The sequence below is a fragment of the Gracilibacillus salinarum genome (genome assembly GCF_022919575.1).
Lineage (GTDB): Bacteria > Bacillota > Bacilli > Bacillales > Amphibacillaceae > Gracilibacillus > Gracilibacillus salinarum.
The window spans coordinates 1672474-1787816 of the sequence record NZ_CP095071.1 but is presented as its reverse complement, the minus strand read 5'-3'; the positions used below and the strand labels follow the sequence as shown (position 1 = coordinate 1787816).

Here is a 115343-nt window from a genome sequence, read left to right as displayed (position 1 = left end):
CATTAGTATTCTTTCGGAACGAAGCTTGTACATACTCTGAAGTCTTAAAATCTAATGCGGATAAGCTATCATCGAACATTAATATCGGGGCATTTGAAATAAATGCTCTTGCAAGTGCAACTCGTTGCTTCTGTCCCCCGGACATATTAGCAGCTTTAGGTTTTAGGTTTGTATGATGTTTGTTCGAAAAGCTTTCTATCAACGGTCGTAAATTGGCATCTTCGATTGCGTTTAGTAATTCTTCATTTGTTGCAGTTACGTTTCCTAGTCTGATATTCTCTTCCATTGTCCCTGTAAACAAATGATTCTTTTGCGGAACATATCCTACAGCATTTCTCCAATCAGCTTCCTTAAAATCTTCAAGAGGTACCGATCCGGCATGAATGGAACCAGAGGTCGGTTTATAAAATTTAAGTAATAACTGAAGTAATGTTGATTTACCGCACCCGGTACCTCCTACAATAGCGTTTATTCTGTTTGGCTTGATGGTCATGTTTATATTAGATAAAGCTGGTTGTTCTGCACCTGGATAGTAAAAACTTACATCGTTCAATTGTAGACTTTTTCCTTTTATTTGCTTGCGAATATGTTTATTAATTGGTTGGGCTGATCCAGGCTTTATATCCAAAACTTCCATCATTCTGCTTGCTGAAACAGAAGCTCTCGGGTAAGCTGTTAGTGCAACAGAAGCCATTACAACACTAAACATTATTTGAATAGCATATTGAATAAATGCCATTAACTGCCCAACTTGTAAATTCCCATTACTAATCAGAGAGCTGCCCACCCAGACGATAACTAAAATAGAAAAATTCAAAATTAACATGATTGCAGGTGTTAAGTATGTCATTAGTCTATTTACAGACAATGATAAATTATAGTAACTGTAATTGGTGTCTTTGAATCGTTTTTTTTCACGCTGATTTTTTTATAAAGCTTTATAACCTTCATTCCTGCTAATGTTTCACGTAAGACGAAGTGTATCTTATCTACTTGATCTCTGATTCGATGAAACAGGGGTGTGGCTTTTCTGGCAATAAACCATACGGAAAAAATAAGAAGAGGAAGAGAAGTGAAAATGACTAATGAAAGGGTAGGGTTCATCCATAAAGACAAAACCAATGCTCCAACGAACATCATTGGTGCCATCACAACTACTCGTAAGAGCGTGTTTAGGAATTGTATCACTTGCATAATATCGTTTGTAGTCCTGGTGATAAGAGTAGATTCCCCAAACGATTCAAATTGCTGTCTAGGTAATCGTTCAATGGTGTAAAACATATCGCTTCGAGCATCACGCGCCACACGCTGCGTAACTTTAGAAATATAATAGTTCGCACCAATTGCAAAACCAACTCCGAGTACTGCTACAGCTAACATTATAATTCCCATTAATAGTATTTTGGGAATATTATTGTTTACGATTCCCTCATCTACCATTACGGCCATAATGGATGGTAATAACAGCTGCGTTGTTACTTGAAGCAGCAGTAATAGTAACAGGATAGTAATTGGTTTTTTATATGGATGTCCAAACTTCTTTATAAATATTTTCATTTTTTCTCTCCCACCTTACGCTAATTGAAAAAAGGAGCAACTGAATGATTGATTAGTTGCTCCTCCTACGTTATTTAAAGAATGTCACTTAAATCGATATCAACATTACCTGTATCATTTGCGCTTCCATTTAATATATCACTAAGAATTTGAGTAATATCCATGTTTTTTCACTCCTCTTTTTGTTTGTGTTTTATAGAATATCGCTTAGATCGATATCAACATTACCTGTATCATTTCCGCTTCCATTCAATACATCACTAAGAATTTGAGTAATATCCATTTTTGGTCACTCCCTCTCTATTAGCTGCTTCCTTAAAGAATGTTGCTTAAATCAAAATCTACATTACCTGTATCATTTCCACTATCATTCAATACATCGCTTAGAATTTGAGTTACGTCTAACATTTGCTCATCTCCTTTAGCATTTTTATTTCTTTTTCGTTTTAAAGTAAGTCACTTACGTCGATTGAAATATTTCCAGAGTCATTCACACTATCGCCTAAAATGTCACTTAAAATTTGAGTAACGTCAGTCATTTGTGTTCACCTCTCTTTCATTATTTCTATTAAGCTATTGTTTATAGATCGTTTTTGGATCACTTTTATTTTAATTTTTTGAAAAAGAAGTTATATTTTTGTAAAAGGGAGAGGGGGAGACTGGTTAAGGTTCGTTAGGAAAGCATAATATGTTAGCGAAGGTGCAGTTGGATATAGTGAAAATATATGATGTAACAAGTATAAGAAAAACGATGCCTCTGCTATAGGATGAGGGCAAACAGCTTTTCTAATGCCCCCCTTGGAAGCTATTTTTTTATTATCTGAAAGATGATCAACTAGTAAAGTTGCATCGTTAAATAATTAAAATAAAAACTGGTCTATTGATAAACGGTTATCTGTCGTTTAAAGTAGGATGTAACATCATGATGAAAGAGGCGATAACTATTAAAAATCTATCGAATGAGGCAGTGATTGCCGGTAAATACACGGCTAGGAAAAAATAGTGAACAACGATACTACTGTCGCAACATAAAAATTAATGAATTTTCATTTTTAGAAATTTTTCTAATAAAATACAGGTGAATTCTAGAAAGTATTACTTTGGAGGGAATATCATGAGAAATAAGATAGAAGCAAACCTCTATCTGATAAGTAGTATATGTGGATTCTGTGCGTTTTTTCTATTTTTATATATAAGAAATACAAACCTTATAAGATATTTCTAATAATGGCTTTTCTATTTTTCTATTAATTCTTTTCTTTTTTACTGGAATATCAATGCTTGTTAAATATTTTATAAAATTGAGAAATGGTTAGTTGCTAAAGATATAATAGGTTCTTACTAAAAATAGGAATTTAAAATGAAGTAAGATTGAAATGATGAGAAAAAAGCATAGATAACTATATAACGAAAAAGTCCAATTTCTTCATGCTAACAGAAAGAAATTGGACTTTTTAATATTGTGACGTTCGAAAAATTTGCTTTTTGTGATGTCATGGCTTGATGCTCTCTTGTATCGTCTTCGTAAGGTTTAACATGATCCATACCGATTTGTTCAAACCGTTTAGTTTTGAAGAATAATCTCATTTAAGATTACTCTCCCATGCGTGATTGGACAAAGTATTGAAAGGCGATGGATGCTTCATTTTCGATAAGCTAAAGCAAAAGATCCAATACCACCATGAATGCCGATAATTGGAGTTAGTTTATCAACGATTATTTCAGGCTTTTTCCCATCTTTAAATAACCTTTTTTTAATTTCAAGAGCTACCTTTTCATCATCACAATGAAGAATATATAAGACCTTTATATGGTTAGGAATGGTGGATATTGCGTAATCAATTGCATGATTAATTGTGCGTATTTTTTTAACAAGAGAGAGTTTTCCATTTTTAATTTCTACTACTGGTTTAATATGAAGCTTAGAACCTATTAAATATGTAAATCGGTTCATTCTTCCGCTTTGACGCAAATTCTCTAATGAATTAACACAGATTATACTTTGGTAATCTTGATGCCAATCTCGGGCCTGCTCAACTATTTCTGATACATTCTTTTCATCTTCTAATGCTAATTGATGGATGCGCAACGCCATATCGTAAATCGGGTACGAGACATATTTAGAATCAATCATATACACATTTAAACTATCTGGAACCTCGGCAATACTGGAACTATTATATGTCCCCGATAACTCAGAGGACATCGTAATGGTAACGATGGTATCATAGCCTTTTTCTGCAAGGTCAGCAAAAGCTTCAGCGAATGCCTGTGGTGAAGGTTGAGCCGTTTTTGGTATATTGGATGCTTCGCGAATAGATTGATAGATATTTTTATGATCAGATGGTACCGTAGTTTTCCCATGTTCCTCTTGAAACGTTATATGCAATGGAACTATACAATAGTCAAAAGGAACATATTCAGGAATTAATACGGTGCTATCAAATACAAATGCTAATTTCATACGTTTTTCCTCCTGGTGTAGACTAAGCTGGTTACTAGATATATTAAGACAGTAACAATCATTCCCCAAGCGATATCAATTATGAGGATAGTACGTGGCCATTCTTCGATTGTCATATAATTGGTCATTCCATATGTACCGTAAGCTACAAAACCAAAAATCGCTGCCTTCCATAAACGGGATCGGGTATATTGCAACCTGTCCAAAACCAGGACATGCATACATATGCTATATAGAGCGAAAAAGACCAGTGCTTGCCAAATTGGTGGGGTAGTGTTTATAACCCCTTGTAATAAATCTTGATATAGAAGGGGTCCCATAACACTTAACCAGATTCCATCTAACAGAATGTAGACCACATAGCTTAGAAGTATATATAATATTCTTGTTTTAATCATTTTTTGGTGGTCCTGGTATAAATTTATTCGTTCTTCTCATATAGGTCAGATAACCTTTTTTCGTTTTTAATTTTTTCTCTAATAAAGGGACACCTGAGATTTTTAATAAGAAAAAGGTAAGTAAAAGTGGACTGACAAAGGATACAAGCCCCATTGGATGGCTGCTGGCCATCATTGAAATACCATACCACATTACCGCTTCTCCAAAGTAGTTAGGGTGTCTTGTATACTTCCATAACCCATGGGTAATGATAGTCCCAGCGTTTTTTGTTCGATGTTGTTTTAATTGGTAGTCTCCGACACTTTCAAATATAAATCCAATAATCCAAATCATTATCCCGATATATAACGGTACATGAGAGAATGGTTCATCAGAATACAAAATACCTAAGATAATTCCTAATGAGAAGAAGAGGGAGATGGTTGCCTGTAATAGAAAAACGCGAAAAAGCGCAGTGATTTTAGGGTTTTTCCATTTCTTTCGCATGTTTTGATAACGATAATCTTCCTGGCTATTCCAATTTCTGGCGAATAGATAACCACTTAATCTAACGCCCCAAATAGTAACAAATAAAGTAATTGAAACGGAAACGATGTTTATATTTTTCGTAAAAATTAACGTTACGACTGAAGTAATGATAAATGTAATACCCCAAAAACAGTCGACTAGTCCAAAATTGTCTTTCTTTACTGCGACTAGCCAGCCGATCAACATAAATAAATATAAAATTAAAATGATACTTAGTATTAGCAATTGTTTGTCCCCTTTTTAATGTAGTAAATGCTCAATATAGGAATATTACCCTAAAAGTATCAATGTATAACATCTATAGACCTAAATGAATTTAATAGCGGAACAATAAATGAAACAACTTGCTCGTTGCTATACATGTTGAAATTAATAAGGAGATAAAAAAATAAGAAATCAAACGAGAGGAAGTTAAGTCAAATGGAGCGGCAGACTTTGTAAAATGTGATTAATTAGTAGAAAGTGTTATTTCAGAAGAAAAAATGAAATCAACAGTTTTTAAATTTATGGGTATAGTTAAGTGAGAAGGCATATTCCTTCTCACTTATAGTCATGTCATTATTTTAAAGCGAATGATCACTATTATTCTACAATACTCTTAAACAGTTCATGCTGATAAACACTAGACAACAAGGGATCATTATAAGCAGTGTCCTTCAAACTATTATCTAGAGAGACCGCTTGCTCTAAAGATTGTAATCCATTGTCTGTCTGTCCTTTTTGAATCTGGAGAACTCCTTTTCCATAATATCCAATAGCTTCACGGGGGTATTGCTCGATGATTCCATTATAAACGGTAGCCGCTTCATCCCATTTACCTGCGTAAGTTAACATCAAACCCTTATAGTCCATCGTATTAATCGGATTATCATTCTGATGATCAATGATCTGATTTAAATAAGGGATCGTTTCCATATAATCGCCTAAGGTATCATGCGAATAAACAAGGTACCATAAAGCATCAATATCATTTGGATAGGAATGAAGAAAATTTTCAAAGTAAGGAATGCCTTCTTCATATTTACCTAAGAAGTATAATGATACTCCTTTACCATATTGAGCATAAGGAGCATTTGCATCAATTGCTAATGCTTTATTGAAGTACTCTAACGCTTTTTCATCTCTTTCCAGAAAAGATAATGCGTTACCCATATTAATAAATTGTTCTGGTTCTTCTTCACTAAGGTCAATAGCTTTTTGAGCTGCTACAATTGCTTGCTCGTATTCTCCAGTTTCATTATATACCAATGCTTTATTATTATAGGCGCTGTCTGATTCTGCATCAATTTCAATTGCTTTCTCTAATGGTACTAATGCTTCACTGTATTGCTCCATGTTAATAAGAATATAACCTTTTTCATTCCATAAAAGCGGATCTTCTGGATAGCTTTCTAAACGTTCATTGACATGGTTCAAGGCTTTTTGATATTCTTCTTTATCATACCATCTATCATATTTTTCTCTTGAGAATTGTGGGTCCGTTGAACTAAGTAATCCACACCCTGCTAAAAATAAAAAAGAAAATAAAAGCCACAATAATCCTTTATTCAAATGACCACTCCTAGTTGATATTTTGAAATGTATAAAACCATTGTCATTGTACCCGAAGTACTTTTTGGAAACAATAACCAAGCATTAAAGACTGTGAATATAGTTAATTTGACTTATGATAATGGGTGGCTTTAAAGGTTCGATTGACTATATTTTACAATGTCTTTTAAAGGTAAGTCTCATTGAGAAAGATATTATAAATTGTATATTTGCATAGTTAACTGTGATAGTATCTATAAATGATACATCACTGCGATTTAAGAAATGAGGAGAAATTGTGAATCTAGTTGAGACAAGGAATAAATTATCGAAAAGCGGAAAAAATGGTGTTGCCTTTTTGTTTGCTGGAGTTATTATATGGCTAATTATTATGATTGTTTTTTTACTGCCGTTAGACATTTATACGAAGAATATCTTTATGCTGATAGCATCAGGTATTATGTTTCCTTTATCGATCGCTATTTCCTTTCTGATAAAATCAGATTGGCAACTTAAGGATAGTCCTTTAGGGAAGTTAGGTTTATATTTAAATCTTGCTCAAATAATGTACTTTCCTATTTTGTTTTGGGCAATAGGGAATAGTCCAAACGAAGCTGTAATGATTTTTGCCATTATTACTGGTGCTCATTTTTTTCCGTATGGTTGGTTGTATAATGCAAAAGCATATTATGTAATGTCGCCTGTAACATCAGTTGTAATAATGGTAGTTGGTTGGCTATCGCTTGGTCAAAATCTTTGGATGATACCTCTAGCTGTTATCATCTTGCTTGCAATCATGATCTTTGCACTATTCATAGATTTGAAAAAGAAATAATGAAATACATACTTCTCATCATTTTTTAAATATATTGACACACTACTATCAGTTGTAGAAGGAAATTCATACGTTAGTGTCGAATAAAATATAATAATAAATTATGGGTATAGGGGGAATTTATGTCAGAACGAGAGTTCTCTCTCTTTTTGTTAAATAAATACACACATGAAGAAATAGAATGTTTTATTCGAGAAATAGACGCACTTCTGGAAATGATAAAAGAAATTAAACACGATTATTTTGATTGAATTGATGGTGAACCTTTAACCTAGGTGTTACTGCTAATGAAGGAAGAATTTTTTCCAACTCATATCCATAGTCCTTATCCTATTCGTTCTATTAACCCTTTTCTTAGTTCAGGATAAGGGCTTCTTATTTTTGTTTCCATTCTTCATTTTATTTCATTGTTCGACATTTAAGTCCTCTTGGTTTAATATGTAAGTAGCGAAGCTTCCAATTATAGGAGTAATTTACTAGAAGGAACCTGTAGATAGCTAAAGGTTAAATTCCTTCAGAAAGAACTATTAAGTTGTGAGGAGGTTGTGTTTGCCTACTGCAGATTGTTTGGAAAAGGAAATAGAAGATGTCAGATTGGAAATGTACATCTCATACCAAAATAATTTAGAGTATAAAGAACTAGTTAAAATATCACAGAAGTTGGATGGATTGCTAAACCAACTGGACGAAATAACAAAACAATAGATGTTCCATTTGAAATTTTATTATTTTTTGAACTTATCCTGAATGAATTTTTATTATACGGTAAAACTAGAAAAGCCAGAGTGAAACTCTGATATACTCTCCTAACACCCATCACTTCATAGTGGTGGGCTTTTTAATCACGAGGCTAACCGTCCGTAATACCCCCGCTGATTGAAGTCTCACTTTATATGGTAGGGGAACATAATATTTTAGCAATGAAGAAGCGCGACGTAGTGAAAATTTTGGTTGTACCAAGTATAAGAAAAACTACGGCACTCGCTAATGGACGAGGCGAATGCCGAGTTATTCTATAATGGGGCCGATAAGAAAATCAGTCCCATAAGTCAAGTAAGCAATTATTTTTTGTTATTATTGTTAAATTCAGACGGGTCCGTTTCTTCCGCAATTTCAGTAGTGTACTCTAAATTTCTATTTCTCTCGATGCCAGAGTTTTCCTCAGTTGCTGTTGACGCAAATAATAACGGTAAACAGCATAATGCACTAATTCCTACCAAAGTATAGATGACTCTTGAAAGCGCAGCATCCTGTCCACCAAAAATGGATGCAACCAAATCAAATTGGAATAATCCAATTAAGCCCCAATTAATAGCGCCGATTATAACGAGTGCTAAAGCGATACGTTGTAATGAATTCATTTAGATAGTCTCCTTTATCATGTATTGTTCTTGTGTATTATTTGTTTGTTTATATAAGTTATACGCTATTTTAAAAGTTTATTTACTATAAAAAATTGAGGTGAAATAGTGAATAAGTTACACTTAGTTGGACATATGGACAAACATTATATAAACTTTGTCCATATGTGTAAGAGGAGAATTAATGATGACCAAGAGAGGGAAAAGAACATTTTTCGAATAGTTTAAACAGCAAATTGTCCAGCTACATGCTTTAGATAAACCTTGGCTAAGACTATTAAAGAATAAGAGCTGACTTTATCTGCCTTTGCTAAATGAGTTCGCAAAAATAAATCAAATGGATCTTATGAAGAAAAAAAGAAAATAGAACGCTTGAACAGTAGGAGTTAACAAGAATTCCCAAAGAATATCATAAGCTTGCCATTGAAAATGATATTTTAAAACCAGCCGTGCTGCTCGTGGGCCGAAAGATAAAACTGTTCCAGAATCGAGCCATATATTGTAAAAAAGAAAGGTTATTTCGAAATGTAATTGAAATATTTTTGTCCAATTTCTCATATAGGGGACGATTACCAACTTCAGCAGAAGGATTCGGCTGTTTGCTTCACGTGTCTTATTTTTGTCATATGAATCTACCCTCACATCTGAATTTCATGCATTTTTCAATAGTTTGGACAACTATAAAGGATTTCAAACGTATAATAGATATAAAACTTATAAGTATTAGGAATATAAGAGGGATGGTAAACAAACTACTATTTAATGAGCGTTTTTTTAAAATAGTAGTTTTTGATAGGAATAAAACGATAATATTCCCAAAGTAAGCAGAAAAAATAGTTCATTTATACTAATTTATTCGGTCGAATTCATTTCTTTTAAGGTATATTGTAGTATAATGTCATTATAAGTCGTTTACTTACTTATTGTAACCATCAACATAAATAAGGATGGGATAGTTGAGCTTGTCGTAAAAGTTATAGACGAATGATGATTTGAATATTTTTGTTTTTATCCTAGTTTTTATACTACCCTATCCATTCCCGAGAGAGGATTTGAATGTAAATGAATGCTGATTATAATATTTTTCTTGTTGCTATTTCTATTATCATCGCCATAACAGCATCCTATTCTGCACTAAATATTGCAGCTAAAATTTCAAATGCAGAAGGTAAGAGTAAATTATTCTGGTTAATTGCAGGATCTATCGTTATGGGAGCTGGCGTATGGTCTATGCATTTTATTGGGATGTTAGCTTATCGTTCTCATAGTATGGTAGATTACGATGTTCTTATCACTATTTTGTCTATGCTTGCCAGTGTTTTTTCTTCTTTTCTTGCATTCTTTATTACGATGCCCAAAGCAATTAATAAATGGAAAATCGCATGTGGCGGGGGTGTGATGGGTGCTGGCATAGTCACCATGCACTATCTAGGGATGAAAGCGATGATAATGGATGCAGAAATGATGTATGATCCAGGATTAGTCACATTATCCGTGGTGATTGCTTTGTGTGCATCTTACGCAGCATTATTGTTATTTGTACGGTTTCGTCATGATGCATCCTCCACCTGGTTAAAATGGGGCGCGGCAATAATCATGGGAATTGCCATTTCTGGAATGCATTATACGGCAATGAGTGCCACTACTTTTCAAATGACGGAAAGTCATGTATCGCATGGAGGAACCGATTATGCACCAGATACCTTTCTTTTATTCGGAGTTATCGGTACCATCTTTTTGATTATTATGGTTTCGTGGGTGGCGATGTTTTTCGATCGTTTTGTCCTAGAGAAAATGGCATTTCAAGATAATGTCACCGGATTAGCCAATCGAAACGAGATGATTCGTTATTTTCGTAAGCAACCAATTGGCAAAAAAATAGCTGTCTTATTCCTTGATTTAGATCAATTTAAAGCAATTAATGATACGTTAGGCCATGAAATAGGGGACTTGTTATTAATGGAAGTAGGGGCGATTCTTCGAAAATTTGAAAGTCACTCATTACGAGCCTATCGAATAGGTGGCGATGAATTTTTGTTTATCAGTGAATATGCTGAGGTACCATGGATGGAGAAAATTGCTGATGATATTCTAAAAGAAATCAATTTGCCTATTCGGGTTGATGGGAATGAACTATATGTGACGGGCAGTATTGGGATTGCGGAAGGAACTATTTCAGATGTCGGTCATACTAAACTATTACGGACTGCTGATACAGCCATGTATATTGCCAAAAGAAAAGGAAAAAATCAATATTGCGTGTACACTGAAGAAATGGGAGTGAAAGAAGTACGCAGAATGGAATTAGAGAAAGATTTGCCACGAGCGCTGGAAGATGATCAATTTCACTTGGAATATCAGCCTAAATGGAACGTGAAAACAAACAGTCTATATGGATTTGAAGCGTTAATTAGGTGGGATCATCCTCGGTTAGGAGTAGTGCCACCAATTGAGTTTATTCCGGTCGCAGAAGAAAACGGAATCATTGTTTCGGTTACAAAGTGGACGCTGGAAACTGCTTGCAAACAATGCTATGAGTGGTCTACTCATCAAGGCTTGAATCAACCAGTTGCAGTGAACGTATCCCCGAGTTTATTTCAAACTGGCACACTATATGAATTAATTAAACATGCATTAGATCAATCGACATTAGATCCAGATAAACTGGAAATAGAAATAACGGAATCTATGATGTTACATGATGTAGAAGATATAATCCGACAACTTAATAGAATTCGTCAGCTAGGCGTAAAAGTGTCTATGGATGACTTTGGGACAGGCTATTCATCTATCGGATTATTAGATACCTTACCTATAAATGCTGTAAAACTGGATCGGATTTTCACACAAGATATAGAAAAGCCGAGTAAGCAAGCAATTATTCAGGCAATCATTGTATTGGCTGAATCTCTGGACTTAGATGTTGTGGCAGAAGGGGTGGAATTAGAGAAAGATATCGATTATTTAATGAAGTTGGGCTGTTTTGTTATGCAAGGCTATTACTATAGTAAACCGATGAAGTTTGAACATATTGATGAGTGGGCTAGTCAAAGAGAAGCGAGTTTGATTAAATGATAAATTTAGCAAGCTCAAGCTATTGAATTCATGTGAGTGTTTCTAAATGAGAGTAGTAAATTCTCGGGTGTAGATAGAAATGTTACTAAATCATGGGATATTATCGTGCAAACCAAATAATTAAAAAAATTTAACAATGGCTATCTCTCCTCTTTCATTTTTATAATCAATAGAAACTGAGGATAAGTGCTTACTTTTTTTAAAATATTATGATGCTTCGTTCTACTGAAACTACAGACGGGGAATGGACCCTTTTATTAGCAGTCAAAGCGATAGTCATATTGAAACATGAAGTTTAGTTTCTATAATATGGAATGTGTTAACAGAAAATGTATTGCAGAATGGTCATTTTGATATAATTTATCTGTTATGACGTAAACACTGCGTAATATCTGTTAATGAAGAGTTATTTGCTAACAATCCAAGCAATTCCCTTTGGTTCCAAGCTGTTTCATGCTACGCTTTCCTTAACAATCAGTCGTTTTTACAAACAAGAGATGAGGTAAGAGACCAAGCTATGAAAAATTATTATGCAGATGTCATGCAATTTAGGGGCGACCATGCTTCTTTCGGTTATAAACAGGGACAGTGGCTGCTGCAATCCTATTTGAATCCGATTTATACCAACTCGGATAGTATGAAAAAGGTACGCTTTTCTTTTGACCAAAAAGAGGCGGTGCAATGGACAAAGTCACTATTTCCACATTTTTACGAAGAATTAGATGGATTGGCGGAAGGGTTGAAAATGTCACTTGAGCAAGTACTGCTCCATTTTAGCGGGTTCCAGCAGGAATGGAGGCGGTCCGGCTGCTCGATTATAACCGGTGATCATTTTCTTGTCCGTAATTATGATTTTCATCCGAAGACGTATGAGGGAAGGTTTGTGCTTTATCAGCCTGATCACGGTTATGCTACGATCGGTCCTTCGCAACGTATTGTCGGAAGGGCGGATGGCCTCAACGAGAAAGGGCTGACGACTGGCTATAATTTTGTGAACCGGCGTAACACGGGTGATGGATTTATTCCGACAATCATTACACGGATGATGCTGGAGACGTGCCAGTCTAATGAAGAAGCCATTGCATTATTAAAAGAAGTGCCGCATCGTGTAGCATTTAACTATGTGCTGGCTGACCGATTTGGCAATCGACATGTGGTCGAGGCAACCTCAGATGCTGTTCGTGTAAAAGAGGATACCGTAAGTACCAACCATTTTGATATACTCACAGAGTCCAATCGTTATCATTTGGCTGATTCCAAACGACGAATGGCCATTTTCAGAGAGCAGCCTCCATCCTTAACCAAGCGTGACGCCTTTCAATTGCTAAATAATATCGAACATGAAGTGTTTTCCGAAAAATATCCTCAATCTGGGGGAACCTTGCACACTACCGTCTATGATCTGCACTCGCTTGAAGCAGGCATTGCATTAGGCCATAATCGTGTTCCCACTACCTTTTCCTTTCGTGATTGGCTAAAAGGGCAGGATAGCTGGATCAGAAAAGTAAGAGGTCAAATTAATACGAAGGAACGAATGCCTTATATGGAAGGATTAGAATGAGACACAAGCAACGTTGCTGTGTCTCATTTAATTTCGAATAATAATATACACCATATAGGCGATGTAGGAGATGGTGAGAAATCCACCTTCTCTTCTGCCAACCTTAAAATTGGTTCTCGAGAAAACCAGGAGGATGATCGTCAATAGAAGCATGACGATAATATCAAAGAAAACGCGATTGTCGATGGTAAGTGGGGAGATCACAGCGGTGATACCTAGTACCAGTAAGATATTGAAAATATTACTGCCGACGATATTCCCAATCGCTATATCACTTTCTTTTTTGATAGCGGCGGTGACAGAAGTAACTAACTCGGGAAGAGATGTACCTACTGCCACAATTGTTAAACCAACAAGCGTTTCGCTCATGCCAAACGAGAGCGCAATTTCAGTGGCACTGTTTACTACCAGCTCTCCACCGAGAATGATCGCGGCAACCCCGGCGACTGTTACGCTGATATTCTTTCCCCAGGCTTTATGATCGACCATATTCTGCTCTTCCTTACTACGGCTGTTTTTTGCCACTTCAAAAATGTAATAGAGAAAAATCGCAAAAAACAATAAGAGAATAATACCATCCGCTCTCGTCACAACATTTTCAGCGGATTGCTGCAGGGAAACATCACTGACGAGAATAAGCATAGCCAGTCCTGCTAACAGGGTAAAAGGAATTTCCTTTTTAATCGTTTCATTTTCGACAAGCATTGGCAAAATCAACGCACCAATTCCTACAACTAACGTAATGTTAAAAATATTACTCCCGATTACATTCCCGACCGTTACCCCTGCTGAGCCTTCTATCGCAGCCACAATACTCACGGTAGCCTCCGGAGCACTGGTTCCAAATGCGACAATTGTTAACCCGATGATTAGGGGAGAGACCCTAAGCGCAGCAGCGATATGTGATGCCCCGTCCACGAAAAAATCGGCACCTTTAATTAGTAGTGCGAACCCGACAATTAATAGAATATAAACCATGTATCTGCCTCCATATTGATGATAACTGCTTGGTGATTATGTATACGTATTAAAACGCAGGCGAATAGTCTTCGCCTCATTATAATACCCCAATTGACTTAACATCAATCGCTGGGCTTGGAGAGGGGATGAAAGAACTTCATCTGCATACATTGTGCAGATAAAATTGACAGAAGATTTCAAAACTTGTCAAACTAGCTAATTGAGAGTTAATCAATGTTTTTTATCTACAAAAAAATGAGACACAGGAGCGCTCCATGTGTCTCATTATTAACAGCATATTCAAGTCGTTTCACCCTTTCACACTTCCTGCAGTAATTCCTTCTACTAAATACTTCTGAAAGAACAGAAACACTAATAACTGTGGCAGAATAGAAGCAACGGACATAGCAAACATTGGTCCCCACGCTGATAAAGAGGAAGGATCAGAGAATAACTGTAGTCCTAGTGCGACGGTATATAATTTTGTATCATTTAAATAAACTAATGGAGTCATAAAGTCATCCCACGTCCAATAGAAAGAGAATATCGCAACGGTTGCCAAAGCAGGGGTGGTTAATGGTAAAATAATTCGCCAGAAAATCCCGAAGGTGCTGGCGCCATCTATATAGGCCGCTTCATCCAGTTCACGTGGTATCCCTCTTATAAATTGAATCATTAAAAAGATAAAAAAGGGGATTCCACCAATGAAAGCCGGGACGATTAAAGGCAAGTAGGTATTCACCCAACCTAAATTATGGAACAATATATATTGCGGAATCAAGGTAACCTGCTGTGGTAGCATAAGTGTCACAATCATACAAACAAATAATGGAGTGCGAAAGCGAAATTTTACTCTAGCAAAACCAAACGCCACTAAGGTGGATGAAAATATAGTTCCGATCACTACCATTGTAGTGACGAAAGTCGAATTAATAAAAAAGGTGGAGAATGATAAATCTCCAAATCCTTCCCAACCTTGCAGGTAATTCCCCCATTTTAATTCAGAAGGAAGTAAGGAAGCTGCATTTCGAAATATCTCATCTTCCGGTTTTAATGAGCTGGCAATGGTCCAAAGGATGGGATATATCATTAAAAAACCAAGCAGTATGATAGCGCCATGATAGATAATCGTTTTTTGGGCGGATTTATTTCGCATGGTTATTTGCCTCCCTCTGACTCATAGTAGACCCAGCTTTGCGCTGATTTAAAGATCAAAGCAGTGAATAAAGCGCATATCAATAATAAAATCCAAGCTAAAGCAGAGGCATATCCCATATCGAAATGGGCAAAGGCTTTCTCGTATAAATAAACCGCATAAAATAAAGTGCGATCCATAGGACCACCATTGGTAATCAAGAAACTTTGTGTAAACGCCATGAATCCTTGAATGGTTTGCATTACTAAGTTAAAAAAGATGACAGGTGAGAGCATAGGTAACGTAATCTTTATAAACTGTAAAAAGGGACTGGCGCCATCAACCGCTGCTGCTTCATACAACTCATTCGGAATTGCCTTTAAACCAGCTAGGAAAATAAGCATTGGTGAACCGAATTGCCAAACGACTAACAAAATCAGTGTAGATAGTGCGAAATCCGGACTGGTTACCCAGCTGGTTCCCTCGATACCAAAGATAGCCAGAACATCATTTAAAGCACCTTCACGACCGAATAACTCTCGCCAAACTACTGCTACGGCAACACTTCCACCTAAAATAGAAGGGACGTAATAAAGTGTGCGGTAAAGGCCGACACCTTTTCTTCTTGTATTAAATAGCATCGCCACGAATAAGGCAAAGGCTAATTTTAATGGAACGGAACCAAAAACGAAGATAAAGGTCACTTTTAATGCTTGGATAAACCGGGCATCTTCTGTAAACATTGTGATATAATTTTCGAATCCAATCCATGAAGGAGCGGAAAGTAAATCATAATTGGTAAACGAAAAATATAAAGACGCAATCATAGGACCGACAATAAATCCGAGAAATCCAATTAACCATGGTGCGATAAAAGTAAAACCTGTTATGTCAATAGAACGCTGGGACCTTAATTGTTTTTTCTTTTTCATGACGGCATCCTGCTTTATCGAACTATTCTCCTGCATTGTCAAGCACCTCCTTGATAGTGGATGAGCCATCTAAATAGATGACTCATCCTCTTCTTTATTCATTCTTTGCTAAGATTTCATTTGCCTTTTCTCTAAAATTAGCAGCAGCTTCTTCTGGAGTGACTTGCCCGTAATAAATTGGTTCCTCCACTTCGCGTACATACAATGTTTCTACTTCTGTAGCCCCTTGAGGATCTGGCGGGTCGATGGGGTTAGCGTAATCTTGCGCCATTTCCACGTAGTCAAACATTTTCTTTCCGGCATCATCCAGTTTATCTCTTAAGTGATCACGAACAGTACCAGCGATTGGCACGCCACGTTCTGCATTTAAGACTTCGTTAGCTTCTAAGTTATTTGTGAAATAACTGATGAATTTAGCAGCTTCTTCTTGATGTTTAGAATCTTTTGTCACCGAGAAAAACTGACTAGGCTTCAGGAAATGACCACTTTCTCCACCTTCGAGTGTGGGGTCTAACATCAATTCTAATGGACGTCCTGCTGCAGATTCGATGGCTACTAACTGATTACTAAAAATATCGAGTAACATGGCAGTATCACCATTCACAATCGGTTGCTGCTCTATAGAACCTGCATCCATAAACAGATCGGGAGGTGCAGCAGCGCCGGATTCGATCATATCCACCGTTTTTTGTAAGAAATCTACTAATAATTGATCATCTTCATAGCCTAAACTTTTTCCATCTGGTGCATATAAGGATACGCCATTTTGTCTTAAATAATGTTTTAACGGATTAGTTCCTACCGTAGGTTGAACACCATATGCTCCGTCTAAATTATCGGATAATTTCTTTGCGAATGATTGAACGTCTTCATACGTGTAACCTGGCTCTGGCGGTTCTATACCAGCTTCCTCAAATAGGGCTGGATCATATACTGTACCGTGCACATTTGCACCTAAGTTAACGGCGTACAAACTGTCATTAATTTTTCCACCCTCAATATACACATCTTCTACATCACTTAAATCTAATGTCCCTTCTTTGACAAACGGATTCAGATCTACTAACAAATTTCTCCCAACGTATTCTGTTAAATAGGCGTAGTCCATTTGTACAATGTCCGGCAAATTCCCGCCGGCAGCTTGGGTAGCCATCTTCTCCCAATAGCCATCCCATCCAGTAAATTCAGGTGATATCGTCACATTTGGATTTTCTTCCATATACCTATCAATGACTTCTAATGTCCGGTCATGCCTGTTCTGTGAACCCCACCATAAAATACGCAGTTCAATTTGATCTTCGTTATTCTCTGTTTTCCCAGCATCATCTCCGCTATCAGAGGCAACATCTTCACCTTCCGTACTACAACCGCTTACAAAAATAACAATAAGAACGAGCATCAAGAGTAAGAGCAAGGACTTTCGCTTTTTAAACATCACATGTATCTCCCCTTTTTTGTAAAAAAATATATTTAAAACAACTACTTGTAATGTAATTGCTTCAAATCAAGTTATTTTGCATATTTGTGCTGCAAAGCAGACAGATCCTCAATAGCTTGTAAGGTAATGATCATCACAATAAAACAAGTCAGGCTAATTCCAAGCGAATATAATATTTGTGGAATATATAACGATAAATAAATCATACCACCTGCAGATATAGCCATCCCGAATGTCTTTAGCGGATTAAGCATTCCGAGAATAAAGGCATACTTTATATAATCAACCAGTTTAAGCTGGTATTTTGTATAGATAGGCAGAATATACATAACGGTAATCATGAACCATACAGATAATATAAATAGCAATATACTGATGGTTTGATTGAACATGCCACCTCTATCGATGAAAAACTTCAAATCAAAATAAAGCACAAAACCTATCACAAATAATAGAATAGCTAATCCATTAGATTTAACAAAATGGAAACGAAATTGATTCCAGTATTCACGGAAGATAGAAGGTAAGTGCTGTTTTTCCAGCCATGACTTCTCCACATTACACAATGCTACTGTTGCTGGTGCGATCCCTAATATACCAAGACCTAAGATCATAAAGAAGAACCAAAGCAAATTGAGATAGACTAATTTAAGTAGAGCTATACAGAAGTTACGAGCAAGCTCTGTTAACCGGACTGCATTCATACAACCTGTCCCTCCCTTTCAATTTGGTGATGGCAAACAATATAGTCCATGAAATTAATGGTTGTCTTTATTATAGTAAGCGTTTACAATTTTATATAGTCATTTGTCTTATCAAATGTCCTCATTTTTTAATGCGTTCTGATAAGAAGTGTCTTTTTTTACGATCTTTCTAAGATGAAGATACTTTTTATCACGGTACTAACCGTCCGTTTATCCCCCACTTTAAGGTTCGAGAGGTAAATAAGAAGCTAAGTGGTGGATAAACGGACGATAACTTCCTGATAAGCTTCGCTAACAATCAGTGGGGTAAAAAAACCACTGATTGAAGTCTCACTTTATCAAGAAAGGAGTCCTAACCATGTATAAAATGATGATTATCGATGATGAATCTGAAATTCGCATAGGATTGAAAAATTATTTTCCTTGGAATCAGATCGGTTTTGATGTAGTGAAAGATTGTGTTGATGGAAAAGTAGCGTTAAATTATTTAGATCAACATGACATTGATGTCATTCTGTCTGATATCCGCATGCCCGTTCTGGATGGCATTGAACTTGCTAAAAAACTTCACGAAAGTGGTTCGAATATTTACCTTATCTTTCTTAGTGGCTATAAAGATTTCTCCTATGCGAAGGAAGCGCTGAAATATGGAGTGAAGGATTATATAGTGAAGCCAGGAAAGTTTGAGGAAATTCAAGAAGTGTTTAGCAGGGTGAAGCTAGAACTGGATAAAGAGTGGCGAGAATTAGATGAAAATCAGGCCAGTTATTGTGAAAATATTATTCGTACTATGAAAGAGCATATTCAAAAACAGTATGCCAGCATTTGTTTAGAAGATATGGCGGAAGTATTAAACATGTCTCCAAACTATATTAGTTCTTATTTCAAGGAAAAGACAGGCGAAAATTTCTCCACCTATCTGACGAAAATCAAAATGGAAAAAGCAGCAGAACTATTGGTTGATTATCATTACAAAACATATGAAATTAGTGAACTAGTCGGTTATCACAATCCCAAAAATTTCACCCGTATGTTTAAGAAATATTATGGGATGACGCCAAGAGATTATCGCACTTCAAACATGGAGAACATGGAATCGTGAATAATCGAATATTAATTAAAAACATTCTCCTCTTTGTTTTTCCATTATTGATTCCTGTATTTATTCTCGGTTCTTTTGCAATTGTGATTACTGATAAATATATCAAAGAGTCGATTACTGCTAACAATCGAAATGTGCTGCAGCAGCTTGAGCAACAAACCAATACGGTATTAAATGAAATGTATTTACTTAATCTTGACTATAATTGGAATCCTGATATTACGTTATCTTTACGAAATTTTTTTGATTCTGAGCATTTTAATTATCTGGATATTAAGATGATCGACTATGAAGAAGGGAATTTGAGAAGAAAAGAAATTGCAACATCCTACATTCATTCGATGTATATTTATTATGAGAATGATAATGACCGTGTACTTACATCTCGATCAGGATTTATGAACATTGCTAATATGCATGACGATGCTTGGCTAGAAGAATATGACGCGAAATCAACAAATCGAGCTATTTGGATGAAAAACCGTCAAATATCACAATATGATTTTGAAAAAGAAGAGCCTGTTATCAGTATTTATCGTAATATCTTTAATTCGAATGCTCAGACTTCAGAAGGATTAATCGTATTAAATATTTACCAAAGTTATTTTGAGAATTTAATTAGTGAATTAAATAATTATCACAATCAAAGCATCTTTGTATTAGATAAAACGAATACCAAGTTGTATGGAAATAGTATAAGCGAGGAATTAGCATTTGATGAGGAGGTAACCGACAATCCAAAACAAACTTTCGAGGTTCAGATAAATGGTACCTCCTTTATTGTCAGTCAATTACAATCGGACTTATATCCACTTCGTTATTATTCAATGGTAGAGAATAGTATTATTTATCGTGTGCCTAATCAACTGCTTTTTTTAACGGTATTATTCGTGTTATCTTCTCTTATTCTTGGAACAGCAACTATTTATTATTTGTCGCGCAAAAATGCCAGGCATGTAGGTGACATTATTAAAATATTGAACACATCGGATCAGAAGGAAAAAGATTTGATCAAGCATATATCGTTTAAAGACAATGAATACCAATATATTGTCAGAAGGATTCTTAAGCATTATATTGCGCAAAATGAGCTTGAAAAAGAATTGAATGAAAAGAAATACGAGCTTCAATCAGCCGAATTATTGGCTTTGCAAAATCAAATTAACCCACATTTTCTTTCTAATACACTTGCCATTATTTATTGGCGAGCCATGGCACTGACAGGTAAACCAAACAAGGTCACCAAAATGGTAGAGACGCTCACAGATATTCTTAGTTTTTCATTACGAATCAAGCATCATACCGTTACGCTGGAGGAGGAAATGAACAATACAAAAAATTACCTTGAAATATTGCGGGTCAGGTCAGATAAAGACTTTCGCATTACATGGGATTATCATGAGGATAAATTATCTGTTCAAGTATTAAAATTTATATTGCAGCCACTAATTGAAAATAGTATACAGCATGGAATTGACTATGAATCAAAATTAAGTCAAATCGATATTAAAATAAAAATTCGAAAAAAAGAAGAAGGTGTTATTCGTTTTACAGTAATTGATAATGGTCAAGGCATATCAAAGTCTGAGCTAAGTAAGCTAAGACAAAAATTAGATAAGGATGAATATGCAACCAATCACATAGGACTAGCTAATATTAATAAACGGTTATCATTGATATTTAATAATCAATTCACTTTTATTATTAAAAGTAAACAGTTATATGGAACGGTGATTACGATCGAACATCCCATTGGATATGGTGAGGAACCTGGTGATATGGTAAAACCACTGATTTCTCAAAAAAGGAATGGTATTAAGCGAGACGGCTAAAGATAGGCTCTCTATTCATTCATCCAAAATAAAAAACCACTCAAGACCCTAACTTGAGTGGTTTCTAAATCACGAATGCACGGGAAAATGTTCTGTCTGCTGTTTCTGCGCAGTATGCTTCATCGTATAGAAAAGTCCAATTCCGCAGGCAAGCAGCAATCCACTGCTGAAATAAAAGACAGTGGAAATCGTGTACATGCCAGCGATCCAGCCACCTATTACAGGGCCGATGATATTTCCGAGAAACCGAATGCTGGTATTATAACCTAAGACTTCCCCTTGAATATCCAGCGGTGATACCTGACGAATATAGGCTGTTCGAATCGGAATGACGCCACCGATCGCTATCCCTAATAAGAAACGAACGATGACTAACTGCCAGATCGTATCGACGAATGCACCTGGTATGAAAAAGACAGCAGATAAAAAGAGCAAGATGACCAGGACTTTTTCAAAACCGATGCGATCTCCAAGTTTTCCCCAATTGCGTGACATGAGTAAATTGCCGAGTCCTGCTGCAGAGAAAGCAAGACCAGAAAAGAAGGCAATACTTGTCGGGCCGTGTATCTCATTTACATAAAGAGAAAGAATCGGCTGAATGCTGAAATTTGCCACTTGGACAAACATCGAGACAATCATGACCATGACAAGGACAGGTTTGCTGAAAATATGTTTTAACACATCTGCAGGGGAATATTGGCTTTCCTTCTGCTTTGTTTCCGATTTGATTTCTGTCGTTCCGAGCATCACTAAGCACGCAGCAATAAAAAGGGTGACAGAAGTCAGTTGGAATGTAGCAGCATAACCAAACATATCTGCTAAGACGCCGCCTAACAGTGGTCCTAATAAGCTGCCTGTGACATTACCTGTTTGCAAGGTGCCTAACACTTTCCCGGCGATATCTGGTGGTGTTTGTGTCGAAATAAAGGCTTGGGACATGGAAATAAATCCAGTGAAAAACCCCATAAACATACGGAGCACAAACAGCTGTGGTACATTGGTGACAAAGCCCATCAGCAACACACTGATACCTAAGCCAAACGCGGCAAAGACTAAGAAAATCTTACGGCCGTGCTTATCCCCAAATCTTCCCCAGAACGGTGAGACGATAAAGGCGATTAAGAACGTAATAGCAAATACCCATCCTGACCATCGTTGGACATAGTCATCCGAATAATTACCTAATGATTCTATATATAAAGACAAAAATGGAATAACCATTGTCAAACTAGCAGCAATAAAAAAATTCGCAAACCACATAATATACAAATTACGCTTTGCGATCTGTTCCTGTTGTACGATATTATCCCTTCTTTTGATATTTATTTCGAGTGCCTAAACAATAGCATACGCCTAATGATGGCGGAAGGGAAATAATTTGCACAGGTTTTTATCATGGTGCTAACCGTCTGTAAGACACCCACTTCAAGCTTCGCTAATGATAAGTGGGTGTCGTGGGTGTCATGGGTGTCAAAAACCCCAACTGATCAAAGTCTCCCTTTATTGGTAGAATTGTATAGTTACGACAAAAAAATTCAAAGAAATGAAGTCGTATATATTGAAATTGATAAAGCGAGGAAATATAATGTAACCACAACTACCATACTAGTATTATTTGTGTGGTTTGAAGTAAAAGAAGAGAGGACAGAGGCCACGATGTAGAGCAAGTAGTTACTTTTTGCAGGTCGCGTACAAGACAATTGTGCAAAAGGGTGAGAGTGTTAATAAAAAATGATAGCGTTTTCCTTATTCAAGATCTAGCAAGCTATCCAAAAGTATGAAAAATGATACGAATGGAGCGTGTAAAGATGATTAATGTTGCCATTATAGGTACAGGAGCAATCTCAACTTCGCATATGAAAGGATATTTACAATTTCAGGATCGCTGTAAGATCGTTGCGTTGTGCGATATTTATCCAGAGAAAGCGGAAGAACAAGCAAATGAATTTGGTTTGGATGTTACGGTTTATCGCGATTATTTAGAAGTGCTGGAGCAGGATGATATCGATTTGGTTTCCGTTTGCACACCGCCTTACACCCATGCAGGAATTGCGATTGAAGCTTTACGGTCAGGAAAGCATGTACTCGTAGAAAAACCAATGGCGTCCTCCTTAGAGGAATGTGATGCGATGAATGAAGCAGCAGATCGAAGCGGAAAAATTTTATCCGTGATTGCCCAGAACCGGTTCACTTCCCCAATGATGAAATTGAAGCACGTATTAGATACGAAATTAATGGGACCGATTCTGCATACACAGGTAGATTCCTTTTGGTGGAGAGGTCACTCCTATTATGATTTATGGTGGAGAGGCACTTGGGAGAAAGAAGGTGGCGGCTGTACATTAAATCATGCCGTACATCATATCGATATTTTCCGCTGGATGAATGGGATGCCGTCAGAAATTACGGCGGTGATGAGCAATGTGGCGCATGACAATGCCGAAGTGGAGGACATTTCGGTTGCGATCGGACGTTATCCAAATGGAAGTCTTGCACAAATCACAAGCTCTGTTGTCCATCATGGCGAAGAACAGCAGCTCGTCTTCCAAGGAAAAAATGCTCGCGTCTCTGTTCCATGGAAACTAAAGGCTTCCCAATCACTTGGCAATGGCTTTCCCGAGAAAGATAAAGATCTCGAAATGCAATTACAACATATCTATGATACTCAACCAAATTTACAGTATGAAGGGCACGTCGGTCAGATAGAAGATGTATTGTCAACAGTCGAAGGCAAAAAAGAAGTGTTAGTTACGGGGCGAGATGGAAGAGCAACATTGGAACTGATTACTGCCATTTTTCAATCTGCAAGTTTAGGGAAAACAGTAGCGTTACCATTGGATCAAACGAGTCCATTTTATACAACGGAAGGGATTCTGAAGAACGCCACGTATTTTTATGAGAAGACAGCTAGTATTGATAATTTCCAAACGAACGAAATAACAACCGGAGGAAATTACGAGTGATAAAGGAAAAGGTGTATTTCCAGTGAAGCATTCTAACGTGAGAAACCAGGGAATAAACTATTCCTCAGAGTGAATGTAGCAGTGGAGGTTATAGATATCCTGAGTAACCAGTCGTTTGCAGTGTCAGTGTCAGTAAGATGAAAACAAATAGTGAGTGGACACCGTCACTGTAAGGGGATAGGGTTGAGTTGGTGTTGGTGTTTTTTTGAAAGAAATAGGGATATAATTTGTCAGGCATCTGCAGTGTGCAGGTGTCTTTTTTGTTTTGGGATTATGTGAAAAAAATAGATGAATAAATTGAAAAACATCAAGGAAGCGTGGCCAGGAAGAGTAATTACTTCTTTTTTATGCTCCACTACTAATCTAGCAATGACTAAGAGATTATTTACTGACTGAAAAATTACGTCAACGCTTCAGAAGAGAACTTTAATAAATCAGCTTAGCTCATATCACAGGCATTCTCTATCAAGAGTAATAACCATTTACTAACTATTAATTAGAAGTCATGCAGTTGTATTCAAAATCATTAGGAGTAGTAAAAAATGATAATGAAACCTTTTCTAGTTACCCCCTAAGCTCAGTGATAATCACCTTTAAATTGGTTTTAATTGTAAATTTTAGATAATGGAATAGTTCTATTCACCCATAAATCTAACGATAGAACATAAATCTGTATAGAAAATGTTAAGTGGTGTTATGTAGACTGACTCATTGGTGCCTATGCTTCTTAGGTACTAAATTTATAATAAGGGAAGGTGATCAAGAAGTGGTAAGAAAAATAAGCATACTGTTGATCTGTATGTTGATGTTTCAGACTGTTACGAGTTTTGCTGTAACGACTCAAGAGGAGAGTGAGGACACGGCCACAAGTGTCTTTACAAATGTATCATATACAGATGCAGATGGTAATGAGGTAACAGATATCACGTCTGCCACATCGACAATTCAAGTCAATGTCGAATGGTCAGTCGAGGATTTGCAAATACAAAGTGGTTATGCAGAGTCATATGAGCTACCAGAAACACTGACTGCTCAAGGCGATCAACAAGGTACCATACATACCGAACAGACAGAGGTGGGGACATATGAAGTTTCCAAGGAAGGTATTTTAACGGTTACATTCAACGAAAGGATAGAGGAACAACATGATGCCAAGGGTGAATTCCGTTTTGACACGGTGAATCATAAGGAAGAAGTAGCGGAAGAACAAAGCCCTGACAGTAATACGGATGAAAAAAAGGTAACAAATGAAAAAACACAAGACGATGATCCGATCGCCACATCCGAAAAACAAACAACCTCCTCAGAAACGAAAGATACTAGTAATATCGATCAATCCTCAGATAATGAGAAAGTATCGATATCTTCGCAAAGCATGAAGGAAGAGAGTGCTTCATTAGCCTCAACGGAAATTACCGATAATATTATCACAGATGTAACATTATATCAGCGTTTTGAAGAGAATGGCGATCGACAAGAACTGGTTCCAGGGGAAGAGATCGTAGTGGAGCACCCTTATGATAAGTTCCAAGTCGAATTAGCATATGATTTTGCGTTGCCGAATAATCATAGCTATGGCGATGGTTCCCAATATACGATTACCGTTCCAGACCAATTTGAAACGGTGGCAAATCCCGAACCACAGCCGTTAACAACAGCAACTGGCACCGAATTTGGGACCTTTGTCGTCAATAATAATAATGAGATTATCATCACGTTCAATGAGAATATTGAGAATAACTCTAATATTAGCGGATATATCAGTTTGTGGTCAGCATTTGATGCACATTATGACGGAGCAGCACAAGAAGAAATCAATTTTCCTGTTTCATCCGGTGGTACGGTCACCTATCCGATTAAATTTAAACCGAACGCATCATCCATTGATAAAAGAGGTGTACCGGATAAATCCTACAACACGGACACTATCACATGGACCGTAGATTTCAACAAGGATCTCCAGCTAGTAGAAAATGCAATTTTAGATGATGTAACATCAGGAGACCACCAGTTTATCGATGGATCTTTGCACGTATATGAGCTTGCAATGAATGCAGATGGCACCATAAGCGAGGAGAAAACGACAGAAGTAACCGGTACATTCGGTCCAGCATTTCCTTTTACATTAGGAAGTATTGATTCGGCATATCGGGTTGTCTATGAAACGTCGATAGAAGATAGTCAAGGAACACAATATACCAATACTGCCACATTAGATGGAGATAATATCGAACCATTGGACGCAAGTGCTTCGGTTTCTGTAGCAAGAGGAGAGGCGCTAGAGAAGTCCGCAACAGACTATAATCCGACCACACAGACCACTACATGGGAAATTAAATATAATTATGATGAACAAAGCATTGCCGCAGTGGATGCGTTGTTAAAAGATACACTTGGTGACAATCAACAATTGGTTGACCCTAGTAGTTTTGAAGTTCTCGAGGTAGCTATTAACCCAGATACAGGAGAAGAAACGGGTACCACCGACTTCACTAACTACACGGTCACAGACAACAATGATGGTACGTTTGACTTTCAATTTGATCAAGCTATAGATCAAGCATATAAAATTAGATATGAAACAACGGCCATTGATCGAATAGAAGAAAGTACCACGATTACCAACACGGTGACCGATCAGTTTGAACATCAAGCTGATGCAAGCCAAAGTATTTCTCAGCAGGTTTTACAGAAGTCAAACAGAAGTACAGATTACAACGGCAAAGCAACTGACTGGCAAGTCATGTTAAATGGTGACGAATATACCATGGAAAACGTGGTGTTCACAGATAAATTGCCTGAAGGTTTTACGCCTGGAGATATTGTTGTGGAGCATAATGGAGAAGCTTGGAGTAATGGCGATCAATATACTATGAATTTTGACGCGTCTACCCAAACGTTGACGATTACATTTAATCAACCCATAACTAATCAAGTCTACATTACGTATAAGACCGATATTGATTTCGATATTATTGATAACACGAAAACTACATTCGAAAATGGAGCAGCCATTACCTGGAATCCTGAAGGTTCATCAGAGACTCGGACGAAAACAGGTTCTGCTACCTTCACACCAGATCAATATACGAATGCCAATGGATTTAAAGGAGCTTCTTATCATGTAGCGGATAAGCAAATTGATTGGGAAATAGGAGTCAACTATAATAATGCAACATTGGATCAAGTGGTGATTGAGGATGTTATTTTAGATAACCAGAATTTCGATATGAATTCGATCAAAGTCTATCATATGACACTTACTGGTGGAGAAAATGGCGTGGAGACAGGTGAGCAGCTAACATTAGGAAATGCTGACAACCCTGATGAGTACGAAGTGGAAGCATTCACTGGACCTGACGGTGAAGAAGCATTCCGTGTAGTACTTGGTGATATCACGAGCCCGTATTACATTACGTATCAAACCGACTTACATGATGGATTAGTAAAACCACGTTATGATAATACAGCTACTGTCAAAAGTGACAATCGCGAGGATTTTAATCTGGATGCTTCTGTATCTCCATATCATGGAGGGGAATATTCCGATAAATCAGGCTCGCAAAACAATGAAAACCCTAGAGTAGTTAATTGGCGAGTGAATATTAACTATGCACAATCGACGGTATCGGATGTTACGATTACTGATACACCAAGTGCTAATCAGACTTTACTCCAAGATTCTATTAAGCTGTATGATACAGTAGCAACCAGTAATGACATTACCAAAGGCGATCAATTAGTAGAAGGTGAAGATTACACGCTAGAATTCACAGAAGATGAGAATGGTATGGTTACGTTCTCCCTTGATTTCCCTGAAACCATTGATCACGCCTATGTGTTGGAGTATGATACGTACATTCTGTATGAAGGAGATGGCAATATCTCCAATGATTTTCAATTTGATGGAGCGGAGACTACAGGTTTGCCTACCAATGATTCTGTCAACCAAGCCATTAATCTAGGTGGCATTGGTGGAGGTATTGATGGTGAAGTAGGAAGTCTTGAGGTTACCAAGGTCGATGCTGATAATGATTCCCCATTGGAAGGTGCAGAGTTTACATTATACGATAATACTGGCGAGCAAGCGCTCAGAACTTACACAACAGATACGGATGGTAAGGTTGTATTCCAAAATCTTCTATATGGCGAATATATTTTAAAGGAAACCAATGCACCAACTGGATATGTTACAGGTATTGCGAATGAGCAAACAGTTGAAGTTAACGGTGACCCATCGAGTATTACGATTGAAAATGAAAAAATAATTCGTGATGTGACATTAACCAAAGTGGATGCCGATACAAATCAGCCATTAGAAGGCGTTGTATTTGAACTGCAGGATCAGGATGGGAATGTAGTAGCAGGTTATGAACAATTAGAAACAGATGAAGATGGTAAGATTACTGTTCTCGACCTTGATCCAGGGAGTTATTCTTTTGTTGAGCTGGAACCACTATTCGGTTATCACGCTCTAGAAAATCCGATAAACTTTACCATTGATTCTGAGCAAACAGAAGTGAAAGAATTAGTGGCTGAAAATAATATCATTTTAGGTGCTGTACAGTTACAAAAACTAGATGCAGAGAACAATAATACACCTTTAGCAGATGCTGTTTTTCAATTGGAAGATGAAGAAGGCAATAAAATCGTTCGCAATGGTCAGGATCAATTTACAACATATGAAAACGGCATAATTGACATTGCAGATTTACGCCCGGGCACTTACTATTTTACCGAAACAGAAGCGCCACAACATTACCAACTTGATGCTACACCAGTGGAAGTGGTGGTTGAGAAAAACGAAACCGAACCAGTTGTTGTTACTGTCTCCAACGAATGGATAACCGGATCTGTGCAATTGACGAAAAAAGGGGAAGACGGTCAATTGTTAGAAGGCGTTACCTTTGAGCTTCAAGATCAAAACGGAAATACTATTCAAGAAGGTTTAACAACAGATCAAGATGGAAAAGTTGTAGTAACGGATTTAAAACCTGGACTCTATCAATTTGTGGAAACAAAATCAATACCAGGATACCAATTAAATGATACAGTCGAGAAATTTGAAATTGTAAAAAGTCAACCGGAAATGCTGGAACTGGAGTTTACTAATGCATTAACACCAGGTTCTGTAGAATTAACCAAAATCGGTGAAGAAGCAGAAACACTTGAAGGAGCTGCATTCAAGTTACTAGATGAAACAGGAAACGAGTTGCAAATTGGTTTGGTAACAGATGACAATGGCGTAATTACCATTGACAACTTAAAGCCAGGAAATTATCAGCTTGTGGAAACAAAAGCACCATTTGGCCATGAGTTAGATGAGACACCGATAGATTTTGAGATTAGCTTTAACCAGCAGGAAACACTTGAATTAACGAAAGAAAACAGTCGAACAACCAGCTCTGTCGTCTTAACGAAACAAGGGGAAAGAGGAACTCTGTTAGAGGGAGTAACATTTGAATTGCAAAATGAGCAGGGAGAGACATTGCAAACCGGTTTAATGACAGATGAGAACGGCGAAATATTGGTAGATGACTTGAAACCAGGTAACTATCAATTTGTCGAAACAGAAACCATCCCTGGTTATCAAATAGATGAAACGCCTGTAACATTTGAAATAGCCCTTGGTCAAGAGGAGAGCACACGAGTAGAAGCAATAAATGAATTGACAACCGGATCAGTGCAATTAACCAAAGTCGGAGAAGAGGCAGAATCATTAAGTGGTGCAGAGTTCACACTGCAAGATGAAGCAGGTGAAGCACTCCAGTCCGGTTTAATAACAGATAACAATGGACGTATTTTAATTAATGACCTGAAGCCTGGTAACTATCAGCTTGTAGAAACAAAAGCACCATTTGGTCATGATCTGAATACAAGTCCCATATCCTTTACTATCCATTTTAATCAGCAGGAAATTGTAACATTAACAGCAGAGAATAGTAGATCTACCAGTTCCGTAGTATTAACGAAAAGCGGTGAAAGAGGAAATCTTCTGGAAGGTGTGGAGTATGAACTGCAGGATGGTGCAGGTAATAGCCTCGACACAAATCTTGTCACAGATAAAAATGGTGAACTTTTAGTTGATCAATTAAAGCCAGGAAATTATCAATTAGTGGAAACTGCTTCTATTCCTGGGTATGACTTAGATCCGACCCCAATTGCGTTTGAAATAGCTCTAGGTCAGACAGAAAGCACAGAAATCGAAGCAGTAAATGAGTTGACCACTGGTGCTGTAATGTTGAGGAAGATAGGAGAAGAAGGGGAAGCCCTGGCAAATGGGGAGTTTTCTTTGCTTGACGAAGAAGGGAATGTGCTGCAAACGGGTTTAACTACAAATGAAAATGGTGAGATCTTTGTTGACCAGCTTAAACCTGGAAGCTATCAATTTGTCGAGACAAAAGCCCCTTTTGGTCATGTATTAGAAGAGGATCCAATCTCTTTCGAAATCGTCTTTAATCAACAAGAACCAATTACCGTGACTGCTGAGAATGAAAGGACTACCAGCGCTGTTCAACTGACAAAGGTGGATGATGAAACAGGCGAAACATTAGCAGGAGCAGTCTATCAAATAAGTCAAAATGGTGAAGTAATTAGAGACAATCTGATAACGGATGAGAATGGTCAATTATTCGTGGATGGATTGAAACCAGGTAGCTATCAGTTTGTTGAAACAGAAGCGCCTGAGGGATATACGTTGGATCCTGCCCCAATCGAATTTACGATCGACCTGGGTCAAAGTGAGACGTTAGCTTTATCGACCGACAACGCGATTATCAAGGGAGATTTCGCATTAACTAAGGTGGATTTTGATAACCCTGAGCGCCCTTTGGCAGGAGTAGGATTTGAATTGCAGGATGCCGATGGTCATATTATAAGAGAAGATCTCCAAACGGATGAGAATGGAAAGCTTCTCCTCAACGATTTACGACCTGGCCAATATCTTCTCGTTGAAACGGGGCCATTACAAGGGTATCAAGCACATCCAGCCGTATCGTTTACGATCGGAAAAGGACAATTAGAAGCAAAAGAAATAACGATAACGAATAAACAGACTCGTTCTGGTGTAGAACTGACGAAGCTGGATCGAGAGAACAAGGATAACGTCTTACAAGGGGCAACATTTATGCTTCAGGACGAAGAAGGCAATATCGTGGCACAAGATCTGACAACGGATCAAGATGGGAAGCTGATCGTAGACGGACTGAAACCAGGTGTCTATTCCTTCATCGAAACAAAAGCACCCCAAGGTTACCTATTGGATGAAAGTCCGATTACGTTTACGGTGGAGCGAGGGCAGTCGACTCGAACCGAAGTAAAAGCATACAATCAGATGGAACAAGTAAGCAGCAATCATGAAGAAGTCGAGCAGGAAAGCAGCAACCTCCCGAGTACCGCGACAAATATATTCAATTATATTTTATTTGGCGGCTTATTCATGATTGGCGGGATGATTGTTTTAACAATGTATAGACGTAAGAAACAACAATAACTAATAAAAGCGCCCATATCTTGGTATATGGGCGTTTTTTTATAAAAATTCTTCGGTACACATCAAAATACTTTATTACCTCCAATTCTTATACCATGCTTCAATTTGTGGATCTATCGTTAAATCTAATTCGGCTAAGTTTCTTTGCAACTGCTTATATTGATGATTTACTAACATTCGGTAGTGTAAGGAAGCATATATTTTCATTAAAGCAAAAGCGGCTCTTTCGTCCTCAGGTCTCTTTTTTAGGATAGCAGTATACCAATGAATAGCCTTTTCGTGATGTTTTGTTTGATTGAAGGCATCTGCAATTAATTGTGCATGATGCAGCCAAATTTCTTCAAGTTCAAATCTTTCCCCTTCGACCCAGATATAATCATGACTCTCTAAATAACTACCTTTATACAAGTGCATGATTCTTTCTTGTTCTTCTAAATCTGCTTTTGCCAGTGAGGCTGTATCAAATAATTGATGTTTCCATTCATTCTTATCTAAAAGAACATGGTGTAACTTTAATTGGTAACCATCCTCTGTATTTACGATTTTTATGTTCTTATAGCTGGATTGTAAGGCTTGTCTAATATGATAAATGGTCACATATAAATGTGAAAAAGCCTTTTCTACATCAAGATGATGCCAGAGCGTGTCGACTATTTTTGATTTTAATACTACACTTCCTTCATGATGCAGCAAATATAAAAACAATTCCTTTGATTTTGCTGTCCGCCATTTAATATTCTCTGGCTCTGATTTATCCTCAAATTGAAAAGACAGGTCCCCCAGCACATGTAAGTGCAAGGGGTGAATACTGTTATTGTCCTTTGCTTCGAACGGGGTAAAAGTTACTCGTTGTACAGTATTTTTTAAACGATCAAGTGAAACGGGTTTAAGTAAATAATCTAAGGCGTGTAATTCAAATGCTTTAATAGCATATTGATCAAACGCTGTTACAAATACAATGTGTATGGAAGGGTTGTATGCAAGAATTTTTTCCGCTAGCTCTAGCCCGCTGATTTCTGGCATTTCTATGTCTAGAAAGATAATATCAATATCATTTAACATTTTTTTCTTTTCATCAAGAAATGGTTGGGTAGAAGTGAAGAGGACATGGATATTCTCTAATTTTTCTAGTTGATGAACAAGAAAATCTATGGCTAATATTTCATCATCAAATAAACCAACATTCATAAATTTCACCTTCCAAAAATAGGAGTGTAGTTATTTATACCTAATTTTTAAAGCGGTAATGTTAACAAAACGTTTAGCTCCTTATTATATAGTAGAATCGTTTATTTTCATTGCTTTCTACTACCAACTATATCCTTGATCTTCTATAAGATCTGATAATAGAAACCACAGGAGTTGTTAACGTGTTGAGTTATAAATTGGAATTATTGTCACTTCTCATCGTCATGTTATTGATTGTCATCATTGTTCAATTCATTACATTGTATCAATATAAGAAAATGGCCTTCAAAGATTTTAATTCGGAATTACCAAACACTCATGCTTTACATAAATTTGTACGTAGAAGGAACAAGAAGGAAATGAGTATTCTCTACATTGATCTAAACAATTTCAAACGGATTAATGATCAATTCGGTCATTATGTCGGTGATCAAGTAGTGTATCAACTTGGTAATAGAATGATGACATTCAAGAAATCTCGTCAAGGTTTCTTTCGTATTGGTGGAGATGAATTTATTTTTATGACAGATTACATAAGTAAGGAAGATACTGTCATGTTAGCAGAAGCTTTACTGCATCATATTGCTAAACCAATAAGGATAGAGAATGAGGATGTCACTATCTATGTATCAGGAAGCATTGGAATAAGTTCTGGAATTCTAAAAAATAATGACAGTCTCTTATTTAAACAAGCAGATCACGCATTATATCGTTCTAAAAAACGTCCTAATAATAAAGTTCTATACTTTGATGAGTAAGTTGTCAGGTGAGAAGTGGAATTGGCTCCGATGAGTGTAACGAACAACTCATCGGAGTTTCTGGGTGAATTAGTATTTACTGGATAATTTCCAATCGTGATACCACTTATCAATTTCTCTGCTTAAAGGTAGATTCAGTTCCTCTAAATTGTGAATGAGTTGCTGATAATGAGAGGTCACCAAAACCCCGAAACCTTCTTCTGCGTAAATTCTCATCAGTTCATAATGAGCATTTTCGTTCTCTGGCATCACTTCCAGTGTTTGATTAAACCATAATGCAGCCTTTTCTAAATAGTGATGATCCAGATAATAATGAGCCAGTTTCAGGGCATGATTCACCCATAATTTTTCTAATCTGTATCGTTCACTTTCTAACCAGACAAAATCATAATTCTTTAAATAGGGACCATGATAGGAATGTAATAAATGGTCATGTATCTCCACTGTTTCCAGGTTGATTGCAGGAGCTGTATGGAGTTTTTTTTCCCAAATTTCTTTATCAATACATGTGTTAGAGTGTAGCTTTAACATATATCCACTCTGGACATTATGAATAGATAGAAAGGAACTAAAATCTAGCAGCGCCTGTCTTATTTGATAAATCGTTACGTATAGAAGGGAATAAGCTTTTTCTATATTTGTATTAGAGAAAAACAGTTCTATTATTTCATCTTTTGTGATTACCTTATCATGGTGATGGAGGAAATAAATAAACAGATTTTGTGCATTCGTTGTTCGCCAAGAGATAATCTGCTTATCGCTCTCGTTCATTTGAAAGGTAAACGCTCCTAATACTTGTATAGTTAAAGAATGGGAACCTTTGAGTGTTTTTATGGTCGTTTTATACTGCATGTATAAATCAAGGCGCTCGACCGTTTTCTTTAGTCTATCTAAATAGACAGGTTTCAACAAATAGTCTAAGGCATTTAATTCAAATGCCTGAATCGCATATCTATCATAAGCTGTTACGAAAATAATCGCTAACTGAGGATTTATCTCTAATAGTTTCTCAGCTAGTTCGATGCCATTTAATTCAGGCATTTTGACATCAAGAAATACGCAATCGGATCGCCTTATCTGATCCAATATTGCTGTAATGTTTGTGTGTGTATATTTACCAAGAATCGTTACGTTCTTCACTAATTTCAACTGGTGCTCTAAGAAATTTAGTGCAGGCTCTTCATCGTCGAAAAGAATTACGTTCATTTGCTTACCTCCTAAAACGCCTTGCTTATCAATAGTCTGATCGAACTATTGATGAGCAAAATTTGTTTAGAAAATGTCTATTTTCTAACGTTACAATATTTTTAGTTGGTAAAATATTGTCGTTTTAGGAGGTTATATATCTACTATTCCAAAATTGGCTTGGTATTTACAAGAGTAATATTACATGAATCATCGAGTTAATTCAAAAGAGACACCTTACTTCCTATTGGATAGCTATGTAAGGTCAATTTTACCAATGAAAACCATCATGCATGCAGCGCATGATGGTTTGTTATAATAGTGGTATAACTAAAGTTATTTCGGTACCTTTCCCCTCTTTACTTTGGATGGAGATACCTTTTCCAAACAGTTTTTCAAATCTTTTGTTAGTGTTGATTAATCCAATTCCATGAGATTCTCCATGTTGGCTGAGAATCGTACGGATTGTTGATGCAGGCATGCCAACCCCGTCATCCAAGACCTTTATTTGGTAGGAATGATGCAGGTTAATTCCTTCAATTCGGACCATACCTCCTGTATTTTTCTTAAGTATGCCATGTTTGATGGCATTTTCAACTAAGGTTTGGATCGATAGCGGTGGGATTTGGATGTCTGATGTCTCTTCTAACTCCCATTCAATCCGTATTTTGTCTTGGAATCGTTGCTTATTAATATACAAATAGGATTCGACTAATGCTAACTCATCTTCTAAAGGTACTAACGGTAATGTATTCTTAATATCGAAGCTTTTATATAAATAGGTTCCAAATTCATGTAATAATGTCGTCATTTTTTCAGTATCGATTTGACTTAATGAAGCGATTGTATTTAATGTATTAAAAATAAAGTGTGGTTTGATTTGAGCCTGTAGCCAAGCTGCTTCGATTTGTAACTGTTTTGCTATAGATTGCTTTAATTCAGTGAGTGCCTTGACACGTGCCTGTAATTCTAAAGCATCTACCGGCTTGGCTATATAGTCATTTGCACCCGATTGAAAGCCAGCATATATATCTTCTGGCTGATTTCGGGCAGTTAATAGTAAGACTGGAAGCTCTGAAATCGTATATTTTTTTCTAAGTTGTTTGGTTAATTCGTAACCGGATATATGAGGCATCATGACATCAGTTATGATCAAATCCCACGAGCTAGCATCAATAAGGTCGATGGCTAGTCGGGGGTCTGTTGTACTAACAATATCATAGTCATGTTCTAGTAAATTTCGAATCACTTTAATATTGATCGGATCATCGTCAATGATAAACAATTTGGCCAGATAACTAGTTGAATCAGATTTCTGCCCTGATTTTGTTGCTAAAGGTTTGATGTCCTTCCATAAGGAATTGGTTTCAGAATACGGTAGTTCCTTTTCAGAGAGCTCAGCTAATGGCAGGCTGAAAGTAAAGGAGGTTCCTTTTTCTACTTCCGATTCTACCTGTATTGTTCCACCATGAAGTTCTACTAATTGCCTGCAAATATTTAATCCAAGTCCCATCCCGCCACTATCAACCTCTTCTTTGCTTAATTTTTCATATGGGACAAAGATCCTATCCAATTCTTGTTGACCTATACCAATCCCTGTATCTTGAACCGATATCATCGCATAATGATTGTTCTCTTTTGCATGAACTGTAATTTGCCCAGAATTCGTGAATTTGACTGCATTATGAACAAGGTTGAACAGTATTCGAATGATTCGATTTTCATCCGCCAGTATTAGTGGGAAATTAGTAGGAATTTCATTTTTCATTTTAATAGACTTATTATCTGACATGAACTGAATCATTTCCAACACAACAGTTGTTACCTGATGTAATTGGATAGGTGTTTTTTGTAAGTGAATTTGTCTTTCTTTTAATCGTGTAATATCTAATAGGTCATTTAAAGTAAACGTGAGTTGATGCCCAATCCGGACTAACAAGTGCAAGTTATTGGTTGTTTCTTTATCCAGTGTTTTTATGTGTTTATTAATAATAGATTGAGCAATATTAATCATCCCGTGCAGGGGATTACGAATCTCATGTGATGTGTTAGCTAAGAATTGATCTTTTTTCTTATCCTCCTCCATAAGTTTGGCCGTCTGCTCTTCAGAAAGTTGCACTAACGCAATATGCCTTCTAAATAATAGAATAGCAATTAAAACAATCGAGATAAAGAAATCAAATGGGTAAAATGGAAACTCAATTTGTCCTGTCTGAATGGCAGCACCCCAAATAATGTTGGACGTATAGCTGCAAATAAATAATAAAATAAAGATAGCATTTCGATCGCCATTAAGGATGTGTCTGAATGTAGTAATAAACATAAAGGATATTGAAATGAAATAATAGATGTATAGAATCATTACTAGTATCACAAAATGTTCGAATGGGAAAAGGAATAATGTCAAGGCTGACAAAATAATGTTACTAACGGATAAAACTTTTATGAACCATGCACTGGTTTTGTACAAATGATGAATAAAATAAATGAGAACATATAATGTTGCAATAAAGATAAACATGAGCAAGCGAAACGAAAACTCGGTATTAAATGGTAATTGTAAGAACACTTCATCATCTATTACGTTTCCAAAAGCCATTAGTAAGAGCATGATGCCAAAGTACATCAATTCTTTTTGTGGTGCTCCTTTGCCTAGGAAAAATAATGCAAATGCATAAAAAGCATGTAGTAATAAGATAACAATAACCGCTAGCTGTAAGAATTCTAACATATTTGTTTGGTTAGTAACTGCCTTTTCAGTACCAAAAAGGATGGACCTGTTAATTCCCCCGAAGAATGGTATTTCATAGTTAGAAGCTTGGATAACAATATTTAATTCCTTAGCATCCTCCTCTATGTAAAATCGAGTTGTCAGGGGACCACGAAAGGTAGCTGGTTCTTGTTGTGTTCTTGCAGGACTATTTATACTGGCAATTGTTTCTCCATTCACCTTAATTGTTGCAGCAGTATGTATATTGTTCATGCGCAATCCGTAAAAAAGATGATCTGTATCAGGTAAAAGAATTTTTAAATGGTAGCTTCCATATCCATAACCAGAAGAGATGGAATGGTTACTGTTTAACTCCGTGCTCCAATCACTTGGAACGTCGATAAATCTTTTCTCTTTTAGATCAACGTTCGTTTCCTTATTTATAAATGTTTCGGGATAAAAAGCCCATTCCCCATCTAGAGCAATTGTATCCTTGTTTGTTAATGTCCATTCTCTCAGATCGAGTACACCATTTTCGATTATTGGCTGATTTGTATCTTTATGGTAATGAATCCAGACTAATCGAAACGTAATTAAGAGAAATGTAAATGCTAACAGGATACTGCATACTTTAAAGAAAATTATTGATGACTTCGGTAACATATTTTTTCTCACTCCATGAGTATGATCATCTTGATAGTAACATAGTACTGCATAAATGAGAAAAAATAGATTTTGGGTAATAGGATAGCAAGATAAATGGGTGAAAGGCATTATATGATGAATATTGTACTTGACAAGTTATCTGACTTGAAAAAAGGAAGATGCTAAAGTGAAAATGATGAAAGCTATGAGGCAGTTGAGCAAGTCTGTCCGTTGAAAGAATTGGATTAAAAAATCAGTATTGCATTGTAGGTGCGAAATGGTCGATAGAAAGCTGGGTTCCATGCTGTATGGCTGAGTGCGCAGATACGTTTTTAGTTAAAGTGGTCAATACTGTTCGTCTTCATACTCTTCGGATGCCTCAGCTTCGTTGTTATTCATCCCGTAAAAAGCTATCAATATAATCAGTATGTTTCTGGATTTCATAGCTTCGATACAGTTCACTTAACAGACGATGGGGATTTCCAAAGAAAAAGCGTTCATACTGAATCTGTCTGCTGCCGAACGCACTCATTGTTGCATCCCAGGCAAGACGAAACAATTGCACACGTTCTTTTGCGTCTAGTGTGGCGCATTGGAGGTAGTGATCAAGATCAGGTCTAATTTCTGCTTTGAAATCTGCTTCGGTTGGAATCGATACTAGTCCGCTGGAACCTAAGAGTTGAATGATTTCGGTTAATCGACTGTATCCTTTGGAGAAGGTGGATGTTGCCACTTTGAGCGGGGTGGTCTCTGGTCGCATCAGACCGAATTCATCTATCGCTGCATTTGTTTCTGCTTTGAGAAGTAAGGCTTCCATTGTTTCTAACGTCATGATGAGTTCCGCCATTTTTTCCTGCACGTGGGGAAATTCGCTGATATGAATGGCCGATACAATTGATTCTGCCAACCCAACGACAAATTGTGTCTTTACAATTTGTCTGCTGACAATCTGGTGCATGGCAAAAGGAACGAACGCACTGTTCATTAAGAAGTTATTGGAAACTTTTATATTGTTATAAAAAAATACCCGCTCCCAAGGAACCGTTACATGATCAAATACGACAAGGCAGTCTGCTTCCTCAAAACGAGCGCTTAACGGATGATCATATGTAGATGCACCACCAACAAAGGAAGATCTGCTGATGAACTTTAAACCTTTTGTATCACTGGGAATAGCGAATGCATATCCTAATGCTTCTTCCGAAATACCGCCAGAAGAGAATACAAGCACTTCATCGGTAATGCCTCCTTGTGTGGCAAGTAAACGTGCTCCTTTGATGACAATGCCATCCTTGTTCTCTTCCACAACTTTTGCTGCAATTGGTTCTGTTGAATCTTCAAAGTAAAGCTGCGAACGGTTGACTTGAGGGTTGATAAATGTATGAGTAAAAGATAGATCCTGTTCCTTAGCAGTTTGATAGAATTGTTGAAGATGTTGAGGAAAACAATTTTCTTCCCCTTGTAATAATTTTGTCGAAGCGGCAAAAGCCATTAATACTGTATTCATGTAATCAGGGCTTCTACCAAGCATACCTCCACTGACTTTAGCCCATTTCTGCACCATTTTCCTTCGTTTGATCAAGTCCTCTTGTGTGTATGGTTTCATGTACGAGAGACCAACTGCATTACCTGTTTCGGGGGAAGGATACGTCATCGTACTATCCTGCAATTGCATATCATATAAAGATGCTTGGCTTTTTATGATGCCTTGAAAGACAGGATGTGTAAGGAAATTCTGAACTTTCTCTCCGTTATGCCATAATTCAACGTTTCGCTGTTTTATCCGACTCATATACTCTTCCCCTGAGATTGCTCCCATACCGGTCACTCCTTCAAACATAATGTAATCTCATTATATTTTCTGTCAGTCTATAATATTCCAATAGACAAAATTCAAATTTCATGACGAAAAGTCATATAAAAAAATGTACGAATTAGTCAATTTTTGTTATATTGAAATTACTATTTTTGTATTACATATAAAATTAAGTGATTAAAAGACATGCAACAGGGGGGATTTTGTGACAAAAAGAGTTATCATCTTCAGCTTAATTTTTCTATTCTTTTTATTGCCGGTTTCCGTCAGTGCGAGCGAGGTCTATGAAGTCGATGCGGATGTTCTCATGGTCAGAGAGGGACCATCATCTGATAGTGCTGTCATAGGAAAACTGAAACAAGGTGATCATGTATCGGTCTTTGAGGAATCTTACGGCTGGTACCAGACTTATTTCGGTGGACAAAAAGGCTGGGTAGCATCACAGTATGTAATTGGTAAGAAGGATGCGAATACGGAGAACGAAACTGCCCAAGATGAAGAAATTACTATTACGAAACAAAACGTGCGCATTCGTTCGGGTCCGGGTACTACCTATCGCATGATTGGTTCTGCTTCACATGGGGATACCTATCACTTGGTAGAGACGAGCAAGAATTGGGTGAAAGTCGAACGATTAAACGGGAGTACCGGCTGGATCGCTTCCTGGTTGACCAATAAACAGGCAACGCCACCATCAACTGAAACAGAGGTGCAGCCGCCTGTCTCTAATCAGCAGCGTACAGAGGAGTTAGAAGGCAAAACCATTATTCTTGATCCAGGACATGGTGGAATCGATCCAGGCGCTATTGGTGTAGGCGATGTTTTTGAAAAAGATTTGACCTTGCAGGTTGCGGATGACATTGCTACCGCATTGCGTAATGCCGGGGCACATGTTCTGTTAACGCGGAGTGATGATCGTTACGTCTCGCTTCAACAAAGAGTACAGATCAGTAACGCCTATAACACCGATTTATTTCTAAGCTTACATTTTAATGCGATGAGTTCCTCGGCCATTAATGGAACAAGCGTTCATTATTATGATGAAACAAGTCGCCAGCTGGCCTATCAGATGCAAAGTGATGTGAGCGATTATACCGGATTAATGAATCGCGGCGTGATGCAAGATGGTTATTATGTGCTGCGTAATAATCAGCATCAAGCTTTATTATTGGAGTTAGGATTTATAACAAATCCCCATGATCTGCTAACGATTCAGACCGAAGATTACCAAGTAGGTCTGGCTCAGGGAATAACGCAGGGTCTGGTGGAATATTTTCAATAAGTAATAACAGATCTTCTTACTTAAGAAGGTCTGTTTTTTGATCATGTAAGGTAATCATGCTGAATTGAAATGGGTTATGTAAAGTAGGATTATCTGCTATTGTGGTTATTTTGATATGAAATATGTGCTTAGCAAAGCCCTGAAAATTGCTCTGCGTCTTGTGTGGCAGAGCTCATAGCCGGCAAGTTAAGAGAAAGAGAAAAATGTATGTTCCTATCATATAATCCGTTATTGTGGACAGTTGAAAAGGAAAAGGGCAAAAGTTGTCCATAAGAATCAATTGTATGAGCCCTCAACCATATCAAAGGCACTCTTATGTCAATACCGGTGCTCTTTCTAGCAGTAACCAAGCAGTTCTACTCTGGTTGCTCTTTAATAGAAGAATTCAGGAAAAACATGATAAACTAAAAGCAAAGCAGTAGCGTAGGAGGATTTGGATGACAAAGCGTACATTAGTAATCAACTGGAATCTGAATGAATTATTAGTTAACGAAATCAAACAAGTAGTACCTGAGTGGAATGTGATCACAAAGGACACGGACAAGATCGAGGCTAGCCTGGAAGAGGCAGAGGTGGTGCTGCATTGGAAGAGGGCGATTGCCCCGATTTTGCTGGAGAAAAACGAGAAACTAAAATGGATACAAACCTTCAGTGCGGGTGTGAATAGCCTTCCACTAGATGCATTGCAACAACGAAATGTGATGCTGACGAGTGCCAATGGTATACATGCTTATCCGATCTCTGAGACGATCTTTGCATTGATGCTTGGTTTAACGCGGAATATTCATGCCTATGTGCGGCAACAACAGCAAAAAACGTGGCACCATGCAGGGCTTCGACTTGAAATCCATGAAAAAACGATAGGCATTATCGGTGTTGGTGCGATTGGTCAGGAAACAGCAAAAGTTGCAAAGGCATTCGGGATGAAAGTGCTCGGCATGCGTCACTCAGGTAAGCCGGCAGAGCACATCGATGCAATGTATACACCGGATCAGCTGGCAGAGCTTTTGCCTCAATGTGATTATGTCGTCATTACGCTCCCTTTGACCGACGAAACGACCGGCATGTTTGGTGCAGAAGCGTTCCGTCAGATGAAGAATAGTGCTTTTCTGATTAACATTGGAAGAGGGCCTATTGTCAAAGAAGAAGAGTTGATTCAGGCTTTGCAACATAAGGAAATCGCAGGTGCTGGTTTAGATGTTTTTGCAACAGAGCCTTTGCCGGAAGACAGTCCTTTATGGACGATGGATAATGTCATCGTTACCCCGCATACCGCTGGCTCAACGGAATATTATGATCAACGTGTTGTCCGGGATGTGTTTATCCCTAACTTAAGACGTTATCTGGAGTCCGGCGCAGTGGATATTAATTTAGTCGATTATGATAAGGGGTATTAAGTGGAAAGTCTGATAACAGTGTGGAAAAAAGGCGACGTGTTGACATTCTTATTTTCTGGTTTCATTGGTCACGGTGCTAACCGTCTGTAAGTCTCTCACTTCAAGTTTCGAGATTACAAAGAAGCTAATTGAGAGTAAACAGCCGCTAACACCCTGATCAAAGTCTCACTTTATCAATTACTGTGGAATTAACTAACTATATCTGATAATATATGGTAAAATAAAGAGTGAATCCTGATAAAAGGAAGTGATGCAACGTGGACGCTTTTTTTTCCTTTTTCATCTTAGGTATTCCGGGTGTACTTACTTATTTAATTACGAAAGGCTTGGGAACTTCCACCTCTAATCAGCAATCGAACACAGAATTAGTCGCAATCACCTCGCTGCTGTGGATTCCCACTATACTAGTCTCGATTTTGTTCTTCAATATCCTGTATTTTTTTACAGATCTCATTTTAACGTCGTTTGATATTACGTATTTCTCAACGTTTGATATCACGTATATTAACTCGATCTCCACCTTGAAAGATAACATTGATCCGTTTATTTTTATCTTTTCCTTTTCGATCATTATGATCATCAGCAGTATCGCTGTCTCCATTATTGCTCCATCTATTTACGCATTATTTATCGGTCTCATAAACAACATAAGGTTAAAGAAAAATCATGCGAAGATTAGCCCGGGTATTTCTGTTTGGCACAAATTTTTCATTTTAAAAAATGAGGAACAGCCCAGTGAAGCTAATAACGAACAAAGTTTGCTCGTTCAAATGTATTACCTTGATGTGAAAACGAATCCTATCTATGGCAGCCTGACTTTTATTCCGGCTGACGATAAACAAAAAAAACAGTTCATCATGGAATATGAAAAGGAATGGACCGAACTGATAGAAGAACTGCATCATATAAAAGAAGATTTCAGTGTGCCAATAAGCCGTACTTTTTTTGATGCGGATTCGAGGCTGGTTGTAAACGAAATTGACAGAGTCCAATTAGATGAAACGATAAAGGAGGTGAATCATTAGTGCCTCCAAAACATGACAAAAAGAATAGTGATAAAAAAGGAAGCAGTATTAAAAAGACATATGGTGAAGCTGTAGAACGTCCACCTGTAAAGCCTCCTAAATTAAAGCCAAATAAAAATGAAAAAATATAAAAGCGTAAAGGGAGAGGGACTTTTTTCTCTCCTTTTAGGCTTCCTCCAAATAACGCTTTCCCCATTCTTCTAACATATGTAAAATAGGGAGCAGGCTTTTGCCTTTGTCTGTTAAGGAGTATTCTACTTTTGGCGGGACAACGGGATATACTTCCCGGTGGACTAATCCATCTTTTTCTAGTTCTCTTAGTTTATTTGTTAACATTTTTTGCGTAATGCTGGGAATTAATTTTCGAATTTCGCCGAAGCGTTTCATGCCTTTTAATCCTAAATGACATAAGATGATCAGCTTCCATTTGCCTTCTATGACAGATAAAGTAAGTGTTTTTTCATAATAGATATCGTCACTTTCTGCTAATTCTTTTTCTACATGTTCTTTACCCCACTGATAAAACAGTTCTAAGATAGGGAACAAGCTCTTTCCTTGATCTGTCAGGGAATATTCCACTTTTGGCGGGGCTACGCGGTATACTTGTCGACAAACAATATGATTTGCTTCTAATTCTCTTAATTGGTTTGTAAGCATTTGCTGTGTAATGTTAGGAATCAATTCTTTTAATTCGCCAAATCGTTTGGTCCCTTTTAGGCCTAAATGACAAAGTATCGTGATTTTCCATTTGCCTTCGATGACAGATAATGTTAATTCCTTTTCCGGATAAATATTTTCCATGTGTATCGCCGATCCTTTTCTCATGCGTTAGTCTATGTTTAGATACTATAACAGAAAAAAGTGCCTACTTACATCATTTAGATTTGGTTTATATAATGGACAATGGAAAGATGATGATAAAGGAGAGAGACTACATGAAATTACAATTAGCATTAGATCTAGTGAACATTCCACAAGCAAAGGAATTAATTAAAGAAGTGGAGAATCATATTGATATCGTCGAAATTGGAACACCGATTATCAAGATTGAGGGATTGAAAGCTGTTAAAGAAATAAAAGAAGCATTCCCTAACTTGGAAGTATTGGCAGATTTAAAGACAATGGATGCAGCAGCATATGAAGTGTTAAAAGCGTCAGAAGCGAAAGCGGACATTGTGACGATTCTTGGGGTAGCAGAAGACGAATCGATCAAAGGTGCGGTAGAAGAAGCGAAAAAACAAGGCAAGCAAGTATTAGTTGATTTAATTGCTGTCAAAGATGTGGAAACTAGAGCACTAGAATTAGACGCATTTGGTGTGGATTACATTTGTGTACACACTGGATATGACTTGCAGGCAGTAGGAAAGAACTCTTTTGAAGATCTAACGAAGATTAAGAAAGTAGTGAAAAATGCCAAAACAGCAATCGCTGGCGGTATTAAATTAGACACGCTTCCAGAAGTGATCAAGCAACAGCCTGATTTAGTGATTGTCGGTGGCGGTATTGCTAATCAGGAAGATAAACAAGCCGTTGCTGCAAAAATGGAAGATATGATCAAGCAAGGATAAATCCAATGAATACGACTGAATTTTTGCAAGAGATTATTAAAGAACTGTCCCAATCAGCAAACCAGATCGACAATCAAGAAGCGGAAATGCTGGTGAACAAGATTTCCGAAGCGAAGAAGGTATTCGTTGCAGGCGCTGGCCGATCAGGTTTTATGGCCAAATCATTTGCGATGCGGATGATGCATATGGGTATTGAAGCTTATACGATTGGTGAGACCGTTACACCTAGCTTTGAGCAGAACGATATCTTATTAATTGCCTCAGGGTCAGGTGAAACAAAAAGTCTGGTAACCATAGCAGAGAAGGCGAAGCAGATTGGCGGTACGATCGCAGCCATTACCTTATCGCCCGCCTCCACTATTGGTCAGCTCGCTGATTTTACCGTTACGTTACCCGGAGCTCCGAAAGATCAGACAGGTACCGATTATGGCACTATCCAGCCGATGGGATCCTTATTTGAACAAACATCCTTGCTTTTCTACGATGCCGTTATTCTACGGTTTATGGAGAAGAAGGGCTTGGATACGAAGAACATGTATGGACAACATGCTAATCTGGAATAGAGCAAGATCCTGAGACAAAAGTGTTTTTAGTAAAACGAAAGCCGGATGTACCACGAATGTTAATTGGAAACGTTTCGTGGTACATCCGGCTTTTCGGTTATGCTGTATCCATATACTACGAAGTAAATCGTTGTAATAGAGCGGTAAACCCATTTTGTTATTTAGAAATGTTTTTTGTGTTAAGCAAAGCTCCGGAAATAGGCTTCGCGTCCTGTGGCGTACGGCTTCAGCTAGGCTACTGCTTGAACAGCATCACTGCTGGCTTGTGCCGATGAAGCACACTTCGAAGCGATAATTGCAGACGCAGGCACAGACTAAGTGGATCTTCAGCTCGAGCTGATCTAACGGGAGTCTTCGCCTATTTCCTACGCTTTAGGGAAATTTCTACAACGGATGGAACAGCTATAAGCAGTAGTACTTGGCACTATGCAACATAAGATAAAGTTAGAAACATTAAAGCATAGCACTCTAGATACTAGCTGTGATAAGAGTTGTAGAGCTAAAATCTTAGCGTAGGGCAACCACGGAGACTCCCGCGGGATTGTGCAGGTGCTGAAGATCCACAACGTCTGCACCTGTGTCTTCTAGTAAAGCTTCGATGTAGGCTTCCTCGGTGCAAGGCAGCAAAGAAGTAGCTCGAGTAGTAGCCTAGCTTCAGCCGTGCCCCGCAGGACGCGGAGTGGTTGGACGGAGCGGTATTCTAGCACATAATAAATCCCAAAATGGTCTCAGCGCTAATTAGCAGGAAGTCGCTCATAGCATCCACTTCACATAATCCATATTACAGGTACCAGTTTTTCTTCGGTCCTAAAAAGATAGCAATCAATCCTACAAATCCATAAAGCATAAAAGATACCCCATAGCTCCAACTTTCAATGACCACCCCAGCAATCGATGATCCTATCACCTGACCGATTGACAAAAGCAGAAAGGGCATGCCAATACCTAAGGATGCATTCGTAACAAAAACCCGGATTCCCCATACAAGCAGAATGCCTGTTAAACCTATATAGGCACAACCGAAGAGTCCAGCTGATACATAAGACATTAGCCAATTTCCCGTTGTAAAGGGAAGCATAATTGATGAGCAGGCAATCGCCAGGCTCGCCACTTTATAGGCGAAACACAGTCCGATTTTTTCAATCAGAGAACCCGAAAAGCCTCCCAGTATACCAAATAGTCCGATCATCACCCAGAATCCGGCTAGCAGCCATTCATTGAAATCACCAGCTACTTCTATATAAGATCTGGAAAATGTCCAGTATGTCGCGGTTGAAAAGCCCAAGGTAACAGAAGCTGCGATCAGTGCGTATACCCCGTCTGCTCCTCGAAAAGAAAGGATTCCTTTTTTTAATGGTCTGGTTGATTTGGCCAACCCCTTCGGAATCGAGCGGGAATTCCATCCCCAGATCAGAAGTGCCAATATAGCATAGAAACAATAGGTTATTCGCCAATGTGGTGATAAAAAATAAGCTCCTATTCCTGACAGTACGATACCTATGCTTGTTCCTGAATTGACCCAGGTATTTGCCTTTCCTTGCTGGTGATCCTTTATCCAGAGGGAGATAGCTGTTCCAAATGGTGGAGAGGCCAAGCCAGTGCTTCCACCGGCAAACAATACGCCTAGTGCAAGTATCCAAGTGTTTGGTGAGATCGCTATTAACAGCATCCCAACAAAGGCGGAGAGACCAGCTAAGCTAATCATTTTTCTTGGCCCTTCCTTAGTCGTGACTACAGTCGACAGAATAATGGTGAAACAATAGGCTAAATAGAACATGGAAGAAATCAGACCTGATACGAGTTCGGACATGCCAAGTGATTGATTGATATCAGGAAGGAGCAGTCCATAGCTAAATCTCGCAAATCCATACGTAACAGCAATCATGGAAGCCCCGGGTAAAACAAGCTTAGCAAATTTCATGATATCCACTCACCTTTTTAAAAATATATAGAACGACCTTTCTATTTTTCTTGTAAAAAAATTACGATGTGTGCTGGACAATTGTCCGCGCCATCGCAATAGAATATTCAGTTGCTTTCTCCGCACCAATAAAGGTTGTCATCGAAGTTGTTCCTTCCAGGAGCAGTGTCATCTGATTAGCTAAATCCAATTCATTCTCTCTGTCTTTGTTTTGTGCTATTCGTTGAAAATACTGAAGCAATTTAGCTTTATGTCCTCTGGCAATACTCTCAATCTCATTATCGGTACCTGTATAATCCTCTATGGCTCTTAAGAACATACATCCCTTGGAGGAATGCTCTTTTAACCAGCGACCATGAGCTTCTACAACTAGAATAAAAGGAGAATCGGAATCCCTGTCTACTGCTGCGTCTAAATAAGTCCAATAGCTTTCTTCCCGTTGTTTTAACACTTCTTCTATCAAATTCTCTTTGGAAGAAAAGTGATTATACAGTGTCATCGATGCGACATTTGCTTCACTAATGATTTGCTTCAACCCTACGCCACGAAAGCCATGCTCATAAAATAATCGTTCAGCTACTTCTAATAACGCTTCTTTCTTTGCAGATCGTCTCATATGATGATCTCTCCTTTGCAAATAGATAGAACGGTCATTCTAGTTTGGAGTGTATCATATAAGCTCTTTTGTTGTCAAAATAGATGGGACACGGAAATTGTTCCGTGTCCCAATCTTATTTATCTTTTCTGTGTTTTTGCTCTGATTCTGAAGTACTTTGGCTGTTTTCTTTTTGTCTGATATTCTTTTCTTCGATTTCTATGTCTTTTAAAGGGACTTCATCTACCATTTGCAGTTCTTCTTCGAATTCTGATGGGTCAAATCGTTTCTTTGCTCTGTCCGTCTTTTGGTTCCGTGCGTCTTTATGCTGACGGTTCTGTTTCACAACTGTCACCATCCTTTAAGTTATGAGTCTTGATTTTCGTTTTCCCTTTTTTAGGATGGTGTAAACCCATCCTTGCATCACAGGGCTAATGGTCACAATGATAGCAATTCGGGATGCGGAAGTTTGATCAATATTCTGGATATATAGGTTTTTTGATCTTTTTGTAAAAGATAATATTTGGCGAATTTCTCATGTTTTAAAACATAAGTTGGTAGTATGCTTTAATGTTGATTTCACTATTTGGGAAGGGGGAACAACCTGATCTTTCTATAAGCATTTTTGCACGATACATCTAAGCTTAGGGGAGTGTAAATCAAAAGATAAATGGAGTAAGCAGCAGGGCGGTTCCCTTGTTCCGCCTCTCACTAAAGTATGATAATTTATTAAACCTGGTAAAAACGCTAAATCAGTGATGGTTTAGCGTTTTTTGTTCCACGTTAGGAAACTATGAAATTTTAGCATAGAATCAGTTCGACATAGTGAAAATTTAAAATGTACCCAGTATTAGAAAGCATATAAGTGTAGTTACAGCAGTAACCTTATAGAGTTTGAAGTTGAGTTCCTATATTATGGATTGTGTAAACTGGAACTTTCTTACATGGAGTTAATTTTGATAGTTTTCATCTGCTTAGCAAAGCTCCGGAAATAGGCTCCGCGTCCTGTGGGCATGGCTTCAGGTGCGTCCGAGCGTAGGTCGCAACATATAGCGGGTGGGATTCCCGTCAAGTAAGAACTAACCATTCACTTGTAGCGAGTCTTGGAGGGTTATGTGGCAACGCATGCCTTTAAGCGTAGACAGTGAGGTAACGGGCCGAAAACCATAGTGTTGAAGGGATAGAGCTTCGAAATGTGCCCAAAATCGAGAAGGTCGATGTGTTCTGAAGCACAGAAGACAACATTATCATTCACGTTAGAGGTGAGAGGATGATAACTTCTCCGGAGTCGGTGACCTTGGCACGTTACACATGGATATGTTGCGGCAACTCGGGAGATCCTTTAGGTCTCTCTGAGCATACATTCAGAAGAGTAATGACGAACGAGCGATAATAAAGCGAGGGCTGTCAGATGCTTAAGGGAAGTCGGATAACGGCATAGTACCAATGAAATCGGGTAATGCCAATGGAGGGAAGGCCGTTACCTGTCATCAACCTTGCGAGGGAAACATAAACCATACACAGAGGTGGAAACATTTATGGAAACGAAACTTAAAAGGATAACAGAAACAGCGAAAAAGGATAAGAATCTTGCTTTCTCATCCTTAGTACATCTACTCAATGAGAACAATCTCAAACAATGTCACAACCGACTACCCAGAGATAAAGCAGTGGGAGTAAAGGGAGTGACGAAACAGGATTATGAAAGACAGTTGGATAGTAATATAGAAAACTTAATGGTTCGCTTGAAAAATATGGCTTACCGACCAGTACCGGTGAAGCGTACGTATATTGATAAGCCAGGTTCAAAGAAGAAAAGGCCATTAGGTATTCCAGACCATGAGGACAAAATCGTCCAAATGGGGATTACCAGGATATTAAATGCTATCTATGAGAATGACTTTCTTGATTGTTCTTTTGGCTTTCGGCCGAAGAGAAACTGCCATGATGCATTAAAGATTCTTAATGTATATATTGAGAGGCGAAAGACCAACTATATAGTAGATGCAGATATAAAGGGATTTTTTGATAATGTGAGTCATAAGTGGATGATGGAATTCCTACAACATCGTATCCAAGACCCAAAACTTCTACAAATTATAGCGCGATTCCTAAAAGGAGGCTATATGGAGGAAGGGAAATATTATGATACGGAGAAAGGAACACCGCAGGGCGGCGTCATCTCTCCGGTACTCGCAAATGTCTACTTACATTACGTTCTAGATCTTTGGTTTGAGAAAACCGTTAAGAAGCAATGTAAAGGTCAAGCCTATATGGTGAGGTTTGCGGATGATTTTGTTTGTTGCTTTCAATACAGAGAAGATGCCGAACGATTTTATAAAGCGCTGATTCAACGCCTGCACAAATTTGATTTAGAAGTGGCAGAGGAGAAAACGAAGATTATCTCGTTTGGTCCTTTTGCGATGAAAGACGCAAAACGTAAGGGTTGGAAAAAGCCATCCACGTTTGATTTTCTTGGCTTTACCCACTATTGCGGAAAGAGCAAGAAAGGCAACTTTCGTGTAAAGAGGAAAACAAGCAACAAGAAGGTGCGATCCAAGCTCAAGAAACAGAAAGCTTGGCTGAAAGCACATCGAACGATGGACATCAAGGACATCATGTATAGAATGCACCAATCGCTAGTTGGGTACTACAATTATTATTGTATCACGGATAACTATTACACTGTAGAACAATTTCTGAACAAAGTGGAAAAACTGGTATATAAATGGATGAATCGCAGAAGTCAGCGAAAATCCTTTAGTTGGGATAAATTTCAACTATTTCTACAGAAGTACCCATTACCGAAACCCACCATCAAGGTCAGTATCTACGACTTACGATCCCATATCTCGTATATTCTGTGAAAGATAATAGGAGGAGCCGTGTGCGTAAATAGCGCACGCACGGATCTGTGAGGAGTGAGGAATACTCTAGCAAGAAGAGGGTATTCCCGCTTACTCGACCTAGGCTACTGCATGTAATACTTCTTTGCTGCCTTGTGCCGAGGAAGCTCACTTTGAAGCAATACTTGCAGACACAGGCACAAATGAAATGGATCTTCAGCTCGCGCTGATTCCACGGGAGTCTCCGCCTATTTCCTACGCTTTAGGGAAGCGCTACAACTTATGTAACAGCAAAAAGCAGTCGTGCTAGGCAGTGTATTTCATCAATTAAGGTGTAAATCTTGCAGACAGTGCTTCATATTCTAGATGTCGCATAAATTGTGGAGCTATACATCAGCGTAGGCCAACCACGTAGACTCCCGCAGGACGCGGAGTGGTTGGACGGAGCGGTATGCCAGCACTTGAAACATTTCAAAATCACCGTATTGCTAAGGCCGTTTGTTAACATAATCCATATTATAGGAAGTTGTTTATTAATGAAGTTAATTAGGACCGGGTGGTTTATGCCCGATTTTTCTTATCTTTTCTGTACTTGCATTCAAATTTCATCATGGAATAACGTAGGAAAAAATCTGTTCCCCTTTCCGCATTTAAAGTATGGTTTTCAGATGACATAAATGGTATAATTGTAACAATGTTATAACAAAATAATATATAACGGTTATAAGTTATGTTGTTTATGTATAGGATAATAAGGAGGAAGAAATGATGAATTCATTGGTGGTGAAAGATCAAGTGGAAAGAAAAGTTACGAAAATAGGAAATAGTTTAGGGGTTACTTTTCCGAAAGAAGTACTAGATCATTTAGGTATTACTCATGGGGATGAAGTGAAATTTGATTTTAAAAATGGGTCAGTAATACTAAGAAAGAAAAAGGAATTACGACTTCCAAAAGGCATAGACGAAGAATTTTTAACACAAATGAATGATATGATAGACGAATATGATGAAACATTTAAATCTCTCGTTGATCGTTAGGACTTAAGGATATGACAAAGTATTTAACAGAGCAACAAGTACTATTTTTGAATACGCATCAAATTAACCTCTATTCCCCATTAGAACAGAAAGGTATAAAAAATTATCATTTATTAAGTAGCGCCGTGAATCGTCCTAAACAAAGTGCTTTTGGTCAAGATGCCTATCCGACTATTTTTGAAAAAGCAGCTGCTCTTTTTGAGAGCATAGCTAAAAATCATGCTTTTCATAGTGCGAATAAGCGAACTGCTTTTGCAAGTTTGTATATGTTTTTACGACAGAATGGTTATACAATAGTCGCGCAACCTGGTCATGTAGAAGAATTCACAGTGAATATGGTTGTCCAAAAAAGTCCTCCTGTCCCATTCGAAGAAATAGCTAACTGGATTAAAAATAATTCTATAGAGTGTTCATAAGGGACGGTGCTTATGACTTTGTAAAGCAACGCTAAATCAATATGGTTTAGTGCTTTTTTGTGTACGAAAGGAAAGTTAAGAGCCCATCTCCATCTACCACTTGTTTAAAAATACAAATAAAGGGAAACGTTTTGTAAGGCAACATGATTCATAATCATATGAAAGAAAGGATCGGATATCAATATGTATAACTATACAAAACAATTTATAAATGGAGAATGGGTTGAATCAACAGGAAATGAGACAATCGATGTTATTAATCCAGCCACAGAAGAAAAAATTGGTACGATCAGTTCTGGAACAGAAGAAGACTTAGACAAAGCAGTACAAGCAGCCAAAGAAGCATTCCCATCTTATTCTCAAACATTAAGAGAGGAACGCGTTCAGTTATTAGAGAATATTGCGAAAGAATATGAAAAAAGAAAAGATAAATTTATTAATATTATCACCGAAGAGCTCGGTTCTTCTGTTCAGTTTTCAGAAGAAATTCAATATACAATGGGCTTGAACCACTTTAAAGAAACGGCGAAAATTCTTCGCGACTTTCCATTCTCAGAGGAGAGAGAAGATTCGTATATTCAAAAGGATGCCATCGGTGTAGCAGGTTTAATTACACCTTGGAATTTCCCTACTAATCAGATTTCTACCAAATTAGCCAGCGCACTGGCATCTGGCAGTACAGTAGTCTTCAAACCTGCATCCAAAACACCATTTGCTTCTATTCTGTTAACAGAAGTAATGGATGCGGCGGGTGTTCCTAAAGGTGTTGTGAACTTAGTCAATGGTACAGGTTCAACGGTCGGAAACGGCATCAGCTCGCATCCGGATATTGACTTCGTTTCCTTCACTGGTTCTGGTAAAGTCGGTACGAAAACGATGGAAAATGCAGCACAGGATATTAAAAAAGTGTCGCTTGAGTTAGGTGGTAAATCCCCTATCGTTGTACTGGATGATGCGGATGTGGACAAGGCAGCTCATGCCGCTCTATCTAACATTGCTTCCAATACAGGACAAGTTTGCTCAGCAGGTACACGTACTTTTATACCAAGATCGATGCACGACCAATTCGTTGATGCTGTAAGACGATTAGTGGACGAGTACCCTGTTGGTGATCCGAAAGATAAGAACACCTTCATGGGACCACAGGTTTCCGAGGATCAATGGAAAACCGTTCAAGAATATATTCAAAAAGGTATCGATGATGGTGCAGAATTAATTGTCGGTGGAAAAGGTAAACCGGAAGGACTGGATACGGGCTATTATTCCCGAATCACGATGTTTACCAATGTGGATCATGACAGTGCGATTGCGCAGGAAGAAATATTTGGCCCGGTAATGACAGTATTCACCTACGATACGCTCGATGAAGCGATTGAGCTTGCGAATACTACTGTTTACGGTCTGGCTGGCTATGTCGTCGGTGAAGATCCAGATACCTTAGCGAAAGTTGCAAAAAGTCTTCGTGCAGGAAGAATCACCATTAACGGTGCCGCTGCAGACTTTAGTGCACCATTTGGCGGCTTCAAACAATCTGGTATTGGACGCGAATGGGGCGACTACGGTATCGAAGAATTTTTAGAAGCGAAGACGATTCTGGGAATGCCTAAATAAATAAACAGAAGAATGGTTAGAAAGGATGTATGGGCGATGAGTCTGTACATCCTTTATTTTAGGAGTGTCCGATTAAAAAAAATTGAAGTTAACTTACTTTGGTTTATACTCTTTTCCACTTCGAATATAATAGGCAACAAAGTGTAAAGCATCATCTAACGACCATACTTCCCAGTTGTCTTTTCTTTTATTCCAATCGCCTGGAATATAATGATGATGGTGTGGTTCTGATTTGAAATGTAATTCAGGTGGGGTATTTTTTTCCGCGTGAGGATCGTTTCCCCATGCTGTAATGTGTTGTTTGTGTTTCCCTTTTTTAGGGATGATGATCTTCCATTGGTACATATATTTTTTTACTATTCCATCTTTATATTTTTCAATTGCATGTAATCCAGTTTTACCGTAAACAGGGTGTTCAATAAATGGAAATAAAACAGATAATAAATTGGTTGTCAGCTTCATTTTAGGATAAACCTTTTCCTTAACAGGAACGTAAGAATAAGTTTCAAAGATATCTTCGAATTTTTCTATTAAGATGGGAAGGTCAGCCGGAAAAAGAGGCTTGTGAATGTCAGCATATGTTCTGTTCTTCATATTCAAGCCCCATATACTTTTTCTTTTAAATCTCGAAGCTCGTCTTCTAGACTTTCCCACTCGTAATAGTCAGGCAGGGTGTCCGCATCATTTTTATCTGCTTTTTGGAAAGCTTCTTTGACAGTATCTGCTTTGTATTTCATTTGAAATTCTAAAAGCTCATCTACGACCTCTTTTAGACGTTCTTCCGGTTTTTGATTCCATATTTTTTTTTGTTGAAACATCATTTGTACTCTAATCGCATAAACCGTGTCATGCCAGAGTGGAATCATGTGTTTTGGAATGCGGTAGTGAGAACTATTGTTAAGGTATTCGAATCCTTGTTTTACATATTTGTTTAAGGTTACTGTTGATACGCCGAGCTGTTCTGCAGCATCGGATGGCTTCAAAAGATAAGATTGATGATAGTCGAAGGCAATCTCCTTTCCGCCAATCTGATAATACCATTGTTCAACATCTACTTTAAATTTACCAAATTCATAATTATTTGTATATGGGTGGTTTGGACTGGCCAAGTGATCTAGCCATTTCAGTAAAGCAGTCCGGTTTGTATCTGAGGTGATAAATGAATAGTTAAAATGAAGTTGTTGCGTGTTCACATAGATGCTTTTAATTCGGTAACTATATACCCCCATCATCATCATCACGAGCTGACTAAGAATATAGCTGGTTTCTTTTTCAATCTTTGGCTTGTTATGCTCTTTAAAGGCTTGTTCAATTTCTTTTCCGGTTTCTTTATATACAGCAAAACTCATTATTCCCACACCTCCTCACCTCCATTATAGCTTCCTAGTTAATGAAAAGTCAATTTCATTAACCTTAGTTTATATTAATTTCATTAACACATTCTATCCATTCGTTGCTGTACTAATACACATGGGATTTATCACGACGCTAACCGTAAAACCCTCACTTTATCTTCTTTAACTATATGCACGTGAATAGGTAGATAGACTTTATATGGCTCTATCCCCTTTCTTAAATAATGATATATAAGGCTTCACCCAATAATATCAATTAGGATAAAATAGATTATCCCAAGAAACTACAAATCAACTACTTCAACCGAAAAGCCCCACCATCCATCACCTCCACATCCTCCCGCATCCCAACCTGCTTCATCAACCGGAACAATGCCGCATCTTTATACTTCGCTTCAATCATACAGTCAATCTGTGGAACGGATCCGTTTATCTCTTTTAAAAATCGAAAAAACATATCGACATCGATATAGTCGGCATGGTGTCGCATTTGTTCTTTGCTCTTGGGACTGGAGATATGCATTTTAATAGGAAGCGGCGAGTGCTTCCATGTCTGAACAATCCGTTCCCAGTTTTCCGTCCAGTTATCTTTTTGATGATGAGCAAGGTGATGATGATAATCGAAGACGAGAGGGATGCCTAATTTCTCGCATAAGAACAGCGTATCATCTAGCGTGAAGGAGGTATCATCATTTTCCAGCATCATCATTTGTTGTATCGTTCTCGGGACAAGCATCCAGTTGTCGATGAAGCGCTCCAGTGATCTCTCGGTTTCCTTATATTTACCGCCAACATGAATGACGCAGCGATGCTCAGGGTTGATGCCCATTCTTTTGAGCAACAAATAATGCATTCTCAGGGTCAGAATGGAATTTTTCAGTATCTCTTTTTTGATAGAATTTAACACGACAAAATGGTCCGGATGGAAGTCAATCCGCATGTGATGCTGCTTTACATAGTTACCGATTTCGATCAATTTCTTCCGTAATGGCTTCATATAATGCCAATCCAGCAGTTCCTGATGATTGGCTAGTGGGATAAGTCGTGAGGTCAGACGGTAAAAAAAGATGTCAGATGCTCGGTTATGCTTTAAAATTCGTAACGTGTTATGTAAATTATCGAGGGAGATTCGCTCTAATTTGCGAATGGCGGCTTCCCGATCTCTTATGGTTTCAAATTGCTTAAAAGTCATCGTTTGAGAAGGTGAGGCATTTTTTACATATTTACTCATGGCCACATAGCCTAGTCGGACGATTGTCATAGTTACCTCCTGGCATGCATAGTGTTACTGTTAGCTTTCCTTTATTTTCTTATATTTATGTAACCCTTTATGCCTTCAAACGTATCTATGGATGGGGAGTGGATGATGATGATGAAAATAACGAAGACTAATCAGCTGTATCAGCTAGCCTTTATGCCGAGATTTTTTCCGGTGAACTGTTATATTGTAGAGGAGGAACAATCCCTTACACTTGTTGATGCAGGATTACCTTTTTTCAAGAATGCGATTGTCAAAGCTGCGGCTGAAATCGGTAAGCCAATTGAAAAGATAGTCCTCACACATATTCATAGTGATCATATTGGAGCGTTGGCTGGATTGAAAGCCGATCTGCCGGAGGTGGATATTTTCGTACCTGCTGAAGATTTGAAAATGCTGAAGGGTGGGCTGAAAAAACAAATCAATCGTGTGCCATTTCAGCAAATTGAAGATGGTACTCAAATCGGTTCTTTGAAAGCGATCCTGTCACCTGGGCATTCACCGGGCAGTATGTCTTTTTTGAATGTGAACGATCATAGTCTGATAGCAGGGGATGCCTTCCAGACATTCGGCGGATTAGCTGTTTCCGGAGATGTCCGCTGGCAGTTTCCGTTTCCTGCCTGGGCTACATGGGATAAAAAAAAGGCGGTGGAAACAGCAGAGCGATTAGCGAATCTGCACCCTTCTGTGCTGGCGGTTGGTCATGGCGATTTGTTGTTTCATCCGGATAAGCAAATGAAGGCTGTTGTAGAACGTGCGCAACTAAGCTGGATGTAAGAGTTGCACAAATTGTCAGAATATGTTGACAAAAGGTAATGTGTGCTTTAAAATAACAACATTGCTATTTAAAAATTCATACTATTTTCATTCTTATCCAGAGAGGTGGAGGGACTGGCCCTGCGAAACCTCGGCAACGGGTTTTATTCTGTTTACGGAATAAAAAGAGCGTGCCAATTCCATCAAGTGAACCGTTCACTTGGAAGATAAGAGGAGTTTAATACATACTTATTGAATCTTCTCTTCTAAGAATGAAGGGAAGATTTTTTTGTTTTAAATTCATCTGAAGACACTACACAATACGGTAGAAAAGAGTGAGGCTATGATTGAGTTTCAGAACATCAGTAAGACGTACACAACGAACGACAGGAAAATAACTGCAGTGGATCAGGTTAACTTATCGATTGACCGGGGTGAAATTTTTGGCGTGATTGGTTTTAGTGGCGCTGGAAAAAGTACCTTGATACGCTGTGTCAACTTGTTGGAAAGGCCCGATATCGGTAAAGTCCTTGTTAATCACAACGATCTGTTAAGTCTATCAAAAAGTGAATTGATAGACGTGCGCCGAAAAATTGGCATGATTTTTCAACATTTTAATTTACTAGAATCGAAGACTGTCTTTCATAATGTTGGTTTTCCATTATCGTTAGCGGGAGTACCGCGGGCTAAAATCAAGCAAAAAGTAGAGGAATTACTAGCGTTTGTCGGATTAGCGGATAAAGCGGATCATTATCCGGAACAGCTGTCTGGCGGACAGAAGCAGCGTGTCGGCATTGCGAGGGCATTGGCTACTGACCCGGAGATATTGCTTTGTGATGAAGCGACCTCTGCATTGGACCCGCAGACAACGAGTTCGATTCTTGATTTATTGCGAAAAGTAAGAGATGAGTATCACATTACAATTTTAATGATTACCCATGAGATGCAAGTAATTAAAGAGATCTGTGATCGTGTAGCAGTCATGGAAGAAGGCAGGGTCATCGAGGAAGGTTCGATCTTTGATGTCTTTTCTAATCCACAGCAGCAAACGACGAAGAATTTTGTCAAAACGGTTATGAACGACGAGCTGCCGCAATCGGTGATGGACAAGGTGACGCATTCACAAGGCAATAGCGCCATCTATCGGTTAACTTTTGAAAATGATTCGACGGAAATGCCGCTTATCTCAGAAGTTGCCAAGCGATATGATGTGCACACCAATATTTTGTTCGGGCAGATCGTGGAGCTGCAAGGCCGTCCATTCGGTAATTTGGTCGTCGAATTGCGAGGAAAGTCCAGTGACATCCAACAGGCATATCAGTTTATCAACAGCAGAGTAAGAGTAGAGGAGGTTACAGCAGATGGACATTAAGTTAATGGATTTTTGGCCAAGAATTTTGGACGCGACCCTGCAAACACTGCAAATGGTAGGATTCTCGCTGGCATTTTCTTTAATTTTAGGACTACCACTGGGGATTATTCTAGTGATCACAAGACCAGGTAATTTATATGGTAATAAGCCATTTTTTAATGTGCTGAATGGCATAATTAATTTCTTGCGATCGATTCCTTTTATTATTTTGCTTGTTGCTATCATACCGTTTACTAGATTGCTGATTGGGACGACGATTGGTACAGCGGCAGCAATTGTGCCGTTAGTCGTTTTTGCAGCACCATATATTGCAAGATTAGTAGAGAGCAGTCTGCTGGAAGTATCACCTGGCATGATTGAGGCAGCAGAAGCGATGGGTGCGAAGCCTTGGCAAATTATTTTTCGCGTCATGGTTCCAGAAGCATTCAGTTCTTTAATTTTGAATATTACGATTGCGACGATCGGGATCGTTGGTGCATCGGCGATGGCTGGTTTTGTCGGCGGTGGTGGACTGGGCGATTTAGCGATAGCATACGGTTACCAGCGTTTTGAAACAGATATTATGATTGTGACGGTTTTACTGCTCGTATTAATCGTACAGCTGATTCAATCACTAGGAAATACATTATCCAAAACATCACGAAGAAGGTAGGTTTTTTCATTGAAAAAGAAATTATTGGTCTTATTAATTTTAATTGCAGGAATTCTGGCAGGCTGTGGCAGTGACGATTCAGCGAGTGCCGGGGACAGTGAAAGTGAAGAAGTAACATTGAAAATCGGTTTGAACGGTTCGGGTGTTCCGATCTGGGAATTTGTGAAAGAGAAAGCTGCGGAAGAAGGCATTAACCTCGAGCTTGTAGAATTCTCCGACTATGTTCGTCCTAATATGGCTTTAGCAGATGGCGATATTGATTTAAATGCTTTTCAGACGGTATCTTATTTTGATTCTTTTATTGAAGAAAGAAATCTTGATTTAGCACCAATTGCAACGACAATAATCGCACCAATGGGTTTTTATTCTGAAAAAATTGAAGATATAAGTGAAGTTCCAGACGGCGCTAAAATTGCACTGCCACAGGAAGCCACTAATATGGGGCGTGCGTTACTTTTAGCTGAGAAAGCTGGTTTGATTACATTAGAAGAAGGATTTGACGGAAATGGCGATCTGTCTGCTATCGTTGAAAATCCAAAAAATCTTGAATTTGTACCAATGGTTGCGGCACAGACACCGCGTGTATTGCCTGATGTTACGGCATCAATCATTAATAACGGGGTAGCTGTGGAAGCAGGCTTCGTACCAGTGGAAGATGCGATTTTTATTGAAGATGATACAGCGACACCTTACATCAACATCATCGCTGCACGTTCAGATGAGGTAGATAAAGAGGTCTTTCAGAAGTTAGTAGAGATTTATCAAACGGAAGAAGTGGCAGCACATATTGAAGAGGTATTTAATGATTCATTAATTCCTACATTTGTGCCGTTGGATCAGATTGGCTGGTAAGGGAGTGAGGGGATGATCGTTGTCCCCTCCTTTTTTTACACGTTAGGAAAGTATAAAATTTTAGCATAGAAGCATTTCGACGTAGTGAAAATTTAAAATGTAATAAGTATAAGAAAAACTGCGGCACTCGCTAATGGACGAGGCGAATGCCGAGTTTTTCTAAAAACATTAGAAATGAATGGGGGAAGCATCATGTTGGAACAGATTATAATCGAAGAAATTGAAAAAAATATCGCGACGTATCTGGATATCAGTCATCAAATTCATGCCAATCCTGAACTTGGTAATGAGGAGTTCTTTGCATCAGAGTTATTGCGAAATCGCCTCAGTGAGCAAGGGTTTGCTGTACAGTCTGGCATTCCGGAGCATGAGACAGCATTTATTGCCCGATTCGCTTCGGAAAAACTAGGGCCGAAGATCGGTTTTTTGGCAGAGTATGATGCCTTGAAAGGTTTGGGACATGCTTGTGGTCACAACATTATCGGGACGTTGAGCGTTGCGGCTGCGATTGCATTAAGTAAAGCACTTGATCAAATTGGCGGGGAAGTCGTGGTATTCGGTACACCAGCAGAAGAAGGCGGACCAAATGGCAGTGCGAAGGGAACCTTTGTCAGACATGGACTCGTCCAGGAAATGGATACGTGCATGATGATTCATCCGTATGACAAAACGGCTGGTACAGCACCAACATTAGCGGTGGATCCGATCGATTATGAGTTCTTCGGCCGTCCTGCCCACGCAGCAGCGAAGCCGGAAGATGGTATCAATGCGTTAGACGGTGTGATTCAACTTTATAATGGCATTAATGCATTGCGCCAGCATGTTACCGATGATGTCCGCATTCATGGGATTATCCTCGACGGAGGCGATGCGGCCAATATCGTACCGGAATATGCAAGAGCGCGTTTCTTCGTTCGTGCGAGCACACGAAAAGCTTGCGACGAGGTGACGGCAAAGGTTAACAAGATCGCAGAAGGTGCGGCACTTGCAACCGGTGCTGAGGTAAAATACGCGCGCATCCAAAATGGTGTCGATGATTTTAACATCAATTCTGCTTTTGATGCTGTATTCAAGGAACGTATTGTGGAACTGGGCGAAGACTATCATGAAAGATCAGAAGGTATCGGATCCAGTGATGCAGGGAATATCAGTCAGGTCGTACCAACGATTCATCCTTTTATTAAGATTGCAGAGAGCGGAACCTCTCCGCATACGATCGCATTTCGCGAGGCAGCAGTCTCGGAAAAAGGTGACCAGGCGTTGATTACCGGTGCGAAGGCACTAGCGTTAACTGGGCTTGATTTGATCACAAAGCCTGAGTTGTTAGCAGGAATTAAAGAGGAATTTGAGAACAAGGTCCATGTGTGATGGACCTTGTTTTTTATTGTACGTTAGGAAAGTATAAAATTTTAGCATAGAAGCAGTTCGACGTAGTGAAATTTTAAAATGTACCAAGTATAAGAAAAAACTACGGCACTCGCTAATGGACGAGGCGAATGCCGAGTGTTTCTAATACGGCAGAAAATTTTAGCAATAAAGAATTGCTAATAGACGTGGCTATTGCCGTGTGTTTCTAATGTGCTGTTCGAATCAGTTGGGATGCTTGGCTATTAGCAGTTGCTGATACATCTGGATTGATAGCAGCTTTTTATCGCAAAGTTAGACAGACGCAAAGACGATGATGTGACGAACTTCAGGCGAAAGGAGGTGCAGGAGCTGGTCGAACGCATGAAGATGAGAGAAGTTCAGGCGAAAGGAGGTGCAGGGGCTGGTCGAACGCATGAAGATGAAGGAACTTCATGCGTTGGACAGTACATAAGGTTGTCCAACACATGAAGATCAGAAAACTTCTAGCAAAGAGCTTGCAATAGTTCATGAAATGCATGAAGAGTCAGTAGTCTATCTCTCGAAATCTATATTTTCTTTATGGTTACCTATCCATATGGCTGTTTCTTTTGGTTGGGTTTCCATGATTTGTTTTCCGTTACGATAAGATGCTACAACTTCTGCTTGTTTGCGGATAGCATCGTAGACATTGGTTGCATTTAAAATAATAAAGCTAGCTGGTTTTCCAACTTCGAGTCCATATCTTTCTGAAATATCCATTGTAACAGCGCTATTTTCCGTTATAAAGTTGAAAGAATCCATGATCTGGCGATAGCCCATCAAGTGGGTTGCATGTATACCCATGTGTAATACTTGCAGCATGTTGCCGGTACCTAGTGGATACCACGGATCAAAAATATCATCGTGACCAAAGCTGACATTGATGCCTGCTTCTGTTAATTCTTTCACTCTGGTGATTCCTCTACGTTTCGGATAATCGTCGAAACGTCCTTGTAAATGAATGTTTACCAGGGGATTAGCAATAAAATTAATGTTGGATAGGCTCAAGATTTTCATTAATTTCGAAACATAAGCACTGTTATACGAATGCATAGCAGTGGTATGACTAGCGGTAACTTTACTTCCGAGTCCGCGTTTATATGCCTCTGCTGCCACTACTTCGACAAAACGTGATTGCTCGTCATCGATTTCATCGCAGTGAATATCGATTAAGCGGTCATATTTCTCCGCCAAGTCGAATGCTATTTTCATCGATTCTACACCGTACTCACGAGTGAATTCGAAGTGTGGGATCCCGCCCACCACATCTGCTCCCATTTGTAGAGACTCCTCTACCAGTTCACGACCATTCGGATAGGATAAGTAGCCTTCTTGTGGAAAAGCGACGAGCTGGAGGTCAACGTATTCTTTCATTTCTTCTTTAACTTCAAGTAAAGCTTTCATTGCCGTTAAGGATGGGTCACACACATCCACATGACTACGAACGTGTTGGATACCTTGTGCGATTTGCCACTTAAGTGCTTTGGTTGCACGTGTTTTAACATCTTCTACTGTCAGTGATTTTTTACGCTCTGCCCAAGTGGCAATGCCTTCGAACAATGTTCCGCTTTCGTTCCATTTTGGTTCGCCAGCCGTTAAAGTGGTATCCAAGTGTACGTGTGGTTCGATGAATGGTGCGCTGACTAATTTTCCATTAATGTCGAGTCCTTCTTCTACTTCTTTTGCAGGTTCGATTTTTGTGAATTTCCCGTTTTCGATATGAATATTCCATAATCCTTCCTGATTAGGTAAGGATGCGTTTTGAATAATCAAATTTACACCTCTCTTTGTTGTTTTGCAATTGGTTCTGCTTGCAGTTTTTTATCTAATATTAACGTCCATCCTACATATACCACAACTGATCCAATAATGCCATTCAGAGGTGGAATGCCAGGTATAAATTGTGCTGAAGCAAATCCTGCTCCCCATGCGATGATAGCTGACCAATGAATGGCTTTGAATGACATTTGCTCAAATGAAGGATAGCGTCCTTTTCGTAATAGAAAGAAGTCTGCTAATAATATCGCACCGATTGGTGGTAAGGCAGCGCCGAGTATCGTTAACCAGCCAACGAAATTATTGTACAGCCACATTGCTAATATTGTTCCGATTAAACCATTGAAGATGACGAGTTTGCTTTTTTTTATCTTCGTAATGTTAGAAAAACCTAAGCCGGATGCGTATAAAGAATTATCATTCGTTGTCCAGATATTCAAGCCTAACACAATGATTGCTGGAATAATTAAACCTTGCACAAACATTACTTCTGAAATATCAGCCAGTCCGGTCGAAATAGACCCTACTGCACCAAATAAGAACATGAGTGAATTACCAATAAAAAAAGCAATTAATGTTGTGATGACGGCCGATTTTTTTGTTTTGGCAAATCGGGCAAAGTCAGGTGTTAACGTACCACCACTTGCGAAAGAGCCGACACAAATAGTTAAGGCTGCTGCTAATCCCAGACTGTTTTCTGGCTGATAAGCAAATAAATCATGTAAACCGCCCATGTCATCGATAGCAATACCTACAGAAATACTTCCCAAAATGGCGATCGCTGGTACAGCAACAAAACTTAAAATCGCCAGTGCCTTCATTCCGAAGAATGCGGAGAATGTCATAACAATACCTGAAATAATAATTAAAGTTAGCATGTCTATGCCAGTCGCTTTGTTGACCGGAACTGCAAACATGGCAAGACCAACTCCGAACCACCCTACCTGTGTTCCGCCTAATAAAAAGGAAACAAGGTAGGAGCCTTTTTCTCCGAAGGCATAACGTGCTAATAGGTGTGTGGACAGCCCTGTTTTTGCAGCAATGTAGGCAAGGCCACCTGTATATAAACCAAGAATTAAATTTCCTAATAAGACCATCCAAATAAATTGCTGCATTGATAGACCAAGCCCTAATTCACCACCTGACAACATACTTGCCGAGAAAAAGGTGAATCCTAGCATAACGACGAACATTTTCCAGAAACCATTTCGATGTGATGCTGGTACTGCTTGTAATGAAAATTCTTTATCCATGTAAAATCCCCCTACAGTTTACTGGTACCTTTTTGTAAACAAAAAGAGTTTCTTGTCAGGTAGACAAGAAACTCTTCGCACAAAAAGTCCACATTGCGCAGAAAGCAATGTTAACGTGTGAACCGTAGTCCTTGTCAGCCTCACTGGACTGATTTAAAGGTACCAATATGTTATTGAACGTATTATCTCAATTTCAACAAGAAAAGTCAAAGCTTTTTAATTTTGATAGAATATCTAACAATCATTATTAGATTACTAATATTCTCTGTAAGATCATCTTACTACTCCTGTGTAATGCTTGTCTTGATATTGTAATATTTTAGTTGTTACGGAGAAAAACTGGGTTAATTGTAACAAATCTAACAAAAGAGAAGTAGAAAGGGGATTACGAATGGCGGGTAAGAAATGGCTGTTTTTGCTAACGTGTTTACTTACATTGGGGGTATTTTTGGCGGCTTGTTCCGGAGGTGAGGAGACGAGCTCGGATGATGGTGCAGATACAGAAGCACCGGCAGAATCAGAGGATACAGGTGAGGCGGAAGAAACAGACAGTGCGGAAGGTGAAGAAGCGCTGGCTGCTGATCAAACGTTTGATATTAATATAAAATCGGAACCACCTTCCTTGAATCCAGGTACTGCAACGGATACAACCTCTGCGGCAGTATTGGATCAGGTGTTTGAAGGGTTGATGCGTATTAATCAGGATGGTGAGCCGGAAGAAGCGATGGCGGAATCCTATGAAGTGTCAGAGGATTTAATGACATATACGTTCCACATTCGGGAAGATGCTGTCTGGTCTAATGGTGATCCGGTCACAGCCGAAAATTTTGAATATGCATGGAAATGGGTGTTGAATCCAGATAATGCTGATACCGATTATGCGTATCAATTGTATGTAATCAAAGGTGCACAGGCTGCCAAGGAAGAAGGCGGTTCTTTGGATGAGGTTGGTGTGACAGCTGTCGATGAGAAAACGTTAGAAGTTACTCTTGCGCAACCGACTCCGTATTTCTTAGATTTAACTGCGTTCTATACGTATTATCCTGTTAATCAGAATGTCGTGGAAGGCACGGATGACTGGGCGTTGGATGCTGGCGAAAATTATGTGACAAACGGTCCCTTTTTACTAGATTCGTGGGCACATCAGGATCAGGTAGTCTTGAAGAAAAATCCTGATTACTGGGATGCAGAAACAGTGACTTTAGAAACGATTAACATGTATATGATTGATGATGAAAATACAGCACTGGAAATGTATAACGGTGGTGAGCTCGATTGGGCAGGTTCTCCTACTGATTCACTTCCGTTAGCATCGATCCCGGCATTGAAAGAAGATGGTTCGTTAAATATCGCGCCATTAGCCGGCTTATATTATTATGCTTTTAATACAGAAAAAGAACCATTTAATAACGTTAATATTCGGAAAGCATTTGCCTTAGCGATCAACCGCGCGGGAATTGTGGAGAATATTACACAAAGTGAGCAGCAGCCGGCGATGGCACTCGTCCCTTCTTCGATTTGGGAAGAAAGTAATGAAGGTTATTTTGCCGACAATGATATCGAAACGGCCAAAGAATATCTAGAGACTGGTTTAGAAGAGATGGGGCTGGAAGAGTTACCCGCGGTTGAGCTATCTTATAACACAAGTGAAGCACACGCAGCTATTGCACAGGCGATTCAGGATATGTGGCGAGAAAATCTTGGCGTGGAAGTGACGCTTCGAAATGAAGAATGGAATGTCTATCTAGACAGTATGGGCAGCGGTGATTTCCATGTTGGCCGTATGGGCTGGTTAGGTGACTTTAATGATGCGATTAACTTTCTGGAAATCTTCCGTGCAAAAGGCGGCAACAACTATACGAACTGGGAAGATGCAGAATACCAGGATCTGTTAGAGCAGTCAAGAACAGCGACAGATGAAGCGGAGCGAAAAGTAATTTTACGTCAGGCAGAAGCAATCTTTATGGAAGACATGCCGATTGCGCCTATCTATTTCTACACAAGCGCTTGGTTAAACAAGGATTATGTAAAAGGTGTGGAAGTATCTGGATTAGGTGGCGTCCAGTTTAAGTGGGGTTATTTAACAGAAGAATAAGCATTTGTTTTTTTACAATATAAGGTATATAGAAAAACTGTATACCTTATATTGATTAATCTTCATGACAGCTAAGACTCCTAAGATAGAAAAGCGATGATAGGAAATTAGGAGTGAAGTCCATTCACTTCTTTTTTTCACGATAGGAAAGTGAAAATTTAGAAGTACTAAAGTATAAGAAAAACTTCGGCACTTGCTAATAGACGAGGCGAATACCGAGTTTTTCTAACGTTACCACGGATTTCGGAGGTGTGGCGTTGATAACGTATATAGTAAAACGATTGGGATATATCATTCTATCTTTGTATTTCATTATTACGATTACCTTTTTTCTTATGCATGCGGCACCTGGCGGACCATTTGCTTCAGAACGTGCATTGACACCTGCCATCGAGGAGCAGATGAATGAGGCGTATGGGTTAAATGATCCGATTCTGGTGCAATATGTCGATTACCTGGTTAATGCTTTTACCTTTGATTTCGGTCCTTCATTTAAATATGTCGGCCAAGAGGTGAACGATATTATTATCAGAGGACTCCCTTATTCGCTTGTTTTAGGGTTGGAGTCCATGTTCATCGCCCTTGCCGCAGGTGTTTTGCTCGGCGTAATTGCAGCGGTGAAACATAATAAATTCGGTGATTATACCGCGATGATCATTGCGGTATTAGGAATATCGGTACCAAGCTTTATTATGGCAGCTGGTTTGCAGTATATTTTTGCGATTCAGATGCAAGTATTACCGATTGCCAGATTCACGTCGTTTGCCCATACGATTCTGCCTGCCATTGCACTTGCATCCACTCCGCTCGCATTTATTGCACGACTGATGCGTTCCAGTATGCTCGATGTATTAAGCATGGATTATATTAAGACGGCAAAAGCAAAAGGGATTGGCCAACGAGTAGTGACCTACCGACATGGGCTCCGCAATGCGATTCTTCCGGTAATTTCTTATATTGGTCCCTTGATTGCTTCGATATTAACGGGAAGTTTTGTCATTGAAAAAATATTCGGTATTCCTGGATTAGGTAACGAGTTCGTCGTCAGTGTAACCAATCGGGATTATACCGTGATTATGGGTACGACTGTATTCTACAGTGTGCTGTTACTCGTATCGATTTTAATAGTGGATCTGATTTACGGTTTCGTGGATCCACGAATTAAGTTAGGCGCTAAAGGAGGCAATGGCTAATGGCACAACCACAACTAACGCAGGAAGATTTCGAACCGATTACGATCAAGCCTTCTGAGTCAGAAAAGGTGTCCGGTAAAAGTACATCTTATTGGAAAGATGCCTTCAGGAGGTTCCGTAAAAATAAATTGGCGATCGCAGGAATAGTGGTGATCGTATTTCTTGCGATCATGGCTGGAATTGGTGGTCCAATATCGGGACAGAATTACTTTCAAAATGACTTGATGAATGCCAATAAAGCCCCTTCTTCTGAGCATTGGTTCGGTACCGATAATCTTGGCCGTGATGTTTTCGCACGAACCTGGTACGGAGCACAGATTTCCTTGTTTATCGGTTTAATGGCAGCATTAATCGATATCGTAATTGGTGTGATATGGGGCGCCATTGCCGGTTATTTTGGCGGAAAAGTAGACGAAATCATGATGCGGATTGCGGACATTTTATATGGATTGCCTTATTTACTTGTCGTCATTTTATTACTCGTGGTTTTACCGCAAAAGCTCTTTACACTCATTATTGCGATGACGATAACGGGCTGGATTAATATGGCCCGGATTGTGCGTGGTCAGGTGATGCAGCTGAAATCACAGGAATTTATAATGGCGTCAAAATCATTGGGAGCAAGTAATAGTCGATTGCTAACCAAGCATCTTATTCCGAATACAATCGGTCAGATTCTTGTAACATTAACGTTGACGATTCCGACAGCGATTTTTACGGAATCGTTTCTAAGTTTTATCGGTATCGGGGTGCAGGCTCCGCTCGCAAGCTGGGGGACGATGGCCAATGATGGGTTGCCCGCCTTGCAATATTATCCGTATCAGCTTTTCTTCCCGGCGCTGTTCATTTGTATTACGATGCTAGCCTTCAACGTAATTGGTGACGGAATGAGAGATGCATTGGATCCGAAAGAGCGCAGATAACTGGGAGGGATACGTGATGAGTAAATTATTAGAAGTGAAAGATTTAACGATCTCATTTGATAGCTATGGTAAAGAAGTGCAAGCGGTAAGAGGGGTAAGCTTTGATCTTGATGAAAAAGAGACACTGGCGATTGTCGGTGAATCTGGTTCTGGAAAAAGTGTAACGGCACAGTCGGTGATGCGGTTAATTGAGATGCCCCCGGGTAAATTCGTTGATGGTTCGATTGTTTTTAATGGGGAGGATTTGGTACAGAAGTCGGAAAAACAGATGGAGAACATCCGCGGAAGGGAAATCGGAATGATTTTTCAAGATCCGATGACATCGTTGAATCCGACGATGACGATTGGTAAACAAATTGCAGAAGGATTAAGGAAACATCGCAACATGTCTAAAAAGGAAGCACACCATAAAGGAATTGAATTGTTGCGCTTAGTGGGGATTCCGACGGCAGAAGTGCGAATTAATCAATATCCTCATCAATATTCAGGCGGAATGCGCCAGCGGGCAATGATTGCTGTAGCGTTAGCCTGTAATCCAAAGTTATTGATAGCGGACGAGCCGACGACTGCATTGGATGTAACGATCCAAGCACAAATTCTTGATCTAATGCGTGGCCTGCAGGAAGAAACAGGTACGGCGATCATGATGATTACACATGATTTAGGTGTGGTGGCTAATATGGCGAGCCGGGTTGCGGTGATGTATGGTGGTAAGATCGTTGAAACAGGTACCGTTGATGAACTTTTTGAAAATCCGAAACATCCGTACACGTGGGGACTGCTGGGATCGATGCCGAAGCTCGATAGTGAAGAGGAGGAATTGCAGGTGATAGCAGGATCGCCGCCGGATTTGGCTGATCCACCACCAGGGTGCCCATTCGCCCCTCGCTGTCCGTATGCGATGAAGGCTTGTCAGAAACAGATGCCTGCCTATACGGAATTGTCTGCAACACAGCAAACGGCGTGCTGGTTATTGGATGAGCGAGCGCCAAGAGTAGAGATGCCGATCGAGGGAGGCGAACGAATTAATGCTTAAAGAAAAACTGGTTGAGGTAAGAGATTTAAAGAAACACTTTAAGTTAGATCGAAAACATACGTTGAAGGCCGTCGATGGCATTACGTTTGATATCTATCGTGGGGAAACATTCGGGTTGGTTGGTGAATCCGGCTGCGGCAAGTCAACGGCTGGAAGAACGATCATGCGCATGTATGATGCAACAGATGGCGAAGTTGATTATGCTGGTGAAAATATCCATCAACATTACTCCAAGCCAGAGCTGATGCGGTTTAACAAGTCAATCCAGATGATTTTTCAAGATCCGTACGCCTCGCTAAATCCGCGAATGACGGTGAAGGATATCATTGCGGAAGGAGTTGACATCCATGGCTTGATCAAAACACGAGCAGAACGAATGGAGCGTGTCTATCAATTGTTGGAGCTGGTCGGTTTAAACAAGGACCATGCTTCACGATTTCCTCATGAATTCAGTGGTGGCCAGCGCCAGCGGATCGGAATTGCCCGTGCATTGGCCGTGAATCCCGAATTCATCGTGGCGGATGAACCGATCTCAGCCCTCGATGTATCGATTCAGGCACAGATCGTCAACCTTTTGAAAAAATTACAGCGGGAACAAGGGTTAACTTACCTTTTTATCGCACATGATCTGTCGATGGTGAAGCATATAAGTGACAGGGTTGGCGTGATGTATTTGGGTAAAATGGTTGAAATTGCAGGGAGTGATGCCATGTATCGTGAACCGTTACATCCCTATACACAGGCATTGATCAGTGCCATTCCAGTTCCGAATCCTTCGCGAGAACGAACGAGGGAGCGAATCATTCTTGAAGGCGATGTCCCAAGCCCGGTAGATCCCCCAGCGGCTGCAGCTTCCGGACACGCTGCCCGCTGGCAATGGAAGTCTGTGCGGAAGTGGTGCCAGAGTGGCGGGAGCATAAGGAAGATCATTGGGTGGCCTGTCATTTATATGATGAGCGGTATCAGGAAGTGTAGTTGTAATGGGAGCGGACTCTTTTGGGGAGTTCGCTTTTTGTTTGCAAAAAGATGAACATAATTATTTGTGAATCGTTGATCGATTAATGATGAAAGTCCAGTGATAGTAAAACAAAGGGAACTTCACGGGAAACAAGTATCCTGAGGAGCACAAATGCATGAAGAAAGAGCAAGTTCAAGCGAAAGCAGTTCCCTGAGGAGCACAAACGCATGAAGAAGAAGCAAGTTCAAGCGAAAGCAGTTCCCAGAGGGGCACATACGCATGAAGAAGAAATAAGTTCAGTCAATAGTATTTACTCGTCTTTTTATCAATTAGAAAATGTCGTATTTACACTATATTTGGCAGAAGTGATGAGAATAATGGCTATTATATGCTTGAAGAGTTCAAACGATATGTCAATGGAGATCTGCTGCGATGGCAGTTTAATTAGACGTCACGATCTGAACAAATCTAACAGGGTATAATGTTACTTATTTTTATAATATTGCTCCATTTGCTTGTCAGCTCTCCCAGCCACTACTAGACAGCAATAAATCACGAATGTAATAAGTGACAGTATTCCTCCGATAATCCACCACATGCTGTTTGCTCCTTTATAAGATGATATTCTCATGAACTATTATTTACCTGAATTGAAAATTTATCCCTAAACGTCCGTAATACCCCACTTTAAGATTCGAGGAATAGATAAAAAGCTAAGAGGGAATAAAACGGACGATAACTGCCTGATAAGTCTCACTTTATACCTTTTGCCATATAGAAGTGAGGTTCGTTAATATATAAAATTTAAAAATCAGTAAAAATGCAAAATAACATATTTCAGAGTAGGTAATAACAGATTTTCATCTAGTAAAATGAAGGTTTTATATAGTATGTCATACTTGAAAATGATTTTTTACTCATTAGACGTTTGTGGTACTTCCTGCTATGATATTCACAACAAGGAGAAAGGTTCGCTTCAGTTGGATTCAATGGTGCCAAATTAAAAATCCCCACAACCATTTGTGGGGATCCAGCTTAATCCTGCTTCAGTTTAATCTCTTTCGAACCAGTAATTAAATAATTTAATTCTTCTTCCGGTATTTTGTTATACTCTTTTCGCTTGGCCAGGTAGAAAATTAAACCTAGGATAACCCATGCGGCCAATGCGATTCGGGATTCTAGTCCAAGAAATGCTGGTGAGCCTGGGAATAGCAGTAACACTAAGAAAGTGAGACTCGCTAACATGCCAAGGATAGAAATAACTTTCTTTACGGGTGAATATATCTGTTTTCCATTTCCTAAAGGGTTGTCTGCATTGAAAGTGAACATCGAAAATGCTGCATAGCATGTATAGAAATAGGCGATTGTTACACCAATGGATGACATGTCTACCACCCATAACAGCGCTTCGCGGCCGAACCAAGGTGAGAACATGGCAACGATCACGGTAAAAATAACGCCCCAGTATGGTGTTTTATATTTCGGATGCAGCTTTGAGAATCCTTCTGGTATAATCTTGGCTCTCGACATGGCGAATAATAGGCGGCTGGAAGATATAACAAAGCCATTCAGACCTGTGAAAATTCCCATCGTTAAGGCGATGACGAGTATGAGCAATCCGACTGTGCCGAGTAAATCCTGCACGACTTGTCCAGTTCCCCAAATGTAGTTCTCTTCAACGACACCTTGCCACGGTCTAATCATAGACGTGGTGATGATCATGAAGCTGTATAAAATGGCAGCTGCTAATATCGCAAAAACAATTAGTTTAAATGCTTTACTTGAAGAGAAATCAAACTCTTCGGCTGTTTGCGGGATGTTATCGAATCCGACATAAGCCCAAGGTGCGATAGCGACGATTGAAATGATGGCTGCCATCGCGCTCGTATCAGTTGGAAAGTATGGTTTGACGTTCGCTAAACCAGCTTCTGGCTGGACGCCGACCATCATCGTTAGTAATAGGATAGCCCCTACCATAACGAGACAGAAGATAAATTGAATTCTTCCTGAGATACTGCTTCCTCTAACATTAAAAAAGCCAAACACTATCAATACTAGTGAGGCAACAATAATTTCCGGTACGTATACTTCCCAGCCGGCAACATTATATAAATGCAAGTTTTCGATAAATTGTGGAAATACGAATTTAAACATCAATGCAAAGGCGGATGCGTTCAAGGCGACTATGCATATATAGCCTAGTGTTAAGAACCACCCGGAAATAAATGCATGCGTTCTTCCGAGGCTGATGTAAGCATAAGCAAATTCCCCTCCTGATACCGGGAAACTTTTGATTAAGAAGCCATAGCTGACGGCAATTAGAATCATTAATAATGCACCAATAAAAAAGCCTGAAATAACTCCTAATGGACCTGCCGTAGCCATCCAGTTAACGGGTTGGACAAATGCTCCCCAGCCAATTGCTGAGCCCAGAGCAATTGCCCATACCCAATGGGGCTTCAACGTTTTCTTCAGTGTTGTACGTTTCTCCATCTGTTCTTCTCCTTTAGACACCATGATTCACGTTAACAAAATCAACATGGTTAAAATGTCCGTATCCGCTAGGTTATTATAAATAGCCTTCAATAGCAAATTATATTGTAGAAAAACTCAGTGAATAACGAAGCTTTACTAATACTATTTACACGTTTCGTTTTGCTATTTTATCACGGTGCTAACCGTCTGTAAGTCTCCCGCTTCAAGCTTCGAGTACCACAAAGAAGCTAAGTGGGACTAACCCCTGATAAGTTTCGCTAATGATCAGTGAAAGTCAAAGACTCCCACTGATCAAAGTTTCACTTTATAATTTGGAACGCTAATATTTATGTAACATAAAAAAAGGATACATCTCCATATACCCGTTTTGCAAACATGTTAAACATAAGCATACAAATAGCTTAACCAAAAGCGGGAGATTAAACCCCCGCTTTGACTCTATTGCTGATATAAAGTTTCTCCTTCTTTCATCGTCGCTAAGATTTGAATGTCTTTGATAGATGCCTGATCTACCGTGAGTGGATTCTGTTCCAGGATTACTAAATCTGCAAGTTTTCCCGGAGTGATACTTCCTTTTGAATCTTCTTCAAAATATTGATAAGCAGCATTTATTGTCACTGCTTGTAATGCTTCATAGACAGATACTTGTTCGGATTCTCCAATGACCTGGCCGCTTCTTGTTTCTCGATTCACTGCGCACCAGACAGCATGCAGCATATCTGGCTGGACGACAGGCGAATCCTGATGAAAGTTAACCTTTAATCCTTTGTCAAAAGCAGTTCTTGCCGGACTGATTTTGCTACCGCGTTTCTCGCCAAGATTTTTCAGATGTACATCTCCCCAATAATAGGTATGCACATTGAAAATCGAAGGAATCATTGCTAAATCCGCCATTTTTTCCAGCTGATCTTCCCGTACCGTTTGGCAGTGAATCATCACAGGTCGAAGCAGATGTTTATTCGGATTGATCGATTCATCCAATGCTGATTCGTAGCATCGGAGTAATTGATCAGAAGCGGCATCACCATTGCTGTGTGTCAGTAACTGGACATCATCGTTGATAGCTGTCCTTGCAAATTCCGTTACTTGTTCATCATCAAACCAAGGGTATCCGCGATATTCATCTTCTCCTTCATATGGTTCAGATAGCCAGGCTGTTTTTCCCTGTGGTGATCCGTCGAGAAACAGCTTGAATCCTCCGAGCTTGAAGCGATTGTGATACATCTTTGCGTATTGACTGTATTCCGTTAACAGTTGCGTCGGTTTTTCCATCACGAGTGGATATGCAACAATATCGATCATCAGCTTGTCTTGTTCTGCTAAAGTGTGTAGAAGCTGCATGATTTCTTTGCTTGTAGCCCCGTCCTGACATGTTGTGATGCCATGTTTGAGATAGATTTCCTGCCCTTTTTGCATTAAGGCAGCATAATCAGTCTCGGTGTCACGGGTAAGCTGTTCACGAATGGCCATGATATTAGCTTCCTCCAAGTAGCCGTTCGGTTCCATCGAGCCTTTTACTCTCCCGATTTTCCCGCCTTCAAGGTCCTGGGTGTGTTCATCAATACCAGCAGCTTGCAAGGCAACATCATTGACGCAGCCCATATGTGCGGACGTATGCATAACAGCAACTATTCTTTCTGTTGATACTTGGTTTAATATTTCTTTTGTAGGATGCTTCTCTTCTTTTAAGACATTATGGTCATAGCCGAATCCAATCACGGGATCGTTATCATTCAATTGATTTTTTACAATATAAGCTTTCATGGTCTCTACAATATCGTTAAAATCATCACAATTACTGAGATCGCACAATGAGGCAACAGGCCCAACCATGGAAACATGGCTGTGTGGATCAATAAATCCGGGCATTAATGTATGTCCTTCTAAATGCTCTTTTTCAGTATTTTCGTCGTGTAGTAAGGATACAAATTTGGATAACGGACCAACGTCTGTAATGACGCCATTCTCCACCAACACGGCTTCGACATGTTTATTGTTCTCATCCATGGTGATAATTTCTCCGCCATAGTATAGCTTTTTCATTTGTATATCCCATCCTTTCAGGTAAAAACAAAAGTCCACCGCATTCTCATCGTATAATCTTGGAAATGAATCGGAGGAATATCGTATATTGAATCATATTCGGGTTAGAAATGAAAGAGAAAAGAAAAGGGGATCAGTCATAATGGAAGAGATGTGAAAAAGTAAAATCTAGCTAACGTTGGTGACATAATTGGATTATCATCTTTCTTTTATCGCTAAAAGGCAAAAATAAGTAAATTCTGTAAAAGAGACAAATCCAGGAGAATACTTCCGAGAAATGCCCCTTTAAGAATTTCGTCAGCAATCTAGTGTATTTCCCTTTTGCTAATCAAAAAAGGGCATCTTTGAATAAAGTTATTCGACTTCTTTTTAGAGTAACAAAAAAGAGAGACAGCTTCCCGTCCCTCTCTTTTTTTCATTCACACCAACTTATAAACACGTGCTTCATAAGGTCTCAATACGCCATTAACCATCTGCTCTCCCGTTTCAACATCATAGTTGCTTAAGCATAACGAGGATGACCGCTGCAGCAGTGATTCTGGTAGTTCGTAAGTTGCTTCATCCTCGAATAAATTGGTGATGATCAGCATGGTTTCTTCGTCCGTGGTTCTTGTATAAGCGTAGATCTGATGATGATCATCTAAAATCAACTCGTAATCACCATATAAAAGTGCGGCATTGCTTTTTCTTACATCTATTAATTTTTTATAATAATGATAAATCGAATCGGGATCAGTGACTGCTTGGGCGACGTTGATTTCCTGATAATTTGGATTGACGCCAAGCCACGGAGTTCCCGAGGTGAATCCGGCTTGCTTATCTGTGTTCCATTGCATCGGGGTTCTGGAATTGTCGCGTCCATTTTTCCAGATGATCTCCATCATTTCTTCGTGGGATTTACCTGAGGCGATGCCTTCACGATAGCGGTTCTTGATGGCAATATCGTTATAATCTTCGATGGAATCGAACTGGACATTTGTCATGCCAATTTCCTGGCCCTGATAGATAAAAGGTGTTCCTTGCATGAGAAAGTATAAGGTTGCCAGGCATTTGGCCGATTTGTTCCGATAGTCTTCGTCATTTCCCCATGTTGAAATGGAGCGGGGCTGATCATGATTTTCTAAGAATAAAGCATTCCATCCATTGTCATGAAGGCCTTTTTGCCATTTGCTAAAGGTATCCTTTAAGGCGTGGATGTCGAGGCCGCCGCTTGCACTGGTGCCCCATAGGTCGAGGTGTTCGAACTGAAAAATCATATCAAATTTGCCGTTATCCTCACTGACCCATTCATCTGCCTGGTCGATGGATACTCCATTCGCTTCACCGACGGTCATGATATCATAGTGGTCGAATGTTTTCTGCTTTAATTCTTCTAAGAAAATATGAATACCATCACGGTTCATATGACCGTCAAAGGATGGAACGTATTTTTTGTTATCGGGGTTTGGTAAGTCAGGAAATCCGGGTGTTTTCTTAATGTGTGAAATTGCGTCAATGCGAAAACCATCAATTCCTTTATCGAGCCACCAATTGACCATCTCGTACAGTTTCTCTCGTACGCGAGGATTTTCCCAATTTAAATCTGGCTGTTTGCGGGAAAAAACATGCATGTAATATTCGCCCGTGTGCTGATCATATTCCCATGCTGATCCTCCAAAAATCGATTCCCAATTGTTTGGTTCCTTACCATTATCACCGGGGTGCCAGATGTAGAAATCACGGTAGGGGTTATCAATAGCAGAGCGCGACTCCAGAAACCAAGGATGCTCATCGGACGTGTGATTGATCACTAAATCCATAATTAATTTCATACCGCGGTCATGTACCTCGGTCAGCAGCTGATCGAAATCTTCCATCGTTCCAAAATCGTTCATGATCGCCTGGTAATCACTAATATCATAGCCATTATCATCATTCGGAGATTCATAGATTGGGGAAACCCAAATGACGTCGATGCCTAAATCTTGCAGGTAATCTAATTTTTCAATAATACCTGGAATGTCTCCAATGCCGTCACCGTTCGAATCGTTAAAACTTCGTGGATAAATTTGATAGGCGACTGCTTCTTTCCACCATTTTTTGTTCATGATAATCCCCCTAAGATGTTATCTGTGTATTTTTTTATCACGGTGCTAACCGTCTTTAAGACTCCCGCTGATTGAAGTCTCATTTCATATGAAGTGCAAGTACCATCTGTAAAAGATTGAAAAGCTTAGAAAAGCAATCAGTGAACCTGTGAAAAAAGGTAATAGAAATAATAAGCCGTTGATGCTGACATAGAGAATAACGACACTGACGAGCGAAATCACCACCGTCAGTAGTGGTCGTCCCAATGTAAGCAGAAACGCATTCTTCCAAAGCATACGTAAATTCATCTCAAAATGTGCCAACATCGAAAAGAAATGAATCGTATATACAAATAAAATCAGCCCAAATACCAGGAAAACGAATAAAAGCATAACATTACGTGAGCTGAGGTAGTAATAATCGATGCCCCAGATCGTCCAGACAGCAGTCAGAAGGATGCCACTGATACAGCTTTTACGATAATTCCTTACATAATAACGACAGAAGGAACTGAATATCGAATGCTGATCACGGTCTAATATCCAGTCTCTTATACAGGCAAAAAGCGCAGTGGAAGCTGGAAAGACTACGAATGGTGTAAGGATGATGATGCCGGCGAGCAGTACTGCGTTAACTCCGGTAACGATCATATTCAATAAGAGTAGTACAATGGGAAAGCTGAAAAGGAGCCACAGTACGTTGACGACCGCCAGCCGGGCTATCCAGTCAGTCACGCCATAAAACTTTCCTAAACCTTGATGCACAGTGAACGCCTCCTTGTTGTTTATAACTGTCCTAAAGAAAACCATTGGATACAGTCACACTTTATGCTTTTTGTGAGCTGGATATACTGGATTCCCGTTCCTCAATAAAAGTTGGTATGATCACACTTCTTTTGACAACAGACGGTTCCTTGATCTCGTCGATTAAACAACGCGCTGCCTCAAAGCCCAGCTGATAAATCTGTGTATCGACAGAAGTTAGCGGCGGGTTGGAAAATCGGCTGAAAATCGTATTGTTAAAGCTGATGACACTCATTTCTTCGGGTACCTGGATCGCAAGCTCGCGTAAGACGAATAAAATATGCATCGCGAACAAGTCATCGGTCACGACTAGAGCGGTTGGTGTCGTCGGCAATTGCATCAGTTCCTGCATCGATTCCCGCACGACTTCCGGTGATGCCGGGTTTTTGATAAAATCAGCACGTTCATTCAGCTGATGATTGCGAAGTGCGTCCTGATAACCGTGCAGCCGGGCATCTGTCACTTCAAATTCTTTATTGCCACTGATAAAACCGATTTCCCGGTGACCTAACGTAATCAAATGCTCGGTCGCTTCTTTGGCAGCTAAAACGTTGTCATTGTCGACATAGAGAATTTCATTTGGTCTGCCAAACGGTTTTCCAACTACTACGAACGGGATGTCAGCTTCCTGTAAATAGGAAATGACTTGGTCATCTTTTTTCGAATAGGAGACGATCAACCCGTCGACTTTTTTACCTTTTACCATTTTGACGACATCTTTAAATATCGCTTCTTCTGATTCGCCGGTGGTGATTGAAATACTATAATCCTGTTTATTGCAATAGGCACTGATTCCTCGTAATACTTCAGGAAAGAAGGGGTCATGCAGAGATTCACTTGCTGAATTCTTCATGACGATGCCGATTGTTTTCGTTGACTGCTGGACTAAATTTCGGGCATTTTCATTTAAATGGTAGCCTAATTCCTCCATCACGCTTCGGACTCTGTTCTTTGTTTTTTCACTAATTTTGGGACTGTCTGATAAAACACGTGAGACAGTAGACGCAGCCACACCTGCTTTCTTGGCAACGTCTTTAATCGTTACGGACATCCAATACACCTCGTTTACTACTGCTTATTTAACTGCGCCTTCGGAAACACCTTTAATAATTTGTTTCTGCGCGAAGAAGTATCCGACAATCACCGGAATAATCGCAATCGTTAATCCTGCTAATGCTAAATGCCACTGTTTCGTATATTGACCGAAGAAGTAGAACATTTTCAACGGGATCGTTGCATTGTTCTCTCCAAGAATCAACGATGGCAATAAGTAATCATTCCAAATCCAGATCACATTCAGAATCCCGACCGTCACGGAAATCGGTTTTAATAATGGAAAAATGATATGGATAAAGGTCTGAAATTTGTTGGCTCCATCAATGATAGCTGCTTCATCCAGTGATTTTGAGATACCTGTCATAGCTCCATGATAAAGGAAAATCGATAAACTACAACCGAAACCTAAGTACATAAAGATGAGACCGGCACGATTTAACATTTCTACTTGCCCGAATAAAGAGACGAGCGGGATCATGACCGATTGGAATGGGATTAACATCGCTGATACAAATAGTAAAAGCAGTGCACCGCTTAACTTGCTTTTGTTACGTGCTAACGCATAGCCTGCCATAGCCGAGAAGAAAATGATAATCCCGACACTGACAACGGTAATCAACACCGAATTGAACAGGGAAGTAGTGAAGTCCAAATCAATATAAGCTTCAACAAAATTGGCTGTCGTGAATGCTTCGGGCAGATCGAGAACTCCGGTAAAGATTTCTTTTTTCGTTTTAAAGGCATTGACAATCATTAAGTAAAACGGAGATAGCCACAATAATCCGAGCAGAACACCTACGGTTTCAATGATGTATAATTTTCGTTTGCTCTCCATTACATGTCAACCTCCCGTTTCTTATTATAATACACTTGTGTCAGAGCAATGATTGATACGATAATAAAGAAAACGACTGCTTTTGCCTGACCATATGCCATTTCATTGGCACTGAATGCTGTTTTGACAATTTCCATCGCGACCATTTGGGTTGATTCGAACGGCCCGCCATTAGTTAACGACAGGTTTTGATCATAGATTTTGAAAGATGTCGACAGCGTTAAGAACATGCTTACCGTAAAGGCAGGTGCCACTAACGGGAAGGTAATATTACGGAATCGCTGCCAGCTGTTCGCACCATCTATTTTTGCCGCCTCAATCAGTTCGTTCGGAATATTTTGCAAGTAGGCAATATAAATGATCATAATGTATCCCGCCATTTGCCAGCAGGTTAGAATGACCAATCCCCAGAAACCGGTGCTTGTCGTCGATAGCCAGCCTTGCATCGCTTCGATTTGTAATGCTTCTCCAATGTCGCCAAATACACTGATGAAAATAAATTGCCAGATAAAACCTAAGATCAGTCCACCAATTAAATTGGGCATGAAGAAGATCGTTCGTAACATGTTATTGGTTTTAATCTGACGGGTTACGAGGATCGCCAGACTTAAACCTAAAGCATTTAATAGAATGATCGATACGACAGAGAATAGAATGGTGAAGACAATCGCATCAATAAATTCCTGGTCATGCAAGAGGTTCAGGTAATGCTCCAAACCAACAAAAGTCGTAGCGCTCAGTCCGTTCCAATCCGTAAATGAAAAGACCGTACCGTAAATAAGGGGAACGATCACGACAAGGATCAGTCCTAGTAACACCGGTGTTAGAAATAACCAGAATGATAGATCACGGTTACGCATGAGAAATCCCTCCTAATAATGGATAGGTGAACAGCTAATCTGTTTGTCAGCTGCTCACCATGAGTCCAGCAACATTTGCTTAGAAAAGTTGCACGTCTTGCTTTATTGTCTTTCTTCTTCCCACTTCGCGATGGCGTCAGCTTCTACTTCTTCCCAAGTCATTTCGCCAGCTAAATATTTTTGAATGTTTGGTCCGATAACGCCAGTTCCCCATGGATTGCTAGGGTAACCGGAGAAAACCCAGCCGATTGTGTTTCCGTTAGATGCATATTCATAGATTTCCTGTGATAATGGGTCGGCTATTTTCGAAGTATCGTATCCTTCATAAGCCGGGATAAATTTGAAATCATTTAATACCGCTTCTTTCCCTGTTTCAGATGTGTACATCCAGTCCAGGAAGTCTTTCGATGCTTGCACGACTTCTTCATCGAAGTCATTGTTGACTGCCCAATAGTTAGGAACGCCTACCGGGAGACTGCCTTCATTTCCTTCTACCGGAATCGGAAGGACACCAATATTCTGCGCGAATTCCGGATCCATTTGCTCAACGGAAGGGTAGATCCAGTTCCCTTGCTGGATAATGGCAACTTGTTGTAAAGAGAAATATTCTTCAACTTGTTGTGAATAATCAAGGCTTAGTACAGGCTGAATTGAATAATCAAATTGTAAATCTACGAATTGTTTCATTTCGTCGCCTTTTTCAAATGTGACCGTATCGGCCTCAAATGCTTCCATTACGTCATGATTAAATTCTGGTGCTAAGTAAGTGTTGGCTAAGTGATCCCCTAATACCCAGGCTTCTTTGGCAGGGAGAGCGAACACCGCTTCCAGTCCGAGTTCTTCTTTTTGCTGATCGATTGTTTGCACAGCAGCTTCTAGATCTGCCATGCTCAGGATGTCATCTGGGTTAATGCCAGCTTTTTCAAATATTGCTTTGTTATAAATAAGTCCATACCCTTCCTGATTGAATGGAAGACCAAGAATCTGCTCACCATCTGTTACGGTTGTGAGTGTGCCGTCTAATGCAGCACCAGCAGCTTCTGTATCGGATAAATCTGTTAAGTATTCCTTGTAATCGATTACATCCTGGGGTCCAGTCACATTAAAAATGTTAGGTGCATCACCAGAAGAGAATGCAGATTTTAGGACGGGTGCATAATCGGTACCACCGCCAACTGTTTCGACATTAATTTCAACATTCGGATTTTCTTCTTCATACAAGGCAACGAGATCCTCGAATTGTTCTTTAAATTCTACTTTTCCTTGAAAAATATCAATTTGAATTTTATCGCCAGAAGCGGACTCGCCGTTATCACCGTTTGAATCGTCGGATGAACAGCCTGCTAAAATCATACTGGATAATGCAACGGCAGAGGCCATTTTTGCAAAGAACTTGCTATTTTTCATAAAAAATCTCCCCTTACTTTTTTATTTCCGCACGTAAGGCGTCTTAAATAGAACGCTTTCTTCACATCCGTGCGTTCAATTACTATAGAGAAAAAAAGGCTTTGCATGATCAGTGCAAATTAGTGCAAACGTTTGCCTTTATGACTTGCATTAATGGTAGCATATAAAAATGGAAAGGGCAAGGAGTTTTTGGAAAGCATTTTAGTAACATATGAATACCTGTAATGTAAATTGTATGTATTTATTGTAAATTATTTGTAAAAGATGTTGATGTAATCCTATTATTGCGTTAATATTGCCATGCATTTGAAAAGGAAGCTTATATTTTTTAAGTAAATGAATCGGTCATTGTTCAAGATTAATTGATAATTATAGTGTGAAGCGAATCAAGTCATTTCGAGGGGGTCAGAAATGTCCAAGTTAATAACCGTACTAGTACCAGCATATAACGAAGAAACTGTGATAGAAGCTTTCTACGAGCGATTAAATAAGGTAACAAATAGTATAAGCCATTATCAATTTGAAATCCTTTTTGTAAATGACGGTAGTAAAGATAAAACACTGCAAATTATAAAAAAATTACGTGCATCCGATGGAAGAATATCTTATGTGGATTTATCGCGAAATTTTGGAAAAGAAATAGCTATGTTAGCTGGCTTTGACTATTCAAAAGGAGAAGCGGTTATTATTATCGATGCAGATTTGCAGGATCCTCCCGAACTTATTTCTGAGATGATTTCCTATTGGGAACAAGGATATGATGATGTCTATGCCAAACGGAGTAACCGAAAAGGAGAAACATGGTTAAAGAAATCAACCTCTAAAACATTTTATAGAATTTTAAAAAAGACAACGAAAATTCCTATTCAGGAAGACACAGGGGATTTTCGTTTATTAGATCGCAGATGCATTAATGCACTGCGTCAATTGAGAGAATCGCAAAGATATACGAAAGGGTTGTTTAGCTGGTTAGGATTTAAGAAAAAAGAAATCCTCTTTAATAGGGACCCGCGTGCAGCAGGTGAAACAAAATGGAATTATCCAAAATTAATTGGCTTGGCTATTGAAGGAATTACGTCGTTTACTACTTATCCTTTGAAGGTTTCATCCTTGTTGGGAATGTTTATTTCAATAGGGGCTTTTATTTATATGTTTGTTGTGATCATTAAAACACTGGTTTTCGGAGAAGGCGTAACAGGTTATCCCTCTTTAATGAGTGTCATCTTATTTCTCGGGGGTATTCAATTGTTATCTCTAGGGGTTATAGGCGAATACTTAGGACGAATATTTAATGAAACGAAAAAAAGGCCTGTATATTTAGTCCAGGAGTATAATGAAAAAAAGGAATTATTCATCCATGAAGTTAAATAAGGAAATAATCAGCTACATACTATTCGGGATAATGACTACACTGGTGAACCTTACCGTTTACGTATTGCTGACGAGTGTATTTGCATGGCATTATCAAGTAGCAACCGTGACAGCATGGATCGCAGCTGTGTTATTTGCTTACTTTACAAATAAATCCTATGTTTTCAAAGCTAAGTATTCGAACATTTTCTTGATGTTTAAAAGTTTTGGTGTATTTGTATTTTACCGAGTTCTTTCACTATTAGTAGATTTATTCGTTATGTATGTCTTGATAGAGATTTTCTATATAAATGACCTTGTAACAAAAATAATAGCCAATATTATTGTTGTCATGTTTAATTATTTGACTAGTAAATGGTTTGTGTTTAAAGAAAGCTCTAGTAGTTCGTAATTACTGTAAAGTTTTTCTATACTTATAGAAACGGAGTTTGTCTAATGGAAACTAACATTACATTCTTTAAAAAAAATATACTAATATTACTGATTGTTCTTCTATCTACTGTACTTAGCATCATTTTCTTGCAACAAAAAATAAACTATCACATTGATGAACTGCTTACATACAGTCTTGCAAACAGTACTAGTTATATCGATGTTGAACCAGGCGAAAAATATAATGCTTATGGGGAATTCCAGGAATCGTTTTTGAGCACACCCGAAGAAACGAACTTTGACTATGCTAACGTCTGGCGAAATCAAGCAAATGATGTACATCCCCCTTTCTATTATGTCATCGTGCATACGATCAGTTCTGTATTTTCTGGGGAGTTTAGTCCGTATATCGGTATTGCAGTCAATCTTATTTTTAATGCTTTTATTATCGTATTGCTTTATAAATTCGCTATGCTAATTACAGGTAACAAATTTGCAGCATTTCTGACGAGTGTATTTTGGGCGGTAAACCCTGGCGTTATCTCTGATATGATGTTTATTCGTATGTATATTATGACCATGTTTTTTTGTTTATGGATTGCATATATCCATTTGAAGAATATTAAACTGGGGAACACCGTTGATTACAAGTTTTACATCTCTGTGTATCTTGTTTCATTGGCTGGGGCATTAACGCATTATTATTTTTTAATATTAACCTTTTTTATTTGTGCCATATTCGTTTTTTATTTACTTTTTAGAAAACAGTGGAGGAAATTATTTATCTATATTGGGGCGTATGTAAGTATGCTCGTTTCTGTTATTGTTTTGTTCCCGAGTATTTACGATCATATCCTTGGTGGCGGTCAACGTGGAGAAGAATCAATAGAGAACTTCATGAGTACGAATGGTTATCTATCAACTTTGCATTCTTTTTGGGGTAAGATCAGCGATAATTTATTCGGTGGTTATTTACTGTTTTTTGTGATAGCGATAGTGATAATCATGATTGCTTCAAATATGCGTTTAAGAAATCAAAACATGGCTAGTGGTAATTCTTTTTGGATGGTTGTCTATTTGTTGGTGGTATGCAGTTTGTATTTCTTTCTCATTTCAAATATAGCTGTTTACACAGTAGAAAGATATCTGCAGCCAATATTTCCGCTTATTGTCCTTATTTTTATATGCTTATTGCATGGGGCAATGAGAACTCTTTTGAATCAAAACAATTCTCTTGTCGTTTGTTGTATCTTGCTTCTTTTAATTTCTGTAAATGGTTACTGGAAAACAACTTCTTTCGAGTATTTACAGAAAGACAGTGCAGAAGCATTACAGATTGCAGAGCAATATCAAGGCAATGATGTTATTTATTTATATGACCGTACTTGGAAAATACCGACACATTATATGGAACTAGCAAATTATAAAAGCGTCACCTTTTATAAAATGAATGATCTTGCCATGTTATATGAAAAGGAGAATTATGATGAATTTGTTGTTTACAGTCAATCAGAGGATACCACTATTATGGAAGAGCTTGTAGAGCACTTGCCGGCTGTAGAATCGTATACCAAACTGAACAATTATGGATATTGTACCGTCTACTATTTAGAATAGCTCCCTATTATGAGAGGGAGCTATTCTATTTTAATGGTGCTTGCGTAAAGTTTATTTAGATTCTGTAAAAAGATTGTAAATTTCATTGAAGTATGGAATTTACTGGGTTAATATAACGGTGCTGTTCTCAAGTGAACAGGAGTTATACTATCGGAATTGGAGAGATGGACATGTCAGATTTAAGAATAATGGAGAAGCGATTTCGGCCAGAATTAGAAGGGATCAGAGTAGTAGCTGCTATGCTGGTTGCGATTTATCATATATGGATTGGTTCCGTGTCGGGTGGAGTTGATGTATTTTTTATTGTTTCAGGTTATTTGATTACTCTTTCCTTACTGACGAAATTAGAAAGACGAGGAAGGGTAAACTATTTTGAATATATACTAGGCTTGATGAAGCGGTTATTTCCACTCGTATTTGTTGTTTTATTTTTTACTACTATTTTCTCTTTCTTCATAATGCCACACGTTCAGTACAAACAGATTATTTCAGAGATTATTGCATCTGGATTATATTTCGAAAATTGGTTATTAGCACATAATGCAGTCGATTATTTAGCACAAAATAATGAGGCAAGTCCATTACAACATTTTTGGGCATTATCTTTACAGGGGCAGTTTTATATTACTTGGCCTCTTATCATTTTCTTTGCTTATTTGTTAGCGAAAAAAGTATGGAAAACACCCATTCGAAAGACATTACTCGGTGTACTAATTACCATATTTATTTTATCGTTATGCTATTCTGTATATATTACCAAAGTGAACCAGCCGTGGGCATATTTCAATACGTTTGCCAGGGCCTGGGAGTTTAGTTTAGGGGGGATATTAGCTCTACTCTTGCCGTATTTGAAATGTAATACATATGTAAGTACATGTATTGGCTGGATTGGTTTGGCTATCATCTCATTTACAGGCCTTCTTTTACCAGTTTCGAATGTATTTCCTGGATATGTGGCGTTGTTACCGACTGCGGGGGTAATTCTGGTAATAGTATCAGCAGAAAATAACAGCATATTTGGTGTTGCCAGATTACTAGGTTCAAAATTCTTTCAGTTTTTTGGCAGTATTTCTTACGGCTTTTACCTTTGGCATTGGCCGTTATTGATCTTATATTTTAACTACACAAATTCTAATCAAATCTCTTTCCTTCATGGTTTGTTCATCATGCTTTTAGCATTTGGATCTTCATTTTTGTCTATTCAATTAGTGGAAAAACCTATTAGACGTATGGATGTAAAAGGTTCAAAATCAAAGTTATACAAAGTATTACCAGCTTTAATGATTCCAGTTTTTTTATTAAATGTTATGTGGTGGGTATATTCTTCGACGCAAACAACGCAAACGGTATCAGCCGAAGAGTACACTATAGAAAAATACCCAGGTGCACGAGCATTTAGTGAAAATATCACTCCAGACGAAGATGTGGATCCAATTGCAATTGAGCCAGGAAATACAACCGTACTGCCAGCTTTTTATGCAGAAAAAGATTGTTATTCTGATTTAGAAGAAAATGTGGTCAGTTATTGTTCTTATGGTGTGACAGATAATCCGGATTACACGATTGCATTAGTCGGAGGTTCTCATTCTGGCCATTGGTTTCCGCCTTTAGCTGAAATAGCCCAGAATCTGAATATTCAAATTGACTTGTACAATAAAGATGGCTGTCGTTTTACAGCAGATGATTTTGACGGAGCTATGTCAGATACTTGTATGAAGTGGAATGAAGAAGTGATTGAACCATTAAAAGACAATCCGCCAGATTTATTATTCACAACTGCAAATGTAAACAGTGGATCAACTATTCCAGAAGGATACTTGAAACAATGGGAGAAGTTTGAAAGTGTTACTACTATTTTTGCTATAAGAGATAATCCGAGAATGAAAGAAAAAATACCGTTATGTTTAGAAGAAAAAAGCATTGAAGAGTGTTCTGTTCCTCGTAAAGATGTGTTGTCAGACTCGATACCGTGGGAGAACACGGACAACATACCAGGTAATGTGTATTTTGCTGATTTATCGGACCAGTTTTGTGACGATGATACATGTTATCCAGTGATTGGTAATGTCGTTGTTTACAAAGATCAGCATCATATAACAGCACTATATGCAAAAAGCATGACAAATGTATTAGAGACTTATATAAGGGAAGCATTGGGTGGAAAATGAGTGTTACCTTTTTTCAGAATGAGTACTACGTTGGATTTAGTATGCTTTGAATAAATATCAAAAGACCACATGAGAACAAATGAAATGATTCGTTTTCATGTGGTCTTGAATTTTTTGAAAAATAGGATTATGTTGTACTGCCTTCAACTAAGGTTGCAGGTACATATTCTCTACGAATTTCATAATTGCCGTTGTACATTTCTGTTAATCGCTGTATCGTTTGTTTACCCAGTTCTGTTTCATTTTGTTTGATATGTGTAAAATTATACTCCATATCATTAAATGGTGTGCTATCGAAGCAAATGATGGCCATGTCCTTTGGTACTTGTATGTTAAGTTCTGTTATTGCCTTTTTTGCTAGAATGGCAATATTATATTCCAGGGCAAAAATAGCAGTAATGTTAGGGTGTTCTTGGAGGTGTTGTTTTATGCGTTGTACATCTTCGCTTCTCGAGCTGGCAGGCTGTGGCAGAGTGCTCTGGATGTTGGAGAACCATAAGTTGCGATTTACCATCAAATTATTCTCTGCATATGCGTGCACAATGCCGTTGATGCGATCTTCAATGGAGGTGGTTTTGTAATTGGAAGGCATTAGTACGGCAATATGCTCGTGACCTAATTCCATTAAGTAGTGAACACCCTCTTGTGAAGCAGCTTGATTATTTGTAGAGACAGAATTCACACCAATTCCTTTAATCGAGCGATCGAGCAATACTAAAGGAAATTGATTGATTACTAGTTTTAATATCTCCTGACTGTAATGCTCAGAGTGAGCAGGAACAATTGATATGCCATGAACACCTATATCTAATAATTCTTCTATTATTTTGGCTTCATTCTCCGGAATGCCAGAAGAGACTCTGACGATAACAGTAGCAGGGACATTAGATTTTTCGATTAGAGAAGAGACCAATTCATTTCCAAAACTGGCATCAAGGCTAGTCATGATTAATCCAAATGTTGGGGGATGGGATTTTGATTTTACTAAGTTTTGCGAATGATGCTTCATCTCTGATACGAAGGTTCCTCTACCGCGCTGGCGATAGACGAGACCTTCGTTCATCAGCTTTTCTAATGCCTTTTTACTCGTTATTCTGCTCACTTGAAATTGTTCTGCTAGACTGGTTTCTGAAGGAATTCGATCACCTACTTGGAATTTTCCATTCTTAATATCAGCTTTTAAGGATTGGTACATTTGTTCATATAAGGATGTCATTATGGTCTGCTCCTTCAATGAGTCATTTGTGATAAGTATAGAATAAAAGAGATTCTTTTATTACGATTTAAATTCGATCATAAATGCTTTTATTTCATATGGTTTTATTTCAAATTGTATAGGCGAGCCCGATTGCTTGTCACTGATTGCTTCTTCCATCAGATTGCATTCTTGCCATGATGTTACAGTAAAAGGACATGCAAGATGAACCCTAGAGCTTGCACCTGTATATTCATGAAGATGCAGGAACAATTTGTCATGATCTTCTGCCTTTTTGATGGCATCAATCATGACATTGTCTGTATCCATCGATATGACAGAAGGGTAAGCGAACTTTCCTTTCTTGGCTTGTAGTGGGTTATTTAATGACCATGCTTCTTGCACAGTTCTTCCAGCCTGCCAATCTCCATTGTGTGGATAAAAGGAGTAAGTGAAATAGTGTGAGCCTTGGTCTTGCTCGATATCTGGTGCGATCGCCGATTTGATTAAAGTCAACCGTATGATATTATCCTTGATGTCATAGCCATATTTACAATCATTCAAGAGACTGATTCCGTATCCTGTTTCCGATAAATCTGCCCATTGATGACCGACAGTTTCAAAGCGGGCGAGATCCCAGCTCGTATTCCAATGTGTTGGTCTTTTTACATTACCAAATTGAATATCATAGGTGGCTTCTGTTGCGCGAATATCAACAGGGAATGCTACTTTCAACAGCTGCTGTCGTTCATGCCAATCGACAAATGTGGCAAAATCAATTCTTGAATTGTCAGCGTAGACGATCATTTCTTGGGTGATCGTGGAATTTGCATATTGCCATTTGAATTGCACGACAGCTCGAACAGGCCCCTCCTCCACTAACGAGATCGACGAACAAATTTCAATTTCTCTCATCTTTTCCTGGTAATAGATATCGATATCCCATGCATCATATTGCATTGGTTTGTCTTCGAATACTTGTAAGACATTGCCGTTGGCTTGCTTTGATAAAAGTTGCTTGTCAGATTGAATGTCCAGAATACTGGTAAGCTGACCTTGTTCGTTCCAGGATATGGTCAGGTTGGGGGTGGTAATCCCAGTATTAGTGTATAAAAATTTGCTGCTAAATTTTGAATTACCCCGTTGATAGTGAATAGCAGATGCTCCAAGTGCTGGGATGTCTTTTACTTGAACGACCCATTTGCCATCCTTTGTCCGTTGTGCTTGTAATAGCTGTTCTTCGTCATCGTACCATTGTAAGGTATCATCCGCTTCATCGATTTCAGCAAGTTCGGTTCGATCAAATGACCCTGAATTAAAAATAGTATAGGTATTCGATTCGTTGTCAGTTACTAATGCCTTTGAGGCCTGATCATAGGCAGATCTGGCTAACTGATTCGCTTCTTCATATTCGAGACTGCTATCCTCATAGACTTCTCGTATCGATGATCCAGGAATGATATCGTGAAATTGGTTCCGTAAGACAATTTTCCAAGCATCATAAAGTTCAGCTTGCGGATAATCATGCCATTTTTTTTGTATGATCGATCGAAGTACTTGCAACCACTCGGCGTCGCGAAGTAACAGTTCCATTTTTCGATTCATTCTTTTATTATGGGCTTGACTTGTGTAAGTGCCACGATGGTACTCTAAATATAATTCTCCGTCCCATGTGTGGACATATTGATCGGTTTGCTCAACCGTCTCTTGCAATCTGCGAAAATACTGATCAGCTCTCCCTGTTTTTACATTTGGAAGACCAGGCATTCGGTCATATCGTTCGATCATCTCAAGCATTTCCCGGTTTACTCCGCCACCACCATCTCCATAGCCATAGGAAAGAATCAATTCATTGTTGACTGCTTTATCGCGGTAAGATTCCCAGATACCTTTAATTGTTCTTGGTGTGACTTTTCCATTGTACGTATAAAACCAATGTTCATCCTCTGGTGTTGTAATAAAATGGGTCAGGATTTCTGTACCATCTATCCCGCGCCACTTAAAGGTATCGTGTGGCATTTTGTTATACTGACTCCAGCTGATTTTTGTCGTCATAAATGTGTTAATACCTGATTTAACGAGAATTTGTGGTAAGGCCCAGCTATAACCGAATACATCTGGAAGCCATAAGTATTCACAGTTCTTACCGAATTCTTTCTGAAAAAATTGTTTACCATACAATAACTGACGTACCATTGACTCACCTGAGATGAGGTTGCAATCTGCTTCTAACCACATCCCTCCCTCAGTTTCCCAGCGTCCTTCTTTAATTCGTTCTTTCATTTGTTCATATATATCTGGATAATCGTTTTTTATATACTCATATAATTGTGGTTGTGTTTGTAGAAAAATATAATCCGGATATCTTTCCATGAGCCGAAGAACTGTTGAAAAAGAGCGCGCAGTTTTCTCTCTAGTATGCTTTAAGCGCCACAGCCATGCCACATCAATATGCGTATGACCGATGGCATTGACGGTCACTGGATGGTGATTTGGTATCTTGCTTAGTCGATTTTTCAAAATAGATAATGCTTGATTACAAGATTGATAGAAGGTCTCATCGCCAGGGATAGCCCAGTCAACCACATGAAAGGATTGGTCTAACAATTTTAATAGTTCGACTCGTTCAGGTTGGTTTTCTTCCAAATACTTGATGGTCTCAATGGTAGCTTTTGCTGTGAAATAGAGGTCATCGATGACTGTGTCAAGTTGTGCCAAAAAGGCAGTTCGGAGTTGATGTTCCTGGATGGTTGGAGCACCGCCACCTTCTAGTCCGGACCATAATCGGAAACAAAGAGAAAGCGTTGTACCAGCTAGAGTGGAATCGATGAAAACCTCCTGATGATTAGCATCTACTCCTTGATAGGCTTTGCCATTCACATACAGTAAGGATTCAAAGCCAGAGTTATGCCCACCACCTGTTTTGCCAAAATTAAATACGCCAATAATAGTAGATTGATTCCAATCTTTTGGCAGGTCCATTTCTGTCTGGAGCCAAAGATATTTGTCTCTTCCTTCCCATCTGTCACCAATACTCATTGGTAACCAATTACCTTGTTGAGGAGGTTGGGCAGCGATTTCTCCCTGTTCGTCTAGCAAATAGCTAAATGAGGTAATAGGTTTCGCGCTGCGATACCGATAAGAAGCTAATTCTGATATTTGCTTTTCTAATTTTTTTACAGTCCAAAACATGTATTTCCCTCCAGTAATTTGTATAGATAACTAACCCTTGGTTGCTCCACCGAAACTAAATCCTTTTGACATAAACTTCTGTGAGAATAAATAAAGAATGACAGCAGGCATCGTATAAATGACCGAGAATGCTGCTAGTTTTCCATATTCGACCATCCCATAGGTACCAAAGAATTGATAGATGGTGACGGAAGCTGGGAATTTATCTGGTGACTGAATGAGAATGTATGGGACAAAAAAGTTTCCCCAACTCATAGAAAAAGTAAAGATCGCGACAGTACAAATGCCGGGTACCATTAGTGGTGCTACTACTTTTCGTAAACAAGTCCAAATCGATGCACCATCTACCCAGGCTGATTCTTCTAGTTCTAGAGGAACGGCATCCATGAAGTTTTTTAGCATCCAAATGCCGTACGGTAGACCAGATGCTGTTAAGAATAACATAGTGGCTACTAACGAATCTTGCAAGTTTAAGAACATAAACAACTGATAGACTGGCACCATTACTGCGGTGATTGGTAAAGAGGTCATGAAAAGAATACTAAACATAAATGGTTTTTTATATTTTAAAGCATATCGTGACAATGGATAGGCTGCAAGTACGCCGACAATTACAACGAGTGTTGCTTGCCCAATAGATAAAAACAAACCGATGATAAAGGCTCGAATATTCGCCGGATCTGACAAAATGGCAGAAAAATTAGTCAGTGTAAACGATGATGGCATCGATAATGCTTGTTTCGCATTGGCATCGAAGGAGGCGAAAATCACCCATAATAATGGTAATAGAAATAAGATACCAATCAATGATAAGACAATATAGGGAACTGTTTTTTCTAATCTAAAACGGTTCATGATGGACCTCCTTTCTACAATTGCACTTTCATGGAACGAATATAGAAAAGACTAGCTACAACCCCGATCAGTAGGAGAACAAGTGAGATAGCTGTTCCGTAACCAAGTTGATAATTAACAAATGCTTGGTTATACATAAAGATTGGTAAGGTTTGTGTTGCAGTGCCAGGACCACCACCTGTCATGGCATAGATTAGGGTGAATACACCTAACGTCTGTAGAGTAACAAGGATCATGTTCGTTACAATCGATCCTTTTACAATCGGTATAATTAGACGGAACAAAATTTGTAATTTCGATGCGCCGTCAATCTTTGCTGCTTCTTCGATGCTTTTTGGTACATCGTCCAAGGAAGCTTGAAAGACGAGCATAGAAAATGCAGTCCCATGCCAGATATTGGCGATGCAGACGCTAATCAGCGGAAATGTATAAAGCCATGTCACTCCATTCATTCCTAGTGCCTGTATGATGGCGTTTAAGGTGCCGTTATCATTCAGGAAGGCTACCCAGCAGAATGCCACGACGATTTCAGGGGTCACCCAGCCGGCAATTATGATAATGCCAATAATTCTTCGGAAGGTTGTGTTCTTTTCTTTCATCAAAAAAGCTAGTAAAAACCCTAATAGCTGCTGACCAATGATAGCAGACAGCAACAGGAAGAGAATTGTTTTTACCACACTGATTCGAAAGTTAGCATCCTGAAACATCATAACAAAGTTGTCAAAACCGACAAATTGCATCTGTTGTGCCTGTGCGCCAGTAAGAGCTAGGTTGGTGAAAGAAAAATAGAATGTTAAAAGGATTGGTCCTATAAAAAAGATTAATAATAGTAACCAAGAAGGTAGTAGAAAGAAAATCGACCGGATGGTAAGTGTTTTAGAACTACTATTCATGTGATCACCTCACTATTCTAATCATTGCTGATCTGCCTCTCGTAACAGATGAGGCAGATCAGCTCACGTTGATGGTTATCTTTCGATCGTTTTATCTCCACCAACAATGTCGGTTACTTGTTTTTGATATTGTTCGACAGCTTGTTCTGGTGTGATCGCATCTGTTACCACCTGCTCCACAAGAGTCTGAATAACGGTGGAGACATTCGGGTATTTATCGACAGCTGGACGGAAGTTAGTTGTTTCTACGAATGATGTTGCTTCTTCAAAAAATGGAAGTTCTTGATATGCTGGATCTTCACTGGCGGATTGAAATGGAGTGATGTTTCGATCATTTAATTGTAAATCAAGGTTCATTTCTGGAGTGGATGCCATTTTGATAAACTCCCATGCCATATCCTTGTTATCTGATTTCGCCGGAATGGATAATGCCCAGCCGCCGGACATCGAGGTAGATCCAGGTTCTTGACCGTTTTCAGTTGGCATTGCAGCGTAGCCTAATGTCTCTTCAAATTCTGCCCAAAGTGCTGGTCCGTTTTCATGCCAATTACCGGTTTGCCACATGCCATCCAAGCCAATAGCCAGTTGGTTATTCGGCATTAACTCTTGATAAGCAATCGAGCTGCCTTGGCCATTTAATACTTGTGATAGATTGGGACCTAATTCATTTTGATAGACGTTGTCGATAAATTGAAAGGCGCTTAATAAGCCATCGCTTTTGACGATCCATTTTTCTTCATCGAAATCATATAGCGGGTCATCTGTTCCATATAAAAGCATTTCAAATGTTTGCATGGAGGTAGCTTCTCCTGTAGCTTTACCTGAGTTCATCCATAAAGGAACAACTTCATTTCCAAATGTCTCTTTCACTGCGGTTGCCGCATTTAGAATATCTTCCCAATTCTTTGGCTTCCATGGAATGGTGATACCTGCTTCTTTCAGCAACTCTTTGTTATACCAAAGTCCTCTTGTGTCCGTGTTGTATGGAACACCGTAGATGCTTCCATCTTCAGCTGTTACCCCTTTTTTTACGGTATCGGTAATCTCACCCCAACCATCCCATGCTTCAATCCGGTCATCGAGCGGTTCGAGGTATCCAGCACTTGCATCAGAATTCACCATAAATGTATCTTCTGTCACAATATCTGGAGCGGAATCCTCCGATTGAAGAAGTAGCGAAACCTTAGCAAAATAATCGCCTTCACTAACTTCTAATGGAACTAGGTTTACGGTGACATTCGGGTGTTCTTCGTTAAATTTAGGTATAACCGTGTCGTTCAACCAGTTAACTAACCCTTGATTGGTTCCGCCACCAGTGCGAAAAGTGATGCTGATTTCATTTTTTTCCGTTGTTTTAGAGTCATTCTCATTGGTTGAGTCTGCAGAAGAAGGTTCATTATTGGAACAGGCCGATAGGAAGATGAGAAATAGCATGCAAAAACCAGATAGTATCGATTTTTTCATTTTGTTAACTCCCCTTTATAGGTTAATAAAAACGAAAGCAAACGCTTACAATGAATATGTGTATATCACACTCCTTGCGATATTGATATAAAGAGTATATTTATTTAGAGTAAAAGATATGACAATATGTTTAATTTTGTGGGGAAGGATCAAGATGACCTGAAAGAGACTTGATATCTCATTCTATTAAGCAAATATCGACAAAACCGTTCATAGACAACCGCCATTTTATATGATACGTTTTTAGTTATAAATATTACGTTAAGTAACTCGGAGGTGAATGATAATAAGTCTTTAGACCTAATATTGAATGTTAGGTAAATGTGTATGTAAACTGAATCATGACATCATGAAGGAATCCAATAAATAACAGGGGTTTCTTTTTTTATCCCCATGTTTGAAATCGATTTCAATATTATTCGAGGAGGTGACAAAATGTCCAATAACCTTATAAAGTCAATCGTTTTCCTGGTCAGTCTCTTTATGATTTTGATTAGTCAAAAAGAAATAATAGCAGTGACTAGTGTATCAACTCCACAGAAATTTGACTTTGGTTGTGAATCGAGTCCAACTGCCGAAGGATATCTTCAGATTTCCAATAAGACGATCTATAATCAGTCAAAAGGCTATGGATTGGATAAAGAGACGGATTGCAGAGACAGGGGTGCACCCGATGATATACGCAGAGATTTTACCAATGGCGGAGAGTATACGATGAAAGTCGACCTTGCAAATGGTGATTATTTTGTCAAGGTGATATCTGGTGATCATATTGCTGCCAATAAAACAGATGTCACGATCGAAGGTGAGCAACAGGAGCGAATGCAGTCTGTCACAGATCAATATGCGAGACCAATCTATCAGACAGCGGTTACCGATGATCAATTAAATATTGTGTTCGGTGAAGATGGCCGAGTGAACGGTGTCGAGATTTTCTCTGCGGACGAATCAATTGCTCCTGTCTGGCCGGAAGAAAGCGAACTGCGTCTGTCCGGTATTACGGCAAATAGCGTGGATATGCATTGGACGACACCGGAAGATAATGTAGCGGTTAGTCATTACAAGATTTATAGCAATGATGCGTTGCTAGCGGAAATCGATGCAGAAGCGACTCAAACAATACATGGTGTAACTTCTTATACTTTAGAGCGTCCTAATGACGATTTAACAGATGTGACGTTACGGGTAGAAGCTGGTGACGCTTCAGGTAACTGGTCGACAGATGGCCCCTCCGCGAGCACGAAGCTGGTTCCGGATTCCATTAATATTGATGGACCAGATAGGATAAGTGTACCTAAAGATGAAGATGTGGAACAACCATTTATGGCAGATGTAGTGGATCAGTATGAATTTCCACTTCCTGAAGAAGAAGTGGTGTGGGAATTAGCGGATGATGCGCCTGATTGGCTTGGTATCAAGGATGAAGGGATTCTTACGGCCGATCATTCGCCAGAGTCCCCACAGACAATTACGCTAAAAGCGATGGCACAATCCAATCAAGAGGTATTCTTAGAGAAAGAGATTACCATTTATCGTCCACAAGCATCCGAGATAACGATAATTGGTCAAAAAGGAATAGCAAAACCGGAACAGGGTACGGAGACTTTTTCCTATCAAACAAATGTTATGGATCAATATGGGAGTATAATGTCAAATGCTTCAACCAATTGGGAGATAGTAAATGATTCAGGCAAAGGGGTAACGATCAGCCGGGATGGAGAGCTTGGCATTTCAAGTTCTGCCTCAGAGCAGATGATTACGCTAAAGGCAACTTCAAAGGAAAACAAAGAAGTTTCCGCACAACAAAATATATCAATTAATAAAAAAACGTATAAATATTTGCCGGTTGAAGGTGGTTTTGCTGTCGAGAACGGTGGAGAATCCTACAATCGTCCGTTGTACGGCCAGCACAACTCTCCGCGAATTATTGCATTAGTTGGTGATAAACCCGACAGTCTGATCTTCCGAAACAGAGGGAATAGTGATCAAGAAAAGTTAGGTCATGTCTTTTTTGGTTTAAAAAATGGAAAGTGGTTTGGAGACTTTGAATCGATCACTTCCCGATATGTTTCTGGTCATCAGGAATATGAGTTGCGCGACCCTTCCGTAGAGGGAACGATCTTGTTAACCTACGTTCGTCCGGATGATTTTGAAGGGCTATTAGTGAAAGTCACCTTACCTGATGCCTACACAGATGATCTTGTTATTGCTTCGGGTGGTCGTGATTACGGAAGTTATGGTTCGCAGAATTACGAATCGATGAAATTCACCCCTTCCGATGCAGCTGGAACCGATGTGAGAATAGAGCAGAATCACTTTGCTATAGAAGGTGGTGGTCCATCACTTTACGGGACTTCCAATATTCCCCTTCAGCTTAAACGGGTGGATGCCAGCGGGTTTAGCGATGGTCCGGAATCGTTCCTTGCAAAGGAAGCGGCATCACAACCGATGGCAGCAGGTACGACAGCGGGAAATTATGAGAATGACGTCTATTTTAATCTAACAACGGGTGATTTAGCTTCGGCTGAAATGACGGAATATCTGTCTGAGCCAGCAAAAGTGTTTGCCAAGAGTGTAAATTATTATAAGGATTTGTCCGAGTCCGTTAAAGTCGATACACCAAATCCATATTTGAATGCAGCTCTTCCAGCAGCAAGTCTGGCATTAGATGCTTCTTGGAGCGACCCGACCTTTCATCATGGCCCGATTAACTGGTTTGTGCCATTGCCTGGATGGCGTTCCACTTATGGTGTAACTGCAGCTGGCTGGGAGGATCGTGCTGCAGAACATGCAAAGGCCTATTTTGATAAACAGTCATCCAATGGCAGGATTCCATCGAAACTTAATGGCGATTCTCATTACAATATGGGCGAAGTATTAGTGGATATGATGCTATACAATTGGGAATGGACAGGAGATCTGGAGATGATGGCTGGTGGCGGCTTTGATTTTATAGCCAATCATTTAAACTGGATGGATGAATATATGGAATCAGCCGATGAAGGATTGTATGAGAGTCATTTGAACGCGTGGAATACAGATAATAAATGGAATAATGGTGGTGGTGCAACAATTGCCAGTGTATATACGTGGCGTGCCAATAAGGAAATGGCGGAAATCGCCAAGCGTTTAGACAGAGATTCGACCACTTTTGAACAACGTGCAGAAAAAATTGAGCAAGCAATGAAGAACAAATTGTGGGTAGCTGATAAAGGGGTTTTTGGAGAGTACAAGGATGTGTATGGGATGCAACGAGTCCATCAATCTCCTGATTTATCCAGTATTTACACACCGATCGATTTAGGATTCACAGATGCTTTTCAAAGCTACCAAATGCTTCGTTTTACGGAAACAGAGTTGGAAAATGTAACAGACAGTCTGCCACGTGACGGGCGAGTACCATGGACATCCAATTGGTTACCAAATGTGTATTCAAGCAGAGGGATGTATACAGCGGAATCTGCCAATCTGATGCTTACTTACTATCGTCTTGGTCAGGTGGAACAGGCAAGCCAATTACAAGCAGGCATTGATGCTAATTTATTCACAGGACCTGGACCAGGAGTTCTTTCCTATATTCAAAGTGAAGATGGTTCACAATCAGGTCATGTCGATTTCACAGATGTCACTTCGATGTATGTAAGGACTGCTGTAGAAGGATTGTTTGGTATTAAAATGGATGCTCCTAACCAACAGGCGACCATTCAGCCATCTTTTCCTCGTGATTGGAAACAGGCATCGATTGAAACAGATTATCTGGCATATGACTATAGCATGTCACCTCATCAGGAAACAGTTACAATTACCAGCGAGAAAGATTTGGAATATCAGTTAAAGCTGGTTGCGAGAAGTACGAAAATCAAATCTGTTAAGGTAAACGGCAAAAAAGCAGATTACCGTTTAAAACCAGGAATAGGTCACACATGGCTCGAAATAAATACGCCTAAAAGCGATCAGGCAACAATTCAAGTAGTTTATCACAAAGGAAAATCAAAGAATATGCCAGAAATAATGGCAGCTTCTTCAGGTGCTGTCAACGAATCATATGCATTCTCCGTTACGAATGGTGACATCGTTCGTCTGCATGATCCTCAAGGAATGTTGGATATGGATAAAACGGAGATTAAGAAATCGAAGGCATCTGTTCAGCTGAAAGATAAACAAGGAGCACATACCTTCTTTGTTTTAGTTGAATCTGGTGATAGTGAAATGTGGCTGCCAGTTGACGTCACTTTAAAGCAGTCAATCGAAATCGTAGATAAAGATTTAGTGCTAAAAGATGGTAAAGCGTATGCACAGTTTGCTATCGAGAATAACGGCGGTAAAAACAGGAATATAAAAGGAACAGCTTCTATTGCCGGAACTCGCTATGATTTGCATACCCATGTCAAAGCGAACAATAAATCGGCTCCTATAAAGTTTGAAATAAAAGATCTTTCAATGCTGACACCAGGTGAGAATCTGTTAACGCTAGATGTAAAAGGTAAAGATGGTAACAAGCTTGATACAACGATTACCAGCTGGGAATTAGACCAACAATTTTCCGGTGCATATGAGAACTCGTACAACACCCACAAGATTGATTTGAGTCCTTATGTCAATCAGGATTTAGCCGATCTACATCAAAATACGTATACACCTCAGCCTGATTTATTTTACTGGGATAATATACCTAGCACTATAACCGAGTACGGACTGAACTGGTGGCAATACCGGGATGGACAGGATAAAGTGAAACCAGAATTGACGAGGCTTGAAGGTCTGAATGATGACTTTGAATCAGATATGGGGATTCCATTTGCGATTTCTGCAAAAGAGCAAAATTCGGTATTTACATCACGATATGATAATTTCCCTGACCAGGTTGAGATCCCGGTAAATGTGACAGGTAATAAATTGTATTTCTTTTTAACTGTCGCAACCAACCACATGCAAAGCAGGATAGAGAATGCAACGATTACAATAAACTTGAGTAATGGAGAAGAAAGAACCGTTCCTCTAGTAAACCCTGAAAATATGGATGACTGGTTAAATGAGAATACTTCCAGTTCCTATGCACAAAGCGGGTTTATCCAAGATCTTGGTGATGGTGCTCATGGCAATATTTTAAGTGTTGACCTAGGAGCATCAATGGAAGTGGAGAGCATAGAGATGGAGACACTTAGTAATGAAGTTTTAACTGGATTGTTGGGGCTGACTGTATTGGAAGCAAAATAAAAATACGTCTGACTCCACTTTCTAAGAATCAGAGCAGCTTCATTAGGGGTATAAAGATAAATGAAGAAAAAGCAGATGGACAAGTTACCATTCTGCTTTTTCTTATGAGGTAAGAATGTACAGTATTTTAAGTTTTCGCCCCGTTTGCTAACAGGAACAGCCAAGTTCACACGGGCGCCCATAGGCAGAGATATGTATCGTTTATCGAGAAAGGAGCCAAAAGTGAGAAGGAGTGACCATAGATTTGTATCGTTTAGGAAGAAAGAAGCCAAATGATGGTGTTTCCCGGCTAGTTTTGTCTCCTTAATGAATATGTACCATAGTGCGGGTCGCCACATAGACTCCTCTGAATGAAAGTGCCTGATAGAAGTTGTCTCAGCACATATAATATATCAAATCGAGCACAATGCTAACCCCCCACTGATTGAAGTCTCTCTTTATTACAAAAAAACAAGCGAGAATCCGAAAAAATAATTTGATTTTTTGTATAATTACAGATAATATGTACATATAAGGTTATTTAATAAATATATTGATTAAATTAATAAAATAGGGGATGTTCACAATGTTGGAATTATCTTTGTCTGACGAGCATGGATTGCGTAAAGTGGCGCATGCATTGTCATCAGAAGTTCGACTGAAGATTATTAGCTTATTAAATAAAGGTAACCGAAACATTCATCAAATTGCCGATAATCTGGCTATACCTGTATCTACGGCTGCTTCTCATGTGAAAGTATTGGAAGAGTCTGGGTTAATCCAGACCGAGTTAAGACCTGCTAGCAGAGGCGCGATGAAGGTCTGTACCCGCCACTACGATGACATTCACATTTCATTGAATGAACAGAAAGAGTTTACGGAGGACTATAAGTCATTTGAGTTTGAAATGCCCATTGGTCAATATGTTGATTTTGAAGTAGCACCAACGTGTGGAATGGTAAATCATGATGGTTTTTTAATACCTGAAGACGAACCGGTACATTTTTACCGACCTGAACATTCGCAAGCTCAATTAATTTGGACCAGGAAAGGTTATTTTGAATATAGATTTCCTTTAGTTTTACCTAAACATGCAAAAATAGAAAAGGTGCAATTCTCGCTTGAAATATGTTCGGAAGCACCTAACCACGATCACAACTGGCCGTCTGATATTACGGTGTGGCTGAATAATGTGGATATAGGCACCTGGACTAGTCCTGGTGATTTTGGTGATCGTCCCGGGAAATTAAACCCATCGTATTGGGCAGAATTGACGGGAACCCAATACGGCACACTAAAAACGTGGAAGCTGACAGAAGAAAAAGCAACAATAGATGACTTTTATCTTTCAGATGTTACGGTAGACGATCTTGGCATAATGAGTGCAAATTACTTATCATTAAAAATTGGAATTAAAGATGATGCTATTCACAAAGGTGGCATCAATATCTTTGGTAAAGAATTCGGTGATCACCCGCAGGATATTAAATTGAAAATTGATTTCTCTTAATTTTATGTATAATTAAACTGTTGTTATAAAAGGAGTGAGTTGCTTTAGAGAAGCGATTCACTTCTTTTTTATGTCAAAAAAACATTAATAAACAGGAAAATTGTAACAAAATAGAAATAACACAAAATCAGCTTGACAAAAGAATTATGTAAGCGTATTCTTTTAATATAATTACAATAAACAAAGATTAATACATGTTTTTTGTAATAAAAACAAAAGGGAGGAATCAATAGTGAAGAAATGGCTTAGTGGATTCATAGGATTGGTTTTATTATCTCTTGTATTAATGGCTTGTTCAGGTGGGTCAGAAAGCAGTGGTGGAGAGTCAGATGTCGACATTCCAGAAGGTGCTACAGAAGTGGTGATGTGGAATCTTTTTGCTGGTGGCGACGCGGAATATATGCAAAATATTGTGGATGCATTTAATGAGAGTCAATCGGAATACTTTGTGAACAATATCATGCAAGAAAATGCGGAGTATTATACAAAATTACTAACTAGTATTGGGGCTGGAAAAGGTCCTGACCTTGCAATAGCGCATACCCATGTGTTGCCAGAGTTAGTTAGCCAAGGTTTAGTGCAAGATCTGGACTCGATTGGTGAAGAAGTTGGCGTCAAATGGGATGAATTTAATCAAAATATTTTAGACGCGACGATTTATGAAGACAAACACTATGCTGTGCCAATGGATACACATGCGCAAATTATGTACATCAACAATAAGCTGGTTGCGGAAGCAGGCTTGCTAAATGAAGATGGTACGCTAAAAATGGAAAAGACACCAGAAGGATATGTAGAATTCTATCAAACATTGAGAGATACCTTACCAGAGGATAAAATACCGTTCGCTTTTTCCTCTTCAGGTTCAGATCCATATTGGACGTGGTGGACTTTTTACAGTCAGATGGGTGGAAGAGGGATTCTGACGGAAGATAGTCTGGAAAATCCTAAGTATGATCTGGATGTGGATAATGCGGTTAAGGCAGCTTTTTTTGTCAATAGCTTATATCACGATAATGAAATCATTCCATTGAATATCAGTGATTTCTATTCAGAGTTTCAATCGGAGAATGCGGCAACGATGAATACGGGTGTTTGGGCGACTGGAACGTGGGAGTCTACGGATGGACTTGAATTCACACCAATGCCAATTCCGACGATCTTTGGAGAAGATGCTGCCTGGGGAAGTTCTCATACCTTCGTTCTTCCTTACTATCAAAAAGCAGATGAAGCGGCTCAAAAAGGTGCTGTGGAATTTATGAATTTCGCTGCTGACCATGGTGCAATGTGGGCGCAGGCAGGGCATATCCCTTCGAAAACTACCGTTGTAGAATCAGAAGAGTTTCAAGAACTGCCATATCGTAGTGAATATGCAGAAGTTGCGAGCTATGTAAATTTTGTCGACCGAAATATTTATGCACGTGGATTAGAAGAGATTGTGATTCGGCATTTAGACACTATCTGGTCTGGAGAAGCAACGCCAGAAGAGGCCTTTGCAGCGATGGAGACTGAAGTGAAGGATTTAATTGGAGAATAACTTTCACTAAAAAGGTGTTTCGGAGAGAGAGTAACGGATTACTCCTCTCCGGAACATCTGCTCATCTTTTTTTGCAAATGAAGAGAGCATGGTGGACCAATAATTAGAAACAGATGAGGCGAAAGCTGCATTTTTCTAAGAAAGGAGCTTTTTAAATGAATAAGAAGTTATGGGCGCATGATTTTAAAGCGATTCCTTTTCTGTTACCATTCTTTGTTGCTTATGTCATTTTCACGATTTTGCCAATATTTAAAGGATTGGAAATGAGCTTGTATGATTGGACGTTAGTTCGAAAGCTGGATTTTGTTGGATTCGCTAATTATAAGGACATGTTCGTTGATCCCCACTTTTGGCGGACGCTTTGGAATACAACGCTGTTCGTCATCTTAACTACACCGACAATGGTATTACTGGCGTTAGGTCTAGCTTTATTAGCTAATATGAATACCAAATTACAAACCTTTTTTCGAGGTTCATTCTTTCTGCCAAGCATATTATCTGTAGCGGTTATTTCTTTTTTAGCTATTTTCATGCTGCAGCCATACAGCGGCTTGATTAATACGATTCTTCACACGATAGGAATAGAAGCAGAACCTTTCTGGATGGCAGACAAGACATTAGCGTGGGTTAGTATTGTCGTGGTTACGCTATGGTGGACAGTCGGTTTTAATATGGTGCTGTTTCTTGCTGGTCTGCAGGATATTCCTGAATCATTATATGAAGCTAGTGAAATTGATGGAGCGACTCGCTGGGAACAATTCCGCTATATTACGTTACCTCAGCTTATGCCAATTGGAAGAGTTGTATTGTTATTGCAAATACTCGGTTCCTATAAAGTTTTCGCACAAATTCTATTAATTACCGGCGGGGGACCAGGTGGTGCTACCAGGCCGCTGATCCAGTATATTTATGAAGTCGGATTTACCCAGAATAACTTAGGATATGCGGCAACGATGTCGTATGCGTTATTCTTCATTTTACTCATACTTTCTATCATTCAGCTTCGGAATCAAAGATCGGGGGAGAGCTAAATGAGCGATTCAAATTTACAAGGCGCAGATGTTTTGAAAGAAGCATCTTCGAAAAAAAGAAGAGCGGGACTTTTAGAGCGCAATCGTGACCCTTGGAGAAGGGTAAAGGTATCGATTGGTGTGATGGTAGCCATTCTTTTTATTTTTCCGATCATTTGGATGCTGTTTGTCTCCATTAAACCTAATGGCTTTTCGACAACCAATCCAATTGAATGGTTCACACCGCCATTTACACTAGCGAATTATATTGATATTTTAATGAACAGTCTGATCTTACGCTGGTTGTTTAATAGTTTAATCGTAGCTTTGATCACAACTGTTTTAACACTTATCATCACATCATTAGCAGCATTTGCTATTTCGCAGATGAAATTCCGTTATAAAAACTTTATTTTCGTATTCTTTTTGTTAGGATTAATGATTCCTGGCGAAGCAACGATTATTCCACTTTATGAAATTGTGAAAAGTTTTAATATGATCGACAGCTATGCAGGATTGATTCTGCCAATGATCGCTTCTCCGCTAGGTGTTATCATTCTGAAAAGCTTTTTTGATGGGGTGCCCAAAGAGGTAATCGAGAGTGCGATTATGGATGGCTGTTCCTATTTTAAACTGTTTTATAAAATTGTATTACCTTTGGCAAAACCTGCAATGGCAGCGATTGCGATATTTACATTTATCGGTTCCTGGAATAACTTCCTGTGGCCATACTTATCGATCCTGTCCGAAAATTTGTATACGTTGCCAGTAGGATTGCCAGTATTTAATTCTACGTATTCGCAAGCATATGTACAACCGATGACAGCGAATGCAATTGCTTCGATACCGGTTATCATTGCTTTCTTAATTTTTGAAAAACAAATCGTCAAAGGCATCAGTTTCACCGGTATAAAAGGATAAAAAAAGGAGAGAGAAAAACATGGTGACAAAAACAAACGATAAAACAAAGAACGCAGCAACAACTACTTACAAACGAACAGAATACCCGCGTCCGCAATTCAAACGGGATGCGTGGATGAATTTGAATGGAACTTGGAAATTTGCGTTTGATGATGATAATAAGGGTGAGCGAAATGGATGGGCACAGCGTCCTGACTTTGCTACTGATATTAATGTACCTTTTACGTATGAAACAAAAGCAAGTGGCATTGGAGAAGGAACCTTTCATCCGAATGTCTGGTATAACCGTACTTTTTCGATTCCGGAAGAAGAAGTGGGAAAGCGGGTCATCCTAAGATTTCAGGCCTCTGATTATGTGACGAAAGTTTGGGTGAATGGTACGTATATCGGGGATCATGTCGGTGGAAATGCTGCTTTCTCATTTGATATAACGAATGCGGTTCAACTCACTGGAGAAAATCAATTGGTTGTAAAAGCAGAAGACAGCCAAAGCTGTTACCAGCCACGAGGGAAACAGCGCTGGAAAGATGAGAATTTTGGCTGCTGGTATGTACAGAATACCGGTATTTGGCAAACGGTCTGGTTAGAATTTCTCCATCCAGAGCGGATAGACAACGTTAAAATCACACCTAATATTGATACCAATAGTGTGGTATTTGATTATTCCGTCCAAGCTTTTTCTGATTGCAAACTGGAGACGATCGTTAGCTTTGAAGGAAAACAGGTGAAGCAATTTTCTGTTACACCGGATCGTGCCAATATGACATTTGAAGTCGATTTGCTTTCGGACCTAATGGAATGGCGAGTGGCTCACTGGTCACCAGAACATCCTCATTTATATGATGTCACATTCCGTCTGCTTGCTAATGACGAGGTGGTTGATGAAGTTCACTCCTATTTCGGAATGCGCAAAGTATCGATTAAAGATGGTCAGGTGCTGCTTAATAACAGACCGATTTACCAGAAGCTGTTACTCGATCAAGGCTATTGGAAAGACACCATGCTGACTCCACCTTCTGATGAAGCGATGCTGGAGGATATTGAAAAAACGTTAGCGATGGGTTTTAATGGCGTTCGAAAACACCAGAAACTAGAGGACGAACGATTCCTTTATTTATGTGATAAGAAAGGGTTGCTCGTTTGGTCAGAAATGGCAGCAACCTATGAATTCTCAGATGAGGCAATAGAGAATTTTACTAAAGAATGGCTGGAGATTATGCAACAGCATTACAATCACCCTTCTATTATCACCTGGGTACCATTTAATGAATCATGGGGCGTGCCGAATATTTTTCAAGATAAAAAGCAACAAACATTTACTGAATCGATCTATTATTTATCTAAATCAATTGATGCAGAGCGTCCTGTAATTGTGAATGACGGCTGGGAGCATACAATTTCCGATATTATTGCGCTTCATGATTATGAGGAGATAGGGAAGGTGTTATACGAGCGTTATAAAGTCAAAGAGCCGATTTTAAATAATGAGATCCCGCATAATAATCATAAATACGCCTTTGCAGATGGCTACTCGTATAAAGGTCAGCCAGTTATGATTACAGAGTATGGTGGCATTGCATTTAACCATGAAAGTGGCTGGGGTTATGGAAATCAGGTAAATACCGAAGAGGAGTTTTTAGAGCGGTATCGCAATATTACCGATGCGATTAAGGCATTGCCGTATGTTACTGGATATGTTTATACCCAGATAACAGATGTGCAGCAGGAGGTGAACGGATTGTTGACGGAAGATCGTACAGCGAAAATTGCGCTTGAAAAGATTAAAGAGGTTAATGATGGGTGAAAGGGATTGGATTGTTCCGTTCAAGTCGGAACAATCTATTTTCTTGGAAGGAAGTGATTCCGATAAACAGGGATCGGTCAATCGATTATTTTAAAGGTCTATTAGTTATAGGTATGGTGTATGCGCATGTGTTGCAATTTTTCAGCGATTCAACTTTGTATCCTTCCACTTCTATCATCACGTCATTTTTTAATCTGATTACATTCTCCGGTTTTGTTTTTTGCTTTGGCTATGTAGGACAGCTTGCTTATTATCGAAAACCTTTTGCTAGTGTTTATAAAAAGATGCTAATGACAGGCTTAAAAACGCTGGTTGCTTTCTACTTATCAGGAGTGGCCTTCCAGTTATATGTGGAGGGTCAGCCGTTAAATTTTGATACCATTCTGCCTATTGTTTTGTTGCAAATCATACCGGGATGGTCGGAGTTTCTTGTAGCTTTTGCATTGATCATCGTAATTGGTGTGGTCTTGTTTCATGGCTTTGTGTGGCTGTCGGAAAGACCAGTATTACTATGGACAACTGCTGTTATTCTGCTGTCGGCTACTTGGATGGATCTTAGTCAGGTTGAATCTTCTGTTATCGGGCTCATAGTAGGGACGGATCAATTTCCGACTTTTCCTGTCCTGCTATACATGCCGTTTTATTTGATCGGGATTTATTTCGCTAAATATCCAATTGGCTTCAGGTGGAAGTACTTATTATTCTCGATGCTTGGAACTAGCTTGTTTGTGTATTTTTTGGCTAGTCATCATTTCCAATTGCCGGACCGTTTTCCTCCATCGGTTTATTGGATTACAGGGCCAACCTTTTTTCTTTATATCTATTTTGTTATCTCCAAGCGGCTGAACGAATGGACGAACGGGCTTAAGTTCCTGCGCATTATCGGAGAAAATACATTATTCTATCTATTAATGAGTAATATTTTTATTTTTTCATTAGATCATGCAATGCCGTTATTTATAACAGGACCGTGGTCTGGCTTCTTTTTTACTGTAATAATATTGGGGATTATCACTTTTATGGTCAGGATCGTGACAGTATTTCCCGAGAAAGAAAGGAGAGAGACAGTTGGCTCATAAGACGATTCGTAATCAGGTGCTGATGAAATATCATGGTTGCTATTATGGCATGGTAATATCAAGAGGATTGTCGTACCATCTGAGGTAGGGTGGATGCTTATTGACGACGAGTTTGGATGCATTTATCTGGAGAAAAGTGAAAATTTTATTATCGCTGCTATCAGGTGCGAAACAATCTAACATTGTCTGGAGTAAAATAGATTTTTCTAAGGTCTAATCATCGGGAAAAAGGTAATTCCTATTCTCATACCGATTAGACCTTTTTTTTATTCTTGGTAAGATGACGGAAAGGAGGCATGATAGATGCGCAGGAAACCGTTGGAGTTGCAAGTCTTTGAATATATCAGTCGCAGGAAAAGTCTATCAGAGGCAGAGTCAAATAAATACCGAAAGTTGCGAAGGGGATATGAAGGGGAGGTGCTGTTTGAATCGTATGTAACCGGATTATCCGATCAGCTACTATCGATTGGTGATATCTGGCTGTCCTGTAACGGAAAGTTCTTCCAAATTGATCACCTACTATTCGGCAAAAACACCATCTATCTGTATGAGATCAAAAACTTTCCCGGGGAATATTATTACGAAAACGACAAATTATATGTCCGATCTGGAAAATTGATGGACGATCCATTAACACAACTACAACGATGCGAAACGTTATTTGCCCAGTTGCTGGAAAAGTTACGCGTGCATGTTCCAATCCAAGCAGCAGTTGTATTTGTAAACCCCGAGTGTACTTTGTTCCAAGCTCCGTTATCATCTCGAATTATACTACCTACCCAGTTGAACTACTACTTCAAACAATTTCAAGAATCGAATAAACTCCATCCCACATTTAATAAATTGGCAGAAAAACTGAATACGATCCGTTTAGCAGAACCGCCTTATCAGCAATTACCTGAATTCCATTATCAAGAATTGAAAAAAGGTATTCCGTGTAAATGGTGTCATCACTTCTGCACAAGAGAAGGAAAGTTATGCCACTGCGCCAACTGTGGACAACTGGAGACTGTTCAATCGGCGATAATGAGAATGGTAACAGAATTTAAAACATTGTACCCCGAAGAACCAGTTACCAGAAGCAGATTGCTAGATTGGTGCGAAAATATGGTTACAACAAAGCAAATAAGCTACACATTACAAAAACATTTTAACATCGAGGGTACAGGAAGGGGGTCCCATTACGTAGAATCAAGAACATAGCGGTGGAGAAGAAGGATAGAGGTGAGTTGGAATCTAAAGGAGCCAAAAGTGGTTAGCAGCGTAAGGAGATTTGTCTCGTTTAACAGGAAAGGAACCAAAAGTGGCTAGTAGTGCAAGGAGATTTGTCTCGTTTAACAGGAAAGGAGCCAAAAGTGGCTAGTAGTGCAAGGAGATTTGTCTTGTTTATCGGTAAAGGAACCAAAAGTGTCTAGTGGTGCAGGAAGATTTGTCTCGTTTAGCGGGAAAGGAACCAAAAGTAGATAGTAGTGTAAGGAGATTTGTCTCGTTTAAAAGAAAAGCTATCAAAATATAAATACCGTTAATAAATAAAAGCAAACAATAGCAAATAGCAGCCACCCAGTTTCCTCCAAAGCATTAAAATTGAATTACAATCATATATCTGTTAACGTTTTCATAAAGAATTACCTGGAGGAGGTAGATAGTAATGGCTTTTACGTTAGAATTGGGACAGAAGGCGCCGGATTTTTCATTGCCGGCTACAGATGGCAAGACTTACAGTTTAGCAGATTTTAAAAATGCGAAAATGTTAGTGGTTTTCTTTACGTGCAATCATTGTCCATTTGTGGTTGGCTCGGATGAAGTCACGCGCAAGACGGCGGAGAAGTTTGCTGCGCAAGGTGTTCAGTTTATCGGTATCAATGCGAATAGTGTGAAGACGAAGCCAAATGATTCGTTCGAGGGTATGGTGGAACGGATGGAGGAAAAACAGTTTCCTTGGGTATATGTACGTGATGAGTCCCAGCAAGTCGCGAAGGTATATGGCGCATTGCGCACGCCGCACTTTTTTGTGTTTGATGAAGATCGACGCTTAGTATATACCGGACGTGGTCTGGATAATCCGCGTGAATCTGAAAAGGCGACCGTCAATGATCTGGAAAATGCGATTACCGAACATGTGGCTGGTCAGAAAGTTAGTACGCCTCTTACTAATCCACTAGGCTGTAATGTCAAGTGGGATGGCAAGGATGAGCATTGGATGCCGGCAGAAGCGTGTGATCTTGTTTCACCTAAGTAAAAGAAATAAGTAAAAGAAATTCCCCCAAGTAAGGGGGAGTTTCTTTTTTACTGGGCAGTATACCCGCCATCGACCATAATCGTAGTTCCTGTCACAAAATCATTTTCTACCACAAAGGCGACTGCTGAGGCGATTTCTTCTGGGCGTCCGAGTCGGCCGAGAGGATGCTTTGCTACTAAACCATCATAATAATCGCCAAGGCTTTCTTTGTTGACCATGCCTGATTCCACATATCCCGGAGCGATGGCATTAACACGAATATTATCCTTTGCGTATTGCAGGGCAAGGGATTTGGTCATCAAATTAACGGCACCTTTTGACGCATTATAGGCAAAAGCAGTCGGTTCCCCGACACTGCCTAGAATAGATGCGGTATTGATGATCACGCCGCCACCTGTTTTCAGCATTTGCTGGACGGCATACTTGGAACCGAAGAACACCCCGTCCTGGTTAATCGCGATGACTTTATGATAGTCCTCATAAGAGAGCTCATGGGTCATTCCCTGTACACCGATTCCAGCATTGTTGAAAATAATATCGACCTGTCCAAATTGTTCGACAGCGGTATCAATCATTCTTTTTACATTCTCTTCGTTAGATACATCAGCATCCACAAATATTGCTTCTGCACCGCTGTTCGCTATTTCCTGTTTGGCTGCTTCACCAGCTTCTTTGTTATAGTCAGCGACTACTATTTTTGCCCCTTTTTCAGCAAGTAATTTGGCTGTGGCAAACCCAATGCCGGATGCTCCTCCTGTGATGACAGCTACTTTTTCTTTGATCTCCATTATGTTCCCTCCTTATGTATGCTACACCGTTTTTTATCACGGTGCTACCCGTCTGTAAGCCTCCCACTTCAAGCTATGAGTATCACAAAGAAGCTAAGTAGGAGAAAACAGCCGCTAACCCCCTGATAAGTTTCGCTAATGATCAGTGGGAGTCAAAAACACCCCACTGATCAAAGTCTCACTTTATTATGGACGTAAAATGACAAAATATGCGGGAAGAGATTTTCAGTCGCAAACTGGTTATAAATGATGCCCAACAAACCACGTCAGATTTTCTTCCTTAGCGCAAGACTGCAGTTATGATAGGGTGTTATCTTTATGTACAAGAAATAAAGACATCTGATCTGGTAAGACCAGTCATACCAGATAAACATTCAGAATATTCACTTATTTTAATGGTGCGTTAATGAATGAACAATAAAGTGTACCAGTAGTAAGAAAAACAGTGGCACTCACTAGAAGGGCGAAGAGCATGCCCATTTTTCTAATACAATAAAGGAGGCGTTCGTCATGAAAGAGGCTGTGGCGTTTAAGCAAGTGGACAAAATCTTTAACAATGAAACCATTGCACTAAGTGATTTTGATCTAACCGTGCATGAAGGAGAGTTTGTTTGTTTTCTAGGTCCATCAGGTTGCGGAAAATCTACTGCACTACGAATGGTTGCTGGATTAGGAGAGCCGACAAACGGTGAGGTCGAAGTGTTTGGTCATTCTCCAAAGGAATTAATCCAAGATACGAATGATATTGCTTTTGTTTTTCAAGACGCAAATTTATTACCTTGGAAAACAGTCCTCGATAACGTGTTATTGCCACTGAGGCTCAGAGGAGGCAGCAAAAGAGAACAGAAAAAAGAAGCAGTTCGCGTCCTGAAAATGGTCGGACTTGCAGATTATTTAAAAGCATACCCCCGTCAATTATCTGGTGGAATGAAAATGCGTGTATCGATAGCACGGGCATTAGCGGCAAAACCGAAACTGCTGCTGATGGATGAACCTTTTGCAGCACTTGATGAAATTACGAGACAAACTTTACAGCAGGAATTGCTTGATATCTGGCAAAAAGAAAAAATGACGATTCTGTTTGTGACACATAATGTCTTTGAAGCAGTATTACTATCTACCAGAATTGCGGTGATGTCGGCTAGACCAGGGAGATTATCATCTGTAATAGACATTGATATTCCTTTTCCAAGGCCAGCCAGTATCCGAACCAATCCTAAATTTAATGAATATGTCGACCTTGCCTCAGAGAAGCTGGAAGGTCGTCAAGAACGCGAGGAGGCAAAGTAATGGCGATGTCAACGACAGAACTGACTAGTAAAGTAGTCAAAAAGAAAATCAATGTGAAGCAGAACCGTTTTTGGGATACATTCAGAGCTGTTTATCTTGGTCCCGTTATTGCATTCATCCTTTTTATTGCAGCGTGGCAGCTAGTCCCTGCTATTTTAGGATTACAGCCTTATATTTTTCCAAAGCCGTCAGATGTTATAAACGCAGCTGTGACAGATTGGTCATTATTATGGCCGGCGATTCAAATTACAGTCGGTGAGTCGGTGCTAGGCTTTATTGTTAGAGGTGTGATTGGCATATTAGCTTCTGTACTCTTGGCTAGCTCAAAAGTGTTGGAGCGCAGTATTTACCCATATGCGATTCTGTTGCAGACGATACCGGTCGTGGCCGTGGCACCGATTGTCGTGATCTGGTTTGGTGCCGGATTTAATTCGATCATTGTTATTTCCTTTTTAATCGGATTTTTCCCTGTTATCTCTAATACATTATTAGGCTTGAATTCGGTTGATAAAAATTTAGACGATCTGTTTACCTTATATAATGCCTCAAAATGGCAGCGGATGTGGCGTCTCCGGATTCCATCAGCTTTGCCGTATATTATGGCAGGTTTGAAAATATCGTGTACGCTATCAATCGTGGGAGCGATCGTTGGCGAATATATAGCCGGAATCGGCGGTGGAAAAGGTGGAATCGGTTATTCAATTACCGTTGCTGCTGTCCAGGTGAAAACACCGTATCTATTTGCTTGCGGCATTGCTGCAGCCGTATTAGGGATAAGTTTTTATCTATTGGTCAATTTGTTTTCTCACCTACTGCTTCGTTCTTGGCATGAGTCAGCAATGAAGGTAGAAAAATAAATCAAAAAAAGGAGAAGTGAAGAGATGAACAAGCTTGGGGGACTTTGGAAAAGTGGTTTATTTGTTGTCGGTTTGGCCGTTTTATTAATGTTGGCAGCTTGTGGAAATGAGGAAACAGGAAGTGCAGAAACAGAAGGGGAAGACCAGAAGGAAGCTACGGAAGAAACAGCAGAGATTGAACCGGTGAAAATTGTCCTAAACTGGTTTGCACAGGCTGGCCATGGTGGTATTTATACTGCTGATGTGGAAGGCTATTACGAAGAGAATGGCTTGGACGTAACGATAGAACCTGGTGGTCCGCAGGTTTCTTCGGTTCAAATGGTTGCTTCTGGCTCTGCCGAATTCGGGCTTGTTCATGGGGATCAGTTATTAGTAGCAAAAAATCAAGGGATTGATCTAGTCGCACTGGCGGCAATCTATCAGAATAGTCCTCAGGCGATGATGACGCATAAAGGTCATGAGATTGAAGATTTCGGAGATATTAACGGACGTACCGTCTTTATTCAGTCTGGTATTGCCTATTGGGAATACTTTAAAGGCCAATACGATTTAAGTAATGTTAATGAGATCGCGTTTACTGGCGACCATACCAATTTTATGAACGATGAAGAATCTGTTAATCAAGTGTATGTCACAGGAGAACCATATTTTATGGAACAACAGGGAATCGAGACAGAGACGAAGTTAATATCAGATTCTGGCTATAATCCGTATCAATATGTATTATATGTAACAAAGGATTACTTAGAAGAAAATGAAGAAACCGTTAAAAAATTCGTATCTGCTTTTGTCGAAGGCTGGAACCATTTTAAGGAGTCCCCTGATACTACATTAGATGAGATCCATGAGGTCAATCCGGACATGACGATGGAAGCAAACGAATATGGCATGGAAGTCGGTAAGGATTTTATCTTCGTTGGGGACGCGGAAGATAAAGGTTTTGGTTATATGTCAGAGGAAAGATGGGCGACGTTAATTGATCAGCTCACTGAAGCAGGTGTACTGGAAGTCGAAATCGAGGCATCTGACATCTTTACAAATGACTACTTGACGGAATCTTAATAGTGAAAACAGTGGAGGCTTTCTCCACTGTTTCTCCATTCGTAAATAAGGAGGAAAAA

General features: G+C 39.2%; 88 protein-coding genes, 1 pseudogene and 1 riboswitch (1 of these 90 running past the window's edge). Of the genes and pseudogenes, 47 read left to right on the top strand and 42 right to left on the bottom strand.

The window, feature by feature from the left end:
- The 7 genes from MUN87_RS22295 to MUN87_RS08325 form a co-directional block, all read right to left on the bottom strand.
- Positions 1–868: the 5' portion of an ABC transporter ATP-binding protein gene (locus MUN87_RS22295; protein ID WP_255840645.1), read on the bottom strand. 146 nt of this gene lie to the left of the window's left edge; the window shows 868 of its 1014 coding nt (coding positions 1–868); it begins with the start codon at positions 866–868; its stop codon lies off the left edge, out of view.
- Positions 859–1557 carry an ABC transporter transmembrane domain-containing protein gene (locus MUN87_RS08350; protein ID WP_255840644.1) on the bottom strand — a complete coding sequence of 233 codons (699 nt, stop codon included), beginning with the start codon at positions 1555–1557 and terminating at the stop codon, positions 859–861. Before MUN87_RS08350 ends, MUN87_RS22295 begins: the two co-directional genes overlap by 10 nt.
- A gap of 1431 nt (positions 1558–2988) precedes the next feature.
- The gene (locus MUN87_RS08345; RefSeq protein ID WP_244747255.1) at positions 2989–3144 is read right to left on the bottom strand and encodes a hypothetical protein; all 156 of its coding nucleotides are present in this window, start codon (positions 3142–3144) and stop codon (positions 2989–2991) included.
- A gap of 55 nt (positions 3145–3199) precedes the next feature.
- A complete protein-coding gene (locus tag MUN87_RS08340; RefSeq protein WP_244747254.1) occupies positions 3200–4021 on the bottom strand; it encodes a DegV family protein in 822 nt (273 codons plus the stop codon).
- Complete coding sequence (locus tag MUN87_RS08335; protein ID WP_244747253.1) at positions 4018–4419, bottom strand: DUF2177 family protein; 402 nt, start codon at positions 4417–4419, stop codon at positions 4018–4020. The genes MUN87_RS08340 and MUN87_RS08335 overlap by 4 nt, the downstream gene beginning before the upstream one ends.
- Entirely contained in the window at positions 4412–5173 is a 762-nt protein-coding gene (locus tag MUN87_RS08330) for a DUF1295 domain-containing protein (protein ID WP_244747252.1), read from the bottom strand. Before MUN87_RS08330 ends, MUN87_RS08335 begins: the two co-directional genes overlap by 8 nt.
- 357 nt (positions 5174–5530) lie before the next feature.
- Positions 5531–6499: a tetratricopeptide repeat protein gene (locus MUN87_RS08325; protein WP_244747251.1), complete on the bottom strand. Its 969-nt coding sequence runs from the start codon at positions 6497–6499 to the stop codon at positions 5531–5533.
- Between the two features lie 277 nt (positions 6500–6776).
- On the opposite strand from MUN87_RS08325, the gene MUN87_RS08320 reads away from it, so the two are divergent.
- The 3 genes from MUN87_RS08320 to MUN87_RS22285 all read left to right on the top strand — a co-directional run bounded on the left by MUN87_RS08320 (position 6777) and on the right by MUN87_RS22285 (position 8018).
- Positions 6777–7313, top strand: a complete 537-nt coding sequence (locus tag MUN87_RS08320; RefSeq protein WP_244747250.1) for a DUF7010 family protein — start codon at positions 6777–6779, stop codon at positions 7311–7313.
- Positions 7314–7435: 122 nt separating this feature from the next.
- Complete coding sequence (locus tag MUN87_RS22290; protein ID WP_255840643.1) at positions 7436–7564, top strand: hypothetical protein; 129 nt, start codon at positions 7436–7438, stop codon at positions 7562–7564.
- Between the two features lie 283 nt (positions 7565–7847).
- Positions 7848–8018 carry an aspartyl-phosphate phosphatase Spo0E family protein gene (locus tag MUN87_RS22285; RefSeq protein ID WP_255840642.1) on the top strand — a complete coding sequence of 57 codons (171 nt, stop codon included), beginning with the start codon at positions 7848–7850 and terminating at the stop codon, positions 8016–8018.
- Positions 8019–8374: 356 nt separating this feature from the next.
- On the opposite strand, the gene MUN87_RS08310 is transcribed toward MUN87_RS22285, so the two are convergent.
- The gene (locus MUN87_RS08310) at positions 8375–8674 is read right to left on the bottom strand and encodes a DUF378 domain-containing protein (protein ID WP_244747249.1); all 300 of its coding nucleotides are present in this window, start codon (positions 8672–8674) and stop codon (positions 8375–8377) included.
- A gap of 1062 nt (positions 8675–9736) precedes the next feature.
- On the opposite strand from MUN87_RS08310, the gene MUN87_RS08305 reads away from it, so the two are divergent.
- Positions 9737–11749 carry a bifunctional diguanylate cyclase/phosphodiesterase gene (locus MUN87_RS08305; RefSeq protein WP_244747248.1) on the top strand — a complete coding sequence of 671 codons (2013 nt, stop codon included), beginning with the start codon at positions 9737–9739 and terminating at the stop codon, positions 11747–11749.
- Between the two features lie 517 nt (positions 11750–12266).
- The gene (locus tag MUN87_RS08300; RefSeq protein WP_244747247.1) at positions 12267–13310 is read left to right on the top strand and encodes a C45 family autoproteolytic acyltransferase/hydrolase; all 1044 of its coding nucleotides are present in this window, start codon (positions 12267–12269) and stop codon (positions 13308–13310) included.
- 27 nt (positions 13311–13337) lie between these two features.
- Here the strand turns inward: MUN87_RS08300 and MUN87_RS08295 are convergent, their stop codons facing one another.
- The 5 genes from MUN87_RS08295 to MUN87_RS08275 form a co-directional block, all read right to left on the bottom strand.
- The gene (locus tag MUN87_RS08295; RefSeq protein WP_244747246.1) at positions 13338–14288 is read right to left on the bottom strand and encodes a calcium/sodium antiporter; all 951 of its coding nucleotides are present in this window, start codon (positions 14286–14288) and stop codon (positions 13338–13340) included.
- 292 nt (positions 14289–14580) lie between these two features.
- Complete coding sequence (locus MUN87_RS08290; RefSeq protein WP_244747245.1) at positions 14581–15426, bottom strand: carbohydrate ABC transporter permease; 846 nt, start codon at positions 15424–15426, stop codon at positions 14581–14583.
- A 2-nt stretch (positions 15427–15428) separates the two neighbouring features.
- Positions 15429–16337, bottom strand: a complete 909-nt coding sequence (locus tag MUN87_RS08285; protein WP_439649666.1) for a carbohydrate ABC transporter permease — start codon at positions 16335–16337, stop codon at positions 15429–15431.
- Between the two features lie 94 nt (positions 16338–16431).
- The gene (locus MUN87_RS08280; RefSeq protein ID WP_244747243.1) at positions 16432–17772 is read right to left on the bottom strand and encodes an ABC transporter substrate-binding protein; all 1341 of its coding nucleotides are present in this window, start codon (positions 17770–17772) and stop codon (positions 16432–16434) included.
- 74 nt (positions 17773–17846) lie between these two features.
- On the bottom strand, positions 17847–18479 hold the full coding sequence (locus MUN87_RS08275) for a YesL family protein (RefSeq protein WP_244747242.1): 633 nt from the start codon (positions 18477–18479) through the stop codon (positions 17847–17849).
- Positions 18480–18837: 358 nt separating this feature from the next.
- Here MUN87_RS08275 and MUN87_RS08270 point away from each other — a divergent pair, with 358 nt between their 5' ends.
- The gene (locus tag MUN87_RS08270) at positions 18838–19581 is read left to right on the top strand and encodes a response regulator transcription factor (protein WP_244747241.1); all 744 of its coding nucleotides are present in this window, start codon (positions 18838–18840) and stop codon (positions 19579–19581) included.
- Positions 19578–21413 (top strand): sensor histidine kinase, encoded by a 1836-nt coding sequence (locus MUN87_RS08265; RefSeq protein ID WP_244747240.1) that lies wholly within the window; start codon positions 19578–19580, stop codon positions 21411–21413. The genes MUN87_RS08270 and MUN87_RS08265 overlap by 4 nt, the downstream gene beginning before the upstream one ends.
- 69 nt (positions 21414–21482) lie before the next feature.
- Here MUN87_RS08265 and MUN87_RS08260 read toward each other — a convergent pair whose 3' ends face one another.
- Entirely contained in the window at positions 21483–22673 is a 1191-nt protein-coding gene (locus tag MUN87_RS08260; RefSeq protein WP_244747239.1) for an MFS transporter, read from the bottom strand.
- A gap of 548 nt (positions 22674–23221) precedes the next feature.
- Here MUN87_RS08260 and MUN87_RS08255 point away from each other — a divergent pair.
- Both MUN87_RS08255 and MUN87_RS08250 read left to right on the top strand, forming a co-directional pair.
- Positions 23222–24376 (top strand): Gfo/Idh/MocA family protein, encoded by a 1155-nt coding sequence (locus MUN87_RS08255; RefSeq protein ID WP_244747238.1) that lies wholly within the window; start codon positions 23222–23224, stop codon positions 24374–24376.
- A 766-nt stretch (positions 24377–25142) separates the two neighbouring features.
- On the top strand, positions 25143–31868 hold the full coding sequence (locus MUN87_RS08250; RefSeq protein ID WP_244747237.1) for a SpaA isopeptide-forming pilin-related protein: 6726 nt from the start codon (positions 25143–25145) through the stop codon (positions 31866–31868).
- Between the two features lie 75 nt (positions 31869–31943).
- Here the strand turns inward: MUN87_RS08250 and MUN87_RS08245 are convergent, their stop codons facing one another.
- Entirely contained in the window at positions 31944–33056 is a 1113-nt protein-coding gene (locus MUN87_RS08245; protein ID WP_244747236.1) for a response regulator, read from the bottom strand.
- Positions 33057–33238: 182 nt separating this feature from the next.
- Between MUN87_RS08245 and MUN87_RS08240 the strand changes: the two genes are divergently transcribed.
- Entirely contained in the window at positions 33239–33814 is a 576-nt protein-coding gene (locus tag MUN87_RS08240) for a GGDEF domain-containing protein (RefSeq protein ID WP_244747235.1), read from the top strand.
- A 69-nt stretch (positions 33815–33883) separates the two neighbouring features.
- On the opposite strand, the gene MUN87_RS08235 is transcribed toward MUN87_RS08240, so the two are convergent.
- The 3 genes from MUN87_RS08235 to hpaB all read right to left on the bottom strand — a co-directional run bounded on the left by MUN87_RS08235 (position 33884) and on the right by hpaB (position 40173).
- Positions 33884–35020, bottom strand: a complete 1137-nt coding sequence (locus MUN87_RS08235; protein ID WP_244747234.1) for a response regulator — start codon at positions 35018–35020, stop codon at positions 33884–33886.
- A 292-nt stretch (positions 35021–35312) separates the two neighbouring features.
- A complete protein-coding gene (locus MUN87_RS08230) occupies positions 35313–38372 on the bottom strand; it encodes a hybrid sensor histidine kinase/response regulator (protein ID WP_244747233.1) in 3060 nt (1019 codons plus the stop codon).
- Between the two features lie 373 nt (positions 38373–38745).
- Entirely contained in the window at positions 38746–40173 is a 1428-nt protein-coding gene (hpaB, locus tag MUN87_RS08225) for a 4-hydroxyphenylacetate 3-monooxygenase, oxygenase component (protein WP_244747232.1), read from the bottom strand.
- 202 nt (positions 40174–40375) lie between these two features.
- Here hpaB and MUN87_RS08220 point away from each other — a divergent pair, with 202 nt between their 5' ends.
- The 4 genes from MUN87_RS08220 (at position 40376) to MUN87_RS22280 (ending at position 44005) form a co-directional block, all read left to right on the top strand.
- Positions 40376–41452, top strand: a complete 1077-nt coding sequence (locus MUN87_RS08220) for an N-acetylmuramoyl-L-alanine amidase family protein (RefSeq protein ID WP_244747231.1) — start codon at positions 40376–40378, stop codon at positions 41450–41452.
- A gap of 437 nt (positions 41453–41889) precedes the next feature.
- Entirely contained in the window at positions 41890–42849 is a 960-nt protein-coding gene (locus tag MUN87_RS08215; protein WP_244747230.1) for a D-2-hydroxyacid dehydrogenase, read from the top strand.
- A gap of 257 nt (positions 42850–43106) precedes the next feature.
- Positions 43107–43874 carry a hypothetical protein gene (locus MUN87_RS08210; protein WP_244747229.1) on the top strand — a complete coding sequence of 256 codons (768 nt, stop codon included), beginning with the start codon at positions 43107–43109 and terminating at the stop codon, positions 43872–43874.
- On the top strand, positions 43874–44005 hold the full coding sequence (locus MUN87_RS22280) for a hypothetical protein (RefSeq protein ID WP_255840641.1): 132 nt from the start codon (positions 43874–43876) through the stop codon (positions 44003–44005). Before MUN87_RS08210 ends, MUN87_RS22280 begins: the two co-directional genes overlap by 1 nt.
- A gap of 34 nt (positions 44006–44039) precedes the next feature.
- Here MUN87_RS22280 and MUN87_RS08205 read toward each other — a convergent pair whose 3' ends face one another.
- Positions 44040–44345 (bottom strand): winged helix-turn-helix transcriptional regulator, encoded by a 306-nt coding sequence (locus MUN87_RS08205; RefSeq protein WP_244747918.1) that lies wholly within the window; start codon positions 44343–44345, stop codon positions 44040–44042.
- A gap of 81 nt (positions 44346–44426) precedes the next feature.
- Positions 44427–44675 (bottom strand): annotated as a pseudogene (gene hxlR, locus MUN87_RS08200) (transcriptional activator HxlR); the annotation flags it as partial.
- A 134-nt stretch (positions 44676–44809) separates the two neighbouring features.
- Here hxlR and hxlA point away from each other — a divergent pair.
- A complete protein-coding gene (gene hxlA, locus MUN87_RS08195) occupies positions 44810–45442 on the top strand; it encodes a 3-hexulose-6-phosphate synthase (RefSeq protein ID WP_244747228.1) in 633 nt (210 codons plus the stop codon).
- Positions 45443–45447: 5 nt separating this feature from the next.
- Entirely contained in the window at positions 45448–46005 is a 558-nt protein-coding gene (gene hxlB, locus MUN87_RS08190) for a 6-phospho-3-hexuloisomerase (protein ID WP_244747227.1), read from the top strand.
- Positions 46006–46786: 781 nt separating this feature from the next.
- Here the strand turns inward: hxlB and MUN87_RS08185 are convergent.
- The 3 genes from MUN87_RS08185 to MUN87_RS08175 form a co-directional block, all read right to left on the bottom strand.
- A complete protein-coding gene (locus MUN87_RS08185) occupies positions 46787–47926 on the bottom strand; it encodes an MFS transporter (protein ID WP_244747226.1) in 1140 nt (379 codons plus the stop codon).
- A 61-nt stretch (positions 47927–47987) separates the two neighbouring features.
- Positions 47988–48542: a TetR/AcrR family transcriptional regulator gene (locus MUN87_RS08180; RefSeq protein ID WP_244747225.1), complete on the bottom strand. Its 555-nt coding sequence runs from the start codon at positions 48540–48542 to the stop codon at positions 47988–47990.
- A 115-nt stretch (positions 48543–48657) separates the two neighbouring features.
- A complete protein-coding gene (locus tag MUN87_RS08175) occupies positions 48658–48867 on the bottom strand; it encodes a YczO family protein (protein WP_244747224.1) in 210 nt (69 codons plus the stop codon).
- A 1192-nt stretch (positions 48868–50059) separates the two neighbouring features.
- Here MUN87_RS08175 and ltrA point away from each other — a divergent pair.
- From ltrA to MUN87_RS08155, 4 genes are all read left to right on the top strand, one after another.
- Positions 50060–51388 carry a group II intron reverse transcriptase/maturase gene (gene ltrA / locus MUN87_RS08170; protein WP_244747223.1) on the top strand — a complete coding sequence of 443 codons (1329 nt, stop codon included), beginning with the start codon at positions 50060–50062 and terminating at the stop codon, positions 51386–51388.
- Positions 51389–52132: 744 nt separating this feature from the next.
- Positions 52133–52405, top strand: coding sequence for an AbrB/MazE/SpoVT family DNA-binding domain-containing protein (locus MUN87_RS08165; RefSeq protein WP_244747222.1), 273 nt, complete (start codon positions 52133–52135; stop codon positions 52403–52405).
- A gap of 11 nt (positions 52406–52416) precedes the next feature.
- Positions 52417–52821, top strand: coding sequence for a type II toxin-antitoxin system death-on-curing family toxin (locus MUN87_RS08160; RefSeq protein ID WP_244747221.1), 405 nt, complete (start codon positions 52417–52419; stop codon positions 52819–52821).
- Between the two features lie 183 nt (positions 52822–53004).
- On the top strand, positions 53005–54432 hold the full coding sequence (locus tag MUN87_RS08155) for an aldehyde dehydrogenase family protein (RefSeq protein WP_244747220.1): 1428 nt from the start codon (positions 53005–53007) through the stop codon (positions 54430–54432).
- A gap of 93 nt (positions 54433–54525) precedes the next feature.
- Here MUN87_RS08155 and MUN87_RS08150 read toward each other — a convergent pair whose 3' ends face one another.
- From MUN87_RS08150 to uvsE, 3 genes are all read right to left on the bottom strand, one after another.
- Complete coding sequence (locus MUN87_RS08150; protein ID WP_244747219.1) at positions 54526–55026, bottom strand: DUF6516 family protein; 501 nt, start codon at positions 55024–55026, stop codon at positions 54526–54528.
- 2 nt (positions 55027–55028) lie between these two features.
- Positions 55029–55781: a MerR family transcriptional regulator gene (locus tag MUN87_RS08145; protein ID WP_244747218.1), complete on the bottom strand. Its 753-nt coding sequence runs from the start codon at positions 55779–55781 to the stop codon at positions 55029–55031.
- A 301-nt stretch (positions 55782–56082) separates the two neighbouring features.
- Positions 56083–57048 carry a UV DNA damage repair endonuclease UvsE gene (gene uvsE / locus MUN87_RS08140; RefSeq protein ID WP_244747217.1) on the bottom strand — a complete coding sequence of 322 codons (966 nt, stop codon included), beginning with the start codon at positions 57046–57048 and terminating at the stop codon, positions 56083–56085.
- Between the two features lie 111 nt (positions 57049–57159).
- Between uvsE and MUN87_RS08135 the strand changes: the two genes are divergently transcribed.
- The 5 genes from MUN87_RS08135 (at position 57160) to MUN87_RS08115 (ending at position 62045) form a co-directional block, all read left to right on the top strand.
- The gene (locus MUN87_RS08135) at positions 57160–57822 is read left to right on the top strand and encodes an MBL fold metallo-hydrolase (protein ID WP_244747917.1); all 663 of its coding nucleotides are present in this window, start codon (positions 57160–57162) and stop codon (positions 57820–57822) included.
- A gap of 90 nt (positions 57823–57912) precedes the next feature.
- A riboswitch (SAM riboswitch) is annotated at positions 57913–58035 on the top strand.
- 109 nt (positions 58036–58144) lie between these two features.
- Entirely contained in the window at positions 58145–59173 is a 1029-nt protein-coding gene (locus MUN87_RS08130; RefSeq protein WP_244747216.1) for a methionine ABC transporter ATP-binding protein, read from the top strand.
- Entirely contained in the window at positions 59163–59825 is a 663-nt protein-coding gene (locus tag MUN87_RS08125; protein ID WP_244747215.1) for a methionine ABC transporter permease, read from the top strand. The genes MUN87_RS08130 and MUN87_RS08125 overlap by 11 nt, the downstream gene beginning before the upstream one ends.
- Before the next feature lie 9 nt (positions 59826–59834).
- Complete coding sequence (locus tag MUN87_RS08120; RefSeq protein ID WP_244747214.1) at positions 59835–60677, top strand: MetQ/NlpA family ABC transporter substrate-binding protein; 843 nt, start codon at positions 59835–59837, stop codon at positions 60675–60677.
- 192 nt (positions 60678–60869) lie between these two features.
- Positions 60870–62045 (top strand): M20 family metallopeptidase, encoded by a 1176-nt coding sequence (locus MUN87_RS08115; RefSeq protein ID WP_244747213.1) that lies wholly within the window; start codon positions 60870–60872, stop codon positions 62043–62045.
- A 531-nt stretch (positions 62046–62576) separates the two neighbouring features.
- Here MUN87_RS08115 and codA read toward each other — a convergent pair.
- Together codA and codB are read right to left on the bottom strand one after the other, a co-directional pair.
- A complete protein-coding gene (gene codA, locus MUN87_RS08110; protein WP_244747212.1) occupies positions 62577–63836 on the bottom strand; it encodes a cytosine deaminase in 1260 nt (419 codons plus the stop codon).
- A gap of 2 nt (positions 63837–63838) precedes the next feature.
- Positions 63839–65092, bottom strand: a complete 1254-nt coding sequence (codB, locus tag MUN87_RS08105; protein WP_244747211.1) for a cytosine permease — start codon at positions 65090–65092, stop codon at positions 63839–63841.
- 391 nt (positions 65093–65483) lie between these two features.
- Between codB and MUN87_RS08100 the strand changes: the two genes are divergently transcribed.
- The 6 genes from MUN87_RS08100 to MUN87_RS08075 all read left to right on the top strand — a co-directional run bounded on the left by MUN87_RS08100 (position 65484) and on the right by MUN87_RS08075 (position 71779).
- Positions 65484–67187, top strand: coding sequence for a peptide ABC transporter substrate-binding protein (locus tag MUN87_RS08100; RefSeq protein ID WP_244747210.1), 1704 nt, complete (start codon positions 65484–65486; stop codon positions 67185–67187).
- A 257-nt stretch (positions 67188–67444) separates the two neighbouring features.
- A complete protein-coding gene (locus MUN87_RS08095) occupies positions 67445–68380 on the top strand; it encodes an ABC transporter permease (RefSeq protein ID WP_244747209.1) in 936 nt (311 codons plus the stop codon).
- Positions 68380–69303: an ABC transporter permease gene (locus tag MUN87_RS08090; protein WP_244747208.1), complete on the top strand. Its 924-nt coding sequence runs from the start codon at positions 68380–68382 to the stop codon at positions 69301–69303. The genes MUN87_RS08095 and MUN87_RS08090 overlap by 1 nt, the downstream gene beginning before the upstream one ends.
- Positions 69304–69319: 16 nt before the next feature.
- On the top strand, positions 69320–70339 hold the full coding sequence (locus tag MUN87_RS08085; protein ID WP_244747207.1) for an ABC transporter ATP-binding protein: 1020 nt from the start codon (positions 69320–69322) through the stop codon (positions 70337–70339).
- Positions 70332–71369 (top strand): ABC transporter ATP-binding protein, encoded by a 1038-nt coding sequence (locus MUN87_RS08080; protein ID WP_439649648.1) that lies wholly within the window; start codon positions 70332–70334, stop codon positions 71367–71369. Before MUN87_RS08085 ends, MUN87_RS08080 begins: the two co-directional genes overlap by 8 nt.
- Before the next feature lie 155 nt (positions 71370–71524).
- Entirely contained in the window at positions 71525–71779 is a 255-nt protein-coding gene (locus tag MUN87_RS08075; RefSeq protein ID WP_244747206.1) for a hypothetical protein, read from the top strand.
- 553 nt (positions 71780–72332) lie between these two features.
- On the opposite strand, the gene MUN87_RS08070 is transcribed toward MUN87_RS08075, so the two are convergent.
- From MUN87_RS08070 to MUN87_RS08035, 8 genes are all read right to left on the bottom strand, one after another.
- Positions 72333–73790, bottom strand: coding sequence for an APC family permease (locus MUN87_RS08070; protein WP_244747205.1), 1458 nt, complete (start codon positions 73788–73790; stop codon positions 72333–72335).
- Positions 73791–74231: 441 nt separating this feature from the next.
- Positions 74232–75836, bottom strand: a complete 1605-nt coding sequence (locus tag MUN87_RS08065; RefSeq protein ID WP_244747204.1) for an amidohydrolase — start codon at positions 75834–75836, stop codon at positions 74232–74234.
- Positions 75837–76255: 419 nt separating this feature from the next.
- Complete coding sequence (locus MUN87_RS08060) at positions 76256–77923, bottom strand: glycoside hydrolase family 13 protein (RefSeq protein ID WP_244747203.1); 1668 nt, start codon at positions 77921–77923, stop codon at positions 76256–76258.
- Positions 77924–78007: 84 nt separating this feature from the next.
- On the bottom strand, positions 78008–78667 hold the full coding sequence (locus MUN87_RS08055; RefSeq protein WP_244747202.1) for a YesL family protein: 660 nt from the start codon (positions 78665–78667) through the stop codon (positions 78008–78010).
- A gap of 61 nt (positions 78668–78728) precedes the next feature.
- Positions 78729–79757: a LacI family DNA-binding transcriptional regulator gene (locus MUN87_RS08050; protein WP_244747201.1), complete on the bottom strand. Its 1029-nt coding sequence runs from the start codon at positions 79755–79757 to the stop codon at positions 78729–78731.
- Between the two features lie 24 nt (positions 79758–79781).
- Positions 79782–80597, bottom strand: a complete 816-nt coding sequence (locus MUN87_RS08045; RefSeq protein ID WP_244747200.1) for a carbohydrate ABC transporter permease — start codon at positions 80595–80597, stop codon at positions 79782–79784.
- Positions 80597–81457: a carbohydrate ABC transporter permease gene (locus MUN87_RS08040; protein ID WP_244747199.1), complete on the bottom strand. Its 861-nt coding sequence runs from the start codon at positions 81455–81457 to the stop codon at positions 80597–80599. Before MUN87_RS08040 ends, MUN87_RS08045 begins: the two co-directional genes overlap by 1 nt.
- 102 nt (positions 81458–81559) lie before the next feature.
- Complete coding sequence (locus MUN87_RS08035; RefSeq protein ID WP_244747198.1) at positions 81560–82864, bottom strand: ABC transporter substrate-binding protein; 1305 nt, start codon at positions 82862–82864, stop codon at positions 81560–81562.
- 411 nt (positions 82865–83275) lie between these two features.
- Between MUN87_RS08035 and MUN87_RS08030 the strand changes: the two genes are divergently transcribed.
- The 4 genes from MUN87_RS08030 to MUN87_RS08015 all read left to right on the top strand — a co-directional run bounded on the left by MUN87_RS08030 (position 83276) and on the right by MUN87_RS08015 (position 88392).
- Complete coding sequence (locus MUN87_RS08030) at positions 83276–84235, top strand: glycosyltransferase family 2 protein (protein WP_244747197.1); 960 nt, start codon at positions 83276–83278, stop codon at positions 84233–84235.
- Positions 84222–84626 carry a GtrA family protein gene (locus tag MUN87_RS08025; RefSeq protein WP_244747196.1) on the top strand — a complete coding sequence of 135 codons (405 nt, stop codon included), beginning with the start codon at positions 84222–84224 and terminating at the stop codon, positions 84624–84626. Before MUN87_RS08030 ends, MUN87_RS08025 begins: the two co-directional genes overlap by 14 nt.
- Before the next feature lie 44 nt (positions 84627–84670).
- Positions 84671–86224: a glycosyltransferase family 39 protein gene (locus MUN87_RS08020; protein ID WP_244747195.1), complete on the top strand. Its 1554-nt coding sequence runs from the start codon at positions 84671–84673 to the stop codon at positions 86222–86224.
- A 170-nt stretch (positions 86225–86394) separates the two neighbouring features.
- Positions 86395–88392 (top strand): acyltransferase family protein, encoded by a 1998-nt coding sequence (locus MUN87_RS08015; RefSeq protein WP_244747194.1) that lies wholly within the window; start codon positions 86395–86397, stop codon positions 88390–88392.
- 127 nt (positions 88393–88519) lie between these two features.
- Here MUN87_RS08015 and MUN87_RS08010 read toward each other — a convergent pair whose 3' ends face one another.
- The 5 genes from MUN87_RS08010 to MUN87_RS07990 all read right to left on the bottom strand — a co-directional run bounded on the left by MUN87_RS08010 (position 88520) and on the right by MUN87_RS07990 (position 95991).
- Positions 88520–89608 carry a GntR family transcriptional regulator gene (locus MUN87_RS08010; protein ID WP_244747193.1) on the bottom strand — a complete coding sequence of 363 codons (1089 nt, stop codon included), beginning with the start codon at positions 89606–89608 and terminating at the stop codon, positions 88520–88522.
- Positions 89609–89668: 60 nt separating this feature from the next.
- Positions 89669–92779 (bottom strand): alpha-mannosidase, encoded by a 3111-nt coding sequence (locus MUN87_RS08005; RefSeq protein WP_244747192.1) that lies wholly within the window; start codon positions 92777–92779, stop codon positions 89669–89671.
- Positions 92780–92809: 30 nt separating this feature from the next.
- The gene (locus MUN87_RS08000; RefSeq protein WP_244747191.1) at positions 92810–93634 is read right to left on the bottom strand and encodes a carbohydrate ABC transporter permease; all 825 of its coding nucleotides are present in this window, start codon (positions 93632–93634) and stop codon (positions 92810–92812) included.
- A gap of 14 nt (positions 93635–93648) precedes the next feature.
- Complete coding sequence (locus tag MUN87_RS07995) at positions 93649–94527, bottom strand: carbohydrate ABC transporter permease (RefSeq protein ID WP_244747190.1); 879 nt, start codon at positions 94525–94527, stop codon at positions 93649–93651.
- A 75-nt stretch (positions 94528–94602) separates the two neighbouring features.
- The gene (locus tag MUN87_RS07990; protein WP_244747189.1) at positions 94603–95991 is read right to left on the bottom strand and encodes an extracellular solute-binding protein; all 1389 of its coding nucleotides are present in this window, start codon (positions 95989–95991) and stop codon (positions 94603–94605) included.
- Between the two features lie 435 nt (positions 95992–96426).
- Between MUN87_RS07990 and MUN87_RS07985 the strand changes: the two genes are divergently transcribed.
- From MUN87_RS07985 to MUN87_RS07945, 9 genes are all read left to right on the top strand, one after another.
- Positions 96427–101208 carry a hypothetical protein gene (locus tag MUN87_RS07985; protein WP_244747188.1) on the top strand — a complete coding sequence of 1594 codons (4782 nt, stop codon included), beginning with the start codon at positions 96427–96429 and terminating at the stop codon, positions 101206–101208.
- A gap of 565 nt (positions 101209–101773) precedes the next feature.
- Positions 101774–102697, top strand: coding sequence for an ArsR/SmtB family transcription factor (locus tag MUN87_RS07980; RefSeq protein ID WP_244747187.1), 924 nt, complete (start codon positions 101774–101776; stop codon positions 102695–102697).
- A gap of 232 nt (positions 102698–102929) precedes the next feature.
- The gene (locus MUN87_RS07975) at positions 102930–104234 is read left to right on the top strand and encodes an extracellular solute-binding protein (RefSeq protein WP_244747186.1); all 1305 of its coding nucleotides are present in this window, start codon (positions 102930–102932) and stop codon (positions 104232–104234) included.
- A gap of 155 nt (positions 104235–104389) precedes the next feature.
- The gene (locus MUN87_RS07970; protein ID WP_244747184.1) at positions 104390–105265 is read left to right on the top strand and encodes a carbohydrate ABC transporter permease; all 876 of its coding nucleotides are present in this window, start codon (positions 104390–104392) and stop codon (positions 105263–105265) included.
- Positions 105266–106165, top strand: a complete 900-nt coding sequence (locus MUN87_RS07965) for a carbohydrate ABC transporter permease (RefSeq protein ID WP_244747183.1) — start codon at positions 105266–105268, stop codon at positions 106163–106165. It abuts the gene before it with no gap.
- Between the two features lie 19 nt (positions 106166–106184).
- Positions 106185–107969 carry a glycoside hydrolase family 2 protein gene (locus MUN87_RS07960; RefSeq protein ID WP_244747182.1) on the top strand — a complete coding sequence of 595 codons (1785 nt, stop codon included), beginning with the start codon at positions 106185–106187 and terminating at the stop codon, positions 107967–107969.
- Positions 107966–109048, top strand: a complete 1083-nt coding sequence (locus tag MUN87_RS07955; RefSeq protein WP_244747181.1) for an acyltransferase family protein — start codon at positions 107966–107968, stop codon at positions 109046–109048. Before MUN87_RS07960 ends, MUN87_RS07955 begins: the two co-directional genes overlap by 4 nt.
- A gap of 303 nt (positions 109049–109351) precedes the next feature.
- Positions 109352–110251: a nuclease-related domain-containing protein gene (locus tag MUN87_RS07950; protein WP_244747180.1), complete on the top strand. Its 900-nt coding sequence runs from the start codon at positions 109352–109354 to the stop codon at positions 110249–110251.
- Positions 110252–110696: 445 nt separating this feature from the next.
- On the top strand, positions 110697–111287 hold the full coding sequence (locus tag MUN87_RS07945) for a thioredoxin family protein (RefSeq protein ID WP_244747179.1): 591 nt from the start codon (positions 110697–110699) through the stop codon (positions 111285–111287).
- Between the two features lie 47 nt (positions 111288–111334).
- Here MUN87_RS07945 and MUN87_RS07940 read toward each other — a convergent pair whose 3' ends face one another.
- Positions 111335–112075, bottom strand: a complete 741-nt coding sequence (locus MUN87_RS07940) for an SDR family NAD(P)-dependent oxidoreductase (protein WP_244747177.1) — start codon at positions 112073–112075, stop codon at positions 111335–111337.
- A gap of 510 nt (positions 112076–112585) precedes the next feature.
- Between MUN87_RS07940 and MUN87_RS07935 the strand changes: the two genes are divergently transcribed.
- The 3 genes from MUN87_RS07935 to MUN87_RS07925 are packed head-to-tail and all read left to right on the top strand — an operon-like array spanning position 112586 to position 115284.
- On the top strand, positions 112586–113365 hold the full coding sequence (locus tag MUN87_RS07935) for an ABC transporter ATP-binding protein (protein WP_244747175.1): 780 nt from the start codon (positions 112586–112588) through the stop codon (positions 113363–113365).
- On the top strand, positions 113365–114222 hold the full coding sequence (locus MUN87_RS07930) for an ABC transporter permease (RefSeq protein WP_244747174.1): 858 nt from the start codon (positions 113365–113367) through the stop codon (positions 114220–114222). Before MUN87_RS07935 ends, MUN87_RS07930 begins: the two co-directional genes overlap by 1 nt.
- Before the next feature lie 24 nt (positions 114223–114246).
- Entirely contained in the window at positions 114247–115284 is a 1038-nt protein-coding gene (locus MUN87_RS07925) for an ABC transporter substrate-binding protein (protein ID WP_244747173.1), read from the top strand.
- The last annotated feature ends 59 nt before the right edge of the window (positions 115285–115343 follow it).

Bases quoted from the DNA above. Each gene is read 5' to 3' on its own strand.
- MUN87_RS07980 (WP_244747187.1), top strand. From the start codon at position 101,774: ATGTTGGAATTATCTTTGTCTGACGAGCATGGATTGCGTAAAGTGGCG.
- MUN87_RS08155 (WP_244747220.1), top strand. From the start codon at position 53,005: ATGTATAACTATACAAAACAATTTATAAATGGAGAATGGGTTGAATCA.
- MUN87_RS07985 (WP_244747188.1), top strand. From the start codon at position 96,427: ATGTCCAATAACCTTATAAAGTCAATCGTTTTCCTGGTCAGTCTCTTT.
- MUN87_RS08050 (WP_244747201.1), bottom strand. From the start codon at position 79,757: ATGTCCGTAACGATTAAAGACGTTGCCAAGAAAGCAGGTGTGGCTGCG.
- MUN87_RS08215 (WP_244747230.1), top strand. From the start codon at position 41,890: ATGACAAAGCGTACATTAGTAATCAACTGGAATCTGAATGAATTATTA.
- MUN87_RS08125 (WP_244747215.1), top strand. From the start codon at position 59,163: ATGGACATTAAGTTAATGGATTTTTGGCCAAGAATTTTGGACGCGACC.
- MUN87_RS08115 (WP_244747213.1), top strand. From the start codon at position 60,870: ATGTTGGAACAGATTATAATCGAAGAAATTGAAAAAAATATCGCGACG.
- MUN87_RS07930 (WP_244747174.1), top strand. From the start codon at position 113,365: ATGGCGATGTCAACGACAGAACTGACTAGTAAAGTAGTCAAAAAGAAA.
- MUN87_RS08060 (WP_244747203.1), bottom strand. From the start codon at position 77,923: ATGAACAAAAAATGGTGGAAAGAAGCAGTCGCCTATCAAATTTATCCA.
- hxlA (WP_244747228.1), top strand. From the start codon at position 44,810: ATGAAATTACAATTAGCATTAGATCTAGTGAACATTCCACAAGCAAAG.
- MUN87_RS07965 (WP_244747183.1), top strand. From the start codon at position 105,266: ATGAGCGATTCAAATTTACAAGGCGCAGATGTTTTGAAAGAAGCATCT.
- MUN87_RS08070 (WP_244747205.1), bottom strand. From the start codon at position 73,790: ATGGAGAAACGTACAACACTGAAGAAAACGTTGAAGCCCCATTGGGTA.
- MUN87_RS08135 (WP_244747917.1), top strand. From the start codon at position 57,160: ATGAAAATAACGAAGACTAATCAGCTGTATCAGCTAGCCTTTATGCCG.
- MUN87_RS08160 (WP_244747221.1), top strand. From the start codon at position 52,417: ATGACAAAGTATTTAACAGAGCAACAAGTACTATTTTTGAATACGCAT.
- MUN87_RS08035 (WP_244747198.1), bottom strand. From the start codon at position 82,864: ATGAAAAATAGCAAGTTCTTTGCAAAAATGGCCTCTGCCGTTGCATTA.
- MUN87_RS08290 (WP_244747245.1), bottom strand. From the start codon at position 15,426: ATGCGAAATAAATCCGCCCAAAAAACGATTATCTATCATGGCGCTATC.
- MUN87_RS08080 (WP_439649648.1), top strand. From the start codon at position 70,332: ATGCTTAAAGAAAAACTGGTTGAGGTAAGAGATTTAAAGAAACACTTT.
- MUN87_RS08010 (WP_244747193.1), bottom strand. From the start codon at position 89,608: ATGACATCCTTATATGAACAAATGTACCAATCCTTAAAAGCTGATATT.
- MUN87_RS08000 (WP_244747191.1), bottom strand. From the start codon at position 93,634: ATGAACCGTTTTAGATTAGAAAAAACAGTTCCCTATATTGTCTTATCA.
- MUN87_RS08335 (WP_244747253.1), bottom strand. From the start codon at position 4,419: ATGATTAAAACAAGAATATTATATATACTTCTAAGCTATGTGGTCTAC.
- MUN87_RS08165 (WP_244747222.1), top strand. From the start codon at position 52,133: ATGATGAATTCATTGGTGGTGAAAGATCAAGTGGAAAGAAAAGTTACG.
- MUN87_RS08025 (WP_244747196.1), top strand. From the start codon at position 84,222: ATGAAGTTAAATAAGGAAATAATCAGCTACATACTATTCGGGATAATG.
- MUN87_RS08280 (WP_244747243.1), bottom strand. From the start codon at position 17,772: ATGTTTAAAAAGCGAAAGTCCTTGCTCTTACTCTTGATGCTCGTTCTT.
- MUN87_RS07970 (WP_244747184.1), top strand. From the start codon at position 104,390: ATGAATAAGAAGTTATGGGCGCATGATTTTAAAGCGATTCCTTTTCTG.
- MUN87_RS08300 (WP_244747247.1), top strand. From the start codon at position 12,267: ATGAAAAATTATTATGCAGATGTCATGCAATTTAGGGGCGACCATGCT.
- MUN87_RS07990 (WP_244747189.1), bottom strand. From the start codon at position 95,991: ATGAAAAAATCGATACTATCTGGTTTTTGCATGCTATTTCTCATCTTC.
- MUN87_RS08340 (WP_244747254.1), bottom strand. From the start codon at position 4,021: ATGAAATTAGCATTTGTATTTGATAGCACCGTATTAATTCCTGAATAT.
- MUN87_RS08245 (WP_244747236.1), bottom strand. From the start codon at position 33,056: ATGAATGTTGGTTTATTTGATGATGAAATATTAGCCATAGATTTTCTT.
- MUN87_RS08040 (WP_244747199.1), bottom strand. From the start codon at position 81,457: ATGCGTAACCGTGATCTATCATTCTGGTTATTTCTAACACCGGTGTTA.
- MUN87_RS08045 (WP_244747200.1), bottom strand. From the start codon at position 80,597: ATGGAGAGCAAACGAAAATTATACATCATTGAAACCGTAGGTGTTCTG.
- MUN87_RS08130 (WP_244747216.1), top strand. From the start codon at position 58,145: ATGATTGAGTTTCAGAACATCAGTAAGACGTACACAACGAACGACAGG.
- MUN87_RS22290 (WP_255840643.1), top strand. From the start codon at position 7,436: ATGTCAGAACGAGAGTTCTCTCTCTTTTTGTTAAATAAATACACACAT.
- MUN87_RS08275 (WP_244747242.1), bottom strand. From the start codon at position 18,479: ATGAATGCAGTCCGGTTAACAGAGCTTGCTCGTAACTTCTGTATAGCT.
- MUN87_RS08235 (WP_244747234.1), bottom strand. From the start codon at position 35,020: ATGAACGTAATTCTTTTCGACGATGAAGAGCCTGCACTAAATTTCTTA.
- MUN87_RS08150 (WP_244747219.1), bottom strand. From the start codon at position 55,026: ATGAAGAACAGAACATATGCTGACATTCACAAGCCTCTTTTTCCGGCT.
- MUN87_RS08005 (WP_244747192.1), bottom strand. From the start codon at position 92,779: ATGTTTTGGACTGTAAAAAAATTAGAAAAGCAAATATCAGAATTAGCT.
- hxlB (WP_244747227.1), top strand. From the start codon at position 45,448: ATGAATACGACTGAATTTTTGCAAGAGATTATTAAAGAACTGTCCCAA.
- MUN87_RS08185 (WP_244747226.1), bottom strand. From the start codon at position 47,926: ATGAAATTTGCTAAGCTTGTTTTACCCGGGGCTTCCATGATTGCTGTT.
- MUN87_RS08075 (WP_244747206.1), top strand. From the start codon at position 71,525: ATGAAGAAGAAGCAAGTTCAAGCGAAAGCAGTTCCCAGAGGGGCACAT.
- MUN87_RS08230 (WP_244747233.1), bottom strand. From the start codon at position 38,372: ATGTTACCGAAGTCATCAATAATTTTCTTTAAAGTATGCAGTATCCTG.
- MUN87_RS07960 (WP_244747182.1), top strand. From the start codon at position 106,185: ATGGTGACAAAAACAAACGATAAAACAAAGAACGCAGCAACAACTACT.
- MUN87_RS08020 (WP_244747195.1), top strand. From the start codon at position 84,671: ATGGAAACTAACATTACATTCTTTAAAAAAAATATACTAATATTACTG.
- MUN87_RS08260 (WP_244747239.1), bottom strand. From the start codon at position 22,673: ATGTGGTTTGCGAATTTTTTTATTGCTGCTAGTTTGACAATGGTTATT.
- MUN87_RS08350 (WP_255840644.1), bottom strand. From the start codon at position 1,557: ATGAAAATATTTATAAAGAAGTTTGGACATCCATATAAAAAACCAATT.
- MUN87_RS08270 (WP_244747241.1), top strand. From the start codon at position 18,838: ATGTATAAAATGATGATTATCGATGATGAATCTGAAATTCGCATAGGA.
- MUN87_RS08285 (WP_439649666.1), bottom strand. From the start codon at position 16,337: ATGAAAAAGAAAAAACAATTAAGGTCCCAGCGTTCTATTGACATAACA.
- hpaB (WP_244747232.1), bottom strand. From the start codon at position 40,173: ATGGGAGCAATCTCAGGGGAAGAGTATATGAGTCGGATAAAACAGCGA.
- MUN87_RS07950 (WP_244747180.1), top strand. From the start codon at position 109,352: ATGCGCAGGAAACCGTTGGAGTTGCAAGTCTTTGAATATATCAGTCGC.
- MUN87_RS07940 (WP_244747177.1), bottom strand. From the start codon at position 112,075: ATGGAGATCAAAGAAAAAGTAGCTGTCATCACAGGAGGAGCATCCGGC.
- ltrA (WP_244747223.1), top strand. From the start codon at position 50,060: ATGGAAACGAAACTTAAAAGGATAACAGAAACAGCGAAAAAGGATAAG.
- MUN87_RS07925 (WP_244747173.1), top strand. From the start codon at position 114,247: ATGAACAAGCTTGGGGGACTTTGGAAAAGTGGTTTATTTGTTGTCGGT.
- MUN87_RS08145 (WP_244747218.1), bottom strand. From the start codon at position 55,781: ATGAGTTTTGCTGTATATAAAGAAACCGGAAAAGAAATTGAACAAGCC.
- MUN87_RS07995 (WP_244747190.1), bottom strand. From the start codon at position 94,527: ATGAATAGTAGTTCTAAAACACTTACCATCCGGTCGATTTTCTTTCTA.
- MUN87_RS08180 (WP_244747225.1), bottom strand. From the start codon at position 48,542: ATGAGACGATCTGCAAAGAAAGAAGCGTTATTAGAAGTAGCTGAACGA.
- MUN87_RS08100 (WP_244747210.1), top strand. From the start codon at position 65,484: ATGGCGGGTAAGAAATGGCTGTTTTTGCTAACGTGTTTACTTACATTG.
- MUN87_RS08295 (WP_244747246.1), bottom strand. From the start codon at position 14,288: ATGGTTTATATTCTATTAATTGTCGGGTTCGCACTACTAATTAAAGGT.
- MUN87_RS08255 (WP_244747238.1), top strand. From the start codon at position 23,222: ATGATTAATGTTGCCATTATAGGTACAGGAGCAATCTCAACTTCGCAT.
- codB (WP_244747211.1), bottom strand. From the start codon at position 65,092: ATGGATAAAGAATTTTCATTACAAGCAGTACCAGCATCACATCGAAAT.
- MUN87_RS08345 (WP_244747255.1), bottom strand. From the start codon at position 3,144: ATGAGATTATTCTTCAAAACTAAACGGTTTGAACAAATCGGTATGGAT.
- MUN87_RS08030 (WP_244747197.1), top strand. From the start codon at position 83,276: ATGTCCAAGTTAATAACCGTACTAGTACCAGCATATAACGAAGAAACT.
- MUN87_RS08065 (WP_244747204.1), bottom strand. From the start codon at position 75,836: ATGAAAAAGCTATACTATGGCGGAGAAATTATCACCATGGATGAGAAC.
- MUN87_RS08085 (WP_244747207.1), top strand. From the start codon at position 69,320: ATGAGTAAATTATTAGAAGTGAAAGATTTAACGATCTCATTTGATAGC.
- MUN87_RS08015 (WP_244747194.1), top strand. From the start codon at position 86,395: ATGTCAGATTTAAGAATAATGGAGAAGCGATTTCGGCCAGAATTAGAA.
- MUN87_RS07935 (WP_244747175.1), top strand. From the start codon at position 112,586: ATGAAAGAGGCTGTGGCGTTTAAGCAAGTGGACAAAATCTTTAACAAT.
- uvsE (WP_244747217.1), bottom strand. From the start codon at position 57,048: ATGACAATCGTCCGACTAGGCTATGTGGCCATGAGTAAATATGTAAAA.
- MUN87_RS08305 (WP_244747248.1), top strand. From the start codon at position 9,737: ATGAATGCTGATTATAATATTTTTCTTGTTGCTATTTCTATTATCATC.
- MUN87_RS07945 (WP_244747179.1), top strand. From the start codon at position 110,697: ATGGCTTTTACGTTAGAATTGGGACAGAAGGCGCCGGATTTTTCATTG.
- MUN87_RS08090 (WP_244747208.1), top strand. From the start codon at position 68,380: ATGGCACAACCACAACTAACGCAGGAAGATTTCGAACCGATTACGATC.
- MUN87_RS08310 (WP_244747249.1), bottom strand. From the start codon at position 8,674: ATGAATTCATTACAACGTATCGCTTTAGCACTCGTTATAATCGGCGCT.